The organism is Pseudomonas khavaziana (assembly GCF_036704165.1).
Classification (GTDB): Bacteria; Pseudomonadota; Gammaproteobacteria; order Pseudomonadales; family Pseudomonadaceae; genus Aquipseudomonas; species Aquipseudomonas khavaziana.
This window is the reverse complement of sequence record NZ_CP129946.1, coordinates 113,769-229,111: the sequence shown is the minus strand read 5'-3', so window position 1 is coordinate 229,111 and position 115,343 is coordinate 113,769. Positions and strand designations below refer to the sequence as shown.

Here is a 115,343-nt window from a genome sequence, read left to right as displayed (position 1 = left end):
TTAGTTTTGCATCGACTTTAAGTCAGGTGTAATCAGTACCACCGCGCCTCACCCGGCGGGCGCTTCTTGAAGCGCTTCATGCTCCACATGTACTGGCTCGGGTAGGCGCCGACATAGCGCTCCACCACCTTGCTCATCGCCGCGCAGGAGGTGGCGGTGTCTGTGCTGTACATGTCTTCCGGCGCCGCTTCCAGGATCACCTTGTAGCCCGAGCCGTCCGGCAGGCGCAGGGCATGCAGGAATACGCCCACCGCCTTGTGGCCGGCGAGCATGTTCGGCACGAATTTGCTGGTGAGTGCCTGGGTGGCAAAGAACGGTACGAAGATGCCGGCCGACTCAGCCGGCTCCGGGTCGGCAGGAATGCCCACCTGGCCGCCTTTGCGCACTTCCTTTATCACGCTGAGAATACCTTCCTTGGTCGACGCCGCCACGCGGTTGCCCAGTTGCACACGCTGTTTGCGCAACAATTCGTCCACTGCCTTGAGCTTGGGCGGGCGATAGAAAATGATCGGCTTGCACTGGCTGCAATAGAAATGGTTCAACACTTCCCAGTTGCCCAGGTGGCTGGTGATCCCCACCACGCCTTTGCCGGAGGCCAAAGCTTCGTGCAGCACCTCAAGGCCCTCGACTTCACGGACCAGGTCGATGGAACGCTGCGCCGGCCAGATCCACGCACAGGCGCTTTCGGTCAGGGATTTGCCGATGTCCATCAGGCTACGGCCCACCAGGCGCTCGCGCTCGGCCGGGTCCATGTCCGGGAAGCATTTGGAGAGGTTGATCCGCACCGTGTCGCGGGAACGATTGGGGGTTTTCCACATGATCCAGCCGATGCCCGTGCCGACGGCCTGTACGGCGCGCCAGGGCAGCAGGGCAAACAACCGGAGAGCGCCTACCAGCAAGGCGCCTTTAAACTTTTCCACAGGTCACTCCTGATCGTGTGTGGTGCGCAAAGCCGGCATTCTAACCGGCGTTGGCCAAGTCCGCGTAGCGGTCGCAGTCCTGGGTATGGTCCATGACCATGCCCGATGCCTGCATGAAGGCATAGCAGATGGTCGGGCCGACGAAAGTGAAGCCGGCTTTTTTCAAGGCGCGGCTCATGGCTTCGGCCTCGGCGGTAATCGCCGGGACTTCGCTGCGATCCTTGAAGTGATTGACCTTGGGTTTACCGCCGACAAACGACCAGAGCAGACCCACCGGATCCTCCAACGCCAGCCAGGCGGCGGCATTGCGCCGAGTAGCGTTGAGCTTCAAACGATTGCGCACGATGCCTGGATCCTGCATCAACACCTCGATCTCGTCGTCGCTCAGTTGCGCCAGACGCTGCGCATCAAAGCCAAACAACACCTTTCGATAATGCTCGCGTTTGCGTAAAACGGTGATCCAGGACAGGCCTGCCTGGAACCCTTCGAGCAAAAGCAACTCGAACAAACCCTGCGCATCGCGCAGCGGCGTTCCCCACTCCTGATCGTGATAAGCCATGTACAGCGGATCTTCAGAACACCAAAAGCAGCGTGGCATAAGGCTCCAGGGAGTGGTGGCAGGGCCGAATCGGGTATACTCCCGCTCTTTAAATCGCAGCCCAAGTAACAGGTGAATTTCGTGAGCCAGCCTACGCCAGCCGTGCGTACCTTCCAAGACTTGATCCTCGCCCTCCAGCAATACTGGGCCGAGCAAGGTTGTGTGGTACTTCAGCCCTACGATATGGAAGTAGGCGCCGGCACTTTCCACACCGCTACATTCCTGCGGGCCATCGGCCCGGAAACCTGGAACGCCGCTTATGTGCAGCCCAGTCGTCGCCCGACTGACGGCCGCTACGGCGAAAACCCGAACCGTCTGCAGCACTACTACCAGTTCCAGGTGGTATTGAAGCCCAACCCGGATAATTTCCAGGAACTGTACCTGGGCTCGCTGAAACATGTCGGCCTGGACCCACTGGTGCACGACATCCGTTTTGTCGAAGACAACTGGGAATCGCCAACCCTGGGCGCCTGGGGCCTGGGCTGGGAAGTCTGGCTCAATGGCATGGAAGTGACGCAGTTCACCTACTTCCAGCAAGCCGGCGGCATCGAGTGCTACCCGGTTACCGGCGAAATCACCTACGGCCTGGAGCGCCTGGCCATGTACCTGCAAGGCGTGGATTCGGTCTACGACCTGGTGTGGGCTGACGGCCCGTTCGGCAAAGTCACCTACGGCGACGTGTTCCATCAGAACGAAGTGGAGCAGTCCACTTATAACTTCGAGCACGCCAACGTCGACAAGCTGTTCGAACTGTTCGACTTCTATGAAAGCGAAGCCAAGCGCCTGATCGAACTCGACCAGCCGCTGCCGTTGCCAAGCTATGAAATGGTGTTGAAGGCGTCCCATACCTTCAACCTGCTGGACGCTCGCCGTGCCATCTCGGTAACTGCGCGCCAGCAATACATCCTGCGTGTACGCACCCTGGCGCGTTCCGTCGCCCAAGCCTACCTGCTGGCTCGCGCCAAGCTGGGCTTCCCGATGGCAACCCCGGATTTGCGTGATGAAGTGTTGGCTAAGCTGGAGGCTGCACAATGAGTGCTCAAGATTTCCTGGTTGAACTGGGCACCGAAGAGCTGCCACCCAAGGCGCTCAATACCTTGGCCGATGCGTTCCTGGCCGGTATCGAAAAAGGCCTGCAGACCGCCGGCCTGAAGTTTGAAGCCAAGAAAGTCTACGCCGCGCCACGTCGCCTGGCAGTGCTGCTGACCGCGCTGGAAACCCAGCAGCCGGACCGCAGCATCAACCTCGACGGCCCGCCGCGCCAGGCGGCTTTCGATGCCGAAGGCAACCCGACCCAGGCCGCCCTTGGCTTTGCCAAGAAATGTGGCGTAGATCTGAGCGAGATCGACCAGAGCGGTCCGAAACTGCGTTTCAGCCAGGTCATCACCGGCAAGCCGACCGCCAGCCTGTTGCCGACCATCGTTGAAGACTCCCTGAACGACCTGCCCATCCCCAAGCGCATGCGCTGGGGTGCGCGCAAGGAAGAGTTCGTGCGTCCGACCCAATGGCTGGTGATGCTGCTCGGCGATCAGGTCATCGACTGCACCATCCTCGCCCAAAAGGCCGGTCGTGATTCCCGTGGGCACCGCTTCCACCATCCAGAAAGCGTGCGTATCACCTCACCGGCCAACTACCTCAACGACCTGCGCGCTGCTTATGTGCTGGCCGATGCCAATGAGCGTCGCGAGCTGATCAGCAAGCGCACCGAAGAGCTGGCGCGCCTGCAGGAAGGCACCGCCATCGTGCCGCCAAGCTTGCTGGACGAAGTGACCGCCCTGGTGGAATGGCCGGTGCCGCTGGTGTGCTCGTTCGAAGAGCGTTTCCTTGAGGTGCCGCAAGAAGCGTTGATCACCACCATGCAGGACAACCAGAAGTATTTCTGCCTGCTCGACGCGGACGGCAAGTTGCTGCCGCGTTTTATCACCGTGGCCAACATCGAAAGCAAGGACCCGCTGCAGATCATCGCCGGTAACGAAAAAGTCGTTCGCCCGCGCCTGACCGACGCCGAATTCTTCTTCAAGCAAGACAAGAAGCAGAAGCTCGAAGACTTCAACCTGCGCCTGCAGAACGTGGTGTTCCAGGAAAAACTCGGCAGTGTCTACGACAAGGCCGCACGGGTTTCCAAACTGGCGGCCTACATTGCCCCGCGCATTGGCGGCGACCCGGCCTGGGCCGCACGTGCCGGCTTGCTGTCCAAGTGCGACCTGGCTACCGAAATGGTCGGCGAGTTCCCCGAGATGCAAGGCGTTGCCGGTTACTACTACGCCCTCAACGACGGTGAGCCGCAAGAAGTCGCCCTGGCCCTGAACGAGCAGTACATGCCGCGCGGTGCCGGTGCAGAACTGCCGACCACCCTGACCGGTGCGGCAGTGGCGATTGCCGACAAGTTGGATACGTTGGTTGGCATCTTCGGCATCGGCATGCTGCCCACCGGTAGCAAAGACCCCTATGCCCTGCGTCGTGCGGCCTTGGGCGTGTTGCGCATCCTGATCGACAAGAAGCTGGACCTCGACCTGACCCAGGCCGTGGTGTTCGCCGTCGGCCAGTTCGGCGCCAAGGTCAAGCAAGCCGGCCTGGCCGAGCAAGTGCTGGAGTTCGTGTTCGACCGCCTGCGTGCGCGTTACGAAGACGAAGGCGTGGACGTTTCCGTCTACCTGTCGGTGCGTGCCTTGCAACCGGGTTCGGCCCTGGACTTCGACCAGCGTGTACAAGCCGTACAGGCATTCCGCAAGCTGCCGGAAGCTGATGCCCTGGCCGCCGTGAACAAGCGCGTGTCGAACCTGCTGAGCAAGGCCGACAACCTCGGCAATGCCGAAGTCGACCCTGGCCTGTTTGCCGATGCCAAGGAGTTCTCGCTGAACTCGGCCATTGCCAAGGCCGAAAACGCCGTGAAGCCGCTGATCGCCGAGCGTAACTACGCGCAAGCGTTGGCACGCCTGGCGTCGTTGCGTGAGCCGGTGGATGCGTTCTTCGAAGCAGTGATGATCAATGCCGACGATGCCGGCGTGCGGAAAAACCGCTACGCCATGCTCGCGCGCCTGCGTGGCCTGTTCATCAATATCGCTGACATTTCCGTACTGGGCTGATCATGTTGAAACTGCTGATTCTCGATCGGGACGGGGTGATCAACTACGACTCCGACGCTTACATCAAGTCGGTGGATGAGTGGATCCCACTGCCCGGCTCGATCGAGGCCATCGCGCAGTTGAGCAAAGCCGGCTGGACGGTGGCCATTGCCACCAACCAGTCCGGCATCGCCCGTGGTTACTACAACATTCCTACCCTGGAGGCCATGCATGCGCGTATGCGCAGGTTGGTGGCTGAGCAGGGGGGCGAGGTAGGGCTGGTGGTGTACTGCCCCCACGGGCCGGATGAGGGCTGCGATTGCCGCAAGCCCAAGCCTGGCATGTTGAAAATTATTGCAGAACATTACAAGGTGCCGTTAGCTGGGATATGGTTCGTCGGGGACAGCCTCGGTGACCTGGAGGCGGCCAAGGCCGTCGACTCTCAGCCAGTTTTGGTTAAGACCGGAAAGGGCGAGAAGACCCAGGTGAAAAACCTGCCGGTAGGCACCTTGATTTTTGACGATCTGGCGGCCGTTGCCGCAGAACTTATCAACAACTAGCCGCCCTCGACTTCCTGACCAAGGATTGTTCGGGAGTGCGCTTTTAACAGGCGGGCCGTGTCCCGCAACGGTAAATGCCGCCATGTCGATCTTGCAGGCCATCAGAACCTTTTTCTTTTACCTGCTGCTGGGCACCAGTTCGTTTCTCTGGTGCACCCTGAGCTTTTTTATCGCACCGTTCCTGCCTTTCAAGGCACGCTATCGTTTCATCAACGTTTATTGGTGCCGCTGCGCGTTGTGGCTGAGTAAGGTATTCCTCAATATCCGTTTCGAGATCAAGGGCGCTGAAAACGTCCCGGAGCAGCCCTGTGTGATTCTGTCGAACCACCAGAGCACCTGGGAGACGTTCTTCCTCTCGGCCTATTTCTCGCCACTGAGCCAGGTGCTCAAGCGCGAGCTGCTGTATGTACCGTTCTTCGGCTGGGCCATGGCTATGCTCCGGCCGATCGCCATCGACCGCGACAACCCCAAGGCAGCGCTCAAGCATGTCGCCAAGAAAGGTGATGAACTGCTCAAGGATGGCGTGTGGGTACTGATTTTCCCGGAAGGCACACGGGTGCCCTACGGTACTGTGGGCAAGTTCTCACGTGGCGGTACCGCACTGGCGGTCAATGCCAACTTGCCTGTGTTGCCGATTGCGCATAACGCCGGCAAGTTCTGGCCCAAGACCGGCTGGGCCAAACGCGCAGGAACCATCACCGTGGTAATCGGCGAACCGATGTACGCAGAAGGCGAAGGGCCACGCGCCATTGCCGCACTGAACGACCGCGCAGCGGCTTGGAATGAAGCGCAACAGAGGGCCATGGGCTCCTTGCCTCCTGAACCCATAGTGGTAGAGACACCAGTGGTTTGAGCATCTGTGGATAAGCTGTGTACGCTTTGTTGGCGAATTGACTGTTTTACTCGATAAGCAGCTGATTTGATTGCATATTTCTGGACCTCATAAAACCAGGAAAAACGTGCATAAGTTTTTTCTTCATAAAAAAATCGGTCCTTGTGACCGGTTTTTTATGCACAACAGAAAAGGGTGCTTTTCAGTCGTCCAATTGGGGCAGTTGCAATATGAATGTTGAGCCTTTGCCCAGCTCACTTTCACAAGTGATGCGCCCGCCGTGTCGTTCTATGACGGCTTTAACCATCGTCAGACCCAGTCCGAGACCGTCGCTGCCTTGGGCGGAATCGAAGCGCCGGTATTGACTGAACAGCTCCGGTAAATCCTTAGGAGCAATTCCTGGCCCCTGGTCGCTGATACGGCACTCCAACCAACCCTGCTCGCTGGCATGCTTGAGTCTCACGGTAGTACCAGATGGCGAATATTTGATCGCGTTCTCCAGAACATTGAACAACGCCCGGGTGAGCAGTGATTGGTCGGCGTAGACCATGGCCTCGTCGGCTTCATCCAAGTCGTGGACCAAATGGATGCCCTTGAGTTGTGCAATCACTGCCACTTGATCAAAGGCGTCCATCACCAGCATGGCGAACAAGGTCGGTTGGAACTGATAACCGTCAGCCTCAGCCTTGGCCAATTGCACAAAGGATTCGGTAAGGCTCAAGGCCCGGCGGACCTGCTGCTCTATCTGGGCAAAGACAGGAGATTCGCCGTTATGCACGTCCAGCAGGGCGAGGATTGCCGAATGTGGTGCACGCAGGTCATGGGAAAGGAAACGCAACATGGTCTCGCGATGCTGCTGGGCTTCGCGCTCTTTGCTTAGATCCGTCAGGCTCAGCAACCAGCCGAGGGCAAAATCACCTTCGGCGGGAAGCAAAGGTGCAAGCTCCATGCGCAGACTACGTTGGTGGATGTCGCGGAACTCCACCAGTTCCAACGCTGACAGGGCAGGGCGTACGCCGTTGTGCAGCGGGGGATACCCCAAATCGGCGAGTTGTTCGACGAGGTTTTCGCCGACCAGGTCATTGCCGAATACGTCACGGGCCACACGGTTGGCCAACAGAATATTGCCCTGGGGGTCGGTGATCAGCGTCGCGACCGGCAGGCATTCGAGTCCGTCGGCCATAAAGCGCCGTGTATCTCGCGTGCGGCTGACGGCTTGCTCAAGGGCAAAGATCCTTCCCTGCAGTACGTCGCCCTTACTGGCAGGCGCACGGCGACGTTCAGGAAGCACCTTCGGTTCGTTATCCAGGCGGGCCAATTCCCAGCCAAAGTAGGCGAGGATCACGCTCAAGCGTCGCCAGTTCCAGATCAGATAACTGAGCAACAAACCAATCAAGCAAGCCGCAGGGGACCACCAGTGTCCCAGGCGTAACAAGGCCCACGACCCCAGCAACGCGGCGGCCATGCCTGCCAACGTCATCCACAGGGCGTAACGTGGGCGATAAAGCAAAAGACCCAGCAGCAGCGTTACCAATGATGTTGCCAACAACGCTGCCAGCCATCCGGGCAAGTCGACAATGCTGCGGCCCTGCAATAAGCCATTGAGCACGTCGGCTTGGATCTCCACACCTGCTGTAGTACCAACGGTGGAGGAGAGCGGTGTGACGAAACGATCAGCCATTCCGTAGGCTGTGGCACCTATCAGAATCAGCCGGCCACGCAGCGACTCTGGAGGTACTTCACCGCGTAACACGCTGACATAGGAGACGCTGGGAAAGTGCTCCGCCTCGGAGGTGAATGGAACACGAATCTCATGCTCCTGGTGCCATCGCACATTGCCGGGCGCTTGGGAAAATCCAGGCATGGTCGGGGCTTGCCCACTCAGCGTGAATGCCAGCCAGGCCAATTGTGGAAGCGTACTTCCGGGGGGGCCTTCGCGCAGATACACACTGCGCACCACACCGTCGTTATCCGCCTCGACGTTGATATGCCCGACACCCTTGGCGCATTTGAGCAATGGCGATAACGGCTCTTGCGACGGGCTCGGGCTCCCGCTGCTATCACCGATGGTAGGCAGCAATACATTCCCGGCTTCACACACGGCATCGGCCAATCGCTGGCCATCGGCGTCTTTGCCGGGCTCACTGAAAATGACATCAAACAGAATGGCCGCAGGCTGAGCGGCACTCAGGCGTCCGATCAGGTCGGCATGCACGCTACGCGGCCAAGGCCATGGGCCGAGTGCTTCAAGGCTGGGGGCGTCAATGGTCACCAGCAGGATCCGTGGATCTACCGGCAAAGGTGCCAGCCGACGCAAGCTATCGTAGAGGGGGTTATTGAGGGCCAAGCCTGGGCTCAGGGACAAGTATACGGTGAAGGGCAGCAGTACCAAGCCGATCAGCAGCCATTCCCGCACCAGCCCATGAAACAACAGCTGTGCTCGGGTAGGTTGGCGTTTTTCGGCTTTGCGCCATAGTTTCACAGGGCTACCGCCGCATTTAGACCAAAGCGAAGATGGTTTGCAGGTAAAGCTGCCATAGACCCAGGCTCCCTCTCAGGTGGTTACGATGAAGCACATACGATGCTCTGAAACCAGTGAAGCTTATTTCGGTCTCATCGAAGGGCTTTGTGTAGGCCTGCCAAACAGATGTACCAGGTAGGCTATCGGCACCGCGCCTTTTCCTTATACACGGGAGCCGGTATCTTTCCTTTGAGCACCGAGAGCGCGTCAAATTAACAGCCCTTTGATATCAGCGTATCGAGAGATTCTCGAGGCGTAGAATCCGTCCATAATTATTCAGATTCAGAGGCCGGCATTTGCGCAGCAGTGCCTCCCATTCAAGCTCTTGTATTTTTGTAGGAAGGACCCAAACATGCGTGTCGCAATACTGGATGACGAGCCCGCCGAATTGAGACGGGTGGAACAGACACTGCGACAGATTCCCAGCCAAGCGGAACAGCCTTGGTCCCTGCATTTCTTTGAGCGCGGTGAGGACCTGCTACGCCAACTGCGTCGGGAAACCTTCGACCTGCTGATACTTGATTGGCAACTGCCGGATATCTCGGGCATTGCATTGTTGCGCTGGACTCGCGAACACATGGAATCGCCCCCCGCCGTCATCATGCTCACCAGCCGTGATGCCGAGAGCGATATAGTCACAGCATTGAACAGCGGCGCGGACGATTACGTCAGCAAGCCCTTTCGGCCGAATGAACTCAAAGCCCGAGTCAGTGCTGTCTTGCGGCGCCATGGCCTGCAGAAGTCGGCTACTCAGGAAGTGCAGAGCTTCAACGATCTGACCTTCGACGATGCTGAATTGACCGTCACCCGCGCAGGCAAACCTATCAACCTGACCGAGCGAGAGTATCGCCTGGCCAGTTGCCTGTTCGCTAATTTGGCCCGACCGCTGTCTCGCGAATACCTTTATGAGCGATTCTGGAGCCATGAAGAGATGGTCTCGTCACGACCGCTGGATACGCATATCTACCGTCTGCGTAATAAGCTGGGACTGACGGCTGACCGCGGTTGGCAGCTGTTGACCATCTATGGGTACGGGTATCGGTTGGAAAGTGTGGCAACGACTGCCCAAAGTTGAACTAGTGATGTTCCACGTGGAGCATTTTAAAAATGCACCTAAAAAAAAGACCAACGCTTAGCGTTGGTCTTTTTTTTTCCGGGGTGTCTGTTCTAAATCCACTTTGCACAATCAGGAGGTCGGTCGGGTGATTTCTTTTTCCGACACAATGATTCTGTTGACCAATCCGTATTCCAATGCTTCCTCGGCATTGAGCCAGAAATCACGCTCGGTGTCAGCGCTAATTTTTTCTGTCGTTTGTCCGGTGGCTTGGGCGAAGATTTTGTCCAAGCGTTTTTTCATCCTGACAATTTCGTTCATATAAATCTCGACGTTACTCGCTGGCCCTTGGAAGCCGCCCGACGGTTGATGCAGCAGAAACCGTGTGTTCGGAAGCGAGTAGCGATTTTCTTTCTTGGCTGCGGCGTAAATCAGAGCACCCGCACTCGCGACGCTGCCGGAGCCAATCATGACCACCGGCGGGGCAATAAAACGAATGGCATCGAAGATCATGTCGCCCGACTCAACATGCCCGCCCGGCGAATTGATGAAGACGTAAATAGGATCATCGTTAATGGACGCAAGAATGTGCAGTTGTTGCACAACGTCCTTGGCCATCCGCTCATCCACCACTCCCGTGATGAATACCTTACGAGCCTTGATCGCATACTCCATCAATTTGGCACTGACAGCGCCCTGTTGTTCTTTGTTGTCCTGCTCTTGTTCATCGGTGTTCATAGCGTCTCCCAGACCTATTCAAAGTTCCATTTTAGGCAAGCCATATCCACGGGCGTGCCTTCTGGCCGAAGGAGCATAAGCAGCTCCCGAATCGTAAACCGTTGCGACTTTAGGCGTTCGGCCGGATGTAAGTCAAAGCCTTTGGCAGCACTGTGCTCAAAGCTTGGTGAGCCATCGACCCGACGAAATTCACGTTGAATCTTCTGGTTTGCAGCCAAAGTGCAACATAAAAATGCATCTCTCCGTCACGATGGGTAGTTTCAAAAAAAATATGCGAAGCAAGCTTGCAAAACAAAAAATGGCTTCTACGCTCGAAATGTTCTTACAAAAGACGTGGAAGTTTTCCTACTCTTCTGACCGGTAAAGTCGTACTCAGGATGAGGACGAGCCAAATGCCTGATTGGCATGTTGGCGCATTGCGTGCTTCCACGCCTTGGAGTTTCTTCAAGAGGATACAGGGATGATCCGTAAGCCGTTATCGCCTTATCAGCGCGACATTTGGGTTGCCGCTGCTCAGTTCCCCGAAAGCAATCAGTACACGCTCTTCTGCTACGACCGACTCGTTGGCGAAGTGGATGAACAGGCTTTGTGTCACGCAATGGCCTCTGTTGCCAGACGCACCGATGCCTTCGGCCTTCGCCTCGGGGAAGAAAACGGTGAACCTTTTCAATGGCTCGCCGCCGAGTTGGATGTCTCGATAACGACCCTTGACCTTACGCATGAATATGATCCAAACGCTGCTATCCAGACCTGGTTGCGCAATGCGTTTGACTTCAGTTACGCCCTGGACGGCGGCCAATTGGCTGACTTCTTCCTGCTTCGAGCAAGTGATTCAACGTATGTGTATGTACGGGCGCACCATATTGTCTGCGACGCATGGGGTTTGCAGTACTTCATGGGTCAGGTACGTGATGAATACCTGAGATTGACCGCCAATGCGGTGACTGAAACGCAAACCCAAGCGACATCCTTTTTGGCGCTCATTGAAGCCGACGACTACACGCAATCGGAACAATACAGGGAAGATCGTGCCTACTTTTCCCAAGTATTGAGCGGGGTCGAGCCTGCCCTGTTCAGCCGCAAGCTGACTGCTGGCGCGCGGAGTAACGCTCGTTTCGCGATCACCCTGGAGCGGTCGCTGCTGGCAGCCATCAGAGACCGTGGCGAGTCCCCGTTCCTGTTTCTCAGCGCCGCGATCGCGCTTTATCTGGCCCGTGTGCACCAGCGCAATGAGGTCGTGCTCGGGATTCCGGTACTGAACCGTACTGACCGCAGTGCCAAGGCGATGGTTGGGCATTTCGCCAATACTTTGCCGTTGCGCGTTGAGATTATTCCAGACCAGCATATCGAGGAGTTTGTTGCGCAATTGCGGCAGGGCATTCGTACGTTGCTGCGCCATCAGCGTGTACCGCTGGGGGACGTAGTCAAGGGCTCGGCGCCGTTGTTCGACACCACCATTTCCTATATGCGCTGGCCGAAGGCCGTCTCGATCCCTGGCGTAACCTGTGAAACCGTAGCGCAGACCCATGCTCATGATCAGGATGCACTGGCGATATGGGTGTCGGAGTTCGATGACTACAGCGATGTGCAGGTGGACTTCGAATACGCCTGTGATGTTTTTGATGAAGACTTCACGATGGAAGCGGCCGCGAAGCATATCGAGACGCTTCTGCGTGCGCTGGTGGCGGGGGGCGACCAGCGGGCGGAGGACCTTGAACTGCTATCGGCCCGCGAATACAACGACTTGGTTTATGCGCGCAACAACACCACCATTGCGTTTCCCAGCGACACCACATTACCCGAATTGTTTGCCGCACAGGTGGCACGAGCGCCGCAACAGACAGCCCTAATTCACTCGGATGGCAGTTGTGTAAGCAACGCCGAGTTGCATTGCCAAGCATCGGCTGTAGCCAACGCGCTTCGGGCCCATGGTGTAGGGCCCGATGACCGGGTCGCAGTAATGATTGAGCGTGGTCGCTACCTGTTGCCCGCTATCCTCGGCATCCAGCTGGCTGGGGCGGCCTACGTGCCCATCGACCCGAAGTACCCACTCGATCGAATAGAACTGATCCTGGAAGATTGCGGTGCCAAGGTCGCACTGGTAGTGGATCTTGCCCTTCCTACGACGCTCTGTACCGTCCTACAAATGGCAAAGATGCCACTCGCGTCAGACGAATCCATATTGTTGCCAGTGGCAACTCCCACAAATTTGGCCTACGTGATTTACACCTCCGGTTCCACCGGCACCCCAAAAGGGGTGATGGTAGAGCATCGCGCAGTCGTGAACCGTTTGTGCTGGATGCAACGCCAGTACCCGATCGGCGAACAGGACGTACTGCTGCAGAAGACGCCGACAGCCTTTGATGTATCCGTCTGGGAACTATTCTGGTGGAGTTTTTCCGGAGCGCGCTTATCTCTGCTGCCGCCAGGGGCGGAGAAGGATCCTCGTGAGGTTCTGCAAACAATACAACGCGACCGTGTCACCGTGATTCATTTCGTGCCGTCCATGTTGTCGGTACTGCTTGATCTGCTGGAAACCGATGTACTGGCTCGGGAGCAGGCACTCAGCTTGCGGCGGGTGTTTTGCAGCGGCGAGGCACTGGCGCCGGCCCAGGCAAACCGCTTCAAGCGGATATTTGGTGAGTCGGTCGCCCTGGTCAACCTCTATGGGCCTACCGAGGCGACCGTCGATGTCTCGGACTTCGTGTGCCCCATTGATCCCATGCCGCGGGTACCTATCGGGAAGCCCATCGATAACATTCAACTGTATGTCTTGGGCAAGGGCTACAAGCCGCAACCTATCGGTGCGACCGGTGAGCTCTACATCGGGGGTGTCGGCGTTGCGCGGGGGTATTTGAACCGGCCGCAACTGACGCAAGAACGCTTCGTTTGCGACCCGTTCAACCCGGGCGCCAGGCTGTATCGCACAGGTGACCTCGCGCGTTGGTTGGCTGACGGCAACCTGGAATATCTGGGCCGTAGTGATGATCAAGTCAAGATCCGTGGCAACCGGGTCGAGCCCAACGAAGTCCGTGACCATGTAGAGCGCTTGCCAGGTGTCAGGAGCGCTGCCGTAGTGGCCTGTTCTTCACAGGCTCGCGGAACATATCTGGTTGCCTACTACGTGGCAGATACGGAGCAGGACGCCGGGGTATTACGCGCCGGACTCGCGACGGTAATACCGGACTTTATGATCCCAGCGTTCTTCGTGTATCTCGATCAGATTCCCCAGACCAACAACGGCAAACTGGATCGTGACCGTTTGCCCTCGCCGCAACGCTTGCTGGTAAGCGTTGCGCCCCGGACGACGACCGAAACTTTATTGGCAACGGTCTGGGGCGAGGTCCTGGGAGTATCCGAGGTTGGTATCTATGACGACTTCTACAGCCTGGGCGGTGACTCGATCCTTATGCTGCGCATACGCGCCGAGTCGGAGCGTCAAGGTTTGAGTTTCCAGTTAGCCGACCTGCTGCGTAACCCCACGATCGCTGGCCTGGCGGAGCACGTGGTACGACCGGTCAAGTCCGAGGGCATTGAGCCTTTCGAGCTGGTCTGCGAAGTTGATCGTCCAAGGCTTGAAGGCCTGGAGGATGCCTTCCCGGTCAGCAGGCTGAGCCTGGGCTTGCTGTTTCATTCCAGCCAGCGGCCCGAATCGTCGATCTACCACGATGTCTTCCGCTACCGCTTTGAATTGGCGTGGGATGAGTCAGCCTTTCGACGTGCGGTTGACACCGTCGTGCAGCGTTTCCCCGCACTGCGTTCGTCGTTCGACCTGATCGGGTGCACCGAACCGATGCAGTGCATTCATGGGGAGGCCGCCAGCCAGCTGGAAATTATCGATTTAAGAGGACAGGACAGCGCTCAAGCGCAGATCGACCAGCATATTCATCAGCGCCGGTTTCACCGATACGTGGTTAACCAACCGACGTTGTACCTGTTCACGGGGTTCATCCGCGAGACAGGGCTGGAGTTGGTGTTCAGTTTTCATCACGCGATCCTGGATGGGTGGAGCGTGGCCACGATGATTGCCGCGTGGGTGGCCGCTTACCGTGGCCAGCCAATGACTGCCGATATCGCCCCCGCACTGGCCAGTTTTGTGCGCGAGGAACGGAACGCGCTGGCCACCAAGGACACTGCGGATTATTGGGCTCGTTTGCTTGATGGCAAGCCCATGACCCGACTCGATGGGTTTCGCGCCCACGAGCCAATCCGGGGTGAAGAGGAGGTAATGGGCCAATGGGTAGCCTTGCCGGATGAACTGCTGGCGCAGGTCAAAACTACGGCTGCACAACGTGCGGTGCCGCTGAAGGCACTGTTGTTGGCTGCCCACTGCTTGACGCTTCACATGCTCACGCGCTCGGACACGGTGGTTACTGGTGTGGTAACCCATGGCCGGCCGGACCTGGCTGGCACTGATCAGATGGTCGGTTTGTTTCTCAATACTTTGCCGGTCTGTTCACTGACGGCCGGGCGAACCTGGTTTGGGATTGTCGATGAGATTGTGCGTCAGGAGCGCGATGGCTATGCGCATCGCCGTTACCCCCTCAGTGCCATTCAGCAAGCGCAAAACGATGTGCTTCATACCGCCTTCAATTTCGTGAACCTGCATGTGCTCGAGTCGTTGCATGAGTTGCGCGACCTTCAGGTCTGGGAAGAGACAAATTTCTCGTTGTTCGTCAGTGCTATCGTCAACCCCGTGGGGGATGGTATGTACCTGCGGGTCGATACCGATGGACATGCTGTAACGCGTGCGCAGGCGGACCTGATAGGGGTGACATTTGTCGATGTGCTGCGCCGGATGGTTGATACCCCCGATGATGCCGTGGACTTCTCGTTCCTCGCTCCCCCACGTAGTGTCACTTCGCTGCCAGAACCTCTGGTGGATGTGGTCACGCAGTTCGAGCGCCAGGTCCGTGCAACCCCAGACAGCGGTGCGCTGGCATTCAACGATGAGCACTGGACATATCGCGAACTAGATCAGGTATCCCGTTACGTGGCCACTCGTTTGAGAGCCACAGGTGCAAATCCCGGTGCCGCCATTGGCGTAGCGATGAACCGGTCGCCGGAGATGATCGCGGTGATCTGGGGGATTCTGCGGGCCGGGTTGATCTGTGTACCGTTGGATGTGAGTTATCCCGCCCATCGCCTTGCGTTGATTCTTGAGACCGCACAGCCATTCAGAGTTGTTGCTCATCCGCAACATGCCGGCGTCGCAGCCAGCGACATTGTCCTGCAAGCCGAGGAGGTGGTAGCGCCTATTGTCACTCAAACCTACGCCGCCCCAGGCCTGGACGACCTGGCCATGCTGCTGTTTACCTCTGGTTCCACCGGTCGGCCAAAGGGCGTGGAACTGCCTCACAGGATGTGGGCCAACTACACGCAATGGCAGCTGCGAGTTCCCAGTGGCAGGCCGGGGCTGCGCACGTTGCAGTTCGCCCCCTTGAGTTTTGACATGTCTTTTCAGGAGATTTTCTCCACCTTGTGTGGCGGGGGGGAACTGCGTCTGGTCTCCAATGAAGAGCGGCTTGATCCTGGCGCGCTGTTGCGTTTGCTTGATCACCATCACGTCCAGCGAGCCTTGTTGCCCTACGTTGCGTTGCAACGGCTGGCCGAGGCATCCAATACCCTTGGCCTGCGGCCACGTGCCCTTCAGGTGGTGGTGTCGTCCGGCGAGCAGTTGCGTATCACCGAGGACATACGGGAATTCTGCAGGGCGATGCCGGATCTGTTGCTGGAGAACCAGTATGGACCGACTGAGACCCATCAGGTGACGTTCCATTCGTTGACCGGGGATCCGGCGACGTTTCCCGCCCTGCCGCCCATTGGCCAGCCGTTGGATGGCGTCGAGATCCAGCTCCTCGACGCTAGCATGCGGCCGGTACCCGTGGGTGTTACCGGTGAAATATACGTGGGCGGTGAGTGCCTGGCCCGTGGTTATCATCGCGCCCCTGAGCTCACCGATGAGCGTTTTATACCGCACCCCTGGCGTGCGGATGCCAAGCTTTACCGCACCGGTGACCTTGGCCGGGTCCTGAGTAACGGCGACGTGGTATGGCTCGGCCGGGCTGATACGCAGGTCAAAGTACGTGGCTTCCGTATCGAGCCGGTCGAGGTGGAACTCGCAATCATGCGACAGGCTGAACACCAGCCGGGCCTTAAGGGTGTTGCCGTGGTAGCCAGAGATCGGGATGGCACCGATGCATTCCTTGCTGCGTTCTTGAGTGGTGAGCAGAGCCAGGTCGACATGAGTGATTTGAAAAAGGCGCTGCGAGCGGAGCTGCCGGACTTTATGGTCCCCTCGTTTTTCGTCTGGGTGGATAGCTTCTCGCTGACGCCCAGCGGCAAACGCGACGACGCAGCACTGCGGGCTATACCACTGGCACAAGCCGCATTGGTGGAGTACGAAGCGCCTCGTGATGAATATGAACGCACGATAGCCGAGCTTTTGTCCGAGTTGCTGGATGTGCCGGAGATCGGCATTCGTGACGACTTCTTCGAACTGGGTGGCACTTCGTTGACCGCAATGCGGTTAGTGCTGACTCTAGAAAAACGATTCGGTATCGATGTCCCAATTGCTGCCCTGATCGAAGCACCTACCATTGCCGGCTTGGCCGAAAGGCTGCGGGGGCGCAACGCTGTGCTGGCGTTTGATCCTCTAGTGCCCATCAGGACCAGCGGCAGCCGTACACCTTTGTTCCTGGTTCATCCCCTGGGCGGGCATGTCTTGTGCTACTTGCCACTGGCCCGCGCTCTTCCAGCCGAGATGCCTGTGTATGCCTTGCAAGCGGCAGGCAGCGGCCAGGGCAGCACACCACTGCAGAGCATCGAGGAAATGGCGACGCAATATCTGGTCGCGGTCCGGCGCGTGCAACCGCAGGGCCCGTATGTGCTGGCGGGCTGGTCATTTGGCGGATTCGTCGTCTATGAGATGGCTCGCCAGCTGCGAGCGCTCGATCCTCATTCAGTTGAGCAAGTGATCGTACTGGACTCGATCACCATTGATCGCGATCGCTTCATGGGCGCAACCGATGATGCCTTGCTGCAGTTCTTCTATTGGGAGCTGGTCTGGTTTGAACGAAGCCACGAGAAAGTCGATCCGCTGCCGGCTGAACTGAGCCTGGACGAGAAGTTGGACCACATCGTCGAGGCAGCCATCAGTCACGGCGTGCTGCCTGAGGGTACGCCGCGGGCCACGGTACGGCGCTTGTACGACCTGTTTCGGGCGAACTGGCGTGCGCTGATGGAGTATCGCCCGCCAGTGACCGACTGCAACTTCGCGTTGCTGCGCGCTGACGGCCCCTTGCCGGCTTCCCTCAAGCCTATGCACGACGCGGCGGGTACGCACTACAACGAGCCGAGCAATGGATGGCGGCATTGGACCACCGGCAACCTCACGGTCATCGATGTACCGGGTGACCACCTGCTGCTCATGAAGGAGCCGTATGTGGCGTCTGTGGCTGCGGCGATCACCGGGTTGCTTCTCCCTTCCACGCACTCTGACGGTAATCAACCATGACCCGCCAACGTAAGAAAGTCGTGATCATAGGCGCCGGGATCGGCGGGCTGGCGGCGGCTGCCTGCCTGAGCAAGGCAAACTTTGATATTGAGCTATATGAGCGCGCCAAGGAATTACGCGCGGTGGGCTCCGCCTTGTCGCTAATGCCCAACGCGCTCACAGCGCTTGCCAGGCTTGGGGTGAAACCGGACTTCAAGGAGGCTCAGCCATTCGAGTCGTTGCGATTTCTCACACGACGCGGTCGACCGATCAGGTCGATTGATTTCGGCAGCATGTCGCGCCAGCTCGGCCAACCCAACCTGGCAATCCATCGGGCCAGCCTGCAACAGGCACTGCTTGAGCAAGTGTCAGACTGCAAGATCGAGTTGGGCGTGACTGCCACAGGCTATGTCGAAGAAGGAGACGGCGCTGTCGTGACCTTCAGCGATGGGCGAGAGGTATACGCCGATATCTTGATTGGCGCCGATGGTTTCAACTCGGCTATACGCGCCACACTTGCTGGTCCAGAGCGGCCAACCGACTGGCACTACATTATCTGGCGCGCCACGCTTGCATTCAGCCACCCCAAGGTTACCCAAGGGTATGTGGCGCACTATTGGGGGCGTGGGCAACGCTTTGGCCTGGCTGACATCGGCGGCGGCAATGTTTATTGGTGGGGGACCAAGAACATGCCTGCCGAGCAGGCTCAGAACTGGTGCCGTGGCAAAGCCGGAATCCAGCAGTTATACGCAGGTTGGGCCGACGAGGTGCAAGCCGTGATCAGCGCCACTGCAGATCACACGATCACCAGCCTGCCGGCTCAGGACCGTCCATTTCTCGAGCGATGGGGCGCCGGGCCCGTAACACTGCTAGGCGACGCCGCGCATCCGATGCTCACAAGCCTGGGTCAGGGTGCTGCAATTGCCATTGAGGACGGCGCGGTCCTTGCCCACTGCCTGAGCACTATCGACGATTCCCAGGTGGCCCTGCGCACCTATGAAGATCGTCGACGCGATCGTGCCCGAGCCATGGTCGAAAGCTCACGGGCGCTGAGTTGCGTGGAGCAACTGGAACATCCACTGCGCACCTTCGCTCGCGACGTCTACTTTCGATTTGCTCCAGAGAGCACCTTCACGCGTCAAAACGAGCTGGCGCTGACATTCCCGGGGGTCGAGTAATGACACAGGTTAATCGTCCGCTTTCTGCAGTGGAGCGTTGGTACTGGCTGTGTGATCAGTTCTCGGTGCTGAACGTGATATCCCGGGTACGTGTCCGTGGAGATGTAGAGCTTGACGATTTGCGCCGCGGCCTGGATGAGTTGCAAGCTCGCCATCCGCTGCTGCGTGTAAGGATCGAGCATGATAATGGCCTCAATCCTCGATGGTCGCCCTGTGAACAGCCCATCCCCTTGCGCACTGTGCGCGGTGAGCATGATGAGCAGTGGGTGGATGAAGTCAATGCTCGTGAACTGGTGGAGCGAGTCGACCCGAACAATGGGCCACTGATCCGCGCGGTGCTGGTCAGTGGTGCCAATAACGTGCATGACCTACTGGTGGTGGTGCCGCATATCATCGCCGATGGCACGACCGTGTTGTCGCTGTCCGAACAATGGCTGGTGCTGGCGGCCGATCCCCAAGCTCCGCGTTGGACGGCGCGGGTGTTGGCTCCGGCGGAAGACTTGCGGCCCGCACAGTATGCCGGCGAGCCAGCGGAGCAGAGCCTCGCTGTGCAGACCGCAAGCGACCAGGCATTGATGGCTCGGTGTCGACCTGGCCGTGTCGAACCCAGCTTTGCGGTTGCGCTCGACGCACGGCGCACTCGTTTATTGCATCGAGAACTGGATGAGCAGCAACTTGAGGCCCTCATGCGCGCCTCCCGGGTGCAAGACACCACGGTGCACGGTGCACTTACCGCCGCCTTGGTGTTGGCTGCCGCACGCGACGCAGATGCGCAGCCGGGCTTCTTTACGGTTGGCTCACCCATCGACTTCCGAAGTGAATTGCAACCTGCCGTACGTAACGATGAGGTAGGCACTTACGTCGCTACTGTTCCATCGGTGGTCGACGCCGCTTTGCCGTTTTGGGACTTGGCCCGTGCCCTTACCACCGACCTCAAACAACGCAAGCAGAAGGGCCATCACTTTAACCTGGTAACACTGGTAGTCGCTGCGGCACCGCTGTCAATGGAGCTCGCTCGTCCGTTCATGGCGTTCATGGAGGCTGAGGGGCCCATAAACCTGTGTTCATCGAACATAGGGCGCTATCCGTTTGTAGACCGCATAGGCAACTGGGAAGTATCCCAGGCGCAGTTCCTGACAGGTATCTCAGTTAACGGCTATTTCGTTGCCACGATCAACAGCAGCCACGGTCGGCTGTTCTGGAACTTTACCTACATCGACGAAGCCATCCCGGCCAATCGCGCACAGCGCCTGGCTGACGAGTGCGTGCGCGAACTGCTATGTGCCCTTGATCAGCCGCCCCGACCCGTTCCTGAGGAGCAATGACATGATGTTCAGCAGCAAGCCTATGCCGACCCAAGGCAAATTTGTATTGATTACCGGGGCCTCGTCAGGCCTCGGACGAGAAACCGCCCTGCACCTGTCTGAACAAGGTTTTGAAGTTGTTGCGGGAGTACGCCGGCCCGCCGATGGGCAGGAACTGGTCGCGCAGTGCACGTCGGGGCGAATGACCACGGTGATCATCGATGTGACCGATGAAGACACGATCAACGCTGCGGCAGCCAGTGTCTCCACGCTGGTCGGCCCGGCAGGTCTTTGGGGACTGATCAACAATGCCGGGATTTGCGTTTCTGCTCCACTGGAGTGCGTGTCGAGCGACCTGCTGCGCAAACAGTTAGAGGTCAATCTGATTGGTCAGCTTGCCGTTACACGAACGTTTCTGCCGTTGCTGCGTCGTTCAAACAGTGCACGGTTGGTCAATATAACGTCTGGGCTTGGCTCGGTCGCAATTCCTTATCTGGGAGCTTACTCCGCCGCGCAATTTGCCAAAGAAGGCCTCAGCGACGCGCTGCGCCGTGAGCTGGCGCCCATGGGAATTGCCGTCTCAGTGGTGAGCCCTGGCGCAATCTGGACACCGATCTGGGACAAGATCTCGGTCGAAGGCGAGCGTGCATTAGCATCCGTTCCAGAGGCTGTCGCCACACTTTATCGTGAGACGTATCTGCGCTTTCTGAAGGGTAACGAGGAGGGCGCACGCAACAGCCTGACCCGGCCGGCTGATGTCGCTGCCGCCGTATTTACGGCACTCACGGCGAACAAACCCAAGACCCGCTATCGAGTTGGCGCCGATGTGAGGCGCGGTACCCTGCTCGCGCGGCTGCTGCCCGACGCCATGATCGACAAGATGTTTCGGCCTATCGTTACTCCGGCATCGGCTGACAAGGAGGTGCAACGTGTCTGACCGTCAACTTCGGCTGGGAGAGGAATTGATCTCGCCTTTGCACTCACTGTATGACGGCCTGCAGGTTGATGGCGCATCACGGCCTGCACACCTGGCACCGAATCATCCGGTGTGGTTGGTGACACGCTACCAAGACGCCCGGACCGTGCTGGCCCATCCCGGCGTGCGGCGCGATGCGAAGCAGGCAGCCGAACTCTATACCCGGCGCACGGGGATCCGACGTGCGGAAATTGGCGAATCCCTCAGTCACCATATGCTCAACTGCGACCCGCCGGATCATGCACGTTTGCAGGCATTGGTGGGTAGAGCCTTTACCAGGCGCCACATTGAGCGCCTGCAACCGCATATAGAGCGAGTGACCGAAGAGTTGCTCGACGCCATTGCGTTGCGCGAGCAAGCCGACTTGATGGCTGATTTCGCCGTGCCATTGACCATCGCTGTGATCTTCGAGTTGCTGGGAATTCCTGAAGCCGAACGTGATCACGTGCGTGATTCCTGGGAGCGCCAGGCTCAATTGTTGCTACCCGAGGAAGCCAACGCACTAGCAGACCAACAAGCGATGTACCTCAAAAAACTGCTGCAAGCCAAGCGCGAGCAACCGGCTGATGACGTGTACAGCGGCCTGGTCCAGGCTGCCGATGAAACCGGGAAATTGACCGAACTCGAACTGGTAGGCATGGCACATTTGCTGTTGATGAGTGGGTTTGAGACCACCATGAACATGATTGGTAATGCCATGGTCACGCTGCTGACCCACCCTGAGCAATTGGCCCAGTTGCGGGCCCAGCCCGATTTGCTGCCCAACGCCCTGGAGGAGTTGGTGCGCCATGACAGCCCGGTGCGCGCATCCATGTTGCGCTTTACCGTCGAAGACGTGGTACTGGGTGACGTTACCATTCCCAAGGGCGAGTACATCCTGGTCTCCAACCTGACCGCCAATCATGACGCAGACCGATTTGAGAACCCCGATCATCTTGATCTGACACGCAATACCGATGGCCACCTTGGTTATGGCTTCGGTGTGCACTACTGCGTGGGTGCGGCGCTGGCGCGACTGGAAGGGCGCATCGCTATCGGTCGCTTGCTCAGCCGGTTTCCCAATCTTGCCCTGGCGGTACCTCACTCAGAACTGCAGTGGTTACCGATCACTTTCTTACGGGCCTTGATCAGCGTTCCGATCTTGCCCGGCCCAAGCATTACGTCTACCTCCCCCCTGAAAGGAATACACGATGAATGCCAGAGAGATTCTCACCTATAGTTTGCAGCTCTTGGAAAATGGTGACGCCAGGGCTTGGTGCGACCTGTTTCATGAAGACGGAGTGTTGGAGTTTCCATATGCTCCACCTGGCTGGAACACTCGCTTCGAGGGGCGCGAAGTGATCTGGACGCATATGCGTAAGTTTCCGGAACACTTACAAGTCAATTTCACTGAGGTGTCGTTCTACGACACCAACGACCCTGACCTGGCCATTGGAGAGTTCCATGGCGACGGCGTGGCCAAGGTGACAGGTGGCGCCCTCAAGCAGGATTACATCTCGGTGATCAAGTCGCGAGACGGAAAGATTGTGCTGTACCGCGACTTCTGGAACCCGCTGCGCCACCTAGAGGCACTGGGTGGCGTGGAAGCTGCCGCAAAGATCGTCCAGGGAGACTGACCATGGCACGTGCAGCCGTTATCTGTGGCCTGGGCAGCTATGTACCTGAGGCCATTGTCACCAACGACATGCTTGCCGAAGTGCTGGACACCTCGGATGAGTGGATCCGCACACGAACCGGTGTTAGTCAGCGTCATATTGCGGCGGCTCACCAAAATACCGGCGACCTAGCGATTGAAGCCGCAAAGTGCGCATTGTTGAGTGCCGGGCTCAAGCGTGTGCAAGCAGTCGTGCTGGCGACCGCTACCCCGGACTTTTCTTGCCCGGCCACTGCGCCCAGGGTCGCCGCCGCGCTGGGCATGACCGGGGTAATGGCATTCGATATTTCGGCGGTCTGTACCGGGTTTGTCTACGGCCTGGCCGTCGCCAGCGCACTGATCACGGGGGGCTTGGCGCAGAACGTATTGCTCATTGGTGCTGACACCTTCACGCGTACTCTAGACCCCAGCGACCGCTCCACCCGGGCGCTGTTCGGGGACGGCGCGGGCGCGGTGGTGCTGCGCGCTGGCGACAGTTGCGAAGCTGGTGCGTTGCTTGGCTTCGACCTGGGCAGCGATGGCACTCAGGCCGGGTTGCTCATGACACCAGTGATCACCCATGAGGAACGGAAAAGCCAGCAGGCAACGGGCTTTTTCAGCATGGACGGACGCGCTGTGTTCAACGAAGCGGTAACTCACATGACTGAGTCGGTGCAACAGCTACTCAAAACAGTGAACTGGGGTATTGGCGACGTCGATCACTTAGTGCCGCACCAGGCCAATACACGTATTTTGGCGGCGGTAGCAGATCAGCTGGACGTGCCGTTCGACCGCGTAGTGAGCAACCTGAGGGACGTCGGCAATACCGTGGCGGCATCCATCCCTCTGGCGCTGGCCCACGGGCATCGTGCAGGGATCTTGCAAGAAGGTGATCGGGTCGTGTTGACGGGATTCGGTGCCGGTCTCACTTGGGGGGCGGTGGCGCTACATTGGCCAATGATTGTCTAAATCACTTGTTTCAGGGAGAAAAAGTATGCCTTTAGCCATGGAAGAAAAGTTGTTCATGCTGCTTAGTGACTACGCCAAGGTGCCTAGAGAGAAAATCTCTGTGCATAGCCGGATGCAGGACTTTGCCGAGGACTCGCTGGCGATCACCGAGTTGTCATTCAAACTGCGTAAGGCATTCGAAGTGCCTATTGCCGATGAGGATCTTGATCCACTGGAGACGGTGGGTGAGCTGATCGAACTGGTAGATACGCGCCTAGCGTCCTGATCCTGACCACAACCAATTAACTGTCTTCACTCCGGACCCGCCGCTCGGCGCAACGGCAAGAGGGCAATTTGGATCAATCATCAAAGCCAGCAATGGCTGGGGGTAGATGTGAGTCAGGACCTTAGCTCAAACATCAGTTTGCATCGGGAGTCCGCTTTCTATGAGCAGGATTCCGGTGCGACAACAATTATGACCTTGGCCAACTTTCCGGATGACGTATTGCCGTTGTTGCAAATGGAAAGCCTGATGACGTTTGAAGCGATGGCGTACTTTCGCTGTGACGTGCTAGTGGAGCTGGGGTGCTACGACGGACGCGCGCTAGAGATTGCCCGGTTGCTCAATGCGCGGTACCTCGGTGTTGATCTCAACCAACGGGCGATTCAGCTCCTACAGGATCGTATTGAACGCGAGGGTATGGCAGATCGAGCCGGCACCCTTGTTGGCGATGTACTAAACCACATTGACTGTGGCCATGCACCGCTAGGAGCGAAGGAGCTGTACCTGTTGCCTTTCAATTTGCTGGGTAACTTTCGTGATCCAACCCGTCTATTGAAGTCTTTGGCGGCTCGCAACGTCGCCGCAGTGATTTGTGTGTTTGGAGACAGTATTGAAGCGAGCAGCGTCAGACAGCGTTATTACCTCAAGTGCGGGGTGGAGAGGCTAGAGCGCCATTCGCAGGCTGACGGCATGATTTTCACAGGTGTCGACGGTTTTTACTCACGGTCCTATTCAAAAGCAGCACTGCACTCGTTATTGACGGAATGTGGGCTGACGATTATTCGCACCAGCTCAAACTTGTTTGCCCACTGCGCCACGGTTTTACCCAAAGAAGCGGGTTGCAATCCGCATTAAAGGGCTTTGCAAATCGCACTGATTTGCTGCGAGACCGATGGCGTGAAATTACGGTTTGATGACCAAATTGTTCGAGGTTGAAATATTATGCCCCTGATAATCTATGTACTAGGCGCTGCAATCTTCGCCCTCACCACTAGCGAGTACATGGTCGCCGGTTTAATGCCCCAGTTATCGAGCGACTTCGGTGTTTCATACGCTGCCGTGGGGTATTTGGTGACAATCTATGCTGGCGCCATGGCCTTGGGGGGGCCGTTGCTGACCATCGTGCTGCTCGCTGTGCCTCGCAAAAAAGCCCTCCTGGGTCTGATTGGTCTATTTGTGGTTGGGCAGATTATTGGCGCGCTGGCGCCGGGCTACGAGATCATGGTGGTCGCAAGGCTCGTCACGGCAATTGCGGCTGCGGCATTTTTTGGTGTCGCCCTGACAGCGTGTTCGGAACTGGTGGAAAGCCATTTATTTGGGCGGGCCTCGTCAATGGTACTGGGTGGCCTGATGGTGGGGACCGTCCTCGGGTTACCGGCGGCAACGCTGGTTGGAGACTGGTTCGGTTGGCGTATCAGCTTCCTGGCGGTAGCTGTTGTAGCCATGCTAGTCGGGTTGCTGGTGATGAAACTCATGCCACCGCTTCCTGCGCCTCCTAGCGTTTCGTCATTACGTTCAGAGCTGGCTGTGTTCAGAAACGGCAAACTGTGGGAAGTCTATGCCACGAGCCTGTTGCTGATCGGTGCAACCTTTGCGGGCTTCACCTATTTCGTGCCAATCCTGACAGAAGTCAGCGGTTTTTCGGCGGCAACCGTTCCCGCACTACTGGTGGTCTACGGTCTTGCAACGCTGGTAGGCAATAATATCGTGGGCAGGTTGGCCGATCGTCATACCATCAGTGTCATCGCGTACGGATTGGTAGCAGCAATTGCCGCAATGGTGATCTTTGCTTTGTTCGGCCAAATCAAAGCCGTTGCTATCGTGGCACTGGTGGTAATCGGTCTGACCGGTGTTTCGATGAACCCAGCCCTGATTACCCGAGGGGCACGTGTTGGACATAACAACATGCTGGTCAACTCCGTACATACAGCATGCATCATGCTCGGCGTTATGGCGGGCTCGTGGATCGGCGGCTGGGGTATTGCAGCAGGCTTGGGACTACAGGGGGCGCTTTGGGTTGGCGCTGGCCTAGGTGTACTGGCGCTATTTTCGCTGCTACCGGAGCTAAGGACACGCTCCTCTCAATCAACGTTTGCACGATAGAGGCCAGCTGGGGCGATTCACTTGGCCAGTAATCAGGAGTGGCTATCTGGGTATGCTGAATTGCCACGGACTCTCTAGAAACCTTGCAAACTCCACCGGCTATACCGAACTAAGGGCCATAGACGCCGGTGTAGATATCCAAAGCTGAATAGATATGAACCGGGTATCACGCTCAAGAAGCTAGCTCTGAGATCGTGGGTGAAGGACCTCCTCCCGGAAATACCTGAAAGGAAAGCCCATCATCCGATGGGCTTTTTTATGCCGCTAAAAACGCATAAATATTAGCTTATCCCAAGCTATTTGCTGCCCGTTGTTGACGCCGACACCGAATTGCTCGACGTACTGGCGAAAAACTGGCCCCACCTCCAAATTTACACAAACTCAGCAAGGCAATAGTTCACGAGGAACAGACTGGGTCCGTGATATCTCGGCAGCTAGGCCAATTTTCCGTCGGCGCCAACACCTGATCAGAAGTCCAGGTTGGACACCGCCAACGCATTGCTCTCGATGAAGTCACGGCGAGGCTCGACCGCATCACCCATCAGGGTGTTGAAGATCTGGTCTGCGCCAATGGCGTCTTCGATGGTCACGCGCAGCATACGACGCTGGGCCGGGTCCATGGTGGTTTCCCACAGCTGATCCGGGTTCATCTCACCCAGACCTTTGTATCGCTGGATGGTATGGCGCTTGGTGCTTTCGGTCATCAACCAGTCCAATGCTTCCTTGAACTCCTTGACTGCCTTCTTACGTTCACCACGTTGGATATAAGCGCCGTCGTCCAGCAGAGTGCTCAATTGCGCGCCAAGGGTCACTACCGTCTTGTAATCGTTGCTGCCGAAGAAGTCGCGGTTGAAGGTGACGTAGTTCGACAAGCCGTGGGAGATCAGCTCGACCTCTGGCAGCCAGACGTTACGTTCACGGTCTTCGCGCAGACTGGCTTTGTACACCAGGCCGGATTTTTCGACAGTACGCAGGCGCACTTCGTACTGGGCCAGCCAATCTTGCATGTGCGCATGATCGCCCAACTGTTCCAGGCTCACGGAAGGCAGGTAGATGAAGTGCTCGGTCAGCTCCTGAGGGTACAGGCGCGACAAACGCTTGAGGGTCTTCATCACCATGCGGAAGTCATTGACCAGGCGTTCAAGCGCCTCACCGGAGATGCCCGGGGCTTCGTCGTTCAGGTGCAGGCTGGCGTCTTCCAGGGCCGACTGCGTCATGTACTCTTCCATGGCGTCGTCGTCTTTGATGTATTGCTCTTGCTTGCCTTTTTTCACTTTGTACAACGGCGGCTGCGCGATGTAGATATAGCCACGCTCGATCAGCTCAGGCAACTGACGGAAAAAGAATGTCAGCAGCAGGGTACGGATGTGCGAACCGTCGACGTCAGCATCGGTCATGATGATGATGTTGTGGTAGCGCAGCTTGTCGATGTTGTACTCGTCACGGCCAATACCGCAGCCCAGCGCTGTGATCAAGGTGCCGACTTCCTGGGAGGAAATCATCTTGTCAAAACGAGCCTTCTCGACGTTGAGGATCTTACCCTTCAACGGCAGGATAGCCTGGGTGCGACGGTTGCGACCCTGCTTGGCGGAACCGCCAGCAGAGTCACCTTCCACCAGGTACAGTTCGGAGAGGGCAGGGTCCTTCTCCTGGCAGTCAGCCAGCTTGCCCGGCAAGCCGGCGATATCCAACGCGCCTTTACGACGGGTCATCTCACGGGCCTTACGTGCGGCTTCACGGGCGCGGGCAGCATCGATCATCTTGCCAACGACCAGCTTGGCTTCGTTCGGGTTTTCCAACAGGAAGTCGGAGAAGTACTTGCCCATTTCCTGTTCAACAGCGGTCTTCACTTCGGAAGACACCAGCTTGTCTTTGGTCTGGGAGCTGAACTTCGGATCCGGCACCTTGACCGAGATGATCGCGGTCAAACCTTCACGGGCATCGTCACCGGTGGTGGCGACTTTATGCTTCTTCGCCAGGCCTTCCGCTTCGATGTAGGTGTTCAGGTTACGCGTCAGCGCAGAACGGAAACCCACCAAGTGAGTACCGCCATCGCGCTGCGGAATATTGTTGGTGAAGCACAACAGGTTCTCGTTGAAGCTGTCGTTCCACTGCAGGGCGATTTCCACGCCGATGCCGTCTTCACGCTGGATGTTGAAGTGGAACACCTGGTTGACTGCAGTCTTGTTGGTGTTCAGGTATTCAACGAATGCACGCAAGCCGCCTTCGTACTTGAACAGCTCTTCCTTGCCGCTGCGTTCATCCTTGAGGACGATACCAACACCGGAGTTGAGGAAGGACAGTTCACGAATCCGCTTGGCCAGGATGTCCCAGCTGAAGTGGATGTTCTTGAAGGTTTCAGCCGATGGCTTGAAGTGGATCTGGGTGCCCGTGGTTTCACTGTCGCCAACGATTTTCATCGGCTCCTGTGGCACACCGTGGACGTAGGTCTGTTCCCAGATCTTGCCGCTGCGGCGAACGGTGAGAATCAACTCTTCGGACAGCGCGTTCACTACCGACACACCCACACCGTGCAACCCACCGGATACTTTATAGGAGTTGTCGTCGAACTTACCGCCGGCGTGGAGCACGGTCATGATGACCTCTGCCGCCGAAACGCCTTCTTCCTTGTGCACATCTACCGGGATACCACGGCCGTTGTCGCGCACGGTAATGGACTCATCCGGGTGGATGATAATGCTGATGTCGTCGCAGTGACCGGCCAGAGCTTCGTCGATGGAGTTATCGACCACCTCGAACACCATGTGGTGCAGACCGCTACCATCATCGGTGTCGCCAATGTACATACCGGGACGTTTGCGTACGGCATCCAAACCTTTCAGCACTTTAATGCTGGTCGAGTCGTACGTGTTTTCTTCGCTCATGCCTTCACTCCCGATGGTCGTGGGTCTGGGTGATACGGCCTTGTTCCACGTGGAACAAAGCGACTGGCGTTTCCGTCTGCCAGCCTTCCCTCAATAATTCGTGGTCTACACAGGTAATAAACACCTGGCAGCGTAAGTCTTCCAACAAGCGGCATAGCGAGCGGCGGTGCTGCTCGTCGAGCTCCGACGGCAAGTCATCCACCAGATAAATACATTGACCGCGTCGGGCCTGGCTAACCAGATGCCCCTGTGCGATACGCAAGGCACAGACCACCAACTTCTGCTGGCCGCGGGACAAGATATCCGCAGCATTGTGTGCGCCTAATCTAAGGCGCAAGTCAGCGCGTTGGGGTCCGGCCTGGGTGTGGCCAATTTGCTGATCCCGCTGTAAAGACGTTGCGAGCACTGCACTCAGCTCGCGTTCTTTGTCCCAACCGCGGTAGTAACTCAGCGTCAGTCCCTCAAGATCCAACAATTCACTCAAGGTCTGCTCAAAGACTGGTTTCAAGGCTTTGATATAGGCACGGCGGTATTCATCTATTTCATCGCTGGCCAGGCACAGTTCCCGGTCCCAGGCTGCTTGCGAAGCGGCGTCAAGTGTACCATGCCGCAGCCATGAGTTCCGCTGCCGCAGGGCCTTCTGCAGGCGCTGCCAGGTGGCCATAAAGCGTGGTTCCACGTGGAACACGCCCCAATCGAGGAACTGGCGGCGGATTTTCGGCGCGCCTTCCAACAATCGAAAACTATCCGGGTTGATTAACTGCAAAGGCAGGATCTCTGCCAATTGCGCTGCACTACGTGCATTTTGCCCGTCAATTCGAATCTGAAATTCGCCGCCCCGATCACGGGATATGCCCAAGCTGCTATGACCTCCCTCCGCCAGTTCAACCTGACCAAATACAGTACACGCCAATTGTTCGTATTGAATTACGGGTAGCAGGCGGGCACTGCGGAACGAGCGAGCAAGACCCAACAAATGGATGGCTTCCAGCACGCTGGTTTTGCCACTGCCATTGGCGCCATGGAGGATATTGATGCGAGGGGAAGGGGAGAAGGTCACCGGGTGCAGATTGCGCACCGCGGTGACCGAGACGCGACTGAGGGACATCTAGCTTCTGCTGAGCATGATTACAGGCGCATCGGCATGACAACGTAAGCCGAGTCGTCGTTGTCGGATTCTTGCACCAGGGCGCTGCTGTTGGAGTCAGACAGAATCAGGCGAACCTGTTCAGTCGTCATCACCCCCAGCACGTCCAACAGGTAGCTCACGTTGAAGCCGATTTCCAGCGAACCACCGTTGTAGTCGACGCCGACTTCTTCTTCCGCTTCTTCCTGTTCCGGGTTGTTGGCCTGGATTTTCAATTGGCCGTTGGCCAGTTGCAGGCGAATACCGCGGTACTTTTCGTTCGACAGAATGGCAGTACGGCTGAACGCCTCACGCAGCGCCTGGCGATCACCGATTACCAGCTTGTCACCACCTTTAGGCAACACGCGTTCGTAATCCGGGAACTTGCCGTCAACCAGCTTGGAAGTGAAGGTGAACTCGCCAGTGGTTGCGCGGATGTGATGCTGCCCCAACACGATGCTGACGTTGCCGTCCGGCTCGGTGAGCAGGCGCGCCAATTCGAGGATACCTTTGCGCGGCACGATCACCTGGTGGCGATCCGGCTGGCCGATATCGGCGCGCATCGAGCACATCGCCAGGCGGTGGCCATCAGTGGCCACGGCACGGATGATGCCTTCCGATACTTCCAGCAGCATGCCGTTGAGGTAGTAACGCACGTCCTGCTGGGCCATGGCGAAGCTGGTGCGCTCGATCAAGCGACGCAGCTTGCTTTGCTCCAGGCTGCAGGTCAGCGAGCCCGGGCCTTCTTCCACGGTAGGGAAATCATTGGCCGGCAAGGTCGACAGGGTAAAACGGCTGCGACCAGCCTTGACCACCAGCTTTTGCTCATCGACCTTGATATCGATCAGCGCGTCGTTCGGCAGGCTTTTGCAGATATCCATCAGTTTGCGCGCCGGCACGGTGATCTCGCCGGGTTCGGCGGGCTCTTCGAGCTGTACGCGACCCACCAGCTCGACTTCCAGGTCGGTACCGGTCAAGGACAACTGCTGGCCTTCGACCACCAGTAATACGTTGGAAAGCACCGGCAAGGTCTGTCGGCGCTCGACGACGCCTGCGACCAGTTGCAGGGGTTTCAACAGGGCTTCGCGTTGAATGGTGAAATGCATGGTCTAGTCCCTTGCCTTAATAAGCTGCACTGGTGTCATCACGTAGTCAGTGTACGCAGCAGGTTCTTGTAGTCCTCGCGAATATCCGCGTCGGATTCCTTAAGTTCGTTGATCTTGCGGCATGCGTGCAGGACCGTGGTGTGGTCGCGTCCGCCAAATACATCACCGATTTCCGGCAGGCTGTGGTTGGTCAACTCCTTGGAGAGGGCCATGGCTACCTGACGGGGGCGCGCAACCGAACGCGACCGACGCTTGGACAGCAGGTCGGAAATCTTGATTTTGTAGTATTCGGCCACGGTGCGCTGGATGTTATCCACACTTACCAGTTTGTCCTGCAGGGCCAACAAGTCTTTCAGGGATTCGCGGATCAGCTCGATGGTGATATCGCGGCCCATGAAGTGTGAGTGAGCGATGACCCGCTTGAGCGCCCCCTCCAGCTCACGCACGTTGGAACGAATACGTTGGGCAATGAAGAACGCTGCGTCGTGGGGCAGGTCGACCTTGGCCTGGTCGGCCTTCTTCATCAGGATCGCGACGCGGGTTTCCAGCTCCGGCGGTTCCACCGCAACGGTCAGGCCCCAACCGAAGCGCGACTTCAAGCGTTCTTCAAGGCCCTCGATTTCCTTCGGGTAACGGTCACTGGTCAAGATGACCTGCTGGCCACCTTCGAGCAAGGCGTTGAAGGTGTGGAAAAACTCCTCCTGAGAACGTTCCTTGCGCGCGAAGAATTGAATGTCATCGATCAGCAGGGCGTCAACGGAACGGTAGAAGCGCTTGAATTCGTTGATTGCATTGAGCTGCAAGGCCTTGACCATGTCAGCCACGAAGCGCTCCGAGTGCAGGTACACAACCTTGGCATTCGGGTTCTTCTTTAATAGGTGGTTACCCACGGCGTGCATCAAGTGCGTCTTACCCAAGCCAACGCCCCCGTAAAGGAAGAGCGGGTTGTAACCGTGCTTGGGATTGTCAGCCACCTGCCAGGCGGCTGCCCGAGCCAGCTGGTTCGACTTACCTTCGACGAAGTTTTCAAACGTGAAGGTGCGGTTCAGGTAGCTGGTGTGCTTTAGCGCCCCCTCAACCTGAACAGTGCGCTGTTCGGCGCGGATCGGCGCCTGCTGGGAGCTGGCACCCGCCATCGGGTCGAAGCTGTCGCGGGATGGCTCTTCATTCACTGGCGCATTTTTTTGCGCTGGGGATTTGGAAGACACCGCAGGCGCGGGGGAAGCGGCAACCGGAGCCGCAGCAGCCTGAGCTTGCGACGCCGCGGCAGCCAAAGGCGCATTCGGCGCGGCCCGTGGTACCGAGCTACGTTTGCTGCCTATTAATAAGGAGAGCACGGGCGCGAGGCCATTGCCATGTTCATCGAGCAATTCGAGAACGCGGCTCAGGTACTTCTCGTTGACCCAGTCGAGAACAAAACGATTGGGCGCGTAGACACGCAACTCGTCGCCTTCGGCTTCGACCTGTAGCGGACGGATCCAGGTGTTGAATTGCTGGGCAGGCAGCTCATCGCGCAAAAGCTCCACGCACTGCTGCCAAAGTTCCACTGACACGGATATCCCCTAAGTTGAAAGCCGGTGAGGCAAAAACAGCCGCCATTGTAGCGGCCAGCCGCCCACTTATCCACATGTAGGTTGCTCACAGGTCAGCCAAAATCAATGTCTTAACTGCAAAAAAGGCGACCAATGGTCTGTGCATAAGCTCTGTGGATAAGCCACCCTGAGCTCGTTGTACAAGTGGGGTCGAAACTCTGTGGGTAACTGGCCTGTGGATAACAACCCATTCCACACACAGCTTATCCGACAGCGCAGCACAGGCAGAGCACCGCTTCTCCCCCGTGTTGTCATTCTCTGTACATCACGTGGAACAAGGGCTAAAGGTAGTTATCCACAGACGATCGCGCCCCTAGCTTTTATAAGCTTTACAGAAAAGCTTTAAATAACTTCCTTCTTTATTTTTATATCTATGCCAATGCTGATGGAAGCCGGACGACCCGAAACGCGTCGTGACGCCGTGAAGAACTAATTAAAGGAAAAGCTGGTTGGAAATTGACCTAGAGGCTTGCTTTCTCTAGAATCGCCGGTCTCTTAAAACGGGGGCCATTCCGGCCCGTTGTGGACGAACCAGGTAACAACGCCATGAAACGTACTTTCCAACCAAGCACCATCAAACGCGCCCGTACTCACGGCTTCCGTGCTCGCATGGCTACCAAGAACGGCCGTGCTGTCCTGTCGCGTCGCCGCGCCAAAGGTCGTGCGCGTCTGGCAGTTTGATAATCCGGTACTGGTGGTGAGTCAGGACTTCAGTCGGGAAAAGCGTCTGCTAACCCCCCGGCATTTCAAGGCAGTCTTTGACTCCCCCACCGGCAAGGTTCCGGGGAAAAATCTCCTGCTCCTTGCGCGTAACAACGATCTTGATCACCCTCGTCTCGGGTTGGTGATCGGCAAGAAGAGCGTAAAGCTCTCCGTTGAGCGCAATCGCCTCAAGCGTCTGATGCGCGAATCGTTTCGCCTCCACCAGGACACTCTGGTTGGTTGGGATATTGTTATCGTCGCGCGCAAAGGCTTGGGTGATGTAGAAAACCCCGAATTGATTCAGCATTTCGGCAAGCTCTGGAAACGTTTGGCGCGTACCCACAAGCCAGCACCAGCAGTCAGCACCGAAACTGTAGGGGTAGACAGTCTTGATGCGTAAACTGGCAATCGTTCCGATCCAGTTTTATCGCTATGCCATTAGTCCCCTGATGGCCAGCCACTGTCGTTTCTACCCCAGCTGTTCCTGCTACGCGTTAGAGGCCATAGAAAATCATGGTCTTCTGCGCGGTGGCTGGCTGACCTTTCGTCGTTTAGGTCGCTGTCATCCGTGGAATCCCGGTGGTTATGACCCGGTTCCACCTATCCCTACCTCCCGTTCTTCTTCGATGGCCGAGTAATCATGGATATTAAACGCACGATCCTGATCGTCGCCCTGGCAATCGTGTCCTACGTCATGGTTCTTAAGTGGAACCAGGACTACGGCCAGGCTGCCCTGCCGACTCAGAATGTTGCTACCAATCAGGCCGCGCCGGCTATTCCGGACGCCCCGCTGGGTAATAATAATGCGTCCGCGAGTGCCGATGTTCCCAGCGCGAATGGCGAGACCAGCGCACCTTTAGAAACGCCAGTGGTCACCAACAAAGACCTCATCCACGTGAAAACGGATGTGCTAGACCTGGCCATCGACCCGCAAGGTGGTGATATCGCGCAGTTGAAACTGCCGCTGTATCCACGTCGCCAGGACCATCCGGATGTTCCGTTCCAACTGTTTGATAACGGTGGCGAGCGTGTTTATCTGGCACAAAGTGGCCTGACCGGCACCAACGGTCCGGATGCACGTGCTACCGGTCGTCCGGTTTATTCGACCGAACAGAAGACTTATCAACTGGCTGACGGCCAGAACCAGTTGAACGTCGACCTGAAATTCAGCCTCGATGGCGTCAACTACATCAAGCGCTTCAGCTTCACCCGTGGTTTGTACGACTTGAAGGTCACTTACCTGATCGACAACGAAAGCGACAAACCCTGGAGCGGCAACCTGTTTGCCCAGCTCAAGCGTGATGGCAGCTCCGATCCTTCTTCCAGCACTGCCACCGGCACCGCGACTTACCTGGGCGCAGCCCTGTGGACAAGTGGCGAGCCGTACAAAAAAGTGTCGATGAAAGATATCGACAAGGGTTCGCTGAAAGAAACTGTACAAGGTGGCTGGGTTGCCTGGTTGCAACACTACTTCGTGACTGCCTGGATTCCGAACAAGGGTGAAGCCAACCTGGTTCAGACCCGTAAAGACAGCCAAGGCAACTACATCATTGGTTTTACCGGCCCGGCATTGAATGTCGCTCCAGGTGCCAAGGCTGAGACCAGCGCCACACTGTACGCCGGCCCGAAAAGCCAGGCCGTGCTGAAAGAGTTATCCCCAGGCCTGGAACTGACTGTTGATTACGGCATTCTGTGGTTCATTGCCCAGCCGATCTTCTGGTTGCTGCAACATATCCACAGCATCGTCGGTAACTGGGGCTGGTCGATCATCTTCCTGACCATGCTGATCAAGGGGATCTTCTTCCCACTGTCCGCAGCCAGCTACAAGTCGATGGCGCGTATGCGTGCCGTGGCCCCGAAACTGGCCGCATTGAAAGAACAACATGGTGACGACCGGCAGAAAATGTCGCAGGCCATGATGGAGCTGTACAAGAAAGAGAAGATCAACCCGCTGGGTGGATGCTTGCCTATTCTGGTGCAGATGCCGGTGTTCCTGTCGCTGTACTGGGTACTCCTGGAAAGCGTGGAAATGCGCCAGGCACCGTTCATGCTGTGGATAACTGACCTGTCGATCAAAGACCCGTTCTTTATCCTGCCGATCATCATGGGCGCGACCATGTTCATCCAGCAGCGCCTGAACCCAACCCCGCCGGATCCGATGCAGGCCAAGGTAATGAAAATGATGCCAATCATCTTCACCTTCTTCTTCCTGTGGTTCCCTGCCGGCTTGGTACTGTACTGGGTGGTCAACAACGTGTTGTCGATCTCTCAACAGTGGTACATCACACGTAAAATCGAAGCGGCTACCAAAAAAGCCGAGGCGTAATTTACTCTGTGGATAACCACTCAAGACGCCCCCTAGTGGGGCGTTTTGCTTTCCGTCACTTTTGTTCTGGAACCTGCTGATGAGTGCTCCCCGTGAAACCATCGCTGCTGTGGCCACCGCTCAAGGTCGAGGCGGTGTGGGTATCGTTCGAATTTCCGGGCCGCTTGCGGGTGTAGCAGCCAAGGCTATCAGTGGCCGAGAGCTGAAACCGCGCTATGCCCATTACGGCCCATTCCTGGATGCCGACCAAAGCGTATTGGATGAAGGGTTGGCTATCTACTTCCCTGGGCCCAACTCCTTCACTGGAGAAGACGTCCTGGAATTACAGGGCCATGGCGGCCCTGTCGTACTGGATATGCTCTTGCAGCGTTGCCTGCAACTGGGTTGCCGCCTGGCGCGACCTGGGGAGTTCAGCGAACGTGCTTTTCTGAACGATAAGCTCGACCTGGCCCAGGCCGAAGCCATCGCCGATTTGATCGAAGCCAGTTCTGCACAGGCTGCGCGCAACGCATTGCGTTCATTGCAGGGAGCTTTTTCCCTGCGTGTGCATAACCTGACCGAGCAGCTGATCAGTCTGCGTATCTACGTGGAAGCGGCGATTGATTTTCCGGAAGAAGAAATCGACTTCCTGGCCGATGGCCATGTGTTGGCCATGTTGGATAAGGTCCGCGAGGAATTATCCACAGTGCTGCGTGAGGCCGGGCAGGGCGCCCTGCTGCGAGATGGCATGACCGTTGTGATAGCCGGTCGGCCCAATGCCGGCAAATCCAGCCTGCTCAATGCCCTGGCAGGGCGCGAGGCGGCGATTGTCACCGAGATTGCCGGCACTACCCGGGATATCCTGCGCGAACATATCCACATCGACGGCATGCCGCTGCACGTGGTCGATACCGCCGGCTTGCGCGACACCGATGACCAGGTGGAAAAAATCGGCGTGGAGCGTGCGCTCAAGGCTATCAGCGAAGCCGATCGGGTGTTGCTGGTAGTTGATGCCACGGCACCGGAAGCTGTGGATCCTTTTGCACTGTGGCCTGAATTCCTCGAGCAACGCCCGGACCCGGCCAAAGTCACCCTGATTCGTAACAAGGCCGACCTGACAGGTGAAGCAATCGCCCTGGAAACCAGTGAGGACGGGCATGTCACGATCAGCCTGAGCGCCAAGTCGGCAGGTGAGGGCCTGGAATTGCTGCGTGAGCATCTCAAGGCCTGCATGGGCTACGAACAGACCTCGGAAAGCAGCTTCAGTGCACGTCGCAGGCACTTGGAGGCGTTGCGTCATGCGAGCGCGGCGTTGGAGCACGGTCGTGCGCAATTGACCTTGGCGGGGGCCGGGGAGCTGCTGGCAGAGGATCTGCGTCAAGCTCAGCAGCTCCTGGGGGAAATCACCGGGGCATTCAGCTCCGATGATTTGTTGGGGAGGATTTTTTCCAGCTTCTGCATCGGCAAATAGCCAGGTTATCCACAGGCCTTCACCAGTTATACGACACCGTACCGAGCAGGGTACGGCTGTCCCCCCAGTAGCAACGGCCGGCGTCGTTGCAGCCGGCTACATATTCCTTGTCGAACAGGTTCTTGGCGTTCAGGTCGACTGACCAGTGTTTATCGATCTGATAGCCAACCGCTGCGTCCACCAAGGTGACGCTACCTGCGTCCAACTTCCCGTACAGCGTAGGGGCGGTGTAAGAAAAGGCGCTGTCGAAATAACGCACGCCGCCGCCCAGGGATAAACCCTTAAGTTGGCCATCGAGGAAACGGTACTTGCCCCATATTGAGGCTTGATTGCGCGGCACTCCCGTCATCTGGTGCCCCTCGACCAGTGAGGTAGCAGAATCCTTGGTAATCCGAGCGTCCGTATAGGTGTAAGCCGCTGTCAAATTCAGATTGGGCGTGACATTGCTGTTCACCTCAACCTCTACACCCTTGGCCCGGCTCTCGCCCACCTGGCGGTAACTGTTGGTGGTGGCGTCCAGGTAGGTATCGTCTTGCTTGCGCAAGTCATACAGCGACAGGGTCATCGCGGTATCCCAGCCGATCGGCTCGTACTTCACCCCCACTTCGTACTGGCTGCTGGTGATCGGCTTCAAGGGTGAACCGGCATTGGAGATTTGCTGCACGGGAACGAAAGCAGTGGAATAGCTGACATACGGCGTCAGACCGTTGTCGAATTGGTACATCACCCCGCCCTGGTAAGTGAACTTGCTGTCTTCAGCATCGGTGTTGCTGGCCTTGTTGACCTTGTCGCGGAAATGACTATCCACCCAGTCCTGGCGGCCTCCGAGCAGAAACAGCCAATGGTCGTACTTGCTCTGGATTTGTGCATAGACCCCTTTCATCTGTTGTTCTAGCAAGGTGTTTTGCACGGCAATCGGGGTCAGTGGATCACGCAGGTAGACGGGGTTATACACATTGATGGTGCCGGCTGAGCCAGCGTCCCAATCCTGATTGAACGAGGTGCGGTCGTAACTGGCACCAAACAACACAGTATTGTCGAGACCACCGAGCTGGAATTTGCCTTCCAACTGGTTATCCAGGGAATAGACCATCGACTTGTTGTAGCGGTCATAGGCAGTCATGTTCAGCTGAGTACCGAAGCCACGGTTATTCAGCGCGCCAGGCCAGGTTTCATGGCGGTTGATGCGCGATTGCATATAGCGTGAGTTCTGGCGGAACTGCCAATCGTCGTTGAAACTATGGCTGAACTCGTAGCCAGTGCTCCAGGCTTCACGTTCGAACGTATTCCAGTCCGGGTTGCCGAGCATGGTGTGCTTGGACAGTTTGCCATTGGGGTTGGTAAGCAAGGTGCCAGCGGCGGGTAGGCCCAACTCGAGATTAGTGTGGTCTTTTTGGTAATTGGCCAACAGGGTCAGGCTGTTGTAATCGTCGAAATTCAGGGTCAGGGACGGCGCGATATACAGGCGATCATCTGGAACATGGTCAGTTTGCGTGTCGGATTTACGGCCCAGCATCACCACGCGTCCAAGGATGCTGTCGCTGTCGTTGAGCGGACCCGATATATCCACACCCAATTGGCGCCGATTATTCGAGCCATACCCCACTTGCACCTCACCTTGCGGAGTGGCGGTGGGGTGTTTGCTCACCAGATTCACCAAGCCGCCAGGCGCATTCTCACCATAGAGCAGGGACGAGGGGCCGCGAAAGATTTCGACGCGTTCCAAGCCATAAGGCTCACTGGTCGTATCGTAGCGATTGCCTTGTACCCGTAGCCCATCTCGCAGAAGGCCGTAGCCGTAATCCGTGGCATTGAAACCGCGAATAAAGAACAGGTCGCCTGCCAGGCTGTCACCGGCAGCAAAAGGGGGCGCGAAGATACCCGGCACATAACCCAACACTTCAGTCAGGGTTTGTGACTTCTGGTCCTTTATGCGCTGACCGGTGACCACCGATACCGAGCGTGGCGTTTCGGACAAAGGCGTGCTGGTCTTGGTACCGATGCGACTGTTTTGCACCTTGTAGCCCACATCCCCGGCGATGTCTTGGTTGAACCCTGCCTGTTGATAACCGCTGACCGTGGTAGGGGCGAGCACTAGTTGCCCTGCGGGAATGGCCTGCAGAACATAACTGCCGGGCGCCTGGGATAGCACTTGTAGACCCGAGTTCTGCAGCAACAGCGCAAATCCTTGTTCCACCGAATAATCGCCTTCCAGCCCTGCTGTAGTCAGTTGCGCGGTTTGCTGAGGCGAAAAGGACAAAATCACATTTGCCCTGGCGGCGAATTGGCTCAACGCATTGTCCAGCGGGCCGGCAGCGATGGCGTAGTGTTGTACCCCGTTGGCGGCCATGGCGGCGGGAGAAAGCAAGACACTGGGGACGGCTGCGGTGCCGAGCAGCAGGCCGTACATCATGCCGTGGCAGGAAAGTCGCAAGCGGAGCTTGGTGGGGAGGCGCATAAGTGGGTAAGCCCTGAAGGTGGTCGTGATTACCTGTAGGGCCGCATCAGGTGAAAAAAAGATAACCCCCGAGTGAGAGTTTTTCTCAACCGATTCGAGTCACCGAAACCCAATAGCGCGTGAAGTACTTCACCTGAATCGGCAGGGTCGCCTGCAGGTTGGCCAGTACTGCATCGGTTGAGTCCAGTCGGAAGGTCCCGGAGATACGCAAGCGCGCCGAAGCCGAATCGTATTTCAGGACACCTGGGCGATAGCGGGCGAGTTCGTCCATCACCTCTGCAAGGCGAGCATCCAATACGATTAACTGCCCATCGACCCAGGCAGCTTCGGAGCCGCGATAACTCGTGTTGGGACCTACGTTTTGGCGATCAAAGTCAGCGCTCTCACCGGCACCGAGCAGCCGCGCGTGGCTGGGCTGGTCACCTGGAGACACGCTCACCCGGTCTTCCAGGACGCCGACGCGCGTGGAGCCTGACAACTGGCGCACCGTAAACCGAGTGCCCAATGCCTGGACGCGACCTTGAAGGGTTTCGACATAAAACGGCGTTTGCCCACCGAGCTTGCCCGTGTGGATAAGTACTTCACCTTCGCGCAAATGGATCAGGCGCTGGCGCCCATCAAAAACCACGTCAATCGCGGTGCTGGTATTAAGATCAATCCGCGTACCGTCAGCCAGTTCGACACGCCGGCGCTCACCCACGGAAGTCCGGTAATCGGCCCATACATGGGCCAGGGGTGCGCGTTGCTGAACATTCCAGCCTAAATAGCCGGTACCGCCCAACACCAGCATCCACTTCAGTACTTGGCGGCGTTGCTGCGTGGTCGACAATGCGCGACGGGTGAAATCCTGAGGCAGCGCACCAAGACTACGCTGTAACTGTTCAATCTGGTCCCATGCAGCCTGGTGGGACGGATCGCCGCTCAGCCATTGTTGCCAGGCCAGGCGGTCAGCGGCCGTAGGTGTCTGGGACTGGAACTGTACATACCAACTGGCAGCGGCTTCGAAGGTCTTGCGATCGGGGACCGCCATTACAGGCTGGCCACGATCAGCGAACATTCAGTCAATGCACGGATCATGTGCTTCTTCACTGTGGTGAGTGATACCTGCAGCTGATCTGCGATCTGTTGATAAGTCAGCCCCTCGATCTGCGACAGCATAAAGATCCGCCGTGCTCGCTCGCCGAGCGTGGCCAAGGCTTTATCCACAGCCACCAGGGTTTCAATGATGATGGCCTTGTCTTCTTCGCTAATGATGTGGATCTCAGGACGTTCGGCCAAGGTTTGCTTGTAGGCCTGCTCAATGGCATGTCGACGGTAACGATCAATTACCAGGCCCCTGGCGATGGTCGCCAGATAGTCCCGCGGCTCAATGATCTGCGCCGCATGTCGCCCACCCAGAATACGCACGAACGTATCGTGCGCCACATCGGCCGCATCGCAGGCGTTATGCAACTTACCTTTGAGCCACCCATGCAGCCAGGAATGGTGTTGCTCATAGATGTTCTGGACCGCAGCCGTGTGTGAAGGAAGGGACATAGGGCATGACAAGGCAGGTTAATGATAATCGCTATTATTAACTGTCCTGCCGTTTTCTCACAATACATCTCTTTTTGAAGCGCTCACCACCGGGGTAGCGGATACGGCTGCCTTCGTCCAAGAGGAAATACCAGCGGATTTGCAGTTTTCTGTGGATTAAGCCCTGTGAATAACCGCCCTTGTGCCCAGTTGATAACAGGGCCTGAAACCTGAGCAAAAACCCATCTATGGATAACCACCTGTTTAATCCACAGGCTTAAAGCACTTATCCAAGGGCCTCATTGGCACATGACCACAGACTTTTGAACCTCTGTACACATTGCAAATAAAGGCCTGTAGAAATCTATCCACAGAAAAGTAGCTCAGTAGAAATAAAAATAAAAACAAAGATTTAATAAATTTCTCTCTTTTAATTTCTATTGTCTGTGATTCATCCACAGCTGGTTAAATTTTGTGCAAAGGGTTCTTTAGGAAGGGCGAAGTCCCTATACTTGCCGCCAAAGCTCTAAAACTCTTTCAACAAACAATTCCTGATTACCTACATAAGCAGGCACGAGGTGCGTGGTGGATTTCCCTTCCCGTTTTGAAGTGATCGTCATCGGCGGCGGTCATGCCGGTACCGAGGCAGCACTGGCGTCAGCACGCATGGGCGTAAAAACCCTGTTGCTCACGCACAACGTGGAAACCCTCGGTGCCATGAGTTGCAACCCCGCTATCGGCGGGATTGGCAAAAGCCACCTGGTCAAGGAAATCGACGCCCTTGGTGGTGTGATGGCCATGGCCACCGACAAAGGTGGTATTCAATTTCGCGTGCTCAACAGCCGCAAAGGCCCGGCGGTGCGTGCAACCCGGGCTCAAGCTGACCGCATCCTGTACAAGGCGGCCGTACGTGAAACCCTGGAAAACCAGCCGAACCTGTGGATATTTCAGCAAGCCGCCGATGATCTGATCGTCGAGCAGGACGTGGTTAAAGGCGTGGTCACCCAAATGGGCCTGCGTTTCTTTGCAGAATCCGTCGTGCTGACTACCGGTACCTTCCTGGGTGGACTTATCCACATCGGCATGCAGAACTATTCCGGTGGGCGCGCCGGTGATCCGCCGTCGATTGCCCTGGCAAAACGCCTGCGCGAATTGCCCTTACGTGTTGGTCGCCTGAAAACCGGGACCCCGCCACGTATTGACGGGCGTTCTGTGGATTTTTCGGTGATGACCGAGCAAGCCGGCGACACGCCAATTCCGGTTATGTCGTTCATGGGCTCCAAGGAGCAGCACCCGAAGCAGGTCAGTTGCTGGATTACCCACACTAACGCCCGAACCCACGAAATCATTGCCGCAAACCTCGACCGTTCGCCAATGTATTCCGGGGTGATCGAAGGCATTGGCCCGCGTTATTGCCCGTCGATCGAAGACAAGATCCACCGCTTTGCCGACAAGGAAAGCCACCAGGTCTTTATCGAACCCGAAGGCCTGACCACGCACGAGCTATACCCGAACGGGATTTCCACCTCCTTGCCGTTCGACGTGCAAATCCAGATCGTGCAGTCGATTCGCGGTATGGAAAATGCGCACATCGTGCGGCCGGGCTACGCCATTGAGTACGATTACTTCGACCCGCGTGACTTGAAATACAGTCTGGAAACCAAGGTAATTGGCGGCTTGTTCTTTGCCGGGCAAATCAATGGCACCACCGGTTACGAAGAAGCTGGCGCGCAAGGTTTGCTGGCCGGAACCAACGCTGCATTACGGGCACAAGGCAAAGACAGCTGGTGCCCGCGTCGGGATGAAGCGTACATCGGCGTTCTGGTCGACGACCTGATTACCCTGGGCACCCAGGAACCGTACCGGATGTTCACTTCCCGGGCCGAATACCGTCTGATCCTGCGCGAAGACAACGCCGACCTGCGCTTGACCGAAAAAGGTCGCGAATTGGGCCTGGTCGATGACGCGCGTTGGGCTGCGTTCTGCAAGAAACGCGAAAGCATCGCGCTTGAAGAGCAACGCCTGAAAAGTACCTGGGTTCGCCCAGGTACCGAACAGGGCGATGCAATTGCGGAAAAATTCGGCACGCCGCTGACCCATGAGTACAACCTGCTGAACCTGCTGTCCCGTCCAGAAATCGACTACGCTGGTCTGGTCGAAGTGACCGGCCAGGGTGCAGAAGACCCACAGGTCGCCGAACAGGTCGAGATCAAGACCAAGTACGCCGGTTACATTGATCGCCAGCAGGATGAAATCGCTCGCCTGCGTGCCAGTGAAGATACCAAGTTGCCTGTGGATATCGACTACACCGGGATTTCCGGGCTGTCGAAAGAAATTCAAAGCAAGCTGGGGATAACTCGGCCTGAAACACTCGGGCAGGCTTCACGCATCCCGGGCGTCACTCCTGCAGCCATTTCGCTGTTGATGATTCATTTGAAAAAACGCGGCGCGGGCCGTCAGTTGGAGCAAAGCGCTTGAGTTCGTTGGTCACCTCGCAACATGCCGAAGAGTTATCCACAGGGGCGCGCCAGCTGGGTGTTGCCCTGACAGAAACCCAGCATGAACGACTGCTGGGCTATCTGGCCCTGTTGATCAAATGGAACAAGGCGTACAACCTGACCGCCGTGCGTGATCCGGACGAGATGGTGTCGCGGCATTTGCTCGATAGCCTCAGCGTGATGCCGTTCATCGAAAACGGTCGTTGGCTCGACGTCGGCAGTGGCGGCGGCATGCCCGGGATTCCTTTGGCGATACTGTTTCCCGAGTCCCAGGTGACCTGCCTGGACAGCAACGGCAAGAAAACCCGCTTCCTGACCCAGGTCAAACTCGAACTCAAGCTGGATAACCTGCAAGTTATCCACAGTCGCGTCGAAGCCTTCACGCCTGAGCTGCCTTTCAACGGCATTGTGTCCCGGGCATTCAGCAGTATGGAGAACTTCAGCAACTGGACCCGCCACCTCGGCGACCGCGATACCCGTTGGCTGGCAATGAAGGGCGTCCATCCAAGCGACGAGCTGTTAGCATTGCCGGCGGACTTCCACCTCGATAGCGAACACGCCTTGGCCGTACCCGGTTGCCAAGGCCAACGCCATCTGCTGATACTGCGCCGCACGGCATGATTGGGAACACAAGCAAGAATGGCTAAGGTATTCGCGATTGCGAACCAGAAAGGTGGGGTGGGTAAGACCACCACCTGTATCAACCTCGCAGCATCCCTGGTCGCCACCAAGCGTCGGGTGCTGTTGATCGATCTTGATCCACAGGGCAACGCCACCATGGGTAGCGGTGTGGACAAACACGGCCTGGAAAACTCGGTCTACGATTTGCTGATTGGCGAATGCGACCTGGCCCAGGCCATGCACTATTCCGAGCATGGTGGTTACCAACTGCTGCCGGCCAACCGCGATTTGACCGCGGCAGAAGTGGTGCTGCTGGAAATGCAGATGAAAGAAAGCCGTCTGCGCAGCGCCCTGGCGCCGATTCGCGAGAATTACGACTACATTTTGATCGACTGCCCACCGTCGCTGTCGATGCTCACGCTCAACGCCCTGGTGGCCGCCGATGGGGTGATTATCCCCATGCAGTGCGAGTACTTCGCCCTTGAGGGATTGAGCGACCTTGTGGATAACATCAAGCGTATCGCCGAGTTGCTCAACCCGAACCTGAAAGTCGAAGGCCTGTTGCGGACCATGTACGATCCGCGTCTGAGCCTGATGAACGATGTGTCGGCGCAGCTCAAGGAACATTTTGGCGACCAGTTGTACGACACCGTGATTCCACGCAACATCCGCCTGGCTGAAGCGCCAAGCTATGGCATGCCCGCGCTGGCGTACGACAAGTCCTCGCGTGGTGCCATTGCCTACCTGGCGCTGGCCGGCGAGATGGTTCGCCGTCAACGCCGCAATTCACGCACCGCTGCCGCCCAGCCAACTTAAGGAATCCCCATGGCCGTCAAGAAACGAGGTCTCGGACGTGGTCTGGATGCACTCCTGAGTGGTCCGACCGTCACATCGCTTGAAGAGCAAGCGGTGCAGGCCGACGAGCGCGAGCTGCAGCACTTGCCCCTGGACCTGATCCAGCGCGGCAAATACCAGCCACGCCGGGACATGGATCCCCAGGCGCTGGAAGAACTGGCTAACTCGATCAAGGCCCAGGGCGTGATGCAACCGATTGTGGTGCGCCCGATTGGCGGTGGCCGCTTTGAGATCATCGCCGGTGAACGTCGCTGGCGCGCCAGCCAACAGGCCGGCAAGGAGACCATCCCGGCGATGGTGCGCGATGTGTCGGATGAAACCGCCATTGCCATGGCGTTGATCGAGAATATCCAGCGCGAAGACCTCAACCCGATCGAAGAAGCGATCGCGTTGCAGCGTTTGCAGCAGGAGTTCCAACTGACCCAGCAACAAGTGGCCGACGCAGTGGGAAAATCCCGCGTCACCGTGTCCAACTTGCTGCGCCTGATCGCACTGCCTGAAGTTATCAAGACCATGTTGTCCCACGGTGACCTGGAAATGGGTCACGCCCGTGCATTGCTCGGTTTGCCGGAAAATCAACAGGTTGAAGGGGCGCGACACGTTGTCGCACGGGGTCTCACCGTGCGTCAGACCGAGGCTCTGGTACGCCAATGGCTCAGCGGCAAACCTGCACCGGTCGAAGCGGCTAAACCTGATCCGGATATCGCACGGCTTGAGCAGCGCCTGGCCGAGCGGCTGGGCTCTGCGGTGCAAATTCGTCACGGCAAGAAGGGCAAAGGGCAATTGGTCATCGGATATAACTCTCTGGATGAGCTTCAGGGCGTCCTTGCCCACATCCGCTGAAACATTTGCTTATGTAGCGTGTGATCGGAAATCACTACCCGACAGTTGAATAGGGGCTGAACCGCCCCTATACTCTGCGCGCATTTTGTCGGCACAAATTATGCCAAGTTATTGATTTCCGGCAGCCGACCATTGAGGAGCAAAAGTGATGGAAACCCGCACGCCAAACACGTTGCCGTTCCATCGCTTGGCTGTTTTCCCGGTTTTATTGGCTCAACTTGTCATTCTGCTGATCGCCGCTTTGGCGCTTTGGTATTGGCATGGAGTCGTAGCCGGATATTCAGGACTCTGCGGAGGCCTGATAGCCTTGCTGCCCAATATGTATTTTGCTCATAGGGCCTTTCGGTTTTCCGGCGCCCGAGCAGCCCAGGCTATCGTCCGGTCTTTTTATGCCGGCGAGGCGGGGAAACTGATTTTGACGGCAGTGCTGTTTGCACTGACCTTTGCAGGTGTGAAGCCATTGGCGCCGCTGGCTGTATTCGGCGTCTTCGTGTTGACCCAACTGGTCAGCTGGTTCGCTCCCCTGCTAATGAAAACAAGACTTTCGAAACCTTAGGGCGTTTGAGGCAACCATGGCAGAAACAACCGCTTCGGGCTATATCCAGCACCACTTGCAGAACCTGACCTTCGGTCAGCTTCCTAATGGCGGCTGGGGCTTTGCCCACACCGCAGCAGAGGCCAAAGAAATGGGTTTCTGGGCTTTCCACCTGGATACTCTGGGCTGGTCGGTCGCATTGGGTCTGATCTTCGTCCTGATTTTCCGCATGGCGGCAAAGAAGGCGACTTCCGGTCAGCCAGGTGCTTTGCAGAACTTCGTTGAAGTATTGGTCGAATTCGTCGATGGAAGCGTGAAAGACAGCTTCCATGGCCGTAGCCCGGTGATTGCACCGCTGGCGCTGACCATCTTCGTCTGGGTGTTCCTGATGAATGCCATCGACCTGATCCCGGTGGACTGGATTCCTCAGTTGGCCATCCTGATCTCCGGCGACGCGCACATTCCATTCCGTGCCGTATCGACCACTGACCCGAACGCCACCCTGGGCATGGCCCTGTCGGTGTTCGCATTGATCATTTTCTACAGCATCAAGGTCAAGGGTATCGGCGGTTTCATCGGCGAACTGACCCTGCACCCGTTTGGCAGCAAGAACATCTTCGTTCAAGCCCTGCTGATCCCGGTGAACTTCCTGCTGGAATTCGTCACCCTGATCGCCAAGCCGATTTCCCTGGCTTTGCGACTGTTCGGCAACATGTATGCCGGCGAGCTGGTGTTCATTCTGATCGCTGTGATGTTCGGCAGCGGCCTGCTCTGGCTTAGCGGCCTGGGCGTAGTACTGCAGTGGGCGTGGGCTGTGTTCCACATCCTGATCATTACCCTGCAGGCCTTCATCTTCATGATGCTGACCATCGTCTACCTGTCGATGGCGCACGAAGAGAACCATTAAGACCAGTCTCGACTAGTCTGATGTCCTTCCCGGTCAAACGGGAAGGTGGCCCACCAGGGCTATGAAACGATTTGTTTTACCGCTTTAAAATCTAAAAAACCTAAACCATACGACGTAAAAGTCGGGAGGAAAGATGGAAACTGTAGTTGGTCTAACCGCTATCGCTGTTGCACTGTTGATCGGCCTGGGCGCCCTGGGTACTGCCATTGGTTTCGGCCTGCTGGGCGGCAAATTCCTGGAAGGCGCAGCGCGTCAGCCAGAAATGGTCCCAATGCTGCAAGTTAAAATGTTCATCGTCGCCGGCCTGCTCGACGCCGTGACCATGATCGGCGTTGGTATCGCACTGTTCTTCACCTTCGCGAACCCCTTCGTTGGTCAACTCGCTGGCTAATCACTCGACTTTTCGAGTGATTGGGGTGATGGACAACGAATGAGCGAGGTGTTGGCGTGAACATTAATGCAACCCTGATTGGCCAATCCGTTGCGTTCTTCATTTTTGTAGTGTTTTGCATGAAGTTCGTGTGGCCTCCGGTCATCGCGGCTTTGCACGAACGTCAGAAGAAGATCGCGGATGGTTTGGACGCTGCCAGCCGTGCAGCTCGCGACCTGGAGTTGGCCCACGAGAAAGTGGGTCAGCAACTGCGCGAAGCTAAAGCACAGGCAGCCGAGATCATTGAGCAAGCCAAGAAACGCGGTAACCAGATCGTCGAAGAGGCTGTTGAAAAAGCCCGCGTCGAAGCTGACCGTGTGAAGGCTTCGGCTCATGCCGAGATCGAACAGGAACTGAACGGTGTCAAAGACGCGCTGCGTGCCCAACTGGGTGCCCTGGCGGTCGGCGGTGCTGAGAAGATCCTCGGTGCCACAATCGATCAAAACGCGCACGCGGAGCTGGTTAACAAACTGGCTGCTGAAATTTAAGCGAGGGCGATCATGGCAGAACTGACCACGTTGGCCCGACCTTACGCTAAGGCAGCCTTCGAGCACGCCCAGGCCCACCAGCAGCTGGCCTCTTGGTCAGCCATGCTCGGCCTGGCTGCAGCAGTGTCGCAAGACGACACCATGCAGCGCGTGCTCAAGGCCCCGCGCCTGACGAGCGCAGACAAGGCCGCCACTTTTATTGAAGTGTGCGGCGACAAGTTTGATGTGAAGGTGCAGAACTTCATCCACGTCATTGCCGAAAACGACCGTCTCCCGCTATTGCCGGAGATCGCCGCTCTGTTCGACCTGTACAAGGCCGAAGCAGAGAAATCGGTAGACGTTGAAGTGACCAGTGCTTTCGCATTGAACCAAGAACAGCAAGACAAACTCGCCAAGGTTCTCAGTGCACGACTCAATCGGGAAGTGCGCCTGCAAGCTTCGGAGGACGCATCCCTGATTGGTGGTGTCGTTATCCGTGCCGGCGACCTGGTTATCGATGGCTCGATTCGCGGCAAAATCGCGAAACTTGCCGAAGCATTGAAATCTTGAGTTTGAAGGGGCAGCAGAGCAATGCAGCAACTCAATCCTTCCGAAATAAGTGAAATTATCAAGGGCCGCATCGACAAGCTCGATGTGACCTCCCAAGCCCGTAACGAAGGCACTGTCGTCAGCGTATCTGACGGCATCGTGCGGATTCACGGTCTGGCCGACGTAATGTACGGCGAGATGATCGAGTTTCCGGGCGGCGTCTACGGTATGGCCCTCAACCTGGAGCAAGACTCCGTAGGTGCCGTTGTATTGGGCGCTTACACCAGTCTGGCTGAAGGCATGAGCGCCAAGTGCACAGGCCGCATCCTGGAAGTTCCGGTTGGTAAGGAACTGCTGGGTCGCGTAGTCGATGCATTGGGTAACCCTGTTGACGGTAAAGGTCCACTGGGCAACACCGAGACCGACGCGGTCGAGAAAGTTGCTCCAGGCGTGATCTGGCGTAAGTCGGTAGACCAGCCTGTACAGACTGGCTACAAGGCTGTCGATGCCATGATCCCAGTCGGCCGTGGCCAGCGTGAGCTGATCATCGGTGACCGTCAGATCGGTAAAACCGCTCTGGCGATCGACGCGATCATCAACCAGAAAGACAGCGGCATTTTCTGCGTCTACGTAGCCATCGGTCAGAAGCAATCGACCATCGCCAACGTAGTTCGCAAGCTGGAAGAAAACGGCGCCCTGGCCAACACGATCATCGTGGCTGCCAGTGCTTCGGAATCTCCTGCGCTGCAATTCCTGGCACCGTACTCCGGCTGCACCATGGGTGAATTCTTCCGCGACCGCGGTGAAGACGCGCTGATCGTTTATGACGATCTGTCCAAGCAAGCAGTGGCTTATCGCCAGATTTCCCTGCTGCTGCGCCGTCCACCAGGCCGTGAAGCTTACCCAGGCGACGTGTTCTATCTCCACTCCCGTCTGCTGGAGCGCGCATCCCGCGTTTCGGAAGAATACGTAGAGAAGTTCACCAACGGCGCAGTGACCGGCAAAACCGGTTCCCTGACCGCACTGCCGATCATCGAAACCCAGGCTGGCGACGTTTCCGCGTTCGTTCCGACCAACGTGATTTCCATCACCGACGGTCAGATCTTCCTGGAATCGGCCATGTTCAACTCCGGGATCCGTCCTGCTGTGAACGCCGGTGTTTCGGTATCCCGTGTGGGTGGTGCCGCTCAGACCAAGATCATCAAGAAGCTCTCCGGTGGTATCCGTACCGCTCTGGCTCAGTACCGTGAATTGGCGGCATTCGCCCAGTTCGCTTCTGACCTGGACGAAGCGACCCGTAAGCAACTTGAGCATGGTCAGCGCGTTACCGAGCTGATGAAGCAGAAGCAATACGCCCCAATGTCGATCGCTGACATGGCGTTGTCGCTGTATGCCGCTGAGCGTGGGTTCCTGACCGACGTTGAAATCGCCAAGGTCGGCAGCTTTGAACAAGCGCTGATTGCTTACTTCAACCGCGATCACGCCGAATTGATGGCGAAGATCAACGTGAAGGGTGACTTCAATGACGATATCGACGCTGGCATGAAAGCCGGCATCGAGAAGTTCAAGGCCACCCAAACCTGGTAAGCCGCAGCGGGAGCCGCAAGGCTCCCGCTTGCTAACCTGATAGGTGTTACATGGCAGGCGCAAAAGAGATTCGCAGTAAGATTGCGAGCATCAAAAGCACGCAAAAAATTACCAGCGCCATGGAAAAAGTGGCGGTCAGCAAAATGCGCAAGGCACAAATGCGCATGGCTGCTAGCCGTCCTTATGCGGAGCGTATCCGCCAGGTAATTGGGCATCTGGCCAACGCCAACCCGGAATACCGCCACCCGTTCATGATCGAGCGCGCCGTCAAGCGTGCAGGTTATGTGGTAGTGAGCAGTGACCGTGGTTTGTGCGGTGGTTTGAATACCAACCTGTTCAAGGCCCTGGTCAAGGACATGGCGGTAAACCGCGAAAACGGCGTCGAGATCGATCTGTGTGTTGTTGGTAGCAAGGGTGCGGCCTTTTTCCGCAACTTCGGCGGTAACGTCGTTGCAGCTATCAGCCATCTGGGTGAAGAGCCGTCGATCAATGATTTGATCGGCAGTGTGAAGGTGATGCTGGATGCGTACCTGGAAGGCCGGATTGACCGCCTGTCCGTGGTATCCAACAAGTTCATCAACACCATGACCCAGCAGCCAACCGTGGAGCAATTGATTCCACTGGTGGCGACCCCGGATCAGGAACTCAAGCACCACTGGGACTACCTCTACGAACCAGACGCCAAAGAGCTGCTTGACGGCTTGATGGTGCGCTACGTGGAGTCGCAGGTGTACCAGGCGGTGGTCGAGAACAACGCAGCTGAACAAGCGGCGCGGATGATCGCGATGAAAAACGCTACCGATAACGCCGGTGATCTGATCAGCGATTTGCAGCTGATCTACAACAAGGCGCGTCAGGCTGCGATCACCCAAGAGATCTCGGAAATCGTCGGCGGCGCTGCCGCGGTTTAACGGTTCAAATATTCAGAGGATCCAGCTATGAGTAGCGGACGTATCGTTCAAATCATCGGCGCCGTTATCGACGTGGAATTTCCACGCGACAGCGTACCGAGCATCTACAACGCGCTGAAAGTACAAGGCGCGGAAACTACCCTGGAAGTTCAGCAGCAGCTGGGCGACGGCGTAGTTCGTACCATTGCGATGGGTTCTACCGAAGGCTTGAAGCGCGGTCTGGACGTTGTCGACACTGGCGCTGCCATCTCCGTACCGGTCGGTAAAGCGACTCTGGGCCGGATCATGGACGTACTGGGCAACCCGATCGACGAAGCTGGCCCGATTGCCACCGAAGAGCGCTGGGGCATTCACCGCGCCGCGCCTTCGTTCGCCGAGCAAGCAGGCGGCAACGACCTGCTGGAAACCGGCATCAAGGTTATCGACCTGGTTTGCCCGTTTGCCAAGGGCGGTAAAGTCGGTCTGTTCGGTGGTGCCGGTGTAGGCAAGACCGTAAACATGATGGAACTGATCCGTAACATCGCCATCGAGCACAGCGGTTATTCCGTGTTCGCAGGTGTGGGTGAGCGTACTCGTGAGGGTAACGACTTCTACCACGAGATGAAGGACTCCAACGTTCTGGACAAAGTGGCACTGGTTTACGGTCAGATGAACGAGCCGCCGGGAAACCGTCTGCGCGTAGCCCTGACTGGCCTGACCATGGCCGAGAAGTTCCGTGACGAAGGTAACGACGTTCTGCTGTTCGTCGACAACATCTACCGTTACACCCTGGCCGGTACTGAAGTATCCGCACTGCTGGGCCGTATGCCTTCGGCAGTAGGTTACCAGCCGACCCTGGCTGAAGAGATGGGCGTTCTGCAAGAACGTATCACTTCGACCAAGGAAGGTTCGATCACCTCGATCCAAGCGGTATACGTACCTGCGGATGACTTGACCGACCCGTCGCCAGCCACCACCTTCGCCCACTTGGACGCCACCGTCGTTCTGTCCCGTGACATCGCTTCCCTGGGTATCTACCCGGCGGTCGATCCACTCGACTCGACTTCGCGCCAGCTGGACCCGAACGTGATCGGCCAGGAGCACTACGACACCGCTCGCGGCGTTCAGTACGTGCTGCAGCGCTACAAAGAACTGAAGGACATCATTGCGATCCTGGGTATGGACGAGCTGTCGGAAGCCGACAAGCAGTTGGTAAACCGTGCTCGTAAGATCCAGCGTTTCTTGTCGCAGCCGTTCTTCGTGGCTGAAGTCTTCACCGGTGCGTCGGGTAAATACGTTTCCCTGAAAGACACCATTGCTGGCTTCAAAGGCATCCTCAACGGTGACTACGACCACCTGCCAGAACAAGCGTTCTACATGGTCGGCGGCATCGAAGAAGCGATCGAGAAAGCCAAGAAACTGTAATCCCGGCGCCCGGAAACGGGCGCTCATCAGGTTGAGGCAATCAGATGGCTATGACAGTCCATTGCGATATCGTCAGCGCGGAAGGGGAAATCTTCTCCGGTCTGGTAGAAATGGTGATTGCACACGGCGAACTCGGTGACCTGGGTATTGCCATGGGCCACGCGCCATTGATCACCAGCTTGAAGCCAGGTCCGATCACTCTGACCAAGCAAGGCGGGGAAAAGGAGGTGTTCTACATCTCTGGTGGTTTCCTCGAGGTTCAGCCGAACATGGTCAAGGTACTTGCCGACACCGTGCAACGTGCTGGCGACCTGGATGAAGCCTCCGCTCAGGAAGCCGTCAAGGCTGCCGAGAAGGCGCTGAACGAAAAAGGCGCAGACTTCGACTACAGCGCTGCTGCAGTTCGTCTGGCCGAGGCTGCAGCCCAGCTGCGCACGCTCCAGCAGATCCGCAAGAAGTAAGCGGCCATGCCGTTACGCTTCATGCGTGATTGATTAAAAAGGGTAGCCTCGGCTACCCTTTTTCTTTTTTTGCAAAACACTTCTTTGGTCTGAACCCGGACCGCCCAGGATTGGTAGCCATTCATGTCTCTTGAAATCGTCATTCTCGCCGCAGGCCAGGGCACTCGTATGCGTTCGGCCCTGCCCAAGGTGCTGCACCCGGTTGCCGGCAACTCCATGCTGGGCCATGTTATCCACAGCGCCCGCCAACTGGACCCGCAGCGCATTCATGTGGTGATCGGCCACGGTGCCGATGTAGTACGGGAACGTTTGGCTGCGGACGACTTGAATTTCGTATTGCAAGACAAACAACTGGGCACCGGCCACGCCACTGCGCAAGCCGTGCCCTTCATCACTGCCGACACGGTGCTGATCCTCTACGGCGATGTACCGCTGATTGAAGTGGAAACCCTGCAACGTCTGCTCAAACATGTCGTGCCTGGCCAGATGGGCCTGCTCACCGTTGAGCTGGACGACCCTACCGGCTACGGCCGCATTGTGCGCAATGCCGACGGCAAGGTTGCCGCCATCGTCGAGCATAAGGATGCCAGCGAAGCCCAGCGCGCCATTACTGAAGGCAACACCGGCATTCTTGCCGTGCCCGCCGATAAGCTGGGCGACTGGATGAGCCGTCTGTCCAACAACAATGCCCAGGGCGAGTACTACCTCACTGATGTGATCGAAATGGCTGTGAGTGACGGCCTGCTGGTCGCCACCGAACAGCCTCACGACCCGATGGAAGTGCAGGGCGCCAACGACCGCAAGCAGCTCGCAGAGCTGGAGCGTCACTACCAACTGCGCGAGGGCCGCCGCCTGATGGCCCAGGGCGTGACCCTGCGTGACCCGGCGCGTTTCGATGTGCGTGGCGAAGTGACGGTGGGCCGCGACGTGCTGATCGATATCAACGTGATCCTCGAAGGCCGTGTGATCATCGAAGACGATGTGGTCATCGGCCCGAACTGCGTGATCAAGGACAGCACCTTGCGCAAAGGCGTGGTGGTCAAGGCTAACAGCCATATCGACGGTGCCGTGATGGGCGAGGGTAGTGATGCCGGGCCGTTTGCACGGTTGCGTCCGGGTACTGTGATGGGCGTGAGAGCGCACGTTGGCAATTTCGTCGAGCTGAAAAACGCGAAAATGGGTGACGAAGCGAAGGCCGGCCACTTGGCTTACCTCGGTGATGCAGTGATCGGTGCTCGCAGCAACATTGGCGCCGGTGCGATCACCTGTAACTACGACGGCGCCAACAAATACCAAACGACTATTGGTGAAGATGTATTTATCGGCTCCAACAACTCGTTGATTGCGCCGGTCACCATTGGTGATGGTTCAAACACTGCGGCAGGTTCCACCATCAACCAGGATGTGGAGAAATCTCAGTTGGCCGTCGCCCGTGCCCGTCAGCGCAACATCGATGGATGGAAGCGCCCGGTAAAAATCAAGAAAACCTGAGTTATCCAAAATTCCGCCAGCAACAAAATTCCAATGTGGGAGGGGGCTTGCCCCCGATAGCGGTGGTTCAGTCACATATACATTGGCTGACACACCGCCATCGGGGGCAAGCCCCCTCCTACATTTTGGCTGCATTATTTTAGAGATCTCACTTGACGATCTTTCGCCAATAGGTTTTGATTGCCTTCGTTATCTTTCGAAACGAAACTTATCATCACCATGTCGAAACGAAATACACCCCAACGACGCCACAATATCCTCACTTTGCTCAATGAACAGGGCGAAGTCAGTGTGGACGAATTGGCCAAGCGTTTCGAAACTTCGGAAGTAACCATCCGCAAGGATCTTGCCGCCCTCGAAAGCAATGGCCTGCTCCTGCGTCGCTACGGTGGCGCAATCACCATGCCCCAGGAGCTGGTAGGTGACGCCGCACAACCCATCTCGGCTTACAAGCGCGCCATCGCGCGTGCGGCAGTGGTGCGTTTGCGCGAACACGCACGCATCATCATCGACAGCGGCAGCACCACCGCCGCCATGATCCCCGAACTGGGCCATCAGCCCGGCCTGGTGGTGATGACCAACTCCCTGAACGTGGCCCGCGCCTTGAGCGAACTGGAACATGAACCTGTGCTGTTGATGACTGGCGGAACCTGGGACCCGCATTCGGACTCGTTCCAGGGCCAGGTCGCCGAGCAGGTGCTGCGTTCCTACGACTTCGACCAACTATTCATCGGTGCCGATGGCATCGATCTGCAGCGTGGCACCACCACCTTCAACGAATTGCTGGGCTTGAGCCGCGTCATGGCCGAGGTCGCCCGTGAAGTGGTGGTGATGGTCGAGTCCGACAAGATCGGCCGCAAGATTCCCAACCTGGAACTGCCCTGGAGCAGCGTCCATACCCTGATTACCGATGATCGCCTGCCGCTTGAGGCCCGCGACCAGATCCAAGCCCGCGGCATTACGCTGATATGCGCGGCCATCATCTAGGAGAAATACCATGTGTGGAATTGTTGGCGCAGTCGCCGAACGTAACGTTACTGCCATCCTGATCGAAGGCCTCAAGCGTCTGGAGTACCGCGGCTATGACAGCGCCGGTGTGGCCGTCTTCACCAACGCCGGCAAGCTGGAGCGCATGCGCCGCCCGGGCAAGGTCAGCGAGCTGGACCAAGCCCTGGCTGGCGAGCCGCTGGTAGGTCGCCTGGGGATTGCCCACACGCGTTGGGCCACCCACGGTGCGCCGTGCGAGCGTAACGCTCACCCGCACTTCTCCGGTGACCTGGCGGTGGTACACAACGGCATCATCGAAAACCATGAAGTGCTGCGCGAACAGCTCAAGGGGCTGGGCTACGTATTTACTTCGGATACCGACACCGAAGTGATCGCCCACCTGCTCAACCACAAACTCAAGGACCACAGTGACCTGACCACCGCCCTCAAGGCCACCGTCAAGGAGTTGCATGGCGCCTACGGCCTGGCCGTGATCAGCGCCAGCCAGCCTGATCGCCTGGTTGCTGCACGCAGTGGCAGCCCACTTGTGATCGGCCTGGGCCTGGGTGAGAACTTCCTCGCCTCCGACCAACTGGCCCTGCGCCAGGTGACCGACCGCTTCATGTACCTGGAAGAAGGCGACATTGCCGACATCCGCCGTGAAAGCGTGCAGATCTGGGACGTTAACGGCCAGTCCGTCGAGCGCGAAGCCGTGCAATACCGCGACGGTGCCGAAGCTGCTGACAAGGGCGAGTTCCGCCACTTCATGCTCAAGGAAATCCACGAGCAGCCGTCTGTGGTGCAACGCACCCTGGAAGGTCGCCTGAGCCAGAACCAGGTACTGGTCAACGCCTTCGGCCCGCAAGCCGCCGAACTGTTCGCCAAAGTGCGCAATGTGCAGATCGTGGCCTGCGGCACCAGCTACCATGCTGGCATGGTCGCCCGTTACTGGCTGGAAGAACTGGCCGGCATTCCCTGCCAAGTCGAAGTTGCCAGCGAGTTCCGCTATCGCAAAGTAGTGGTGCAGCCCGATACCCTGTTCGTGACCATCTCCCAGTCCGGCGAAACCGCCGACACCCTGGCCGCCCTGCGCAACGCCAAGGAACTTGGCTTCCTCGGCAGCCTGGCCATCTGCAACGTCAGCATCAGCTCCCTGGTGCGTGAATCCGACCTGACCCTGCTGACCCAGGCCGGTCGCGAAATCGGCGTGGCGTCCACCAAAGCCTTCACCACCCAGCTGGTGGGCCTGTTGCTGCTGACCCTGTCCCTGGGTCAAGTACGCGGCACCCTCGCCGAAGGTGTCGAAGCCACCCTGGTAGAAGAACTGCGCCGCCTGCCAACCCGCCTTAGCGAAGCCCTGGCCATGGACAGCACCGTGGAAAAAGTCGCCGAGCTGTTCGCCGACAAGAACCACACCCTGTTCCTCGGCCGTGGCGCGCAATACCCGGTGGCGATGGAAGGCTCGCTGAAACTCAAGGAAATCTCGTACATCCACGCCGAAGCCTACCCGGCCGGCGAGCTCAAGCACGGCCCATTGGCCCTGGTGGATGATGACATGCCGGTGGTCACCGTCGCGCCGAACAACGAACTGCTGGAGAAGCTCAAGTCCAACCTGCAGGAAGTCCGCGCCCGTGGCGGCCAGCTGATCGTCTTCGCGGACGAGAAGGCGGGCATGACCAATGGTGAGGGCACCCACGTGATCAACATGCCACACATCCACGACACCCTGTCGCCGATCCTCTACACCATCCCGCTGCAGTTGCTGTCGTACTACGTTGCCGTGCTCAAAGGCACTGACGTTGACCAGCCGCGTAACCTGGCCAAATCGGTGACGGTGGAGTAAGCATTACTGACGTACCCAAAAGGGGCTGTTTTCAACAGCCCCTTTTTTACGTTTTGGATTCGCTCAATTCAAGGATGCGTATTGATGCAAAACCCTCCTGCTACTGTCCACGCACGTTTGCACAATCGTCGGTTCGTGGTCGCGAATAACGCCCAAGGGTTGTCCGGTACCGGCACCGTGTTTCATTACCACGTCGAAGACAGCGTGATTTCCAGCACTTACCAGGGTGGCCGGATTCGTCTGGGTACGCAGATCGGAAGGGTGACCGGTCCAGATACCATCGAGCTGCTCTATCACTGCCTGACCTTGGAAGGGGAACTGCTCGCGGGGTGGTCACGTGGCACGGTCGGTGTGGATCACACAGGGCGCACCACGCTGAGTTTCGTTTGGGGGTGGCTGTCGGGTGCGACAGGCGGCGGCGAGTCCAGCTATGTCGAGATCACTGCTTAAAGAGCCCGCAGCCGCATTTACTGTAGGAGCGAGCTTGCTCGCGAAAAACGTCAACAATAACGCGTGCTTTCTGAATAAACGCGGCGCCTGTGAGTTTTTCGCGAGCAAGCTCGCTCCTACATGGGGCATTGGGTTTGTGAAAGGGGTGGGTCAAGTCCACCAGTAACGCACGAGGTGAAAGAAGATCGGCGCCGCAAAGCACACCGAATCCAGGCGATCCAACATCCCGCCGTGTCCTTCGATCATGTGCCCCCAGTCTTTTACGCCGCGGTCACGCTTGATCGCCGACATCACAATCCCGCCGGCAAAGCCCAGCAAGTTGATCAGCAGCGCGATCAGGAACGACTGCCAAGGGTTGAACGGCGTGGTCCACCACAGCGCTGCACCGATCAGTGACGACAACAGTATCCCGCCGACAAAACCTTCCACGGTTTTCGACGGTGACAGGTTGGGCGCGATCTTGTGTTTGCCGAACAGCTTGCCGCATACGTACTGCAATACGTCTGACAGCTGCACCACGATCACCAGGTAGGCGATCAGCAGCAGGTTGCGGCCTTCGTAGCCCGGAATGTCCAACGTCAGCAGGGCGGGCACGAAGGACACGCAAAACACCGCGATCATCAGCCCCCATTGCACCTTCGAGGCGCGTTCCAGGAAGTGTGTGCTGTCGCCGCCCAGGGAGGCGAGGATCGGCAGCAGCAGGAACACGTACACCGGAATGAGGATCGAGAACAGCCCATACCAGTCGGCGTAGATCAGCGCATATTGCAGCGGCAGGGCGAGGTAGAACGCGGCCACCAGGGCCGGGTAGTCGCTGCGGCGGGTTGGGGTGAGGGTGAGGAATTCTCGCAGGGCGTAGAACGACACCGCGTAGAACAACAGGATCACCGCGCCGGTGCCGAGCCAGAAGGCGATGCCGATCACCACCACCATCACCCACCAGGCGTTGATGCGGGCGTTGAGGTTGTCGATGACTGCGTTTGGGCTGCCACGGGTGCGCAGTTTGAGGATCAGGCCAATCAACGAGGCGATGACCAGGATCGCGCCGATGCCGCCGAATAACATCAGGGTTTGGCTATCCATTTCAGGAATGCTCCGGGGCAAGGGCGAGCAGGGCTTCGCGGCTGCGGGCAAGAAAGGCGGCTTTGTCTTCACCTTCTTCCAGTTGCAGGGGGGCACCGAAGCTGGTGGTGCATAACAACGGCAATGGCAATACGCGACCCTTGGGCATGACCCGGTTCAAGTTGGCTATCCACACAGGGACCAATTCGGCCTGTGGGTAACTCTTTGCCAAGTGGTACAAGCCGCTTTTGAACGGCAGCAAGCCATCCTCCAGATTGCGCGTGCCTTCGGGAAAGATGATCAACGAATCGCCGCCTTCCAGGGCCGCGAGCATGGGCATCAGTGGGTTATCCACAGGCTCTTTGCGCTCGCGGTCGATCAGCACACCGTTGAACACCCGGTTGATGATGTAGCGGCGCAAGGCGCTCTTGTTCCAGTAGTCACTGCCGGCCACCGGGCGCGTGAACTTGCGCAGGTTCTGCGGCAGCGACGCCCATACCAGCACGAAGTCGCCGTGGCTGCTGTGGTTGGCGAAATAGATGCGCTGCACCGGCACTGGCGCGCACCCCAGCCACAGGCTGCGAGCGCCGGTGACGGTGCGGGCCATGGAGGTAATCAGCGTGGCGACCACGGGTTCGAACATGGGGATTCCTTATCCGGCGAAAGGCAGCCAAGGGCTGGCGAGGATGACGCCCAGGGTCAGCAGCGCTTGTGCGCCCAGCAACCAGGCTTGTTTGCGCAACAGTTTGAGCGCGCCACGACGGCGTTCGGTCCAGGGCCGGTCGGCGCGTTTGGGCGATTGCAGGCCAAGGGTTTGCAGGGCCTGGTCGAGATCCGGTGTGCGTGTGGTGTCGCGGGCCAGCAGGGCGAACAGGTCGGCGTCGAAGGCCACGCGCAATGCCCAGTATTTTTGCAGCAGGCCCAGTACGATCATCCACAGGGCGAGCAGCAGGCAGATCGTCGAGATACTGGCCAACAATAGCTGGGCAAGGCCGAACAGTACGCCGAGCAGCGTCAGGCCTGTGGATAACTGATCCAGCGAACGGCCACGGCGCAATAAGCTGGCGACCACTTGGAGTTCCATATCAACCGGCATGGGGCAAACCCTCCAAAGCTTCACGGTGTGCGGGGTGTAGGACCACATTGGCCCGTGCTGTACGAATGATAGTCAGTGCTTGATCAACCGTGGCGGCGCGCCGCGTGTTCAACAGCCAGGCGGCGGCGGCGGTGGCGCTGCGAGAATAACCAAGGGCGCAGCACACCAGCAAAGGGCCTTGCTGGCGTAGTTGCTCGATAGCGTGCGCAGCTTTCAGGCACTCCTCGGGGGTCGGTGCGATCAGGTCAAGCACGGGCACGCAGGCATTAAGCACGGCCCTGTGGATTAATCGGCAGTTCGGCGCACAGATCGACAATGGCCTTGAATGAACTCTGGTGGCGCGATGTGGGGATACGTCCTAGCCAGACGTTATCCACAATCAGATCGGGCTGTGGATGTTTGCGTGTCCACAAGCGTGAATTGATCCACGCGCCAGCTAGATAGGGTGCATATAGCCAGCGCGCTGCGGGAGTAAGACGGCCATCTTCGCGTTTTTGAAAGCCTGACGCGCCTAGCACGAAGTAGTTGGCCTTGATCAATGCCAGGGAAACCGCCGGCCACAGCAGCCACAGCCAGCCGCCGCCGAGCACGAAGGCAAGCACCGCCAGTATCAATGCGCCCAGCCCATAGCGCACTCCCAGTCGCCAGCGTTGGGGATTGCGCGTCAGTCGCGCATTCAACAAGGGGCTTGGGTGTTCTACTGGCCATAGCCATACGCACAACCATCCTGCGAGGGCGCCTGTGGGTAAGTCGATAAAGTGATGTTGATAAGTGGTCAGCACCGAAATGCCGATCAACGCGAACCAGCCATGTACCAGCCAGCGCCATACCCGCTGGGTGTGCCGCTGATACATGACCCACAGGATCACCAGCAGCGCGATATGCAGGGACGGCGCCTGGTTGAAGGGCTTGTCAAAACCTGCCAGCACCGCGAACAGCCAGCCGAACACGCCGTCCAGTTCCGGCCGTTCGAACGTGAAGCGCAGCGGCCAGATCAGGAAGCAACCGACGGCTATGACCTGCGCGCTCAGCAGGCGCAGCGCATGTTGTTTCAGCTCATGACGGGTATTGGGCAACAGCAGCGAGAAGCCGTAGAGCAGGTCGATGGACCAATAGGGCACGATAGTCCAGGCCCAGAACGGCATATGGGTTTCCCAGCCAAACACCAGCGTGCCGACGTCGCTGCGCTGGCTGGTGACCCAGGTGGCAAAGCCATAGGTGCTGAAAAACAGTGGCGTCAACAGCAGCAGCCAGAGGACCGCTGGTTTCAATAAACCGGGTTCACGCATGTTCAGATCTTCTGTGCCAGGGACACCGTAAAGATGCCCCAGTCATCCACGCGCTGGGTGATCTTGCGAAAGCCCGCGGCCTCGACCAGCTGGTCCATTTCCGCCTGGCTGCGCCGACGCATCACCCAGGCCTGGCCCTGGCGGTGGCTGGTAAGTGCACGGGCAATCAGCTCAAGTTGCGGGTGCCATGGCTGGCCGGTGTACACCAGATAACCGCCCGGTTCCACGGCTTCGGCCAAACCTGCCAATGAACCGCCGACCATGGCGTTATCGGCGAACAACTCATACAGGCCCGACACCACGGCCAAGGTCGGCTTGGGTTCCAGGGCGGCCAGGTCGGCGCGGTCGAACGCATCGGCTTTGACGAACTGGGCGATGTCTCCCAGGCCCTTTTCGCGAATCAACGCGCCACCGTCGCGCACGTTGATGTCGCTGTAGTCGCGCAGCAGGATCGATTCCGGCAACGGCGACACGCCCTGCAAAGCCTCCAGAATGTAACGGCCGTGGCCGGCGGCAATATCGACAATACGTACTTGGCGATCATCCTCACGCAGCTTGGCCATCGCCAGGCGCAGCAGCTCTTCGACGTTCAGTTTGCGCTGACGAATACCACGCCAGCCGATGGAATTGAGGTAGTTGGTGTCGATCATCCGTCCCAACGCGCCCTTGCCGGTGGGTTTGTTGCGGTACACGTAGTCAAGGGTGCTGCCGGAGTCGAAACCGGTGTCGAAGCCCAGCTTTACTCCGTCCGACAGATTCTTGCCCAGGCCCATGCTGGCGCGGGTCATGCGCCAGTACAGGTCGCGCAGGGAATTGCGTGGCAACGGTGCGGCAAGGGATTCGGATTCGGCGCAGGTGGCGCCAAGTTTGTCGGCGTCCAGCAGACAGGCGCGATCCAGCGGGTGAGCGAAGTTCTGCAGGATAAAGCGTTTGGCGCTGTTCACGGCCACGGCACGGTCACGTTCGCCAAGGGTGTCGTGGAAGAAACCGGGGAGGATATGCAGCTCTTTTTTCAGGCTGCCGAGGCGCTCGAAAAACTGCTGCTGGGGTTTACGGTGCACCACAAAATCGGAGCCGGAGATCAGCAGTTGGGTCGGCACCTGGATCGCCTGGGCATCGGCTACAACCCTATCCGCTGCTTCGTAGAGGCCCAATAGCACATTCACCGAAATGGCCTTGGTGATCAACGGATCGCTGTCGTAGGACGCTACGCGCTCCGGGTCATGGCTGAGGAACTTGGCCTTGACGTAGCTGTTGACGAAAAAGTTGCCCCGGAACCTGCGCATCAAGGCCAGGCCCGGGCGGGCGAAGGGTACGTACAGCTTGACCTTGAAGGCCGGCGAGGCGAGCACCAGGGCGCGGATCTTCGGCGCGTAGTCGTGGACCCAGGTGGCCGCGATCACCGCGCCGACGCTTTGGGCGATCACGGCGAGGTTTTGCTCTTCGATGCCATGGGTGGCGCCGATGTGGTCACAGAAGGTCTGCGCATCACGGGCACTGGTGGCAAAGCTGGGGCTGTCACCGCGCTCGCCGGGCGACTGGCCGTGGCCGCGGGCGTCCCAGGCGAAAAAATCAAACTCCGGCAAGCCCAATTCATCTACCAGGTGGGCAATACGCCCGGAGTGCTCATGGCCGCGATGGAACAACAGGATTGCCTTGCGCGGCCCCGCGGTGGCGGTAGCCGGCCAGTGCCGGTAGAAAAGCTCGACGCCATCATGGGTACTGCAGGTGTGCTGTTGCTGTTCGCGCATCGCAAAATCCTTATGCAGAAGGGGGAGTGTGTTGTTGTTCTTTGAGGCCCTGACGCACCCGGTTGACCAAGGTGTAGGCGAGCAGGGCAGCCACCAGCCACATCACCGCCTCGACCCAGCCCGCGCCGAGCCAGCCCAACGCCACACCGGTGGCCAGCACACCGAGTACGAAGGCCCGATCACTCTTGCCCATCGGCCCGTCATAGCGGCGGGATGCACCCACCATCGGCCCCAGCACTCCGGCGTACTCGCTGAATACCGCCAGCAGCGTCACCAGCAGTACCGGCGCCAGGCTCACGCCGGGGATCAAGGCAAAGGGCAGGATCAACGCGCTGTCGGCAATCACATCGCACAGTTCATTGAGGTAGGCGCCTAGGCGTGACTGCTGGCCGAATTCCCGGGCGAGCATGCCGTCGATGGCGTTGAGCGCCATGCGCACAATCATCCACAGCGGGATCAGCGCAAACAGCCAGAGGTGCTGGGCAAAGCCGGCAATCAAGGCGCCGACCAGCAGAGAAATCACCCCGGCCAGAACGGTGATCTGATTGGCGGTGGTGCCGTTGTCGTAGAGACGCTGCACGAGGGGGCGCAGCAGGTTCTGGAACCGCGGTTTGAGTTGGTAGATGGAAATCATGGGGGTGGCGCTTCCTTGTCCGTGGGCCCGCGAAAAACTGTTCAGGAGTGTGCCGACTTATTGCCGCCGACACTAGTGATAGCTCGTGTTTATAGGGGGTTAGTCACAATCCAGAGAACACCGTGAGGCAAATGTGGGAGGGGGCTTGCTCCCGATAGCGGTGCATCAGCCAACCCATCTACTTACTGACCCAATGCCATCGGGAGCAAGCCCCCTCCCACAGGGGATCCAGGCTGGGTTCAAAAGCGAACAAAAATTTCACGCTTCGTGTTATATCGTAACGAATTATGTACACGCGGGCGTTGAGTGGATGCAAGTGGATCTAGAAGCTGACGGCGCCTCGGTTGAGGGCCTTGCACGTTTTCAGCAGGGGTTGTTCCATGCCCGTCAACTGCGCCAGGCCGGCATCAGCCTGACGGCCCTGGCTATCAGTGCTTGGGTACTGGCGTTGTTCGTGGCGTTGTTTGCGCCGCTGTCGATCTGGCCGGTGGTGTTGATCAACTGCGCTTCGGCCCTGTTGGTGCTGGTAGCCGGGTTACAGTCGGCCTGGTGGGTGGCCGATTGGCGCGCCCAGGCGCTGGAGGCGCCAAGCACCGAACTGAACGAAAAACCCAGCGAGCCCACCACTTGGCACAAGGGCCTGATCAACCGTTTCGGCAATGGTCTGCTGGCCCAGGTCGGCGCGCCGGTATTGTGGTTGGGTGGCTGGGCCCTGCTGGCGTTGGTCAGTGTTACCCAGTTCTGGAACCTGGCCTTGCCCGCGGCGGCCGTCGGTCAATCGGCAAGCATCGGCGCGGCGCTGGCGTTGGCGCTGGCGTTCGGTCTGCTGGTGTTTGAACGTCGCCTCGCCCAGGAAACCGCCGCCCAATGGCCGGAAGCTTCACAGCTGGCGCAGTTGAGCCGGGTGGCGATTATCTGCCTGCTGGTCAGTGCAATCTGCCTGCTGTTTGCCAATGCCGAGTCGGTTTGGCCGCTGCGTCTGGCGACACTTGTCGGCCTGTTGCCGGCGCTGGTGGCGTTGGAGTTCCTGCTCAGAGGCGTACTGTCGCTGTTCAGCCCACGCCAGCCGCGTCTCGAACCGCGCTTGATGGCGCAGAGTTTTATCGCCGGCCTGCTGCGTTGGCCGCCACAACCCTTGCTGGCGTTGCAACATGAGCTGCACAACCGTTTCGGTATCGACCTGCGCCAGATCTGGGCCTTTACCTATATGCGCCGGGCGTTTTTGCCGGTGCTGCTGGTGGTGATGGCGGTCGGTTGGGCGCTGACCGGCGTGCATGAGGTGCCCCTGCAAGGGCGTGGGATTTATGAGCGCTTTGGCAAACCGGTCGAGGTGTTCGGCCCTGGCCTGCATGCGGGTTTACCGTGGCCGTTGGGCCGTGTGCTGAACGTCGAAAACGGCGTGGTGCATGAGCTGGCGACCAGCGTCAGCGAAGCCGCCACGGCGCCGTTGGCCGCTGCCGAAGGCCCGGCGCCGTTGATCGCCAACCGCTTGTGGGACGCCAGCCATGTAAATGACAAGTCCCAGGTCATTGCCAGCAGCAGCGGCGATAAGCAGGGCTTCCAGATCGTCAATATGGACGTGCGTTTTGTCTACCGTATCGGCCTTACCGACCAGGCCGCGCTCGCCGCCACCTATAACAGCGCTGATATCCCGACCCTGATCCGCAGCACCGCCAGCCGCATCCTGGTGCATGACTTCGCCTCGCGCACCCTTGACGAATTGCTCGGTGAACAACGCACCAGCCTCGCCGACGAGATTGGCCGCAGCGTGCAAGCCGACCTGCAAACACTCGACAGCGGTGTGGAAATCCTCGCTACGGTGGTCGAGGCGATCCACCCGCCGGCCGGTGCCGCCAACGCTTACCATGGTGTGCAAGCCGCGCAGATCGGCGCCCAGGCCCTGATCGCCCGGGAACGCGGTGCAGCCAGCGAGCAAACCAACCAAGCGCTGTTGCAAGCCAGCACTGCCCGGGATCAAGCCCAGGCCAACGCCCGCGAGGTGAATGCCGGCGCGCAAGCGGCGAACCTGCGCTTTACCGCCGAACAAAAAGCCTACGCCGCCGCCGGCCAGGCCTTCGTGCTGGAACAATACCTGGGCCAACTGAGCCAGGGCCTGGCCCACGCCAAGCTGCTTATTCTGGACCATCGTTTGGGCGCCGGCAGTGCGCCGACGATCGATCTGCGTTCTTTCACTTTGCCCGCCGATCCTTCGGTGCCGCGCAAAGCCGTTCAATAAGGAGTCTGTCTGTTGAGCGCTCATTCTCACGATCACGGTCATCACCATCATCACGGCCACCACCATCATCATCACGGCGATGAGCAGGCGAGCGGGCCTTTTCCTTGGCGCCGCATGGCCTGGGCGGTGTTGCTGGTACTGTTTGCCGCGGCAGCGGCGAGCCTGGTGCAGGTGCGCTCCGGCGAGGCCACGGTGATTACCCGCTTCGGCAACCCCGCACGGGTGCTGTTGGAACCGGGCCTGGGCTGGCGCTGGCCGGCACCGTTCGAAGCGGCGATCCCGGTGGACCTGCGCCTGCGCACCACGTCCAGCGGCTTGCAGGATGTGGGCACCCGCGATGGTCTGCGGATTATCGTGCAGGCCTATGTGGCGTGGCAGGTACAGGGCGATGCCGACAATGTGCAGCGCTTTATGCGCGCGGTGCAGAACCAGCCGGATGAAGCGGCACGGCAGATCCGCACCTTCGTCGGTTCGGCGCTGGAGACCACCGCGGCCAGCTTTGACTTGTCCAGCCTGATCAATACCGATGCCAGCCAAGTGCGCATTGCTGATTTCGAAGCGCAGTTGCGCCAGCAGATTGATCAACAATTGCTCACCACTTATGGCGTGCGTGTGGCCCAAGTCGGCATCGAGCGCCTGACGTTGCCATCGGTGACCCTCACCGCCACGGTCGACCGCATGCGCGCTGAGCGGGAAACCATCGCCACTGAACGCACTGCCGTGGGCAAGCGCGAGGCGGCGCAGATCCGCTCCGCCGCCGAGCGTGATGCGCGCATCGTGCAGGCCGATGCCACGGTGAAAGCCGCCGATATCGAAGCGCAATCGCGAGTCGAAGCCGCGCAGATTTATGGCCGCGCCTACGCCGGTAATCCACAGCTGTACAACCTGCTGCGCTCGCTGGACACCTTGGGGACGGTAGTTACCCCAGGCACCAGGATTATCCTGCGCACCGACGCTGCGCCGTTTCGCGCACTGGTGGATGGGCCGAAGGACATCCAGCCATGAGCGAGCGTGACAGCCCGGACAGCCCATGGATCCAGGCCGGGCGCCTGACTTTCCTGGCGCTGTACGCGGTCACCGTGTTGGCGGCGTTGGCGTGGGCCTTTTCCAATGTGCGTCAGATCGACCCGCAGAATCGCGCCGTGGTCCTGCACTTCGGCGCCCTTGATCGCATTCAGAACGCCGGGCTGTTGCTGGCCTGGCCGCAGCCCTTCGAGCAGGTGGTGTTGCTGCCGGCGGCGGACCGGGTGATCGAGCGCCGGGTAGAAAACCTGCTACGTTCCGACGCGGCGCTGCAGGCTGATCGCGTGGCCAGTTTCGCTACGCCGTTGAGCGATGCCTTGGCTGGTTCCGGTTATCTGCTGACTGGCGATGCCGGGGTAGTGCAGTTGGACGTGCGGGTTTTCTATAAGGTGACCGAGCCCTACGCTTTCGTATTGCAAGGCGAGCACGTGTTGCCTGCCCTGGATCGGCTGGTGACCCGCAGCGCTGTGGCCCTCACCGCGGCGCGGGATCTGGACACCATCCTGGTAGCCCGCCCGGAACTGATCGGCAGCGACAATGGCGCCGCCGAACGCCGCGAGCGACTGCGCGGCGATCTGGTTCAAGGCATCAATAAACGCCTGGCCGAATTGACCGCCAACGGTTTGGGCCTGGGCGTCGAAGTCACCCGCGTCGATGTGCAATCGAGCCTGCCGGGCCCGGCGGTGAATGCTTTCAATGCGGTACTGACCGCCAGCCAGCAAGCCGATAAAGCCGTGGCCAATGCGCGCACCGAAGCGGAAAAACTTACCCAGAGCGCTAATCAGGAAGCTGACCGCCAGGTGCAAGTCGCCCACGCCCAGGCCAGCGAACGCTTGGCCAATGCCCAGGCGCAAACGGCTACTGTCGCCAGCCTGGCTCAGGTAAAAGACCCAGGCCTGCTGTTGCGCCTTTACCGCGAGCGCATGCCGAAGATTCTCGGTCAGGCCGGCTCCGTCACCACCGTCGATCCCAAGGACGACTCCCGCTTGATCATCCAGGGAGCCGAACAATGAGCGCACCCATGCTGACTTCCGCCGAGCAGCGTAGCGCTGCCCGGCAATTGACCCTGGCCATGCTCGCCTTGGGGCTGCTGGTACTGGGCCTGGTATGGCGCTGGCTGGCGCCGGACCAGAGCGGCGTGAGCCAGTTGCTGCTGGGCGTGGCTTCGCTGTTGGTGGCGGTGCCGGTGATGCGTTCGGCCTGGTACAGCCTGCGCTTTCCGAGCCTGCACGGCATTACCGACCAATTGATTGCCCTGGCCATGCTCGGCGCCTGGGCTACCGGCGATCTGCTCACCGCAGCGCTGTTGCCGATCATCATGATCTTCGGGCATGTGCTGGAAGAGCGCAGTGTGATCGGCTCCCAGGAAGCGATCCATGCGCTGGGCAAACTCACCCGCAGCCACGCCCGCCTGGTGCAGACGGACGGCACCATTACCGAAGTGGATAACGGCACCCTGAACACCGGCGATATCGTCGAAGTGCGCGCCGGTGACCGCGTGCCGGCCGATGGTGTAGTGCTGTCCGGCCAGGCGAGCCTGGATACGGCGCCGATTACCGGCGAGTCGGTGCCATTGGAAGCCAGCGTCGGGGTGCAGGTGTTTGGAGGTGCGATCAACCTCGATGGTTTGTTACGCCTTGAAGTGACGCGCACCGGCAATGAGTCGACCCTGGGCAAAGTCATCGCACTGATGCAGAACGCCGAGCGTTCCAAGCCGCCGATCACCCGGCTGCTGGAGCGCTATGCCGGCAGCTATATGGTGCTGGTGCTATTGCTGGCGGCGGTGACCTGGTTTGTCACCAATGACGCCCAGGCCATGCTCGCCGTGCTGGTGGCGGCATGCCCGTGCGCCCTGGTGTTGTCGGCGCCGGCCACGGCGATTGCCGGGATCGCCGTGGCGGCGCGCCACGGGATTCTGATTCGCAGCTCGGCGTTCCTTGAAGAGCTGGCCGACCTGACGTCGCTGGTGGTCGACAAGACCGGCACCCTGACCTTCGGCACTTTGCGCCTGCAGTCTATCGACACCACCGCGCCGGATCGCCAGGCGTTGCTGAACCTGGCGGCCAGCCTCGGTTCTGCGAGCAGTCACCCGGTCAGCCGAGCGTTAGCGGGGTTGGCGACCCAGGAACAAATGCTGGCACTCACCGACATTCGCGAGCGCCAAGGCTTGGGCGTAGTGGCACAGACCGAGCAGGGCGAAGCGGCGCTCGGGCGCCCGGAATTGTTCGAACAGTTGGGCATCGTCACTACCGGCGTTCCCACCCATGACGGCCCGATCGCCGGGCTGGCGTTGAACGGCGAGTTCCTGGCCTGGTTGCTGCTGGCCGACAGCGTCAAGCCGGAAGCACGCCAGGCCCTGCAAGAACTGCGCGACTTGGGTCTGGGCCGCCAACTGCTGCTGACCGGTGACCGCCAAAGCGTGGCCGATAGCCTGGCGCTGGATGTGGGCATCAGTGATGTCGAAGCCCAGGCCCTGCCGGAAGACAAGCTCAACCGCGTGCTGGGGGAAATCAGCAGCGGCTTCCGGCCGATGGTGGTGGGTGATGGCATCAACGACTCCCTGGCGCTCAAGGCCGGTGTGGTCGGCGTGGCGATGGGCGCGGGCGGTGCGGACATCGCCCTGGCGTCGGCGGACGTGGTGTTGATCGGCAGCGACTTGCGCCGCCTGGGCACCTGTGTGCGCTTGAGTCGCCAGTGCCGGCAGACGTTGCAGGTGAACGTGATCATCGGCTTGGGCTGGACCCTGGCCATTGTGGTGTTCGCAGCGTTTGGCTGGCTGGGTGCGGCGGGCGCCATGATCGCGGCGGTGTTGCATAACCTCAGCACCTTGCTGGTGCTGGGTAACGCCGGGCGTTTATTGCGCTTCCAGGAGCCGCTGTTGAAGCTCGATGAGTAATTTCAGAAATATTTGCATACGGCTGTAACGTCGTTGGGGGGCCTCACTCTAGTGGTGTGTCGAGACTGAGCAATCCGTTCAGACCGACTCCACTACCGATTTATGAGGACTACACAATGAACATCAAACAAGCCGTTTCCGGTGCAGCCCTGGCAATCGCTGCCGCTTCCATGTTTGCCGGTGTCGCCACCCAGGTACAGGCTGCCGAGGCTTCGGTTCATTGCTACGGCGTCACCTCCTGCAAAGGCATGAACGATTGCAAGACCGCCGAAAACGCTTGCAAAGGCCAGGCTGTCTGCAAAGGCCACGGCTTCAAGGCTATGACCAAGGCTGCTTGCGACGAGGCTGGCGGCAAAGTCGGCGAGTAAGCGACAACCGAGTGCAACCGTAGCGGTCCCGCTCCACCGCTGCGGACACTTTTGCGGGAGTTCATGATGAGCAGTTCCTTCCCCTCCCTGGGTTACGGCCTGGGTTTACGCAACGAATACTATGAGCAGATCCTGGCGCAATCTCCTGCGGTGGATTGGTTCGAAGTGATCTCCGAGAATTATCTGGTGCCGGGCGGCAAAGCCTTGTACTACCTGGATGCCATAGCCGAGCGTTATCCCCTGGTGATGCATGGCGTGTCCTTGTCCATCGGCGGGCCCCATGCCCTCGATACCGAATACCTGGAGCAAATCAAACAGCTCGCCGAGCGCATCCAGCCGGCGTGGATTTCCGATCACCTGTGCTGGAGCCGCGGCAACGCGCACCAGTTGCATGACCTGCTGCCTCTGCCCTACACCGAAGAAAGCCTCTACCACGTGGCCGGCCGTGTGCGTCAGGTGCAGGATGTGTTGCAGCGCCCGCTGGTACTGGAAAACGTTTCCAGCTACGTGCGCTCCAAGACCGATGACTTTACCGAGTGGGAATTCCTCAACGCCCTGGCCCACCTGAGCGGATGCCAGTTGTTGTTGGACGTCAATAACGTCTACGTCAGCTCGCGTAACCATGGGTTCGATGCCTGGACGTTTATTCGCAACCTGCCGCCCGAGAGCATCCGCCAACTGCACCTGGCGGGGCATATGGACTACGGCCACTACGTGGTCGACACCCATGACCATCCGGTGTGCGACCCGGTATGGGCGCTGTATCAGCAGACCCTGGAGCATTTTGGCCCGGTGTCGACACTCTTGGAGCGCGATGACCATTTCCCGCCGTTCGAAGAGTTACTCACCGAATTGAGCAAGGCCCGTGAACTGGGTGCCAGCGCCTTGGCCCGGAGATCGCTATGCGCCTGATCGACTGGCAATTGGCTTTTGAGCAGCATCTGTTATCCGAAACGTCCGTCGCCAATAGTAGCTTTGCCGCCACCTTGCTGGGTGGGCCGACGCTGGACGTAGACACGGGGCTGGCCATTTATCACAACGCCTACCTGTCGCGATTGCAGGAAGTGCTGCGCCATGACTTCGGCGCCATCTGGTATTGGCTGGGAGATGATGAGTTTGCCTTGCTGACCCAAGCCTATATCCGTCGATATCCCTCGGCCCACTACAGCCTGCGCTGGCTGGGTGGGCGCTTCGCAGTGTTTATCCTTGAGCACCTGGTCGCAGAACAAAGTGCGCCGCTGGCTGAAATGGCGCGCTTGGAGTGGGCGTTCACCCTCGCGTTTGATGCGCCTCAGGGGGCGCCGCTGACCTTGAATGACATGGCGCAACTGGCGTCTGAAGACTGGCCGACGTTGCAGGTCATCCTCGCGCCTTCAGTGCAGCAGTTGCTATGCCGTTTCAATACGGTGGCGATCTGGCGGGCCAGCAAGGATGAATCGGATTTCCCCGGCAGCCAAGCTCTGAATCTGGCGCAACTCTGCCTGGTGTGGCGCCATGAGAATGTGTGCCACTACCGCAGCCTGGAGCCCGGAGAAGCCTTTGCTCTGGCGGGGATGGTGACCACCGGTTGGAGTTTTTCAGAACTGTGTGCGCAGTTGGTAGTCACTTATGAAGAGGGCGCACCACTGCAAGCGGTCACATGGCTGAAACAGTGGATCCAGGACGGTTTGCTCGAGCGACGAGTGCCATAGAAAGGTGCTATCGATCGATAGCTTCCTACTTTGTTTGGGATGGTCTACCCTCACTGCAGACGTCTGAAACAAGGGGGGACTACTCATGCTCGCGCAACTTCCACCGGCCTTACAGAATCTTCAGCTACCGCTGCGTCTTCGACTCTGGGACGGCCATGAATTCAACTTGGGCCCCGAGCCCAGTGTGACCATCGTGGTCAAGGATCCCACGGTCGTGTCCAAGCTGAGCTATCCAACGCTCGACGCTCTGGGCGAAGCTTTCGTCGAAGGCAAACTGGAGCTGGAAGGCTCCATCTCCGAAGTAATCCGGGTCTGTGATGAATTGAGTCACGCCTTGGTCGATGACGACGAGGGCAGCCGTCCGGTACGCTCGATCCATGACAAGGCCACCGACGCGGCAGCCATTTCCTATCACTACGACTTGTCCAACGAGTTCTACCAGCTCTGGCTGGATCAGGACATGGCGTATTCCTGCGGTTATTTCGAAACCGGCAGCGAATCAATCGACCAGGCCCAGCAAGACAAATTCCGCCATCTGTGCCGCAAGTTGCGGCTGCAACCGGGTGAGTATCTGCTCGATGTGGGTTGTGGTTGGGGCGGACTTGCGCGGTTTGCGGCGCGGGAATTCGGGGTCAAGGTGTTTGGCATCACCCTGAGCAAGGAGCAACTGGCGCTGGCCAAGGAGCGCGTGAAAGCCGAAGGCCTGGAAGATCAGGTCGACCTGCAACTCCTTGATTACCGCGACCTGCCCCAGGACGGTCGTTTCGACAAAGTGGTGAGCGTGGGCATGTTCGAACACGTCGGCCACGCCAACCTGGCGCAGTATTGCCAAACCCTGTTTGGCGCCGTACGCGAAGGTGGCCTGGTGATGAACCATGGCATTACCGCCAAGCACACTGACGGCCGCCCAGTAGGCCGTGGTGCCGGGGACTTTATCGAACGCTACGTGTTCCCCAATGGGGAGCTGCCGCACCTGGCGATGATGACCGCTGAGATCAGTGAAGTCGGGCTGGAAGTGGTCGATGTCGAAAGTTTGCGTTTGCACTATGCACGCACTTTGGACCATTGGAGCGAGCGCCTGGAAGACAACCTGGAAGCGGCGGCGAAGATGGTACCGGAGCAGGCGTTGCGTATCTGGCGCCTGTACCTGGCCGGTTGCGCTTATGCGTTTGCCCGGGGCTGGATAAATCTGCATCAAATTCTTGCAATCAAGCCCCATGCAGATGGCAGCCATGAACTGCCGTGGACGCGTAGCGATATCTACTTCGGTTGAGGGATGTTTTCCCAGTTCAACGTGGTCGGATCGGCCACGTTATTGGGGAAACGCTCGAACGTACCATGTTGTTTAGCAGCGTTCTGATCGTCTTGTATGTACAGCTGTTGGGTAAATACGTTGCTGATTCGATTGAACGTTAGATCATGTCGAGCCAGGTTTTCACCCCAGTCATCGGAAGGTAATGAAATGAAGCTCATCGCCCAGGTCGGATTGTCCGAGTCGCCAATGGTGACGTACACGCCCCAATGATGTTCACCGGGTGAGAGGATCAGATAAATGCCATTGCTATAGAGATAAACGGCCGCCGTTTCGAACGGTTTGCCGGGATAGAGCACTTGGTAGCGCAGGTGGAGGATATGGGTGGGGTCGCCAATTTCTATCTTTAGCGTGGGTGCTTTCTTCATGATTAGGCCTCTTGAATTGAATAAGAAGCTAGAAATATTAGTCCAATTACCCCGATGTGAATGCGCCAGCCCTTGGCTGATGCGTTTGTTACAAAATCGGTGAAATAAGACGTGCCACCCGCATACCCAATTGTTGCAGGCGTCGTGTCTCGCGGCTTTCCTCATGGCTAACTTCATGGGCCAAGGCAAAATCGTCCAACAGCATCTTTTCCACCTCGCTGGCGAAAGCTTCATCCACCGTGAGCAACATCACTTCGAAATTCAGCCGGAATGAACGGTTGTCCATATTTGCGCTGCCAATAGCGCTGATTTCCCTGTCCACCAACACCACCTTCTGATGCAGAAACCCTGGCGTGTAGCGGAAGACCCGCACGCCTGCGCGCACCGCTTCGATGGCGTAAAGGCTCGAGGCGGCATATACGATGCGGTGGTCGGGCCGCGATGGCAGCAGCAGGCGCACGTCCACCCCACGCAGCACTGCCAGGCGCAGGGCGGCAAACACGGCTTCGTCGGGAACGAAGTATGGGCTGGTGATCCAGACCCGTTCGGTCGCCGCGTGGATGGCCTCGACGAAAAACAGCGAGCAGGTTTCATAGGGATCGGCCGGGCCACTGGCGAGCAGTTGGCAAAGCACGCCGTCTTCAGGATAAGCGTCCGGCAGTATCAGTGGCGGCAGTTCCCGTGCAGCCCAGAACCAGTCCTCGGCAAACGATTCCTGCAGGCACGCCACCACCGGGCCGGTGACTTGCACATGGGTGTCGCGCCATGGCGCCAACGGTGGTTTTTTGCCCAGGTATTCATCGCCGACGTTATGCCCGCCGACAAACCCCGTAAGACCGTCCACCACCACGATCTTACGGTGGTTACGGAAGTTGACCTGGAAACGATTGAGCCAGCCGCTGCGGGTGGCGAACGCCTTGACCTGCACCCCGGCGTCGCGCAGAGACTGCACGTAGCGATGAGGCAGTGCATGGCTGCCGATGCGGTCGTACAGCACGTAGATCGACACGCCTTGGGCGGCTTTTTTCTTCAGCAGGGCCTGTAACTGGCGGCCCAGTTCATCATCATGAATGATGAAGAATTGGAACAGCACGGCGGTCTTGGCGTTGCCAATGGCCTCGAAGATCGCGCCGAACGTGGCATCACCATTGATCAGCAAGCGCACTTCGTTATTGGCCAGGCACGGCATGCGCCCCAGCTTGGGCATGGCGCGCAGGGAGGCATAGGCGCTGGAGTTGCGTGCCGCGAGGGCTTCCTCTACCCATGGGCGCCAGTTCAGTTCGGTGATTGCCGTGTGCAATTCCTGGTTGGCCTGGCGACGGGCCTGGATGTACGCGTCGAAGGTGCTGCGGCCGAAAATCAGGTAGGGAATCAGCGTCAGGTAAGGCATGAACATCAGCGACAAGGCCCAGGCGATCGAGCCTTGGGCGGTGCGGACAGTCAGTACCGCGTGAATTGCGGCGAGGCTCCCGAGAACGTGCAGCGTGGCAATGAAGTAGGCGAGCAGGTGCGGGCCAAAGAAATCCATGAACGACGTAACTCCAGGCAGTCCAGTGCGTAACAGACCATGAACGACGGCGAATGTCGCTATTTTATTTGCCGTGCAACACTGGCCGCTTTGCGGCGTCTAACGCCGACAATTACCCAGGAGTTACCCGATGAATGCTCGTCTGCTAGGTTTGGCCATGGTTGTTGGGTTGTCGCTGCCGGTGGCGGCGCAGGCGCAGATGTTGGCGCCGGGCTTGTGGGAATTGACCACCAGCAATATGAAGGTCGATAACCAGGACCTGCCGGACCTGTCGCTGATCCTCGGTCAGCTCAAGCAACAGATGACCCCTGAACAGCGCGCCATGCTCGAAAAGCAAGGCATCAACATGGCCGGTAAGGGCGTGCAGGTGTGCCTGACCCCAGCCCAGGTTGCCTCCGATTCCATCCCGCTGACCGACCCTCAATCGGGCTGCAAACAGGAAGTGACCGACAAGAGCGGCAACCAGTGGAAATTCCGTTTCAGCTGCCCGAAAGCCCAAGGCACAGGCGTAGCGACATTCCAGAGCCAGAAAGAATTCACCACCACCGTCAACGGTACGTTCAATGCCACCGGCATCCAGCAGAAGGGCAGCCTGGACAGCCACGCCCAATGGCTGGGCAATGATTGCGGAACAGTCAAGCCACGCGCTTAACGCAGAACATGTAGGGACGGCCCTGGCCGTTGTGACAGGCCAGGTGCCCGGAAACCAGCGTCGTGCTGGCTCATGACTCAAAACTCGTTTTGCAAGGCTTTGTAGCCGCGCACGAGGTCGACGTTGGTGCGCGCCACGTCTTCGGAAAACTCCGAGGCACTGACACTCACCGGCGGGAATTGCGACAAGTCGGTGCTGGGCCCGATGCGGGTGGTGGAGGGCACGTAGAAGGCCGCGGGCAGGTCGCGACCGTCGACCACTGAGTTGTGGCGCACCACGCAACCATCGCCCACGGCGCAGTTGAACAGCACGCTGTTGAAACCGATAAACACGCGATCTCCGACTGTACAGGGGCCATGGACGATGGAGCGGTGGGCGATGGAGGTGAACTCGCCGATGGTCACCGCCGCGCCAGACTTGGAATGGATGACCACGCCGTCCTGGATGTTGGAGTTGGCGCCGATGATAATCGGGTCCATGGCGCCGCTGGCGTCGACTTCGTCTGCGCGGATCACGGCATAGGGGCCGACGAACACGTTCTCGCCGATGATGACTTTGCCGCAGATGATCGCGGTTTTGTCGACGTAGGCCGATTCAGCAATCACCGGCAGGTCGCCGGAAGGGTTCTTGCGGATCATGGCTTGCTCAAGGCTGCGCAGAGGGTATTGAGGTTGTATTCGAACAGCCCGGTAAAGGTGCTGGCCGGGCCTTCTGAGGCAAGGGCGTCGGAGTACAGCGTGCCGCCGATCTGTGCGCCGCTTTCATCAGCGATCTGCTTGAGCAGGCGCGCATCCTTGATGTTTTCCATGAACACGGCTTTGACTTTGTCCTTGCGGATTTGGGTGATCAGCGCTGCGACTTCGGCGGCCGAGGGGTCACGCTCGGTGGATAAGCCTTGGGGCGCGAGGAACTCAATACCATAGGCCTGCCCCAGGTAACCGAAAGCGTCATGGGAGGTGACGATGCGACGGTTGCCCGGCGGCAGCGCGCCGAACTTGGCCTTGGCGTCGGCCAGCAGACTATGGATCTTTTTCAGGTAGGCCTGGCTATTACGCAGGTAGGCATTGGCGTTGTCCGGGTCGGCGGCTGCCAGCGCCTTGGTGATGTTGCTCACATAGATTTCGGCGTTGGCCAGGTTGTGCCAGGCGTGCGGGTCGGGAATGGTTTCGCCATCTTCGTCCATGGTGTGGGAAATCACGCCTTTGCTGGCCGTGACCACCGTGGCTTTGGTTTCGGTACTGGTGACCAGGCGATCCAGCCACGGCTCGAAACCAAGACCGTTCTTGATGATGACCTTGGCCTTGAGCAGTGCCTTGGCATCATCCGGGGTGGGTTCATAGGTATGGGCGTCAGCGTCCGGGCCGACCATGTTGCTGATCTGGATATGATCGCCTCCGATCTGGTGGGTGATGTCATCGAGAATACTGAAGCTGGTGACCACCTGGAGTTTGTCCGCAGCGTGGGCCATCGAAAGCGGCAGTAGCAGACTGAACAGCACGAGTATGGCGCGCATCGTGAAACACCTCATTGGGATGAAAGCAAAGGCGGGCGGCGCAACAAGCCGTGCACCGGACCGAACACTACGGACAGCAGATACCCGGCGCCCGCCACCAGCACAATGGCCGGGCCGCTGGGCAGTGAGTAGTAGAACGACAGCAACAACCCCAGCCATACCGACAGGCATCCCAGCACTGCCGATACCGCAATCAATACCGGCAGGCGTCGGCTCCAGAAGCGTGAAGCGATGGCGGGCAGCATCATCAAGCCCACCACCATCAAGGCGCCAATGGCCTGGAAACCGATCACCAGATTCAGCACCACCAGGGTCAGGAACACGCCATGGGCAAGCGGGCCGAGGCGGCTGACAGTCTGCAGGAACAGCGGATCAAGGGTGTCGAGCAGCAGTGGCTTGTAGATCAACGCCATGGCGATCAGGCTGAAACCTGAGACCCAGAGCATGCCGGTGAGGGTGGTTTGATCCACCGCCAGGGCTGAACCGAACAGCAGGTGCAGCAGGTCCAGGCGTTTGCCGGCAAGGCCCAGGATCAGTACGCCGGCAGCGAGGGAAATGGGATAGATGGCGGCGAGGCTGGCGTCTTCGCGCAGGCCGGTGCGACGGGTGATCCACGCGGCCAGGCCGGCCATGCTCAGGCCGGCGCCGAGGCCGCCAATGGTCAGCGCGGGCAGGCTCAGGCCTGCGAACCAGAAGCCCAGGGCGGCGCCGGGCAAGATGCCGTGGGCCACCGCGTCACCGATCAGGCTCATGCGCCGCAGGATCAGAAACACCCCCAGCGGCGCGGTGCTGCAGGCGAGCACCAACCCGCCGATAAGTGCACGGCGCATAAACACGAAGTCATGGAACGGCATCCACAGGTGGGCGCTAAGGTGCATCAGGCCACCTGCATCTGTGGTTGCGGGCGGATCAGCGCTTTGCTGGGGCCGAAGACGCAGCCGGTGTTCTTGATCTGCACCACCTGCTGGGTGTGATAGCGCACAGATGCCAGATCATGACAGACAACGACCAGCGTGCGGCCTTCACCATGCCAGGCGTGGATATGTTGCCAGCACAGGGCCTGGCCGTCCTCGTCGAGGGCGGCGTGGGGTTCGTCAAGCAACAGGATCGGCGCATCGGCCAGGCTCATGCGGGCGAGCAGGGCACGTTGCAGTTCACCTCCGGACAGCGCCATCAACGGCCGATGTTCCAGGCCACTGAGGCACCAGTCGTCCAGTACCGCTTGCAGGCGTTGGCTGCGTTCCTCGCTGGTGTGGCGGGTGCCCCAGAAACCGGCGGCGACCAATTCTTGCAGGCTGATGGGGAACTGGCGATCCAAATGTTGTTGCTGGGGCAGGAATGACAGGCCACCACGGCGTGGGACATCCACGCTGACCTTCCCCGACAGTGGCTTTTGCAGGCCAGCAATGACTTTGAGCAGGCTGCTCTTGCCCGTGCCGTTGGCGCCGATGATGCCGGTGAGGCTGCCTTTTTCCAGCGTCAAATCCAGTGCCGGCGTCAGTGGTTGGCCGGGAGCGCCCCAGCGCAGAGCGTTACAAGTGATCATGCCAGGTCTCTCGTCCAGCGGCTTTCAGCCACGGCATCATGCGCGTGCAGGCTTTCGGCGTGGATCACTTTGAGGTGGAAGGCTTTGACCGCATCCGAGCGTTTCAAGGCGAGGTTCAGGCGGCGAGCGGCATCTTCGCAAAACATCAGGTTCTGCCCGTTAGCCAGGGCGAAGGCTTGTTCGTCCGCACGTTTCACTGCGGTTTGCACAGCGGTGCCGAGGGCGGTTTCGGCAATGTTGATCAAGTCGACTATCGCCAGCTCATTACCTTGTAGGTGAACGTGTAACTGCGCACTGCTGCGCTGGCTATGAGGCGTGGCGACAATCCCATTGGCGCTGCCGAGCCAGGCAAACACGTCTTCGTGCTGCAACGGTGAATTGGCGAAATCCTCCAGAAATTGCTGCTGAATCAACTGCCTGGCGAGGGCGGCAGAACATGGGCAGGTTGAGGAATAAGTAACGTCAATTTTTAGTTCCACGTGGAACATCTGGTTTTCCAAGCGTGCTTCGATGCTCACCGGGTAACTTTTCCAGCCCGCTAGGGGGCTGACCAGCGCCGGGCGCTTAAGCAGCAGATCGGTGTGGATACGCAGGTAAGCGTTATTAGATAAACCTTCATGACTGGCGAGAAATCGAAGCAGTACATTACGCAGAAGTGCAAATGTGAGCGGCTGCTGATCGAGCATTTCCAGAGCCAGGTAAAGGCGTGACATATGAATGCCACGGGCCGTGCCGTCGTCCAGGCTGACGCCGGCATCGGCAGTGGCGGTCAGGCGCTGACCGTCAATCAAAATAGGCAGGGCGATGCCGCACATGCCCACCCAGTCGAGTGGCAGGGCTTGGCGTGAAGCCTGCGCGGCGATATCCGGCAGAGTCAGCGCATTCATAAGCAGGTCCATCGTTGGAAATAATTCGTCATGTTATAGTATAACAATAGCCGCTACGATGAAATTTCTACTCCAGCCTTTGTTCAGTCATGTCGAGCAGGGACGCTCCTTTATCTGCGGTATATGTCATGCACAGACGTCAGCTACTCAACCTGCTGCTGGTCAGCCCCTTGTTCACCTTGCCTTTGGCGGCCTACGCCACGCAGATTCGCAACGCACGCCTGTGGCGCTCGGACGACAAGCTGCGCCTGGTGTTCGACCTTAGCGGCCCGGTGCAATACAAGACCTTTTCCCTGACGGCTCCAGACCGCTTGATCATCGACTTAAGCGGTGCGGGCCTGAGCGGTGACTTCTCCCAACTGGTGTTGAAGAACAGTGGGATCACGTCGATCCGCTCCGGGCATTTTGGTAAGAGCGACACGCGCATCGTGTTGGACCTGGCCGCGCCGATGCAGCTCAACAGTTTCTTGCTGCCGCCCCAGGATGGCCAAGGCCATCGCCTGGTGCTGGACCTGACCAACGCCACTCGCGCCCCCCGTCAAATCGCTGCTGAACCGCCGCCAATAGTGACGCCGGTGGGCAAGGGGCATCCCAAACGCGACATCATCGTGGTGGTCGACCCTGGGCATGGCGGTAAAGACCCGGGTGCTGTCGGTTCCAAGGGCCAGCGCGAAAAGGATGTGGTGCTGTCGATCGCCCAATTGCTGGCTAAACGTTTGAAGCGTGAAAAGGGCTTTGCCGTCAAGCTGGTACGCAACGACGACTTCTTTGTGCCGCTGCGCAAACGCGTGAACATCGCCCGCCAGCACAAGGCCGATATGTTTATCTCGGTGCATGCCGACGCTGCCCCACGGCTTAGCGCATCGGGCGCTTCGGTGTATGCATTGTCTGAGGGCGGTGCCACTTCTGCCACGGCGCGTTTCATGGCCCAGCGCGAAAACGGCGCAGACCTGCTGGGCGCCACCACCTTGCTCAATCTGAAGGACAAGGACCCAATGCTGGCCGGGGTGATCCTGGACATGTCGATGAACGCTACCATCGCCTCCAGCCTGCAATTGGGCAGCTCGGTATTGGGCAGCCTGCAAAGCATCACCAGCCTGCATCAGAAGCGTGTGGAGCAAGCAGGGTTTGCGGTACTCAAGTCACCGGACGTGCCTTCGATCCTGGTGGAAACCGGGTTTATCTCCAATGTTCGCGATGCCCAGCGACTGGTCACCGCACGCCACCAACAGGCGGTGGCGGATGGGCTTTTCGAAGGTTTGAAAAGTTACTTCCAGAAGAACCCACCCATGAACAGCTACATGGCCTGGGTGCAGGAGCAGAACAAGGCCCAAGCCTAACAGCCGGTCATTCGGCTGCAAGTGAACTTGGCACTGGCACCACCTGAGCTGGAAAAGCGGTTGAGGGTGGTCCAGCCCACCCGCCGTGTGTAACCGACCCACGCCTCGCCATCGGATGCCAACCCGGTAAAGAACGTCAGCTGCCCGTAGCGGCTGTTGGTCTGCGCCCAGTAGCGTTTGCCGACCACCTCAAAGCCGCGCAAATAGGTGGTGCTGCCCACGGTCGCCACGCTATAGGCATTGCCCAACGGGTCTACGCACGCCAGCAGGTTGGCGCTGCGCGTGCAGTTGGCCAACGGGCTGGGCGCTTGGGCGAAGGCAGGCCCTGCGGCTGCCATGAGCAGGGCGCACATCAGGTATCTCATCGTATTTCTCGGGCTAAGAAGATGATCAAGCATTGCGCCCTTCGTCGCGTCGAACAAGGGGATTGGCTTATTTGCATTGTTATACTATAACATAAAAACACAGCCTGACCCGTGAACCGCTTCCCATGACCGAACAAGACCTTCTGGCCCAACCGCCTGCCGACTACATGAACGACGCCCAACAACGCTTTTTCCGCGAGCTGCTGCTGGCTCAGCGCAATGAGCTGCAAGCGCGTATTGACGCTGAGTTCCAGGCGCTGCGCGAGCAGGAAACCAATAGCGACCTGGCGGATATCGGCAGTGCCGAAGAACAACGCCAATGGCAACTGCGCTTGCTCGAGCGGGAAAAAAAGCTGTTGGACAAGATCGACGACGCCCTGGAGTTGCTGGCCCGCGGTGAATACGGCTGGTGCCGTGAAACCGGCGAGCCCATTGGCCTGCAACGCCTGCTGCTGCGCCCCACCGCAACCCTGTGCATTGAAGCCAAAGAACGTGAAGAGCTGCGCGAACGCCATAAACGGGCAGTTTGACCGGCCAACCTTGATGAGGAATACCTGATGCCCAATCGTCTCCCCGTGACCGTGTTATCCGGCTTTCTCGGCGCCGGTAAAAGCACGCTGCTCAACTACGTCTTGCGTAACCGCGACAACCTGCGGGTAGCGGTGATCGTCAATGACATGAGCGAAATCAATATCGACGGCAGCGAGGTACAGCGCGACGTCACGCTCAATCGTTCGGAAGAAAAACTGGTGGAGATGAGCAACGGCTGCATCTGCTGCACCTTGCGTGAAGACTTGCTCGAAGAAGTCGGAAAACTCGCCAAGGAAGGTCGGTTTGATTACCTGCTGATCGAATCCACCGGTATTTCCGAGCCTCTGCCCGTGGCCGAAACTTTCACCTTTCGCGATGAAAACGAGCAAAGCCTGGCCGACATTGCGCGGCTGGACACCATGGTCACCGTGGTCGACGGCATGAACTTCCTGCTCGACTACCAGGCCGCCGAAAGCCTGGCTTCACGGGGCGAAACCCTCGGAGAAGAGGATGAGCGTTCCATCACCGACCTGTTGATCGAGCAGATCGAGTTCGCCGACGTCATCCTGATCAGCAAGATCGACCTGATCAGCAGCCGCGAGCGCGAAGAGCTGATGGCCATCCTTGAGCGCCTTAATGCCCAGGCGGAAATCATCCCGATGGTCATGGGCGAAGTGCCGCTGCACAAGATCCTCAACACCGGCCGTTTCGACTTCGAGCGCGCCGCCCAGGCCCCGGGCTGGTTACAGGAATTGCGCGGTGAACATGTGCCGGAAACCGAAGAGTATGGGATCGCCTCCACCGCTTACCGTGCGCGCCGGCCTTTCCACCCACAGCGTTTTTTCGACTTTATCGACCGCCCGTGGGTGAACGGCAAGCTGCTGCGTTCCAAGGGCTTTTTCTGGTTGGCCAGCAAACATCAGGATGCCGGCAGTTGGTCCCAGGCCGGCGGGTTGATGCGTCATGGGTTTGCCGGGCGTTGGTGGCGCTTTGTGCCAAAAAGCCAATGGCCCCAGGACGAAGAAAGCGTCGCGGCGATCATGGGTAACTGGCAATTGAGCACCGGTGACTGCCGGCAGGAACTGGTGTTTATCGGGCAAAACATCGACTTCAACCAGATGCGTGCCGAGCTGGATGCCTGCTTGCTCAATGATGAAGAAATGGCCCTGGACGTCGAAAGCTGGCGCCTGCTGCCTGATCCTTTTGGCCCTTGGTATGAGCAGGTAGCCTGATGCTGGCCCCGGTTATTCCCCTGCGCCCCGTGATCCGCCAGACCCGTGGGGAAACCCCGCTGGCGCTGTCAGATATTCTCGAAGATGGCGTCAACCTGGCGTTGTGGCAGCGCCAACTGCCCCTGCATATCGCCGAATTCGGTGCCTTACTGGTGGCGCTCAATGAGCCGTTGGCCGAGTCCTTGGTGATTGAGCTCGACAACGAAGATGCGGTACCTAACCTGCAGGGTTTGGCGTCCAGTTGTCGTGATCTTGAAGGTTATGACGGTTTTATCGCCGATGTATCGTGGCTGGTCAGCGCATTCGCCTGCCTGCTAGGCGCCAGGCGTATCGGTGTGCGCCTGCGGCTGTTGGACAAGGGCATGTGCCCGCGCTTTCACGTCGACCATGTGCCGGTCCGGCTGATCACCACCTATGCCGGCATCGGCAGCCAATGGTTGCGCGAAGGTGTCATGGACCGGCGCCAATTGAGCCAGGCAGACGCTGAGCCCACCGAGCGCATCGAGCAGCTTCACTGCGGCGAAGTGGCGTTGCTCAAGGGGACGAAATGGCATGGTAACGAAAGGCATGGCCTGATCCACCGTTCACCAGCGCTCCAGGCCGATGAGCGACGGTTGATCCTGACGCTGGATTGGCTGGCATAACCGGGTAGGATCAAGCTCTCCACACGGTCTGAATGATGCTTCCCATGCTGCAGAATATTCCCACCCACGTGATTGCCGGCCCGTTGGGCGCCGGCAAGACCAGCCTGATCCAGCACCTGCTCGCCCAGCGCCCGGCCAACGAGCGCTGGGCAGTGCTGATCAATGAGTTCGGCCAGATCGGCCTGGACGCGGCCTTGCTCACCCAAGACGATGATGGCATCGCCCTCGGTGAAGTGGCCGGGGGCTGCGTGTGCTGTGTGAATGGTGCACCGTTCCAGGTCGGGCTGGGCCGCTTGCTCCGTAAGGCCAAGCCGGATCGGTTGTTTATCGAACCTTCGGGTCTGGGCCATCCGATGCAGTTGCTCAAACAGCTGCGAGAGGCGCCGTGGCAAGGCGTGCTGGCGGTGCAGCCCAGTGTACTAGTGCTGGATGCCCAGGCTTTGGCGACGGGCAAGCCTTTGCCACAGGCACAGCAAGAGGCATTGGCCAGCGCCGGCCTGTTGGTGCTCAACAAGGACGAGGCGCTGGATGCTGCACAACGTCAGGCGATTGAAGCGCAATTACCCAAATGCACGCTCTATTGGACACGCCAGGCGCAATTGTCACTTGAGCGTTTGCCAGGCTTGGATGCGCAAGCCCAAGGCACTGTGGATAACTTCTATGCCCCTGAGGGCCTGGCGCAAATGCCGGCCATGTGGAGTGATCCTGCGTTGCCGATCTGTCTGAGCCAGGGCCAGGAGGGCGGCTGGAGTATCGGTTGGCGTTGGCACCCGAGCCAGCAATTCGAGATCAGCCGCCTGCATCACTGGCTATCAGGCCTCGAATGGCGGCGCGCCAAACTGGTTATCCACAGTGTCGACGGCTGGGTCTCGGCCAACGCTTTGGATAACAGCCCTCTAGCCTGGCGACCCAGCGAATGGCGGCGGGATTCGCGGCTTGAATTGATCTTCAGCGAGCCACAGGACGTAGCGGTATTACAGGCCGCGTTGGCAGCCTGTCGTTACTGACGATTCTTGGTGGCGTGGTCCTGGCGCCATTGGCTCAATTCGATCACCTCGGCGCTGGGCAACGGCTCCTTGGCCTCGAACGGGTAGGGCGCCAGTTCAATCTGCGCACTGTGGGCGCCGAACTGGGTGATGACCCCGGCATGCCGGGTTTCCCCGGTCACGGTGAATTCGAAGGTGTAGACACGTGCCAGGCGCCGCCGGCCATTGGCATCCTTGACGAACCCGATGCGTTTGAGTGCCACCGCACCATCGAGCAGTTCGATATCAAGCTTGGCGCAATGCTGTTTGACCCGCTCCAGCGCGCGCTCACGCAGGCCGTGGTTGTGCCAGACCCAGGCGGCGCCGGTCGCCAGCAGCATCAACACGAAGATGTTTCCCAGGGTCAGCATTCCATGAACTCCAACAAAGTGAGAGCAGCTTAACTGTGTCGCCGGTCTGTCGTACAGGCTGCGTTTAGTCGCATACTGCGCGGCCAGAATTTCAATGGCTTGACGGAAATCTCCCGCATGAAACGCACACCTCATCTGCTTGCGATCCAGTCTCATGTGGTCTTTGGCCACGCCGGAAACAGCGCCGCCGTATTCCCCATGCAGCGGGTCGGGGTGAACGTCTGGCCGCTCAACACGGTGCAATTCTCCAACCACACACAGTATGGACAGTGGGCGGGAGAAGTGTTGGCGCCGCAGCAAATTCCGGCGCTGGTGGAAGGCATTGCCGCGATTGGTGAGTTGGGCAACTGCGATGCGGTGCTGTCAGGCTACCTCGGCAGTGCAGCCCAAGGCCGCGCGATCCTTAGCGGTGTAGCCCGTATCAAGGCGATCAACCCCAAGGCGCTGTACCTGTGTGACCCGGTGATGGGACACCCGGAAAAGGGCTGCATCGTGCCACAGGAGGTCAGCGATTTCCTGCTGGACGAGGCTGCGGCCATGGCGGATTTGCTCTGCCCCAATCAGCTGGAGCTGGACAGTTTTGCCGGGCGCAAGCCGCAGTCGCTGTTCGATTGCCTCGCAATGGCCAAGGCGTTGCTGGCGCGCGGGCCCAAGGCGGTGCTGGTCAAGCACCTGGATTACCCGGGCAAACTCCCTGACGGCTTCGAAATGCTGTTGGTGACCGAAGACGGCAGCTGGCACTTGCGTCGGCCGCTGCTGGCGTTCCCGCGTCAGCCGGTGGGCGTGGGCGACTTGACGTCGGGCCTGTTCCTGGCGCGGGTGCTGCTGGGCGACAGCCTGGTCGCGGCCTTTGAGTTCACCGCCGCGGCAGTGCATGAAGTGCTGCTGGAAACCCAGGCCTGCGCCAGTTATGAACTGGAACTGGTGCGCGCCCAGGATCGCATTGCTCATCCTCGTGTGCGGTTCGAAGCCACACCCATTAGCCTCTAAGTACACAAAAACCAGTGTGGGAGGGTTTACAGGTTTTGAATCAAGGCGCTTCGTCTTTGATTTCCTGGTAACGCTTTTCCAGTTCCTGGCGAATCTGCCGGCGCTGCTGGGCCTGCACAAAGCGGCGCTTGTCCTCGCTGTTCTGCGGCTGCAGGGGCGGTACGGCGGCGGGTTTGCGCTGGTCGTCCACGGCCACCATGGTGAAGAAGCAGCTGTTGGTATGGCGTACCGAGCGCTCGCGGATGTTTTCGGTTACTACCTTGATGCCCACTTCCATCGACGTATTGCCGGTGTAGTTGACCGACGCCAGGAAAGTCACCAACTCACCGACATGGATCGGCTCGCGAAAAATCACCTGGTCCACCGACAGCGTCACCACGTAACGGCCGGCATAACGGCTGGCGCAGGCGTAGGCCACTTCGTCGAGATACTTGAGCAGGGTGCCGCCGTGGACATTGCCTGAGAAGTTGGCCATGTCAGGGGTCATCAATACCGTCATCGACAGCTGGGCGTTTCCGGGTTCCATAGCACACTCACGGGTTGTAGGCATTGGTTGGGGGGCGGGCACCTCTGCGGGTGCTGGAGTCTTTGCTGCGCCATCCCTAACGGGACGCCAGTGGGCGGCTTGCCGTCACGCGCGCGGCGATCTGTTTCCATATATTGCACCGGCTTTTCAGCAGAAGTCGCGGTGTTAACCTTCAAAAGCCCATCTCAGGGCTTTTCTTACGTTCAAGGCAGACTTTTCCTTCCGCTCTTTGCGACCCTACAAAGGCGCGGCCGGAAGTGGGAAAAGCGCCAGTACCCTCAAGGAGCCCCTCGCCATGCACGCCATCAGCTTTATCCAGGACCTGGCCGTGATCATGCTGGTAGCAGGGGTCGTCACCATCCTGTTTCATCGCCTCAAACAGCCGGTGGTGCTGGGCTACATCGTCGCCGGCTTCATTATCGGCCCCCATACCCCGCCGTTTGGCCTGATCCACGACGAAGACACCATCAAGACCCTGGCCGAGCTGGGGGTGATCTTCCTGATGTTCTGCCTGGGCCTGGAGTTCAGCCTGCGCAAGCTGTTCAAGGTGGGGGCTACGGCGTTTATCGCGGCGTTCCTTGAGATCGTCCTGATGATCTGGATCGGCTACGAGATCGGCCGCTGGTTCGATTGGAGCACCATGGACTCGCTGTTTCTCGGCGCGATCCTGGCGATCTCCTCGACCACCATCATCGTCAAGGCCCTCAATGACCTTAAGATGAAAGACCAGCGTTTCGCCCAGCTGATTTTTGGCGTGCTGATCGTCGAGGACATCCTGGGTATCGGCATCATTGCCTTGCTGTCGAGCATCGCCGTCAGTGGCACGGTCAGCTCCGGCGAGGTGTTCTCCACGGTCGGCAAGCTGTCCTTGTTCATGATCGTTGCGCTGGTGATCGGCATTTTGCTGGTGCCGCGCCTGCTGGCTTATGTGGCCAAGTTTGAAAGCAACGAGATGCTGCTGATCACCGTGCTGGGCCTGTGCTTCGGTTTCTGCCTGTTGGTGGTGAAGCTGGAATACAGCATGGTGCTCGGGGCCTTTCTGATTGGCGCGATCATGGCTGAATCCCGTCAATTGATTAAGATCGAGCGCCTGATCGAACCGGTTCGCGACATGTTCAGTGCAATCTTCTTTGTCGCCATTGGCTTGATGATCGACCCGCACATCCTGCTGCAATATGCCTGGCCGATTGCGGTGATCACCGTGGCGGTGGTGCTGGGCAAGATGCTGTCTTGCGGCCTGGGAGCCTTTATCGCCGGCAATGATGGCCGTACTTCGCTGCGGGTCGGCATGGGGCTGTCACAGATTGGCGAGTTTTCTTTCATCATTGCAGCATTGGGGATGACCCTGCAGGTCACCAGCGACTTCCTGTATCCGGTGGCGGTGGCTGTTTCGGCGATTACCACGCTGCTGACCCCCTACCTGATTCGCGGTGCCGACCCGCTGTCATTGAAGATTGCAGCGGTGATGCCCAAGCGTATGAGCCGGGTCTTCGGCATGTATGGGGAGTGGCTGCGCAGCATTCAGCCTCAGGGCGAGGGCGCGATGCTGGCCTCGATGATTCGCAAGATCATCCTGCAAGTCGGGGTCAACCTGGCACTGGTGATCGCGATCTTCTTCGCCGGTAGTTATTTCGCCGCACGCATTGGCGGGTACCTGGAGGGATGGATCAGTGATCCGAGCTGGCAGAAGGCATTGATCTGGGGTGGGGCACTGCTGTTATCGCTGCCTTTCCTGATTGCGGCGTATCGCAAGCTCAAGGCGCTGTCGATGTTGTTGGCAGAGATGAGTGTGAAGCCGGAGATGGCCGGGCGGCATACCCAGCGCGTGCGGCGGGTGATTGCAGAGCTGATCCCCATCTTGTCGCTGCTGGTGATCTTCCTGCTATTGGCAGCCTTGTCGGCCAGCATTCTGCCGACCAACAAGTTGCTGGTGTTGATCGCCGTGGTCACGGCGGCGGTGGCGGCGGTGCTCTGGCGCTGGTTTATCCGTGTGCATACGCGGATGCAGGTGGCTTTGTTGGAAACGTTGGATAACCACAAGGATACGCATTAGGACCGAGCTTGCTCGCGAAGATCGTTAACGATAATGCGGGAAACCTGACACCCATAGGCGCCCTCAGGTTTCTCGCGAGCAAGTTCGACTCCTGCAAAGACCTCAGCTTTCGAGCCAGACGTCCCGCGCCCAGTGCCACACCGATTCCCAGGTTTCTTCGGTAACGAGTTCTTCTTCGCCGGACCACAGCACCACGGTGCCGTCTTCTTCGACGAGATAGTAGTCATCGCCGTCCTGGCAGATCGGGATCATGCTGCGGTCGACGCCGGCATCCCAGGCGTTGGCGGCAACCTCCGGCAGGTAGGTATGGGATTGTGGGTCGGTGACAGTCACCGGCTCCAGGCTGCCGTACACCACATCACTGACGGTCAGCAGGAATTCGCGAAAGACAAACGGGATGTCGATGAACAGTTGTTCTTCGATCTCAACCAGTTGGTCTTCGTCAGGCAGCTCCAAGGGAACCGGGACCGGTTCGTTGGCTTCACGCAATTGTTCGATGATTTCTTCCACGGCCGGGATCCTCTTGCTAGATGGCGCGGTTTATAGGGGCGTTTTATACAGTAGCTCGCTATAAGTGCAACCGTGAAATAGAAAACCCCGGACATGTCCGGGGTTTTTATTACCGCTTGCTCAAACGAGCGGGTTTCAGCCGTTCTGGCGGATACCTGCCACCAGCCATGGCTGGTCCTCGCCCTGGGCACGTTCCATGTTCCAGCTTTCGCTGAACACTTCGCCCTGGTCGAAGCGCGAGGTCTTCGACACGCCGCTGAAGGTCAGGGTGGCGATGGTCTTGTCGGCGCGATCATCCACACCGTCCAGTTGTACGCGCAGGTCGTCGATGTAGGTCGACTGGAACGCGTCACCGATCTCGGCACGTTCGCGCTTGAGGAACTCCAGCAATTGCGGGGTCACGAACTCGGAGATCTTGTCCATTTCGTTAGCGTCCCAGTGTTGTTGCAGGGACTGGAAGTGGCTGCGGGCCGCTTCGACGAAACGCTCTTCGTTGAACCAGGCCGGTGCGTTGATCACCGGACGGGCGGCAGCGGCAGGTGCTGCCGAACCACCGAAGATCGAACCCATGGCAGGCTTCTGCTCGAATACTTCACGCTGCATGGGCGCGCCGGCTGGAGCCAGGTGCTCCTGCTGCTTGCGACGACGGGCGGCGATAAAGCGGAAGATCACGAAGGCAATGACGGCCAGGATCAGGATGTCAAAGATCTGCATGCCCTCGAAGCCGCCGCCCATGAACATGGAGGCGAGCAGGCCACCGGCAGCGATACCGGCCAGGGGGCCCAGCCAGCGCGAAGCACCGCCGGCCTTGGCTGCAGCGCCAGCGGCACCGGCTGCGCCCGCAGTGGCGGCTGCACCGCCGGCACCGGCGGTTGGAGCCATCTGGCTGGTTTGGTGAGTCGGCGCCGCGCCTGAGCTTTTGCCGCCACCGAAGCGTTTGGCGTTGGCGTCGAGACTCATCGTCAAGCCGATGCACAACGCCATGGCGATGCTAAGAAAACGTTTCATAAAGGGAATTCCCATTTGTGGATTGCACGCGCGCCATGTTGCACAGGTGTCGTGACAGTGGCTAGCGGCATAATGTTTCGGGCTTTTGCGTAAGACCGAATCCGAATGGTCTGTAGGACGTATTACAGATATTGGCCCGCGCTTGTTAAAAACAAGAGCGGGCCCGTAACCTGCATGTTGAGCCGCTCTCAGTAGGAGCGAGCTTGCTCGCGAAAACCGTCAACGATAACGCGGGCATTCTGGATGAACGCGTTGTCTGGACGTTCTTCGCGAGCAAGCTCGCTCCTACAGGGGAGGGTGTCAGACCGCTTCGAGCTTTGCATAGCCCATCATCAGCCACTTGCTGCCTTCGGCGAAGTTCACCTGCACCCGCGCCTGGGCACCGGCGCCTTCGAAGTTGAGGATCACGCCCTCGCCGAAGATCGCATGCCTGACCTGCTGGCCCAGGCTGAACGGGGTTTCCGGAATTTCGGAACCGGCGAACATGGTGCTGGAATTTTGCTGCTGTCCACCGCCGAACGGGCGGCTGACGCTGTTGGAAAGGCGCACTTCCTGGATCAGCCCTTTCGGCACTTCACGTACAAAGCGCGACACCTTGTTGTAGGTTTCGCTGCCGTACAGGCGTCGGGTCTCGGCATAGGTCATCACCAGGTTCTGCATCGCCCGGGTAATGCCTACATAAGCCAGGCGGCGTTCTTCCTCGAGGCGGCCGGGTTCTTCCAGGCTCATCTTGTGGGGGAACAGGCCTTCTTCCATGCCCACCAGGAATACGTAGGGGAATTCCAGGCCCTTGGCGCTGTGCAAGGTCATCAGCTGGATGCTGTCTTCGTGCTCATCGGCCTGAGTATCGCCAGCTTCCAGCGACGCGTGGCCCAGGAAGGCGGCGAGCGGCGTCAGCTCTTCGTCGTCCTCGGTGTTTTCGAAGGCGCGGGCGGCACTGACCAGTTCCTCAAGGTTTTCTACCCGGGCCTGGCCTTTCTCGCCTTTTTCCGCTTCGTGATAGGCGATCAGCCCGGACTGCTCGATCACGGTCTGGGTCATCAGGTGCAGGGGCATTTCTGCGCACTTGGCGGCCAGGTTCTCGATCAGCTCGACAAACACACCCAGCGCCCCGGCGGCGCGGCCGGTCAGGCCTTTGTTGGCGATCAGCAAACGCATGGCCTCCCACATCGACACATCGGCATGGCGTGCATGGTCGCGGATCGCTTCGACGGTTTTCTCGCCGATGCCACGGGCCGGGATATTGATCACGCGCTCCAGGGCTGCATCGTTGCCACGGCCTTCCAGCAAGCGCAGGTAGGCCATGGCGTTCTTGATTTCCGCCCGTTCAAAGAAGCGCTGGCCGCCATAGATACGGTAGGGGATGCGTTCGCGCAACAAGGCTTCTTCCAGCACCCGCGATTGGGCGTTGGAGCGGTACAGAATCGCGATATCGCTGCGCGCCAGGCCGGTTTTCAGCGCGCTTTCGATGGTTTCCACCACGTAGCGCGCTTCATCGTGCTCGTTGAACGCCGCGTACAGGTTGATCGCCTCGCCTTCGCCGCCGTCGGTCCACAGCTCTTTGCCCAGGCGCCCGGTGTTGTTGGCGATCAAGGCATTGGCGGCCTTGAGAATCCCGGCGGTGGAGCGGTAGTTCTGCTCCAGGCGAATGGTCACCGCGTCCGGGAAATCTTCGGAGTACTGGTAGATGTTCTCGATTTTCGCGCCGCGCCAGCCGTAGATCGACTGGTCGTCATCGCCCACCACCATCAGGCTGTCGCCGCCCTTGGCCAGCAGGCGCAACCAGGCGTATTGCACGGCGTTGGTGTCTTGGAACTCATCCACCAGGATGTGGCGGAAGCGCTTCTGGTAATGGGCCAGCAAACCGGGGTTGTCGCGCCACAGGTCGAGGGCGCGCAGTAACAGCTCGGAGAAGTCGATCACGCCGGCGCGCAAGCAAGCCGCCTCGTAGGCTTCATAAATGCTGCGCATGGTAGCCAGGAACAAATCGCCGCTGGCCTGGATATGTTGCGGACGCAGGCCCTCGTCCTTCTGGCCATTGATAAACCACTGGGCCTGGCGCGCCGGCCAACGTTGTTCGTCGAGGCCCAGTTCGCGGATCACGCGCTTGACCAGGCGTTGCTGGTCATCGCTGTCGAGAATCTGGAAGGTCTGGCTCAGCCCCGCTTCCTGCCAATGCGCCCGCAACAGGCGGTGTGCCAGGCCGTGGAAGGTGCCCACCCACATGCCGGCCGGGCTGATGCCCATCAACTGCTCGATGCGATGGCGCATCTCGGCAGCGGCCTTGTTGGTGAAGGTCACCGACAGGATGGAGTGCGGGGACGCGTTTTCGACCTGGATCAACCAGGCGATACGGTGCACCAGCACTCGGGTTTTACCGGAGCCAGCACCGGCCAGGACCAACTGACGGCCAACGGGGGCCGCTACGGCCTGGCGTTGGGCATCGTTGAGGGAGTTCAGCAAAAGAGAGAGATCATCGCGCATCGACGCATTCTATGGGCCTAAGGGTGCTCGGGCAAATCCCAATGCCAGATGGTCGACGCAAAACATCCCGCACACTACCGCGCGGGCAAACATTGCGCCGTGAGGGATGACCGGTTGGTCACCGGCCGCAGCCCGCGCCGCGTCTCGCTCAAGCTGTCTGGGCCAAAGGTTTGCGGCCGATCCTGGCGGGGTTTTTATGACCTGGAGCAGTTTGGTGCAGGCGCTTGCTTGTGTATGCTCCGTCGACGTTTCGGGCTCACCATTATAAGAACACCGCCTATGACCCTTAGCACCGACCTGTTCGGCCCCTTGGCGGCGCCAGCGCAGGTCATCCGTAAACACTATGCAACCCAAATGGCGGTCGAGCGTACACGCCTGCTATATCAGGGGTCGCTGCTGCCGACCTTGCTGATGTTGGTCAACGGCCTGGTCTGTGCCTGGTTGCTGTGGAACCCCGAGCAATACCTGCTCGACAGCATTTGGCTGCTTTGGCTACTGGCCCTGGTGGCGATGCGTGTGATTCAGGTGGCAGCCTTTGATTCGGCGATGCCTAGCCGTCAGGCCCAGCCGGTGTGGCGGCGTATGTTCATGCTCGGTTCGGCGGTCAGTGGCTTGACCCTGTCCGTCGCGGCCATCGCCCTGGTACCTGCCGACAGCTTCATGCATCAGGCCTGGGTGTTTGGCCTGATCGGCGCCGCTTCATTGTCGGCCAGCGTGGCCTATGCCGTGAGCCTGTGGGCCTTCCTGTCGTTTGTCTTGCCGTGCCTGGTGCCGGCCATCGTCTATCTGTTCTGGAATGGCACGGCCCAGCAGCAGGGCTGGGGTGTGCTCGGCCTGATCCTGCTGGCGTCCCTGAGCCTGGTGGCCTGGCAGGTCAACCGGCTGATCCAGCGCGGGCTGTTGCGACGATTCCAGAACCAGGCCCTGATCGAGCATTTGCAACAGTCTCAGCAGCGCAGCGAGCAGTTGAACCTGGAGCTGGTGCGCGAAGTCGAGCAGCGCCGCCAGGTTGAACAGGACTTGCGCGAGGCCCAGGTCGGCCTGCAAGACCGCGTGGCGCGACGCAGCCAGGAGCTGGATGCCGCCAGCCTTGCCCTGAATAAAAGCGAAGCGCGCCTGGCCATGGCCCTGCAAGCCAGCGAACTGGGCCTGTGGGATTGGAACCTGCAAACCGACGAAGTCCACCACACCCAACTCAAGGAGCTGTTCGGCCTGGAGCCCGAGTACGTCACGGCGATGCTCAGCCATCTCAAGCCGCGCCTGCACCCCGACGACCTGCCGCTGCTCAAGCGTGCGCTGGTGGAGCATCTCAAAGGCCGTAGCGAGGACTATCAGGTGGAGTACCGGGTGCGCCATGGTGACGGGCATTGGGTGTGGATCCAGGACCGTGGCCGTGCGGTGGAGCGTGCGCCCAACGGCCGCGTGACCCGCATGCTCGGCACGCGCCGCGACATCAGCGCCAGTAAGGCGCTGGAAGAACAGCAACGGCTCGCCTCGACGGTGTTCGAGGCGGCCAGCGAAGGCATCGTGATCCTCGATCCCGAGTACGTGCTGATCGCGGTGAACCAGGCATTCAGCCGTGTCACCGGTTTTGACATCGACGACATGCTTGGCCGCAATGTAGTGGAACTGCCCAGCAGTCGCGATGCGCGCCGCCACTTCCCGGTGATTCGCCAGGCGCTGCTCAGCCACGGTACCTGGCAGGGCGAGTTGGTGGAAACGCGCAAGAACGGTGAGCTCTACCCGCAGTGGCTGCAACTGAACGTAGTGCGCGATGTTCGGGGAAACGTCAGTCATATCGTGGGTTTTTTCGCCGATCTGTCGGCGCGGCGCGAATCCGAGGAGCGTATGCGCTACCTCACTCACTACGATGAACTGACCGGCCTGGCCAACCGCTCGCTGTTTCGCGAACGCCTGCGCGAGGCCCACCAGCGGGTGCGTCAGGGCGGGCGCAGCCTGGCGCTGCTGCATATCAACCTGGACCGCTTCAAGTTGCTCAATGACAGCTTGGGCCATGAAGTGGCCGACCAGTTATTGCAGAAAATGGCCCGGCGTCTGATCAACGCGTTGCCTGAAGCCGACACCATTGCGCGCCTGTCCGGTGACGAGTTTGCCGTGCTCTTCGACGCCTACGGCAACCTGTCGAGCCTGGCACGGGTGGCGACGCGGCTGCTGGCAAAACTGCGTGTACCGGTGACAGTGGAAGGGCATGAGCTGGTGGTCAGCGCCTCAATGGGGGTAAGTCTGCTGCCGGATAATGCGCGGGAAATTTCTGCGCTGGTCAGCCAATCGAATATGGCCATGCAGCACGCCAAGCACTTGGGCGGGAATAATTTCCAGTTTTACACCGACAGTCTGCAAGCCAGCACCCTGGAGCGTTTGCAGCTGGAAAACCACCTGCGTAAAGCCATCGAGGAGCGTCATCTGAGTGTGTTCTACCAGCCTAAACTGTGCCTGGCCACCGGCAAGCTGAATGCCGCCGAGGCGCTGATCCGCTGGGAGCATCCGCAATGGGGCATGGTGCCGCCCGGGGACTTTATCGGCCTGGCCGAAGAAACCGGCTTGATCGTGCCGTTGGGCGAATTCGTGCTGCGCCAGGCGTGTTGGCAGGCTTGCGAGTGGCAGCGCCAGGGGCTCGCGCCGATTCGGGTATCAGTCAACTTGTCGGTGCATCAGTTGCGCCAGGGCAAGCTGGTCAGCCTGGTGCGCCAGGTCCTGGAAGAAACCGGCCTGGACCCGCAATACCTGGAGCTGGAATTGACTGAAAGCCAGTTGCTCGACAGCGTTGAACACATCATCGCCACCTTCCAGCAGTTGCGCGACCTGGGGGTGAAACTGGCCATCGACGACTTTGGCACAGGTTATTCCTCCCTGAGCTACCTCAAGCGCATTCCGGTGGACTACGTGAAGATCGACCAGACCTTTATCCGTGGCCTTGGCCAGGGACGTGAGGATGCGGCGATCACCCGTGCAATCATCGCCATGGCCCATGGGTTGGCGCTCAAGGTCGTGGCCGAAGGCGTGGAAGATCAGCAGCAGCTGGAATTTCTGCGCGGTGAGCAGTGCGACGAAGTGCAAGGTTATTTGATCAGCCAGCCGATGCCGGCTGAAGGGTTGGCGGATTTGTTACGCAAAAATGCAGATTTTTCTTAACGCAGCGTAGGCCGAATATATGGCTACATAGCGCCTGCCCGCTGAAACCAGAGGGGGAGCAGGGCGATTTAGTGATGCATCGAACGGGCAAAACGAGAATTCTTGTAGTATAACTACAAGCTTGCTACATCCCTGGCGCCTGCCAATAACAAGAGTCCTGCCCTTTGAACCTGTTGCAACATATCGCCCAGTCGCGCCACCTGTTACGCAAATCGGAACTCAAGGTTGCCGATCATGTGCTGCTTGATCCTGCGGCCGTGATGCACAGTTCCATGGCCGACCTGGCCCACAGCGTGGGCATCAGTGAGCCGACCATCGTGCGCTTCTGTCGCGCCATTGGCTGCTCCGGGTTCCAGGATTTGAAACTCAAGCTGGCACAGAGCCTGGCGGCTGGTGCGAGCTTTGGTCAGTTTGCGATCCACGAAGACGACTCCGTCGCCGACTACAGCCTGAAAATCTTCGACACCACCTTGCATACCCTGATGGAAGTGCGTGAGAAGCTCGACCCGGTGGAGCTGCAAAAGGCTGTGACCGCCATGTCCCAGGCCCAGCGTGTCGAATTCTATGGCTTTGGTGCCTCGGGCGCGGTGGCGGCCGATGCCCAGCACAAGTTCTTTCGCCTGCTGCTGACGGCTGCCGCCTACAGCGACCCGCACATGCAGGCAATGTCGGCAGTGACCTTGAAGCCCACTGACGTGGCGATCTGTATATCCCAGTCCGGTCGTTCCAAAGATTTGCTGATCACCGCCAACCTGGTGCGTGAGAGCGGCGCTTCGCTGATTACCCTGTGCCCGAGCCAGACGCCATTGGCGGAACTGTCCACGGTGAACCTGGCGATCGATGTGCATGAAGACACCGAAATCTATACGCCGCTGACCTCGCGTATCGCTCATCTGGTGGTGATCGATGTGCTGGCGATGGGTGTGGCCATGGCCCGTGGTCCTAGCCTGGTCAACCACCTCAAGAGCGTGAAGCGCAGCTTGCGCAGCCTGCGGCTGTCGCCCAAATCCGTCAAAGCCCTCGACGACTAAAAAATTGTACACAGTAAAAAATGTGGGAGGGGGCTTGCTCCCGATAGCGGAGTGTCAGTCCTCCATTCATTGACTGACCCACTGCTATCGGGAGCAAGCCCCCTCCCACATTGGAATCTATTGTGTGTCCAGAATCTTCATCAGGCTGTCATCGCCCCGTCATCCCCCGCGTCCACCCTGTACTCCCCCGTACTCGCATTGGGAGACTCCAAATGACCCGGCACTACGAAGACAGCAACAGCACCGTCAAGACCCGTCGTCAGCAGGAAGACCAGCGCCGCATGGCGTTCCGTCGCGCCATCGAAGACCGTTGCGAAGAGCGTCAGTTGCTCCAGAGCATCACGGACTACCCGGAACTTCATTGGCAGGCACCCGTGGCCGCCCAGCGAAACGCTCAGCCAACGCGCTGATCTGCACCCTTTCGCTGCGGATAAAGCCCAGGAACGCATGGGCCACCGGTGACAGGCGTTTAGCCTTGGCCTGCACCAGGCACCAACTGCGGTACAGCGGCAGTTCTTCCACCGGCAGCTCCTTGAGCCCGCCGGTGGCCAGCTCCATGTTGACCGCGTGACGCGTCAGCAGGGCCACGCCCAACCCTGCGCTCACGCATTCGCGCTGTGCCTCGGCCGAGGCCACTTCCACCGTCTGGGTGAAATGCACGCGTTTTTCCTTGAAGTATTCTTCGCAGGCCAGACGCGTACCGGAGCCCGGTTCGCGCAGCAGCAATGTGTAAGGCTCCAGGTCTTGCAGGCGCAACGGCCCTTGCAGGCTCAGGGGGTGGTCGAGGGGCGCCACGGCGACAATCGGGTTGTTGAGAAACGGCAGGAATTCCAGGCCCATGTCCTGGGGCACCATGGACATGATCACCAGATCGTCGCGGTTATCCGAAAGCCGGCGAATGACCTGGGCGCGGTTGACCACAGTCAGGTGCAATTGCACCTCTGGATGTTGGCGCTTGAAGGCGGCAAACAGGTGCGGCACGAAATACTTGGCGCTGGATTCCACCGCCAGTTTCAGCTGGCCCTGCAGCGAGCCCTGCATGTCCGATAGTTGCATGTCGAGGTTTTCCAGGCGCCCGAAGATATCTCGGCTGGCGCGCTGCAAGGCTTCGGCCGCCTCGGTCATGTAAAGTTTTTTGCCAACATAATCGAACAGCGGTTGGCCGATCAGCTCTTCCAATTGACGAATTTGCAGGCTGACCGCGGGTTGCGTCAGGGACATTTCCTCGGCCGCGCGGCTGTAGGAGCGCAGATCGCAGACCTCATGAAAGATCTGCAATTGACGTAATGTCAGTCTCATCAGTGACTTACGCATTATTTACATCCCCTCACTCCTGGCTATCCGGCCAACTATAAGTCTTTGCTTATGCTTGACCCAATAATTATTGATTTTTGTTAATCCCTTGGCAGGCTTAGTGTGTGTCTCGCGACTGTCATGAAACATTTGGTCACGCGCCGACCCAGCTCCATCGGGTCGCAGACGCAGCAATCGGCTCAAGGGAATTTCCAAGTGATAAAAAAGATCCTGATCGCCAACCGTGGTGAAATTGCCGTACGAATCGTACGTGCCTGCGCCGAGATGGGCATTCGCTCGGTCGCGGTCTACTCGGACGCCGACCGCCACGCGTTGCACGTCAAACGTGCCGACGAAGCCCACAGCATTGGCGCCGAGCCCCTGGCCGGCTACCTGAACCCGCGCAAGCTGGTGAACCTGGCGGTGGAAACCGGTTGCGACGCCCTGCACCCCGGCTACGGCTTCCTGTCAGAAAATGCTGAACTGGCGGACATCTGCGCCGAACGCGGGATTAAGTTCATCGGTCCATCGGCCGAAGTCATCCGCCGCATGGGCGACAAGACAGAAGCGCGCCGCAGCATGATCAAGGCCGGTGTGCCGGTCACTCCCGGTACTGAAGGCAACGTTGCGGATATCCACGAAGCGCTTACCGAGGGCGATCGCATTGGTTACCCGGTGATGCTCAAGGCCACCTCCGGTGGTGGCGGGCGCGGTATTCGTCGTTGCAACAGTCGCGAAGAACTTGAACAAGCCTTCCCCCGCGTTATTTCCGAAGCCACCAAGGCGTTCGGTTCGGCGGAAGTGTTTTTGGAAAAATGCATCGTCAATCCCAAGCACATCGAGGCGCAGATCCTCGGTGACAGCTTTGGCAACGTGGTGCATTTGTTCGAGCGTGATTGCTCGATCCAGCGTCGCAACCAGAAACTCATCGAAATTGCTCCAAGCCCCCAGCTGACCCCCGAACAGCGCGCCTATATCGGCGACCTGTCGGTGCGTGCCGCCAAGGCCGTTGGCTACGAGAACGCCGGCACCGTGGAGTTCCTGCTCGCCGAGGGCGAGGTGTACTTCATGGAGATGAACACCCGGGTGCAGGTGGAACACACCATCACCGAAGAAATCACCGGGATCGACATCGTGCGTGAGCAGATCCGCATAGCCTCGGGCCTGCCGCTGTCGGTGAAACAGGAAGATATCCAGCACCGTGGTTTCGCGTTGCAGTTCCGTATCAACGCCGAAGACCCGAAGAACAACTTCCTGCCCAGCTTCGGCAAGATCACCCGTTACTACGCACCCGGCGGCCCCGGCGTACGCACCGACACGGCGATCTACACCGGCTACACCATCCCGCCGTTCTACGACTCCATGTGCCTGAAACTGGTGGTGTGGGCGTTGACCTGGGAAGAAGCCATGGACCGCGGCCTGCGAGCCCTGGATGACATGCGCCTGCAAGGCGTGAAGACCACCGCCGCCTACTACCAGGAAATCCTGCGCAACCCGGAATTCCGCAGCGGCCAGTTCAATACCAGTTTCGTGGAAAGCCACCCTGAGCTGACCAACTACTCGATCAAGCGCAAACCCGAAGAGCTGGCCCTGGCCATCGCCGCCGCCATCGCCGCCCACGCAGGCCTGTGAGGAATATAACAATGAGCAAGAAGATTTTCGTAACCGACACTATCCTGCGCGACGCCCATCAATCGTTGCTCGCAACCCGCATGCGCACTGACGACATGCTGCCGATCTGCGACAAGCTCGACAAAGTCGGCTACTGGTCCCTGGAAGTCTGGGGCGGCGCAACCTTCGACGCCTGCGTGCGCTTCCTTAAGGAAGACCCGTGGGAGCGCCTGCGCAAACTGCGCGCCGCATTGCCCAACACGCGCCTGCAAATGCTGCTGCGCGGCCAGAACCTGCTGGGCTATCGCCACTACAGCGATGACGTGGTAAGGGCTTTCGTGGCCAAGGCGGCGGTTAACGGTATCGACGTGTTCCGTATCTTCGACGCCATGAACGACGTACGTAACCTGCGCGTGGCTATCGAAGCCGTCAAGGCCGCTGGTAAACATGCCCAGGGCACCATCGCCTACACCACCAGCCCGGTGCACACCGTCGAGGCCTTCGTGGCCCAGGCCAAGCAGTTGGAATCCATGGGTTGCGACTCGATCGCGATCAAGGACATGGCCGGGCTGCTGACCCCGTACGCCACCGGCGAGCTGGTCAAGGCGCTGAAAGCCGAACAGAGCCTGCCGATTTTTATCCATTCCCACGACACCGCCGGTTTGGCCGCGATGTGCCAGCTCAAGGCCATCGAAAACGGTGCCGATCATATCGACACCGCCATCTCCAGCTTCGCCTGGGGCACCAGCCACCCGGGTACCGAGTCGATGGTCGCCGCGCTTAAAGGCAGCGAATTCGACACCGGCCTGAATCTGGAGCTGCTGCAGGAGATCGGCCTGTATTTCTACGCCGTGCGCAAGAAATACCATCAGTTCGAAAGCGAATTCACCGCGGTCGACACTCGCGTGCAAGTCAACCAGGTGCCGGGCGGGATGATTTCCAACCTGGCCAATCAGTTGAAAGAGCAGGGCGCCCTCAATCGCATGAGTGAAGTGCTGGCCGAAATCCCCCGTGTGCGTGAAGACCTGGGCTTCCCCCCACTGGTCACCCCGACCTCGCAGATCGTCGGCACCCAAGCGTTCTTCAACGTGCTGGCCGGCGAGCGCTACAAGACCATCACCAACGAAGTGAAGCTCTATTTGCAAGGCGGCTATGGCAAGGCGCCTGGCACCGTGAACGAGAAACTGCGTCGCCAGGCCATCGGCAGCGAAGAAGTGATCGACGTGCGTCCGGCCGATTTGCTCAAGCCGGAAATGACCAAACTGCGCGGCGAAATCGGCGTGTTGGCCAAGTCCGAAGAAGACGTGCTGACCTATGCCATGTTCCCGGACATTGGGCGTAAATTCCTTGAAGAGCGCGACGCGGGCACCCTGGCACCGGAAGTGCTGCTGCCGATTCCGGAAGCCGGCGGTGTGGCCCGTGCCGGTGGCGAAGGTGTGCCGACCGAATTCGTCATCGACGTGCATGGCGAAAGCTACCGCGTCGACATCACCGGCGTGGGGGTGAAGGCCGAAGGCAAGCGCCACTTCTACCTGTCCATCGACGGCATGCCGGAAGAAGTGGTGTTCGAACCGCTCAACGAGTTTGTCAGCAGCGGCGGCAGCAAACGTAAGCACGCCACCGAACCGGGGCATGTGAGCACGGCGATGCCGGGCAATATCGTCGACGTGCTGGTCAAGCAAGGCGATGTGGTCAAGGCCGGCCAGGCCGTGCTGATTACCGAAGCCATGAAGATGGAAACCGAAGTGCAGGCAGCGATTGCCGGCAAGGTGACCGCCGTTCATGTGGCCAAGGGCGACCGGGTCAACCCTGGCGAAATCCTGATCGAGATCGAAGGCTGAGTACAGCCTTCGAGACTAACGTTTAATCCTCGGGGGGGCAGGTGCTCCCCTTTTTTTTGCCCGCTATTGAGCGTTCGGCAGCGCTAGAAGCTCATCTTCCACTGACCCATCAGACCCTGGTCGCGACCGTGGTTGCCGCTTTGGCTGGTATAGGTCAGGCCGATACTGTGTTGGGTCGAGAAGGCCAGGTCCAGACCCGCTTGCAGGTCCAGACTGTCGCGGTCCAAGGCGGTGCCCGTGATGGTGAATGCATCGATCATGGTTGGCGCATGGCGCGAGGATTGGCGGACCTGGCTGTCGACGTCGCCATAGAGATGTTTCCAGCTGGTGCTCAGGTGGGGCGTGAGGCTCATCTTGTTGTCGAACCGATACACCGTCGCCACGCGCAGGCCGAGGGTGCTGTTCAGGTTTCGCTGGGTCTGTGGGCCGACATTCAACGCGGTCAGGCCGCCGCTTTCTTTGAAGCGTTCGCGCTGGTAACGCTGGTAACCGAGGCCAACGAAAGGTTCGACACTGGAGTCGTCATTGCCCAGTTGATAGCCTAATTCAGAGAACAGCGTTTGACTGCTGGCGTTGTAGCTGCCTTTGAGCGACTCCGTGGCATTCAAAAGGCTGACGCTGCGTTTGTTCTGCCCGGCATGGTTGCTGTAGATCGCGCCAAGGCGCAGGGCCAATGGGCCATCCTGGCGCACGGCATAGCCGCCCAGGTGCCAGCTGTCCAAATCGGCGGCAAAACGCTTGGCATCGAAGCGACTGGAGGTCTTAGCGCCCATGACACCCACCCGCCAGGCAGGGTCGATTGCCCAGTCGGCGCCCAGCAACAGGCCTTGGGTATCGTGTTTCAAGCCAGCACTGCCGTGTTGTGAATCAAGGCTGCCGCCATTACCCAGGCCCTGTACCCAGAAGTGGCCTGCGTCGTCAGTAGGCAGTGTGCGCAAGGTGGAGAGCAATTGGCTGCTCAGGTGTTGTGTGCTGCGCTGGGTCGCGGCGGCCAGGTTGGCGTTTTGGCTACCGGCCAATTGTTCAAGAGCCGCGCCGATGCCTCCGGGCTGCTTGCTCAGTTGGTCGAGTTTTTGCTGCATGTCCTTGAGCTCTTCGGCGCTCATTTGGCCGGATTCAACCAGACCAATCAAGGCCGGTTCCAGCACCTTGGCGACCTGTAGACCGTTGTGCGAGGTGGCCTGCTGCGTAAGGAAACCGTCGAAAGGCGGAGGAATGGGCGGGGCCCCGAACCCGGACATGAACTCCCACTGAGCGGGAGCGGCGTCGTAGGGCGACCGGTATTCGATATCGCCGCGCGCGTGCACCGGTTGAAAACTGGCGGCTGCCGCAAGGCTGATGACTATCGCGATTCTTTGGAGTGTAAAGGGCATGAATTCCCAACCTCTGATGAATGAGGCCGGGAATTTAGCGGGGGCGCGGGACGATAAATGTCAGGCCAGTGACCGCTGGCTTGCGGGAGTTGTCTTGGGTGAGATGCGATTAAAAACTCATGGGTTTGAGAGCATTATCAGGCCATGAAATCACTGAGCATGGCCAGGCACGGCGCCACAGGTTCTGAGCTTCAACCGCGGCGCACATAACCCTTGCCGAAATGCCGCTCCATGCGCGCCTGGATCAGCTCCAGGGCCAGTGACATTACCCAGTAAATGATCGCCGCCGTGGTGAGCATCTCGATATAGCGGTAGCTGGAGCGACCATAAGACTGCGCCAGGAACATCACCTCCCATACCCCCATCACCGAAATCAACGACGAATCCTTGAGCATCGAGATGAACTGGTTGGTGGCTGGCGGGATGATGGTACGCATCGCCTGGGGCAAGGTGACGTGCCAGAAGATCGCCCTGTCGCGCATGCCCAAGGCCAGCGCGGCTTCGCGTTGACCGTGGGGAACGCCGAGGATGCCGGCGCGGAAAATTTCACTCAGGTAGGCGCCATAGTTCAGCGACAACGCGATGATTCCGGCGGCGATGGCGCCTGGCACCAGGCCCAGCTGCGGCAGGCCCAGGTAAATCAGCAGGATCTGGATCAGCAGCGGCGTACCACGAAAGAACGAGGCGTAAAAACTGGCAATGCCAAACGCCACTGCGCTTTTCGACAGACGCCCCAGCGCCGTAATAAAGCCCAGCACCGATGACGCAACTATGGCACACAGGCACAGGAACAGTGTCAGCGCCGCACCTTGCAGAAAGCCGTTGGGCGCCAGGTGCAGGCCGACCAGGTTGGGCAGCTTGTCGAGGATGATCGAGAACTTCAGGTCAAAGCTCAGGAAGAAACTGGCAAACAGTGCAAACAGTACCGCCCAGGTCAGGTAAAGCCGTATACGAAAGCTCATTGGCTGATATCGGCGCCGATCCATTTTTGCGACAACTTGCTCAAGGTGCCGTCCTGTTTAAGCTCGGCGAAGACCTCACGCACTTTGCTGTCCCATTGCGCGTCGCCTTTCTCGATGGCTACCGAGTTGGGCTCCGAATACAATGGCGTGCCGGCGAGCTTGAAGCGTTTATCTTGCGTCAGGCGCGGCTGCGCGGTCACCAGGTTGGTAAGGATCGCATCCAGGCGTACGCCCGCACCCAAGCCGAGGTCCTGGAACGCCACGTTGTCGGTGTCGTACGGGGCGATCTGCACATCCTCGAATGGGTAATGCATCTGGGTATCTTCGGCGCCCTCGATCACCAGGTTCTTGTTCAAATAACTTTCGTAGCTGGAGGCACTGGTGAGGCCGACTTTCTTGCCACTCAGGTCTTTGGCTTCGTGGATGCGATCATCCTTGGCGTTGACCACGATCACGGCGGGCGAGGCATAGTATTGCACCGGGAAGTCGAACACCTCGGCACGCGCCTTGCTCGGGGTCATGGAGCAGATACAAATGTCATAGCGCCCGCTCCAGCGGCCGGCGGCGATCACGTCCCACGACGGCGTTTCCAGGCGCAGCTTCACCCCCAGTTTTTGCGCGACGGCCTTGGCCACGTCCACGTCGAAACCGTCGAGCTGATTCTGCTCATTGAGAAATGAAAACGGCGGGTAACTCTCCATCAGCACGCCGACCAACTCTTTTTTCTGCTCGATACGGTCCAGGGTGACGCCGCCAAAGGCTTGGGTGGAAGCGGCCAACATCGTCAGGCCCAGGGCCTGCAGCAGTTTGAATTTCAAAATCGCGCACCTGAATAAAAAAGTGGTTGTTATTAACCGAATGGTACGCATTAAATAGTTATAAGAACGGCTCTCATAGTGAGTTATTTTCATAAGCATATGAGTAAAAAGCATATGGGCGCAGCTAACACAGTAATTCTCGATGGCGGCATGGGCCGTGAACTGCAACGTCGTGGCGCGCCGTTCCGCCAGCCGGAATGGTCGGCCCTGGCCTTGAGCGAAGCGCCGCAAGCGGTGGAGGCCGTGCATGCGGCCTATATCGACAGCGGCGCCAACGTGATTACCAGCAATAGCTATGCGGTGGTGCCGTTTCATATCGGCCAAGAGCGGTTCGCCCAAGAAGGCCAGGCGCTGGCCGCACTGGCCGGTGAGTTGGCACGACGGGCGGTGCAGGCATCCGGCAAAGCGGTACAGGTCGCCGGTTCATTGCCACCGCTGTTTGGCTCTTATCGCCCCGACTTGTTCCAGGCCGAACGGGTCAGTGAGTTGTTGACACCACTGGTGCAAGGCCTGGCGCCTCACGTCGACCTGTGGCTGGCGGAAACCCAGAGCTCAATCGTTGAGGCACGCGCGATTCATGCCGGCTTGCCGCAGGATGGCAAGCCGTTCTGGCTGTCGTTTACCTTGAAAGACGAAGACACCGACGACGTACCACGCCTGCGCTCCGGCGAGCCAGTGACCGAGGCGGCCGAGGCCGCCGCGCAGTTGGGCGTGCAGGTGTTGCTGTTCAATTGCAGTCAGCCGGAAGTGATCGGCGCAGCGATCGATGCGGCGCGTGAAACCTTCGAGCGATTGGGTGCAGCGATTCAGATCGGCGCCTACGCCAACGCCTTCCCGCCGCAACCCAAGGAAGCCACGGCCAACGATGGCCTGGACCCATTGCGCGATGACCTCGACCCGCCAGGTTACCTGCACTGGGCGGCTGACTGGAAGGCGCGTGGCGCTAGCCATTTGGGCGGTTGCTGCGGCATCGGGCCGGAGCATATTGCGGTGCTGGCGCAGCGCCTGATCAACTGATTTACCCATTTCAAAGTGTGGGAGGGGGCAAGCCCCTTCTCACATTAGGTTTTGTATTGGTTGTGAGGCCTAGGTCCGGCATTCGGCCAGGGTTTTCAGCTGGCCCGAGCCGCTCTGGTTCGCCTCCGACAGCCATGCCTCAAACCCTGCGCCTATCTTCGGCCATTCCGAATCGATGATCGAATACCACGCGGTATCCCGGTTCCTGCCCTTGACCACCGTGTGCTGGCGGAACACGCCTTCAAAGCTGAAGCCCAAGCGCTCGGCCGCATACTTGGAGCGGGCGTTGGCGTTGTTGCACTTCCATTCCAGGCGGCGATTGCCCTGCTTGAAGGCGTACTTGGCCAACAGGTACACCGCCTCGGTGCTTTTGGGCGAGCGTTGCATCGGAGCACCGAAGGTGACATGGCCGATCTCGATGCGGCCCTGCTCGGGCACGATCGACATCAGGCTGAGGATGCCTTGGACCTGGCCAGTCGCACGGTCAATCACGCTGAAAAAATACGGGTCGCTATGGGCCGCGTGATTATTCAGCCAGGCATCGAACGCGTTGCGCTCAGGGAAGGGGCCGTAGGGCAAATAGTCCCATAGCTTGGGGTCGGCGCCGGGTCCTTGCAGGGCATTGAACAGGTCATCGCCGTGGCGCGCCGGGTCGAGTTTTTCCAGGCGGATAAAGCGCCCTTCGAGCAGTTCAACCGCGGGGGCCGGGACGCCTTTCCAGTCAGCGAGGGAAGTGGACATGCTGTGCTCCTTAAAGACCTTGGCGAAATTGAATGAAACCTGGGCGTTCGGCGATGCGTTCGTAGAGTTGGATCGCGGTGCTGTTGGTCTCGTGGGTCAGCCAATGCACCTTGCAGCAACCATCGGCCTTGGCGGTGGCATAGACGAATTCGATCAGCTTGCGGCCCACGCCGCTGCCGCGTTGTGACGGAACTACCAGCAAATCCTGCAGGTAACAGGAGTTCTCGATGCTCCAGTTGGAGCGATGGTAGATGAAGTTGACCATGCCTACGGCCTTGCTGTCTTGCCGGGCCAGGGCCGAGTGGGTCGGCTCGCTGGCGTCGATCAAGCGCTGCCAGGTGCTGAGGCTGACGACCTCCGGCAGTTCAGTGTTGTAGAACTGCAAATACGCTTGCCACAGCGCCAGCCAGGCGGACTGATCAGTGGCGGTGACCGGGCGGATGTCGATCGGGCTCATTTTGAAACTCCTTGGGGCATAAAGCGGGCGAGGGTCTGGTCGCGCACGTCGAGGCTGGTGGCCAAGCCCTCGCGAATGCCGTTGATGTCAGCCTGGCTGCGGTTCTGGCCGAGTTTGCGCTTGCCTACCAAACGTTCGATCGGCAGGGCAAAGCCAACAATGGCCTTGAGCATGGTGTCGATGTAGTTGACAGGGGCGTCGCTGACTTTCCACGGCTGCGCACGCTTGCCTTCATGGCGATCAGTCAGCGCAGTCACCACGGCCAACAAGCGCTCGGCGTCGGTAAACGCTTCGGGTTTGCCGTAGGCATGCACGGCGATGTAATTCCAGGTTGGCACCACCTTGCCGTGCTCGGCCTTGGCCGGATAGAACGATGGGCTGATGTAGGCGTCGGCGCCGGCAAAGATCACCAACGCTTCGCTGCCGTCTTGCAGGTCTTTGCACTGGGGATTGGCCTTGGCCAAGTGCCCGTAGAGGGTGCCATGGGGGCCTTCATCGGGGTTGAGCAGCAGGGGCAGGTGGCTGGCTTGCAGGCCTTGCTCACCAAAGGTCACCAATTGCGCCAGGCGGGTGTGCTGGATCAATTGGTGGATTTCAGGCAAATCGTCGAGGGCAAAGGCGCGAGGTGTGTACATGGAAATTTTCCTTGGCGAATGCCTGCATCCTAGGCAGGCTAATGGTTCGTTGTAAGAGCCATCTAGCACCCATTTCATAGGTCCAATATGTCGCTCACCACACCGCCACTGTCATTCAACCCCGCCGGCATTGAGCTGGATCGCCGCCTGGGCCTGACACGCCAACTCTATGAAGCCTTGCGCCAGCGGGTGCTGGATGAGCGACTGGTAAGCGGCACACGATTACCCGCCACCCGCGACTTGGCCGCGGCGTTGTCGATTTCGCGCAACAGCGTAATACGTGCCTATGACCAGCTGTATGCCGAGGGCTTTATCGAAAGTCGAGTCGGAGATGGTACTTACGTCGCTCAGCTACCTATGTCCAAAAAACTATCCACAAAAGTATCCACAGGGTTACCAACAGGCTTATCCCCAACCTTATCCACAAAATGGACGAATTTGCCCGGGCATTTGGACGATGAAGTTATCCACAGCGCAGGTTTGGACCGGGTAAAAAATCACCACCTGCCCCAGCCGCCCTCAGGCCCACCCCGGGCATTTCGTGTGGGAGTGCCGGCCTTCGATCTGTTTCCGTTCGAGGTGTGGGCCAAGCTGAACGCGGGGTTCTGGCGCAAACCAGACCTGCAACTACTGTGCTACGGCGACCCGGCCGGTGATGGTCGTCTGCGCGGGTTGATCGCCGCGTACTTGCGCAGCTCGCGGGGTTTGCAATGCAGCGCTGAACAAATAGTGATCACCAGTGGCGCTCAGCAGGCGATCAGCCTTTGTGCACAGCTGCTGGTGGAGCCGGGGGACAGCGTTGCTGTGGAAAACCCGGGCTATCGCGCGGCGGGCCACGCGTTCGCCTTGGCCGGTGGGCGTCTGCACGGCGTGGCAGTGGACGGCGAGGGCATCGACTGCCAGGCGCTCAATGCCTTGGGCGATTGCCGGGTGGTGTATGTCACGCCTTCCCACCAGTACCCGCTGGGTGTGGTGATGAGCCTGGCGCGTCGCCTGGAACTGCTGGCCTGGGCGCAGCGCACGGGTGGTTGGGTGGTTGAGGATGATTACGACGGTGAGTACCGCTACAGCGGTGCGCCGCTGTCGCCACTGGCAGCCCTGGATCGTAGCGGGCGCGTGCTGTACGTCGGCACCTTCGGCAAGGTGGCTTTCCCGGCCCTGCGCCTGGGTTACCTGGTATTGCCTGCGGCGTTGGTGGACGCCTTCGCCCAACGTCGCGCCGTGGACATGCGTCATTCGGAGGTCAGCACCCAGGCGGTGATGGCCGAGTTCATGGCCGCCGGGCATTTCCAACGGCATATCCGACGCATGCGCCGGGCGGCCCTGAGCCGCCGCAACACCTTGCTCGCCGGCTGGCCGGGCGATCTGCCTGGCCTAGGCCCGCTGCCCAACGTGGCGGCAGGGTTGCACCTCACCGTGAGGCTGGACAGCGTGGCCCGTGAGCAGCAATTGCTGGCCCAGGCGTTGGCCGCTGGGGTCGAGGTCAATGGCCTGAGCAACTATTGGCTGGCAGATTCGATCACCCCCCTCGACCAGCGCGCCGGGTTGGTACTGGGATTCGCCGCTGTGCCGGAGGCGGCGATCACACAAGCGCTGGCGCGATTGCGAGTGGCATGGCAGGGCTGAGATCAATGTTCAAAAAACAGTGACTGGGCCAGTTGCGGACTGATTTCACTGCGGTAAATCTCGATCTGGTCCTTGTCGCTGCTGCCTGTGCGCTGCAATCTGCCGCCGAGCCTGCGCTGGTCGCTGGTCTTGAGGTGCCCGGCGGTAAAATGTTCGACCTCGGCCTGGGGCGATGCGTAGTGAAAATGTGCATACCACAGGGCGGCATTGCTTTGGCTATCGCGGATTTCGTATTCATCCAGGTAGTTCTTGCCTGGGCCCTTCAACGGACGGCGATTGGTCGTCTTGAGGATCTTTACCAGCCCTTGATCATGCAACCACTTTACACGGGCTGCCGTGGGAGGTTGTTGCTTGGTCAGAGTGACTCGCGTCTGGGTACCCAGTTCATAGAGATGTTTGGCGCGGTCATTGAGCTGGCGGTTGAGGGTGGCCGCCGAAGGCCGGTCGCTTTCGGTGAGGTTGAGCCGAGTCAGAGCGGACTCCACTGTCAGCACGGCACGCTCCAGCTGGGCCGCTTGCTGGTGGAACATCTCTTCGATCTCCACCGGGATACGCCCAGGTTTACGCGAGTGAGCCAACAGGCGGCGGGTGGTGGCCGGTTCATCATCCAGCAATTGCTGCCCGGCGTTGAGGCTTATCCCCAGGTCGGCCGGCCGTGGCTCTGACGGGGTAGAGGGAATCTGTTTGTGCTCGACCCAGACCCCTGGGGTTTTTTCGTGGAAGGTGGCAATCACCTTGCCAGTCAGCGTTGCCTTCACATCCACCAGCGTGGCTTCGCTCTCCCTTGGCTCGCCTACCACGATGCCCTTGAAGCGAGTCTTGATAATTTTGCGTCGAGGCGGCTCGGGCGGTTTCGACGGCCCCGGCTTTGGCTCAAGGGCTTTACGCTGACGCAACAGCTGCGCCAGTTCGTGCAAGGCGCGCTGATGAAATTCTTCGATGCGCTGGCGCAGCACTTCCACGGGGTCGCGTTGCAGTTGCTCTGGATAATCGGCGTGCAGGTCCAGCAGGCGATGGTCAACGATGTCGAATTGCTCGGCCAAGCTGTAGAGCGTTTCGATGCGTTCATTCAGGCTGCTGCCTTCGAGCTCGCCGAGGATGTCAATTACGCTCTGCACGTGCAGGTCGGCGGCGTCGATGATATCGCTCAGCTGTGCGCGGACACGGGTCAACACCGCGCTGTTACCGGCTTTGACACACAGATAGCGCATCAGGGTGATGTGCAGCGCCTTCAGGTCGGGGAGCGTGATATTGGGTAAGGCGCGCATTGTCGATTGGATGGCTTCTGCACCATCGAGACCTAGGTTTTCCAGTTCCTTGAAGCGGCCGGCCACGTATTCCAGGCGCATGATCATTTCCAGCGTCTGGGTCGCAATAGTCTCGGCGGTTCGCCTCTCCAGCGAGGCGGGTAATTCGAGCGCATCTAGGGAGCCCAACAAGGCATCGCGGTAAGCGGGCAATTGTTCATTAATGGCGGCTCGCGTCAGCGCCAACTGGTTTTTCAGGAAGCCAATCATCATGCTCTGGTATTCAGGCACATCGTCGATATGGCCCAGGGACCTGAGTTGGCGAATGGGCTCGTCGTACTCCAGCAGGCGTTGATTCACATCTCTGATGAAATTTTCACGGCGTAAGTCAGTGGAGGGTCCAGGCTGTGTGCCGATGGCAGCGAGGGTATCGGACATCTGCTGTTGTCGATCCCGGTCGGTGATTTGGAAACGGTCAATACTTCTGCGCAGTTCTTCAATGCGCGGCGGTTTCTGCTGCCTGGCCGTGCGCAGGCGGTTGCGAAACCCGCCGCCACGCAGGCGCAGGCGGGGATCGACGAACCACTGCCCAGCCCTGTTACTGATCAGCAATGGGCCGGTACGGTTTGGGATGACCGGGTCGATGACAACCACGTTGTCGTTGGCGTCTACCTTGACTTCGAACCAGCGCTCGCCAACTGGCACGAACCATTTGTCGGCGGCGGGATACAGATGGTGGTGGGTACCGGCTTGCTTGTTCTGCTCGCCCAATTCGGCGGGCCGCTCGACATTGAAACTCTCCAGCCACGTGCGCAGGCTCGTGGGGGTGCGGCTGAGTGCGCCGCTGACGTGCAGGGAGCCCTGGTGCGAGGCGAACAGTTCAGTGCTGGGCAAGTCCGGCAGCTGCACCGCGGTGATAGAGGGCGCAGGCCGCGCCGGTGGCTCTATGTTGGTGTTCGACAGCGGCTCCTCGGGCACCTTGGGCTTGAGCGTTTCGTCTGTCGCCGGGGCGGACGGATGACGCAGGGCCACATGCAGCGCCAGGGCCATTCCCAGGTTGAGCCACAGGTCCACCAGTGCGGTCCAGGGCGTGGCTTTGTCTGCGGCATTGACTGCCTGCTCGACCTCTTCCAGGTCATCCATGATCTGCCACATCCATGCCGCGATTCCCACCGTAGGGCCAAGGAACGGCAAGGTCGCATTGAAGATCTGCCAGCCGGCACTGCGAAAGGTCGCCCAGCGTTTCTGTACGTTGGACACCGATTGACGAGTCGCCAGTTCCACCATGGCATTGGCGTTGGCCTTGAAGAGCGAGCCCATTACGTCATTGCCCAGCACTTCGTCGCTCAGGGTAATGGAGCCGCTCATGTAGACCACGGTGGCGGGCTCGACCAGCACGCGGGCAAGTGTCCAGGGCGACGGTACGGCACCGGGAAACACGTACTGTGCGTAGTTGAAACGCGATGCTTCGGGCAACCAGGCCAGCACCGATTCGCGCAGATGCCGATCATGTTTGATCGCATACAGCAGGTTTTGCCGCGAGGGGAATTGGCGCAACATCGGCTCAAGCAGCGGGCGGTACAGTACACACGGGCCCTTGTCGGCGGACCGGGGCTCGATCACGAACATGTTGGTCACCCTGTCCTGCTCGTGCCCGGGGCGCAAGGTGGGAATAAAGGCCAACTGACGGATGACGATTTCCTGCCCGTCGAACTGGCGGTCATGGGCGTCAGGTTGCATTACGGCGGCAACGTAGCGGTAACCAAGCTCATCCAGGCCATAGCGCCCCTGGATTTTCCATTGCAGGGCCAGCATCGGCAACTGCACACGCAGGTGGCTGGCGTAGAGCTGTTGCCGTGCCTGGGATTGCTCCGGGTCTTCGAGCAGCGTGCGCTTGATCAGCGCCGGATAGTGCTCGCCGATATCCAGTTGGGTAATCATGTCCTTGAGGTAGCTGTACGTCAGCCATTCAGGTGCAGGACCGCCGTTATACGCCACGCTGGTCTCGCCGGTGGGCAGCCCGGTGAGATTTTCCAGGGCCAGGTCGATCAGGTTGCGGCGGGTGATGTCGATCTGTCCAGGCACGGCAAAGGTGCCCCAGATGACCGGGCTCTGGATGATGACTTCGACCTTGTCCGGGTTCGGCCTGGTGCTCTGTTTGTCGGCATTGAACCGGCTTTGCAATTGCGCGCGGGCATAGTCGCGTATCGGCGCAATACCGTCTTGGAACAAGCGACCGTGATTGGAGGTATGCACCTGGGCCAAGTCAATGAGGTAACGGCCGTAGGCGGCTGCATCAGCATCACTGGCATCGGCCAGCCAGTCGGGCATTTGCTGGTGGATTTGGTGAACCCGTGACAAGGACTGTCCGCTCAGGTCTTCGAGGGCGGGCAGGGCACGGGTTATGGTCGAAGGTACGCCGGGTTGGCCGAAGGCGGCCCGGCCCTGGGGGTCATCGAGCATGCCGATGGCCTCGATTTGCATGGAGATCAAGGCGCAGGCCAGGCTGTCGAAAAAGTTGTCGGCCGGCTCAATCAGGCGCCATTGCAATATCGTGTCGTGGGGCACCTGGCTCAATTTGGACGGAAGGCTTGCGCCGAACTGCTCCAGTGAGGCGAATTTCTCGTAGCCGTCGACCAGGGAGTAGGCGAGGATCTTGGTTTTTTTCTCGTGCTCGCCGATCAATAGCGTCTTGTCCAACACACCGATATGACGAACCTGACCATCGTGCAGCAAGTCTATATCGATCAGGCAAGCACGGCTCTTGTACGGGTCCTTGGCACTGCGGGTTTCTTTCTGCGCAAAGTGGTACAGCGTTCTGGCCATGGCGCAGTCGTCTGCGTCCCAGCCTTCTACAGTATCCACATCCACGTTCCACACTTTGCGCAGCGAGTTGGCGAGCACTTGCCACCGCGGGCCGTTACTGTTGCTGGACTGGTTCCAGTAGTCGAGCTGTTGTTCCTGAAAGGCGGTAAACAGCAAAGGCGCCAGCTCGTTGATCAAGCGGCCGACCGCATGGATCTTCACCGGCAGGTGCACGGCCTCCCAGGCATCGGGTTGCAGCGAGAGGTAATGCTCGCCGTCGATATAGACCACCGGCCTGGGCGATATAGCCTGATGTGCCAAGACGGAGGTCAGGGACTCGGCTGTACCTCTGGACGAGACGATCAGATCGTCGATGACTCGCCAACGCGGATGGCAGACCATGGCCAGGTCCGGGTCGATATCCAGCTTCGGATACTGCTCGCGCAGGGCGGTGCGCAAGGTGCTGGCCGCGACTTCTCGACTGGTGGGGCCGGTGGTCAGCTGGATGAGCAATTCATCGACTGTGGGCGGTCGGTTGGTTTGCGAAGCGTCCGTGGCGAGGGTGTTGTCGGGCATCTGCAGCTCCTTGGCAAGCGTTGGCCCGAGCGGGCTGCAACGGACCTTGGAAGGCGCAAGGTAATCATTTAGGGCGCGACGAGAACGGTAGATAAGTAAAGGGGGCGAGCACGCTCGCCCCACAGGCGGTCAGGTACCGGACTTGATCTTGGTCCAGGCCCGCGTCCGGGCGCGCTCGGCCTCCCGGCCCAGGGGCTTGAGGGTGTAGAGCGTGGCCATGGCTGCTTCGGTAGGGTACAGATTGGGATTGTTACGGATTGCCGGGGCGACCTGTTCGGTGGCGTCCTTATTGGGGTTGGGGTAGCCGACAAAATCACTGATCGGCGCAATGACGTTCGGCTGCAGCAGGTAGTTGATGAAGGTGTAGGCGTCCTCGGGGTTCTGGGCGCCCTTGGGAACGGCAAGCATGTCGAACCAGATCGGTGCGCCTTCCTTGGGCAGGCGCATGTCCACGGTCACTCCGTTTTTAGCTTCTTTGGCGCGGTTGGCGGCCTGGGAAAAACTGCCGGAATAACCGACGGCCACACAGATGTCGCCGTTGGCGATATCGGCCATGTATTTGGATGAGTGGAAGTAAGTGATGAAGGGGCGGATCTTCATCATCAGCGCTTCGGCCTTGGCGTAGTCCTTGGGATTGTTGCTGTTGGGGTCCAGGCCCAGGTGTTGCAGCGCCAGGGGCAGGATCTCCGAGGGCGAGTCCAGCAAGGCCACGCCGCACTGCTTGAGCTGGCTGAGGTTGGCTTCGTTGAAGATCAGGTCCCAACTGTCCACTGGCGCGCTGTCACCCAATGCTGCCTTGACCTTGGCCGGGTTGAAGCCGATAAGGATGGTGCCGTACATGTAGGGCACGGCAAACTTGTTTCCAGGGTCGTTGGCCTCGATCAGCTTCATCAGCTTGGGGTCCAAATGCTTCCAGTTGGGCAGTTGGTTACGGTCCAGGGGCTGGAACACGCCGGCTTCAATCTGCTTGGCCAAAAACACATTGGACGGCACTACCACGTCATATCCGGAGTTGCCGG

At 59.1% G+C, this 115,343-nt stretch carries 98 protein-coding genes and 1 pseudogene (1 of these 99 only partly in view); 60 read left to right on the top strand and 39 right to left on the bottom strand.

All coding sequences use genetic code 11. The features are described from left to right. Positions 1 to 32: 32 nt before the first annotated feature. Complete coding sequence (locus QYQ93_RS00995; protein WP_014716285.1) at positions 33 to 920, bottom strand: lysophospholipid acyltransferase; 888 nt, start codon at positions 918 to 920, stop codon at positions 33 to 35. A gap of 40 nt (positions 921 to 960) precedes the next feature. Beyond that, a complete protein-coding gene (locus QYQ93_RS00990; RefSeq protein WP_043048256.1) occupies positions 961 to 1,518 on the bottom strand; it encodes a DNA-3-methyladenine glycosylase I in 558 nt (185 codons plus the stop codon). A gap of 81 nt (positions 1,519 to 1,599) precedes the next feature. On the opposite strand from QYQ93_RS00990, the gene glyQ reads away from it, so the two are divergent. The 4 genes from glyQ to QYQ93_RS00970 all read left to right on the top strand — a co-directional run bounded on the left by glyQ (position 1,600) and on the right by QYQ93_RS00970 (position 5,996). Continuing rightward, the gene (gene glyQ, locus QYQ93_RS00985; protein ID WP_003187265.1) at positions 1,600 to 2,553 is read left to right on the top strand and encodes a glycine--tRNA ligase subunit alpha; all 954 of its coding nucleotides are present in this window, start codon (positions 1,600 to 1,602) and stop codon (positions 2,551 to 2,553) included. Continuing rightward, on the top strand, positions 2,550 to 4,604 hold the full coding sequence (gene glyS, locus QYQ93_RS00980; protein ID WP_338476091.1) for a glycine--tRNA ligase subunit beta: 2,055 nt from the start codon (positions 2,550 to 2,552) through the stop codon (positions 4,602 to 4,604). Before glyQ ends, glyS begins: the two co-directional genes overlap by 4 nt. Beyond that, a complete protein-coding gene (gene gmhB / locus QYQ93_RS00975; RefSeq protein ID WP_200893568.1) occupies positions 4,604 to 5,143 on the top strand; it encodes a D-glycero-beta-D-manno-heptose 1,7-bisphosphate 7-phosphatase in 540 nt (179 codons plus the stop codon). The genes glyS and gmhB overlap by 1 nt, the downstream gene beginning before the upstream one ends. Positions 5,144 to 5,225: 82 nt before the next feature. Then, positions 5,226 to 5,996, top strand: a complete 771-nt coding sequence (locus tag QYQ93_RS00970) for a lysophospholipid acyltransferase family protein (RefSeq protein ID WP_043048252.1) — start codon at positions 5,226 to 5,228, stop codon at positions 5,994 to 5,996. A gap of 181 nt (positions 5,997 to 6,177) precedes the next feature. Here QYQ93_RS00970 and QYQ93_RS00965 read toward each other — a convergent pair whose 3' ends face one another. Continuing rightward, a complete protein-coding gene (locus QYQ93_RS00965) occupies positions 6,178 to 8,457 on the bottom strand; it encodes a CHASE2 domain-containing protein (RefSeq protein ID WP_338476088.1) in 2,280 nt (759 codons plus the stop codon). A gap of 391 nt (positions 8,458 to 8,848) precedes the next feature. Between QYQ93_RS00965 and QYQ93_RS00960 the strand changes: the two genes are divergently transcribed. After that, positions 8,849 to 9,571 (top strand): response regulator transcription factor, encoded by a 723-nt coding sequence (locus QYQ93_RS00960; protein ID WP_043048249.1) that lies wholly within the window; start codon positions 8,849 to 8,851, stop codon positions 9,569 to 9,571. Between the two features lie 111 nt (positions 9,572 to 9,682). On the opposite strand, the gene QYQ93_RS00955 is transcribed toward QYQ93_RS00960, so the two are convergent. Beyond that, the gene (locus tag QYQ93_RS00955) at positions 9,683 to 10,288 is read right to left on the bottom strand and encodes an ATP-dependent Clp protease proteolytic subunit (RefSeq protein WP_043048248.1); all 606 of its coding nucleotides are present in this window, start codon (positions 10,286 to 10,288) and stop codon (positions 9,683 to 9,685) included. Positions 10,289 to 10,748: 460 nt separating this feature from the next. Here QYQ93_RS00955 and QYQ93_RS00950 point away from each other — a divergent pair, with 460 nt between their 5' ends. From QYQ93_RS00950 to QYQ93_RS00905, 10 genes are all read left to right on the top strand, one after another. Further along, positions 10,749 to 17,804, top strand: coding sequence for an amino acid adenylation domain-containing protein (locus tag QYQ93_RS00950; protein ID WP_338476087.1), 7,056 nt, complete (start codon positions 10,749 to 10,751; stop codon positions 17,802 to 17,804). Continuing rightward, positions 17,801 to 18,961 carry an FAD-dependent oxidoreductase gene (locus QYQ93_RS00945; protein WP_043048245.1) on the top strand — a complete coding sequence of 387 codons (1,161 nt, stop codon included), beginning with the start codon at positions 17,801 to 17,803 and terminating at the stop codon, positions 18,959 to 18,961. The genes QYQ93_RS00950 and QYQ93_RS00945 overlap by 4 nt, the downstream gene beginning before the upstream one ends. Further along, positions 18,961 to 20,286, top strand: a complete 1,326-nt coding sequence (locus tag QYQ93_RS00940; protein WP_043048244.1) for a condensation domain-containing protein — start codon at positions 18,961 to 18,963, stop codon at positions 20,284 to 20,286. The genes QYQ93_RS00945 and QYQ93_RS00940 overlap by 1 nt, the downstream gene beginning before the upstream one ends. A 1-nt stretch (position 20,287) precedes the next feature. After that, positions 20,288 to 21,202: an SDR family NAD(P)-dependent oxidoreductase gene (locus QYQ93_RS00935; protein ID WP_338476085.1), complete on the top strand. Its 915-nt coding sequence runs from the start codon at positions 20,288 to 20,290 to the stop codon at positions 21,200 to 21,202. Then, on the top strand, positions 21,195 to 22,460 hold the full coding sequence (locus QYQ93_RS00930) for a cytochrome P450 family protein (RefSeq protein ID WP_043048241.1): 1,266 nt from the start codon (positions 21,195 to 21,197) through the stop codon (positions 22,458 to 22,460). Before QYQ93_RS00935 ends, QYQ93_RS00930 begins: the two co-directional genes overlap by 8 nt. Next, positions 22,432 to 22,857: a nuclear transport factor 2 family protein gene (locus QYQ93_RS00925; RefSeq protein WP_043048239.1), complete on the top strand. Its 426-nt coding sequence runs from the start codon at positions 22,432 to 22,434 to the stop codon at positions 22,855 to 22,857. Before QYQ93_RS00930 ends, QYQ93_RS00925 begins: the two co-directional genes overlap by 29 nt. Positions 22,858 to 22,859: 2 nt before the next feature. Continuing rightward, on the top strand, positions 22,860 to 23,843 hold the full coding sequence (locus tag QYQ93_RS00920; protein WP_043048238.1) for a beta-ketoacyl-ACP synthase III: 984 nt from the start codon (positions 22,860 to 22,862) through the stop codon (positions 23,841 to 23,843). Positions 23,844 to 23,898: 55 nt separating this feature from the next. Further along, complete coding sequence (locus tag QYQ93_RS00915) at positions 23,899 to 24,108, top strand: acyl carrier protein (RefSeq protein WP_338476084.1); 210 nt, start codon at positions 23,899 to 23,901, stop codon at positions 24,106 to 24,108. A 189-nt stretch (positions 24,109 to 24,297) separates the two neighbouring features. Continuing rightward, a complete protein-coding gene (locus QYQ93_RS00910; protein WP_124380050.1) occupies positions 24,298 to 24,960 on the top strand; it encodes a class I SAM-dependent methyltransferase in 663 nt (220 codons plus the stop codon). Between the two features lie 87 nt (positions 24,961 to 25,047). After that, the gene (locus QYQ93_RS00905) at positions 25,048 to 26,208 is read left to right on the top strand and encodes an MFS transporter (protein WP_043048234.1); all 1,161 of its coding nucleotides are present in this window, start codon (positions 25,048 to 25,050) and stop codon (positions 26,206 to 26,208) included. A 467-nt stretch (positions 26,209 to 26,675) separates the two neighbouring features. Here QYQ93_RS00905 and gyrB read toward each other — a convergent pair whose 3' ends face one another. Genes gyrB through dnaA form a run of 4 tightly spaced genes read right to left on the bottom strand, consistent with a single transcriptional unit; the run spans position 26,676 to position 32,878 of the window. Then, a complete protein-coding gene (gene gyrB, locus QYQ93_RS00900; RefSeq protein WP_043048232.1) occupies positions 26,676 to 29,093 on the bottom strand; it encodes a DNA topoisomerase (ATP-hydrolyzing) subunit B in 2,418 nt (805 codons plus the stop codon). Between the two features lie 4 nt (positions 29,094 to 29,097). After that, positions 29,098 to 30,201, bottom strand: a complete 1,104-nt coding sequence (gene recF / locus QYQ93_RS00895; protein ID WP_003187251.1) for a DNA replication/repair protein RecF — start codon at positions 30,199 to 30,201, stop codon at positions 29,098 to 29,100. A 20-nt stretch (positions 30,202 to 30,221) separates the two neighbouring features. Then, positions 30,222 to 31,325: a DNA polymerase III subunit beta gene (dnaN, locus tag QYQ93_RS00890; protein ID WP_005783345.1), complete on the bottom strand. Its 1,104-nt coding sequence runs from the start codon at positions 31,323 to 31,325 to the stop codon at positions 30,222 to 30,224. Positions 31,326 to 31,363: 38 nt separating this feature from the next. Next, positions 31,364 to 32,878: a chromosomal replication initiator protein DnaA gene (dnaA, locus tag QYQ93_RS00885; RefSeq protein ID WP_043048231.1), complete on the bottom strand. Its 1,515-nt coding sequence runs from the start codon at positions 32,876 to 32,878 to the stop codon at positions 31,364 to 31,366. A 585-nt stretch (positions 32,879 to 33,463) separates the two neighbouring features. Here dnaA and rpmH point away from each other — a divergent pair. From rpmH to mnmE, 5 genes are all read left to right on the top strand, one after another. Beyond that, positions 33,464 to 33,598 carry a 50S ribosomal protein L34 gene (gene rpmH, locus QYQ93_RS00880; protein WP_003213577.1) on the top strand — a complete coding sequence of 45 codons (135 nt, stop codon included), beginning with the start codon at positions 33,464 to 33,466 and terminating at the stop codon, positions 33,596 to 33,598. A gap of 13 nt (positions 33,599 to 33,611) precedes the next feature. Next, a complete protein-coding gene (rnpA, locus tag QYQ93_RS00875; protein ID WP_020302575.1) occupies positions 33,612 to 34,019 on the top strand; it encodes a ribonuclease P protein component in 408 nt (135 codons plus the stop codon). Continuing rightward, the gene (gene yidD, locus QYQ93_RS00870) at positions 34,012 to 34,257 is read left to right on the top strand and encodes a membrane protein insertion efficiency factor YidD (protein ID WP_019816912.1); all 246 of its coding nucleotides are present in this window, start codon (positions 34,012 to 34,014) and stop codon (positions 34,255 to 34,257) included. The genes rnpA and yidD overlap by 8 nt, the downstream gene beginning before the upstream one ends. 2 nt (positions 34,258 to 34,259) lie before the next feature. Then, complete coding sequence (gene yidC / locus QYQ93_RS00865; RefSeq protein WP_043048230.1) at positions 34,260 to 35,945, top strand: membrane protein insertase YidC; 1,686 nt, start codon at positions 34,260 to 34,262, stop codon at positions 35,943 to 35,945. 79 nt (positions 35,946 to 36,024) lie between these two features. Continuing rightward, positions 36,025 to 37,395 (top strand): tRNA uridine-5-carboxymethylaminomethyl(34) synthesis GTPase MnmE, encoded by a 1,371-nt coding sequence (mnmE, locus tag QYQ93_RS00860; RefSeq protein ID WP_338476083.1) that lies wholly within the window; start codon positions 36,025 to 36,027, stop codon positions 37,393 to 37,395. A 19-nt stretch (positions 37,396 to 37,414) separates the two neighbouring features. Here the strand turns inward: mnmE and QYQ93_RS00855 are convergent, their stop codons facing one another. The 3 genes from QYQ93_RS00855 to QYQ93_RS00845 form a co-directional block, all read right to left on the bottom strand. After that, positions 37,415 to 39,853 (bottom strand): TonB-dependent siderophore receptor, encoded by a 2,439-nt coding sequence (locus QYQ93_RS00855; protein ID WP_338476082.1) that lies wholly within the window; start codon positions 39,851 to 39,853, stop codon positions 37,415 to 37,417. A gap of 85 nt (positions 39,854 to 39,938) precedes the next feature. Beyond that, the gene (locus tag QYQ93_RS00850; protein ID WP_338476081.1) at positions 39,939 to 40,883 is read right to left on the bottom strand and encodes a FecR domain-containing protein; all 945 of its coding nucleotides are present in this window, start codon (positions 40,881 to 40,883) and stop codon (positions 39,939 to 39,941) included. Next, positions 40,883 to 41,389 carry a sigma-70 family RNA polymerase sigma factor gene (locus tag QYQ93_RS00845; protein WP_043048225.1) on the bottom strand — a complete coding sequence of 169 codons (507 nt, stop codon included), beginning with the start codon at positions 41,387 to 41,389 and terminating at the stop codon, positions 40,883 to 40,885. Before QYQ93_RS00845 ends, QYQ93_RS00850 begins: the two co-directional genes overlap by 1 nt. 564 nt (positions 41,390 to 41,953) lie before the next feature. Here QYQ93_RS00845 and mnmG point away from each other — a divergent pair. The 17 genes from mnmG (at position 41,954) to QYQ93_RS00760 (ending at position 58,207) form a co-directional block, all read left to right on the top strand. Next, positions 41,954 to 43,846: a tRNA uridine-5-carboxymethylaminomethyl(34) synthesis enzyme MnmG gene (gene mnmG, locus QYQ93_RS00840; protein WP_043048378.1), complete on the top strand. Its 1,893-nt coding sequence runs from the start codon at positions 41,954 to 41,956 to the stop codon at positions 43,844 to 43,846. Further along, positions 43,843 to 44,487, top strand: a complete 645-nt coding sequence (gene rsmG, locus QYQ93_RS00835) for a 16S rRNA (guanine(527)-N(7))-methyltransferase RsmG (protein ID WP_043048224.1) — start codon at positions 43,843 to 43,845, stop codon at positions 44,485 to 44,487. Before mnmG ends, rsmG begins: the two co-directional genes overlap by 4 nt. 18 nt (positions 44,488 to 44,505) lie before the next feature. Then, positions 44,506 to 45,303, top strand: coding sequence for a ParA family protein (locus QYQ93_RS00830; RefSeq protein WP_005792605.1), 798 nt, complete (start codon positions 44,506 to 44,508; stop codon positions 45,301 to 45,303). A gap of 9 nt (positions 45,304 to 45,312) precedes the next feature. Continuing rightward, positions 45,313 to 46,185 carry a ParB/RepB/Spo0J family partition protein gene (locus tag QYQ93_RS00825; RefSeq protein ID WP_043048222.1) on the top strand — a complete coding sequence of 291 codons (873 nt, stop codon included), beginning with the start codon at positions 45,313 to 45,315 and terminating at the stop codon, positions 46,183 to 46,185. A 148-nt stretch (positions 46,186 to 46,333) separates the two neighbouring features. Continuing rightward, positions 46,334 to 46,741 (top strand): F0F1 ATP synthase subunit I, encoded by a 408-nt coding sequence (locus QYQ93_RS00820; protein WP_043048220.1) that lies wholly within the window; start codon positions 46,334 to 46,336, stop codon positions 46,739 to 46,741. Positions 46,742 to 46,757: 16 nt separating this feature from the next. Further along, entirely contained in the window at positions 46,758 to 47,627 is an 870-nt protein-coding gene (gene atpB, locus QYQ93_RS00815) for a F0F1 ATP synthase subunit A (protein WP_043048219.1), read from the top strand. Positions 47,628 to 47,760: 133 nt separating this feature from the next. Further along, a complete protein-coding gene (gene atpE / locus QYQ93_RS00810) occupies positions 47,761 to 48,018 on the top strand; it encodes a F0F1 ATP synthase subunit C (RefSeq protein ID WP_002555987.1) in 258 nt (85 codons plus the stop codon). A gap of 56 nt (positions 48,019 to 48,074) precedes the next feature. Next, positions 48,075 to 48,545, top strand: coding sequence for a F0F1 ATP synthase subunit B (locus tag QYQ93_RS00805; RefSeq protein WP_003195835.1), 471 nt, complete (start codon positions 48,075 to 48,077; stop codon positions 48,543 to 48,545). Between the two features lie 12 nt (positions 48,546 to 48,557). Next, the gene (locus QYQ93_RS00800; RefSeq protein ID WP_003195833.1) at positions 48,558 to 49,094 is read left to right on the top strand and encodes a F0F1 ATP synthase subunit delta; all 537 of its coding nucleotides are present in this window, start codon (positions 48,558 to 48,560) and stop codon (positions 49,092 to 49,094) included. 21 nt (positions 49,095 to 49,115) lie between these two features. Then, positions 49,116 to 50,660 (top strand): F0F1 ATP synthase subunit alpha, encoded by a 1,545-nt coding sequence (gene atpA, locus QYQ93_RS00795; protein ID WP_003195831.1) that lies wholly within the window; start codon positions 49,116 to 49,118, stop codon positions 50,658 to 50,660. 50 nt (positions 50,661 to 50,710) lie between these two features. After that, positions 50,711 to 51,571: a F0F1 ATP synthase subunit gamma gene (gene atpG, locus QYQ93_RS00790; protein ID WP_005792602.1), complete on the top strand. Its 861-nt coding sequence runs from the start codon at positions 50,711 to 50,713 to the stop codon at positions 51,569 to 51,571. 27 nt (positions 51,572 to 51,598) lie between these two features. Continuing rightward, positions 51,599 to 52,975 carry a F0F1 ATP synthase subunit beta gene (atpD, locus tag QYQ93_RS00785; protein WP_003195827.1) on the top strand — a complete coding sequence of 459 codons (1,377 nt, stop codon included), beginning with the start codon at positions 51,599 to 51,601 and terminating at the stop codon, positions 52,973 to 52,975. A gap of 44 nt (positions 52,976 to 53,019) precedes the next feature. Further along, positions 53,020 to 53,436, top strand: a complete 417-nt coding sequence (locus QYQ93_RS00780; RefSeq protein WP_003177061.1) for a F0F1 ATP synthase subunit epsilon — start codon at positions 53,020 to 53,022, stop codon at positions 53,434 to 53,436. A 123-nt stretch (positions 53,437 to 53,559) separates the two neighbouring features. Next, positions 53,560 to 54,927, top strand: a complete 1,368-nt coding sequence (gene glmU / locus QYQ93_RS00775) for a bifunctional UDP-N-acetylglucosamine diphosphorylase/glucosamine-1-phosphate N-acetyltransferase GlmU (RefSeq protein WP_338476077.1) — start codon at positions 53,560 to 53,562, stop codon at positions 54,925 to 54,927. Between the two features lie 219 nt (positions 54,928 to 55,146). Next, positions 55,147 to 55,914, top strand: a complete 768-nt coding sequence (locus QYQ93_RS00770) for a DeoR/GlpR family DNA-binding transcription regulator (RefSeq protein WP_043048216.1) — start codon at positions 55,147 to 55,149, stop codon at positions 55,912 to 55,914. 10 nt (positions 55,915 to 55,924) lie between these two features. Beyond that, positions 55,925 to 57,757 carry a glutamine--fructose-6-phosphate transaminase (isomerizing) gene (gene glmS, locus QYQ93_RS00765; RefSeq protein WP_338476075.1) on the top strand — a complete coding sequence of 611 codons (1,833 nt, stop codon included), beginning with the start codon at positions 55,925 to 55,927 and terminating at the stop codon, positions 57,755 to 57,757. Between the two features lie 84 nt (positions 57,758 to 57,841). Further along, positions 57,842 to 58,207, top strand: coding sequence for a hypothetical protein (locus QYQ93_RS00760; RefSeq protein WP_338476074.1), 366 nt, complete (start codon positions 57,842 to 57,844; stop codon positions 58,205 to 58,207). 150 nt (positions 58,208 to 58,357) lie between these two features. On the opposite strand, the gene QYQ93_RS00755 is transcribed toward QYQ93_RS00760, so the two are convergent. From QYQ93_RS00755 to QYQ93_RS00730, 6 genes and pseudogenes are all read right to left on the bottom strand, one after another. Next, positions 58,358 to 59,290: a phosphatidate cytidylyltransferase gene (locus tag QYQ93_RS00755; protein ID WP_338476073.1), complete on the bottom strand. Its 933-nt coding sequence runs from the start codon at positions 59,288 to 59,290 to the stop codon at positions 58,358 to 58,360. A 1-nt stretch (position 59,291) separates the two neighbouring features. Then, complete coding sequence (locus QYQ93_RS00750; protein WP_043048212.1) at positions 59,292 to 59,912, bottom strand: lysophospholipid acyltransferase family protein; 621 nt, start codon at positions 59,910 to 59,912, stop codon at positions 59,292 to 59,294. Between the two features lie 9 nt (positions 59,913 to 59,921). After that, positions 59,922 to 60,365, bottom strand: a complete 444-nt coding sequence (locus QYQ93_RS00745) for a hypothetical protein (RefSeq protein ID WP_043048211.1) — start codon at positions 60,363 to 60,365, stop codon at positions 59,922 to 59,924. Further along, positions 60,355 to 61,654, bottom strand: a pseudogene (locus QYQ93_RS00740) (phosphatase PAP2/dual specificity phosphatase family protein). The gene QYQ93_RS00745 and the pseudogene QYQ93_RS00740 overlap by 11 nt, the downstream one beginning before the upstream one ends. 2 nt (positions 61,655 to 61,656) lie before the next feature. Then, a complete protein-coding gene (locus tag QYQ93_RS00735; protein WP_338476071.1) occupies positions 61,657 to 63,405 on the bottom strand; it encodes a bifunctional alpha/beta hydrolase/class I SAM-dependent methyltransferase in 1,749 nt (582 codons plus the stop codon). Positions 63,406 to 63,415: 10 nt separating this feature from the next. Continuing rightward, complete coding sequence (locus tag QYQ93_RS00730) at positions 63,416 to 64,039, bottom strand: CDP-alcohol phosphatidyltransferase family protein (RefSeq protein ID WP_124413343.1); 624 nt, start codon at positions 64,037 to 64,039, stop codon at positions 63,416 to 63,418. 310 nt (positions 64,040 to 64,349) lie between these two features. On the opposite strand from QYQ93_RS00730, the gene QYQ93_RS00725 reads away from it, so the two are divergent. The 8 genes from QYQ93_RS00725 (at position 64,350) to cfaB (ending at position 73,526) form a co-directional block, all read left to right on the top strand. Then, entirely contained in the window at positions 64,350 to 66,275 is a 1,926-nt protein-coding gene (locus QYQ93_RS00725) for a protease modulator HflK (protein WP_338476069.1), read from the top strand. 9 nt (positions 66,276 to 66,284) lie between these two features. After that, positions 66,285 to 67,280 (top strand): protease modulator HflC, encoded by a 996-nt coding sequence (locus QYQ93_RS00720; RefSeq protein ID WP_338477301.1) that lies wholly within the window; start codon positions 66,285 to 66,287, stop codon positions 67,278 to 67,280. Beyond that, positions 67,277 to 68,311 carry a protease modulator HflK gene (locus tag QYQ93_RS00715; protein ID WP_338476067.1) on the top strand — a complete coding sequence of 345 codons (1,035 nt, stop codon included), beginning with the start codon at positions 67,277 to 67,279 and terminating at the stop codon, positions 68,309 to 68,311. The genes QYQ93_RS00720 and QYQ93_RS00715 overlap by 4 nt, the downstream gene beginning before the upstream one ends. Continuing rightward, the gene (locus QYQ93_RS00710; protein ID WP_338476065.1) at positions 68,308 to 70,194 is read left to right on the top strand and encodes a cation-translocating P-type ATPase; all 1,887 of its coding nucleotides are present in this window, start codon (positions 68,308 to 68,310) and stop codon (positions 70,192 to 70,194) included. The genes QYQ93_RS00715 and QYQ93_RS00710 overlap by 4 nt, the downstream gene beginning before the upstream one ends. Before the next feature lie 116 nt (positions 70,195 to 70,310). Further along, entirely contained in the window at positions 70,311 to 70,562 is a 252-nt protein-coding gene (locus QYQ93_RS00705; RefSeq protein WP_043048199.1) for a membrane protein, read from the top strand. Between the two features lie 66 nt (positions 70,563 to 70,628). Then, the gene (locus QYQ93_RS00700) at positions 70,629 to 71,474 is read left to right on the top strand and encodes a DUF692 domain-containing protein (protein WP_338476062.1); all 846 of its coding nucleotides are present in this window, start codon (positions 70,629 to 70,631) and stop codon (positions 71,472 to 71,474) included. Then, positions 71,465 to 72,253, top strand: coding sequence for a DNA-binding domain-containing protein (locus tag QYQ93_RS00695; RefSeq protein WP_043048197.1), 789 nt, complete (start codon positions 71,465 to 71,467; stop codon positions 72,251 to 72,253). The genes QYQ93_RS00700 and QYQ93_RS00695 overlap by 10 nt, the downstream gene beginning before the upstream one ends. A gap of 85 nt (positions 72,254 to 72,338) precedes the next feature. Next, positions 72,339 to 73,526, top strand: a complete 1,188-nt coding sequence (cfaB, locus tag QYQ93_RS00690; protein WP_043048195.1) for a C17 cyclopropane fatty acid synthase CfaB — start codon at positions 72,339 to 72,341, stop codon at positions 73,524 to 73,526. On the opposite strand, the gene QYQ93_RS00685 is transcribed toward cfaB, so the two are convergent. Together QYQ93_RS00685 and cls are read right to left on the bottom strand one after the other, a co-directional pair. After that, on the bottom strand, positions 73,514 to 73,933 hold the full coding sequence (locus tag QYQ93_RS00685; RefSeq protein ID WP_043048194.1) for a hypothetical protein: 420 nt from the start codon (positions 73,931 to 73,933) through the stop codon (positions 73,514 to 73,516). The genes cfaB and QYQ93_RS00685 overlap by 13 nt on opposite strands. An 88-nt stretch (positions 73,934 to 74,021) precedes the next feature. Continuing rightward, a complete protein-coding gene (gene cls / locus QYQ93_RS00680; protein ID WP_338476059.1) occupies positions 74,022 to 75,461 on the bottom strand; it encodes a cardiolipin synthase in 1,440 nt (479 codons plus the stop codon). A gap of 130 nt (positions 75,462 to 75,591) precedes the next feature. On the opposite strand from cls, the gene QYQ93_RS00675 reads away from it, so the two are divergent. Further along, the gene (locus QYQ93_RS00675) at positions 75,592 to 76,113 is read left to right on the top strand and encodes a DUF3617 domain-containing protein (protein ID WP_034116524.1); all 522 of its coding nucleotides are present in this window, start codon (positions 75,592 to 75,594) and stop codon (positions 76,111 to 76,113) included. A gap of 77 nt (positions 76,114 to 76,190) precedes the next feature. Here the strand turns inward: QYQ93_RS00675 and QYQ93_RS00670 are convergent, their stop codons facing one another. The 5 genes from QYQ93_RS00670 to folE2 are packed head-to-tail and all read right to left on the bottom strand — an operon-like array spanning position 76,191 to position 80,059. Next, complete coding sequence (locus QYQ93_RS00670) at positions 76,191 to 76,751, bottom strand: DapH/DapD/GlmU-related protein (RefSeq protein ID WP_043048191.1); 561 nt, start codon at positions 76,749 to 76,751, stop codon at positions 76,191 to 76,193. Beyond that, on the bottom strand, positions 76,748 to 77,626 hold the full coding sequence (locus tag QYQ93_RS00665) for a metal ABC transporter substrate-binding protein (protein ID WP_338476055.1): 879 nt from the start codon (positions 77,624 to 77,626) through the stop codon (positions 76,748 to 76,750). Before QYQ93_RS00665 ends, QYQ93_RS00670 begins: the two co-directional genes overlap by 4 nt. Before the next feature lie 11 nt (positions 77,627 to 77,637). Then, complete coding sequence (locus tag QYQ93_RS00660) at positions 77,638 to 78,504, bottom strand: metal ABC transporter permease (protein WP_057011526.1); 867 nt, start codon at positions 78,502 to 78,504, stop codon at positions 77,638 to 77,640. Then, on the bottom strand, positions 78,504 to 79,172 hold the full coding sequence (locus QYQ93_RS00655; RefSeq protein ID WP_043048187.1) for a metal ABC transporter ATP-binding protein: 669 nt from the start codon (positions 79,170 to 79,172) through the stop codon (positions 78,504 to 78,506). The genes QYQ93_RS00660 and QYQ93_RS00655 overlap by 1 nt, the downstream gene beginning before the upstream one ends. Then, entirely contained in the window at positions 79,169 to 80,059 is an 891-nt protein-coding gene (gene folE2, locus QYQ93_RS00650; RefSeq protein ID WP_338476051.1) for a GTP cyclohydrolase FolE2, read from the bottom strand. Before folE2 ends, QYQ93_RS00655 begins: the two co-directional genes overlap by 4 nt. Before the next feature lie 128 nt (positions 80,060 to 80,187). Here folE2 and QYQ93_RS00645 point away from each other — a divergent pair, with 128 nt between their 5' ends. Then, entirely contained in the window at positions 80,188 to 81,399 is a 1,212-nt protein-coding gene (locus QYQ93_RS00645) for an N-acetylmuramoyl-L-alanine amidase (RefSeq protein ID WP_338476049.1), read from the top strand. Here the strand turns inward: QYQ93_RS00645 and QYQ93_RS00640 are convergent. Then, positions 81,396 to 81,764 carry a hypothetical protein gene (locus QYQ93_RS00640; protein ID WP_043048184.1) on the bottom strand — a complete coding sequence of 123 codons (369 nt, stop codon included), beginning with the start codon at positions 81,762 to 81,764 and terminating at the stop codon, positions 81,396 to 81,398. The genes QYQ93_RS00645 and QYQ93_RS00640 overlap by 4 nt on opposite strands. 125 nt (positions 81,765 to 81,889) lie before the next feature. On the opposite strand from QYQ93_RS00640, the gene dksA reads away from it, so the two are divergent. Genes dksA through QYQ93_RS00620 form a run of 4 tightly spaced genes read left to right on the top strand, consistent with a single transcriptional unit; the run spans position 81,890 to position 85,178 of the window. After that, positions 81,890 to 82,294, top strand: coding sequence for an RNA polymerase-binding protein DksA (gene dksA, locus QYQ93_RS00635; protein ID WP_043048182.1), 405 nt, complete (start codon positions 81,890 to 81,892; stop codon positions 82,292 to 82,294). A 27-nt stretch (positions 82,295 to 82,321) separates the two neighbouring features. Further along, positions 82,322 to 83,527 (top strand): zinc metallochaperone GTPase ZigA, encoded by a 1,206-nt coding sequence (zigA, locus tag QYQ93_RS00630; RefSeq protein WP_043048180.1) that lies wholly within the window; start codon positions 82,322 to 82,324, stop codon positions 83,525 to 83,527. Beyond that, complete coding sequence (locus QYQ93_RS00625) at positions 83,527 to 84,171, top strand: DUF1826 domain-containing protein (RefSeq protein ID WP_338476046.1); 645 nt, start codon at positions 83,527 to 83,529, stop codon at positions 84,169 to 84,171. Before zigA ends, QYQ93_RS00625 begins: the two co-directional genes overlap by 1 nt. Before the next feature lie 44 nt (positions 84,172 to 84,215). After that, positions 84,216 to 85,178 (top strand): CobW family GTP-binding protein, encoded by a 963-nt coding sequence (locus QYQ93_RS00620; RefSeq protein WP_043048176.1) that lies wholly within the window; start codon positions 84,216 to 84,218, stop codon positions 85,176 to 85,178. On the opposite strand, the gene QYQ93_RS00615 is transcribed toward QYQ93_RS00620, so the two are convergent. Next, positions 85,172 to 85,567: a DUF3301 domain-containing protein gene (locus QYQ93_RS00615; protein WP_043048175.1), complete on the bottom strand. Its 396-nt coding sequence runs from the start codon at positions 85,565 to 85,567 to the stop codon at positions 85,172 to 85,174. The two genes, QYQ93_RS00620 and QYQ93_RS00615, sit on opposite strands and share 7 nt — an antisense overlap. A gap of 117 nt (positions 85,568 to 85,684) precedes the next feature. Here QYQ93_RS00615 and pdxY point away from each other — a divergent pair, with 117 nt between their 5' ends. After that, positions 85,685 to 86,557: a pyridoxal kinase PdxY gene (gene pdxY, locus QYQ93_RS00610; RefSeq protein WP_043048174.1), complete on the top strand. Its 873-nt coding sequence runs from the start codon at positions 85,685 to 85,687 to the stop codon at positions 86,555 to 86,557. A gap of 40 nt (positions 86,558 to 86,597) precedes the next feature. On the opposite strand, the gene QYQ93_RS00605 is transcribed toward pdxY, so the two are convergent. After that, positions 86,598 to 87,083: an acyl-CoA thioesterase gene (locus tag QYQ93_RS00605; RefSeq protein WP_043048172.1), complete on the bottom strand. Its 486-nt coding sequence runs from the start codon at positions 87,081 to 87,083 to the stop codon at positions 86,598 to 86,600. 295 nt (positions 87,084 to 87,378) lie between these two features. Between QYQ93_RS00605 and QYQ93_RS00600 the strand changes: the two genes are divergently transcribed. Further along, positions 87,379 to 89,136 (top strand): cation:proton antiporter, encoded by a 1,758-nt coding sequence (locus tag QYQ93_RS00600; RefSeq protein WP_043048171.1) that lies wholly within the window; start codon positions 87,379 to 87,381, stop codon positions 89,134 to 89,136. Positions 89,137 to 89,238: 102 nt separating this feature from the next. On the opposite strand, the gene QYQ93_RS00595 is transcribed toward QYQ93_RS00600, so the two are convergent. The 3 genes from QYQ93_RS00595 to uvrD all read right to left on the bottom strand — a co-directional run bounded on the left by QYQ93_RS00595 (position 89,239) and on the right by uvrD (position 93,138). Further along, on the bottom strand, positions 89,239 to 89,646 hold the full coding sequence (locus QYQ93_RS00595; protein WP_043048170.1) for an SMI1/KNR4 family protein: 408 nt from the start codon (positions 89,644 to 89,646) through the stop codon (positions 89,239 to 89,241). A gap of 135 nt (positions 89,647 to 89,781) precedes the next feature. After that, entirely contained in the window at positions 89,782 to 90,654 is an 873-nt protein-coding gene (locus QYQ93_RS00590) for a Tim44 domain-containing protein (RefSeq protein ID WP_043048169.1), read from the bottom strand. Positions 90,655 to 90,954: 300 nt separating this feature from the next. Further along, on the bottom strand, positions 90,955 to 93,138 hold the full coding sequence (gene uvrD, locus QYQ93_RS00585) for a DNA helicase II (protein ID WP_124380010.1): 2,184 nt from the start codon (positions 93,136 to 93,138) through the stop codon (positions 90,955 to 90,957). A gap of 279 nt (positions 93,139 to 93,417) precedes the next feature. Here uvrD and QYQ93_RS00580 point away from each other — a divergent pair, with 279 nt between their 5' ends. The 3 genes from QYQ93_RS00580 (at position 93,418) to QYQ93_RS00570 (ending at position 97,732) form a co-directional block, all read left to right on the top strand. Then, the gene (locus tag QYQ93_RS00580; RefSeq protein ID WP_338476042.1) at positions 93,418 to 96,291 is read left to right on the top strand and encodes an EAL domain-containing protein; all 2,874 of its coding nucleotides are present in this window, start codon (positions 93,418 to 93,420) and stop codon (positions 96,289 to 96,291) included. Between the two features lie 164 nt (positions 96,292 to 96,455). Further along, positions 96,456 to 97,322: a transcriptional regulator HexR gene (gene hexR, locus QYQ93_RS00575; RefSeq protein WP_003177007.1), complete on the top strand. Its 867-nt coding sequence runs from the start codon at positions 96,456 to 96,458 to the stop codon at positions 97,320 to 97,322. 212 nt (positions 97,323 to 97,534) lie between these two features. Then, complete coding sequence (locus QYQ93_RS00570; protein WP_080889045.1) at positions 97,535 to 97,732, top strand: PA3496 family putative envelope integrity protein; 198 nt, start codon at positions 97,535 to 97,537, stop codon at positions 97,730 to 97,732. On the opposite strand, the gene QYQ93_RS00565 is transcribed toward QYQ93_RS00570, so the two are convergent. Further along, the gene (locus QYQ93_RS00565; protein WP_043048165.1) at positions 97,662 to 98,636 is read right to left on the bottom strand and encodes a LysR family transcriptional regulator; all 975 of its coding nucleotides are present in this window, start codon (positions 98,634 to 98,636) and stop codon (positions 97,662 to 97,664) included. The two genes, QYQ93_RS00570 and QYQ93_RS00565, sit on opposite strands and share 71 nt — an antisense overlap. A gap of 195 nt (positions 98,637 to 98,831) precedes the next feature. Between QYQ93_RS00565 and QYQ93_RS00560 the strand changes: the two genes are divergently transcribed. Beyond that, entirely contained in the window at positions 98,832 to 100,247 is a 1,416-nt protein-coding gene (locus tag QYQ93_RS00560; protein ID WP_003195732.1) for an acetyl-CoA carboxylase biotin carboxylase subunit, read from the top strand. A gap of 11 nt (positions 100,248 to 100,258) precedes the next feature. Next, a complete protein-coding gene (gene oadA, locus QYQ93_RS00555; RefSeq protein ID WP_338476039.1) occupies positions 100,259 to 102,067 on the top strand; it encodes a sodium-extruding oxaloacetate decarboxylase subunit alpha in 1,809 nt (602 codons plus the stop codon). An 83-nt stretch (positions 102,068 to 102,150) separates the two neighbouring features. Here oadA and QYQ93_RS00550 read toward each other — a convergent pair whose 3' ends face one another. The 3 genes from QYQ93_RS00550 to QYQ93_RS00540 form a co-directional block, all read right to left on the bottom strand. Beyond that, positions 102,151 to 103,440 (bottom strand): autotransporter outer membrane beta-barrel domain-containing protein, encoded by a 1,290-nt coding sequence (locus QYQ93_RS00550; RefSeq protein WP_338476037.1) that lies wholly within the window; start codon positions 103,438 to 103,440, stop codon positions 102,151 to 102,153. A 191-nt stretch (positions 103,441 to 103,631) separates the two neighbouring features. Then, a complete protein-coding gene (locus QYQ93_RS00545; protein ID WP_043048161.1) occupies positions 103,632 to 104,402 on the bottom strand; it encodes an amino acid ABC transporter permease in 771 nt (256 codons plus the stop codon). Continuing rightward, the gene (locus QYQ93_RS00540) at positions 104,399 to 105,220 is read right to left on the bottom strand and encodes an ABC transporter substrate-binding protein (protein WP_338476034.1); all 822 of its coding nucleotides are present in this window, start codon (positions 105,218 to 105,220) and stop codon (positions 104,399 to 104,401) included. Before QYQ93_RS00540 ends, QYQ93_RS00545 begins: the two co-directional genes overlap by 4 nt. Before the next feature lie 114 nt (positions 105,221 to 105,334). On the opposite strand from QYQ93_RS00540, the gene QYQ93_RS00535 reads away from it, so the two are divergent. Further along, complete coding sequence (locus QYQ93_RS00535; RefSeq protein WP_338476032.1) at positions 105,335 to 106,237, top strand: homocysteine S-methyltransferase family protein; 903 nt, start codon at positions 105,335 to 105,337, stop codon at positions 106,235 to 106,237. Positions 106,238 to 106,306: 69 nt separating this feature from the next. Here the strand turns inward: QYQ93_RS00535 and QYQ93_RS00530 are convergent, their stop codons facing one another. The 3 genes from QYQ93_RS00530 to QYQ93_RS00520 are packed head-to-tail and all read right to left on the bottom strand — an operon-like array spanning position 106,307 to position 108,070. Then, the gene (locus QYQ93_RS00530) at positions 106,307 to 106,978 is read right to left on the bottom strand and encodes a GNAT family protein (RefSeq protein ID WP_338476030.1); all 672 of its coding nucleotides are present in this window, start codon (positions 106,976 to 106,978) and stop codon (positions 106,307 to 106,309) included. Between the two features lie 10 nt (positions 106,979 to 106,988). Then, positions 106,989 to 107,435 carry a GNAT family N-acetyltransferase gene (locus QYQ93_RS00525; protein WP_338476028.1) on the bottom strand — a complete coding sequence of 149 codons (447 nt, stop codon included), beginning with the start codon at positions 107,433 to 107,435 and terminating at the stop codon, positions 106,989 to 106,991. Then, entirely contained in the window at positions 107,432 to 108,070 is a 639-nt protein-coding gene (locus tag QYQ93_RS00520; RefSeq protein WP_043048156.1) for an FMN-binding negative transcriptional regulator, read from the bottom strand. The genes QYQ93_RS00525 and QYQ93_RS00520 overlap by 4 nt, the downstream gene beginning before the upstream one ends. Positions 108,071 to 108,157: 87 nt before the next feature. Here QYQ93_RS00520 and QYQ93_RS00515 point away from each other — a divergent pair, with 87 nt between their 5' ends. Then, complete coding sequence (locus tag QYQ93_RS00515; RefSeq protein WP_338476026.1) at positions 108,158 to 109,696, top strand: PLP-dependent aminotransferase family protein; 1,539 nt, start codon at positions 108,158 to 108,160, stop codon at positions 109,694 to 109,696. A 2-nt stretch (positions 109,697 to 109,698) separates the two neighbouring features. On the opposite strand, the gene QYQ93_RS00510 is transcribed toward QYQ93_RS00515, so the two are convergent. Together QYQ93_RS00510 and QYQ93_RS00505 are read right to left on the bottom strand one after the other, a co-directional pair. Continuing rightward, positions 109,699 to 114,324 (bottom strand): dermonecrotic toxin domain-containing protein, encoded by a 4,626-nt coding sequence (locus tag QYQ93_RS00510; RefSeq protein WP_338476024.1) that lies wholly within the window; start codon positions 114,322 to 114,324, stop codon positions 109,699 to 109,701. 129 nt (positions 114,325 to 114,453) lie between these two features. Then, on the bottom strand, positions 114,454 to 115,343 hold the 3' portion of the coding sequence (locus tag QYQ93_RS00505; RefSeq protein WP_043048152.1) for a polyamine ABC transporter substrate-binding protein. The gene runs 202 nt beyond the window's last position; only the last 890 of its 1,092 coding nucleotides appear in the window; its start codon lies off the right edge, out of view — the gene reads right to left on this strand; the stop codon is at positions 114,454 to 114,456.

Bases quoted from the DNA above. Each gene is read 5' to 3' on its own strand.
- QYQ93_RS00990 (WP_043048256.1), bottom strand. From the start codon at position 1,518: ATGCCACGCTGCTTTTGGTGTTCTGAAGATCCGCTGTACATGGCTTAT.
- glyS (WP_338476091.1), top strand. From the start codon at position 2,550: ATGAGTGCTCAAGATTTCCTGGTTGAACTGGGCACCGAAGAGCTGCCA.
- QYQ93_RS00970 (WP_043048252.1), top strand. From the start codon at position 5,226: ATGTCGATCTTGCAGGCCATCAGAACCTTTTTCTTTTACCTGCTGCTG.
- QYQ93_RS00960 (WP_043048249.1), top strand. From the start codon at position 8,849: ATGCGTGTCGCAATACTGGATGACGAGCCCGCCGAATTGAGACGGGTG.
- QYQ93_RS00955 (WP_043048248.1), bottom strand. From the start codon at position 10,288: ATGAACACCGATGAACAAGAGCAGGACAACAAAGAACAACAGGGCGCT.
- QYQ93_RS00950 (WP_338476087.1), top strand. From the start codon at position 10,749: ATGATCCGTAAGCCGTTATCGCCTTATCAGCGCGACATTTGGGTTGCC.
- QYQ93_RS00945 (WP_043048245.1), top strand. From the start codon at position 17,801: ATGACCCGCCAACGTAAGAAAGTCGTGATCATAGGCGCCGGGATCGGC.
- QYQ93_RS00940 (WP_043048244.1), top strand. From the start codon at position 18,961: ATGACACAGGTTAATCGTCCGCTTTCTGCAGTGGAGCGTTGGTACTGG.
- QYQ93_RS00935 (WP_338476085.1), top strand. From the start codon at position 20,288: ATGATGTTCAGCAGCAAGCCTATGCCGACCCAAGGCAAATTTGTATTG.
- QYQ93_RS00925 (WP_043048239.1), top strand. From the start codon at position 22,432: ATGAATGCCAGAGAGATTCTCACCTATAGTTTGCAGCTCTTGGAAAAT.
- QYQ93_RS00920 (WP_043048238.1), top strand. From the start codon at position 22,860: ATGGCACGTGCAGCCGTTATCTGTGGCCTGGGCAGCTATGTACCTGAG.
- QYQ93_RS00915 (WP_338476084.1), top strand. From the start codon at position 23,899: ATGCTGCTTAGTGACTACGCCAAGGTGCCTAGAGAGAAAATCTCTGTG.
- QYQ93_RS00910 (WP_124380050.1), top strand. From the start codon at position 24,298: ATGACCTTGGCCAACTTTCCGGATGACGTATTGCCGTTGTTGCAAATG.
- QYQ93_RS00905 (WP_043048234.1), top strand. From the start codon at position 25,048: ATGCCCCTGATAATCTATGTACTAGGCGCTGCAATCTTCGCCCTCACC.
- gyrB (WP_043048232.1), bottom strand. From the start codon at position 29,093: ATGAGCGAAGAAAACACGTACGACTCGACCAGCATTAAAGTGCTGAAA.
- recF (WP_003187251.1), bottom strand. From the start codon at position 30,201: ATGTCCCTCAGTCGCGTCTCGGTCACCGCGGTGCGCAATCTGCACCCG.
- dnaN (WP_005783345.1), bottom strand. From the start codon at position 31,325: ATGCATTTCACCATTCAACGCGAAGCCCTGTTGAAACCCCTGCAACTG.
- rpmH (WP_003213577.1), top strand. From the start codon at position 33,464: ATGAAACGTACTTTCCAACCAAGCACCATCAAACGCGCCCGTACTCAC.
- yidD (WP_019816912.1), top strand. From the start codon at position 34,012: ATGCGTAAACTGGCAATCGTTCCGATCCAGTTTTATCGCTATGCCATT.
- yidC (WP_043048230.1), top strand. From the start codon at position 34,260: ATGGATATTAAACGCACGATCCTGATCGTCGCCCTGGCAATCGTGTCC.
- mnmE (WP_338476083.1), top strand. From the start codon at position 36,025: ATGAGTGCTCCCCGTGAAACCATCGCTGCTGTGGCCACCGCTCAAGGT.
- QYQ93_RS00855 (WP_338476082.1), bottom strand. From the start codon at position 39,853: ATGCGCCTCCCCACCAAGCTCCGCTTGCGACTTTCCTGCCACGGCATG.
- QYQ93_RS00850 (WP_338476081.1), bottom strand. From the start codon at position 40,883: ATGGCGGTCCCCGATCGCAAGACCTTCGAAGCCGCTGCCAGTTGGTAT.
- QYQ93_RS00845 (WP_043048225.1), bottom strand. From the start codon at position 41,389: ATGTCCCTTCCTTCACACACGGCTGCGGTCCAGAACATCTATGAGCAA.
- QYQ93_RS00830 (WP_005792605.1), top strand. From the start codon at position 44,506: ATGGCTAAGGTATTCGCGATTGCGAACCAGAAAGGTGGGGTGGGTAAG.
- QYQ93_RS00825 (WP_043048222.1), top strand. From the start codon at position 45,313: ATGGCCGTCAAGAAACGAGGTCTCGGACGTGGTCTGGATGCACTCCTG.
- QYQ93_RS00820 (WP_043048220.1), top strand. From the start codon at position 46,334: ATGGAAACCCGCACGCCAAACACGTTGCCGTTCCATCGCTTGGCTGTT.
- atpB (WP_043048219.1), top strand. From the start codon at position 46,758: ATGGCAGAAACAACCGCTTCGGGCTATATCCAGCACCACTTGCAGAAC.
- atpE (WP_002555987.1), top strand. From the start codon at position 47,761: ATGGAAACTGTAGTTGGTCTAACCGCTATCGCTGTTGCACTGTTGATC.
- QYQ93_RS00800 (WP_003195833.1), top strand. From the start codon at position 48,558: ATGGCAGAACTGACCACGTTGGCCCGACCTTACGCTAAGGCAGCCTTC.
- atpA (WP_003195831.1), top strand. From the start codon at position 49,116: ATGCAGCAACTCAATCCTTCCGAAATAAGTGAAATTATCAAGGGCCGC.
- atpG (WP_005792602.1), top strand. From the start codon at position 50,711: ATGGCAGGCGCAAAAGAGATTCGCAGTAAGATTGCGAGCATCAAAAGC.
- atpD (WP_003195827.1), top strand. From the start codon at position 51,599: ATGAGTAGCGGACGTATCGTTCAAATCATCGGCGCCGTTATCGACGTG.
- QYQ93_RS00780 (WP_003177061.1), top strand. From the start codon at position 53,020: ATGGCTATGACAGTCCATTGCGATATCGTCAGCGCGGAAGGGGAAATC.
- glmU (WP_338476077.1), top strand. From the start codon at position 53,560: ATGTCTCTTGAAATCGTCATTCTCGCCGCAGGCCAGGGCACTCGTATG.
- QYQ93_RS00770 (WP_043048216.1), top strand. From the start codon at position 55,147: ATGTCGAAACGAAATACACCCCAACGACGCCACAATATCCTCACTTTG.
- glmS (WP_338476075.1), top strand. From the start codon at position 55,925: ATGTGTGGAATTGTTGGCGCAGTCGCCGAACGTAACGTTACTGCCATC.
- QYQ93_RS00760 (WP_338476074.1), top strand. From the start codon at position 57,842: ATGCAAAACCCTCCTGCTACTGTCCACGCACGTTTGCACAATCGTCGG.
- QYQ93_RS00755 (WP_338476073.1), bottom strand. From the start codon at position 59,290: ATGGATAGCCAAACCCTGATGTTATTCGGCGGCATCGGCGCGATCCTG.
- QYQ93_RS00750 (WP_043048212.1), bottom strand. From the start codon at position 59,912: ATGTTCGAACCCGTGGTCGCCACGCTGATTACCTCCATGGCCCGCACC.
- QYQ93_RS00745 (WP_043048211.1), bottom strand. From the start codon at position 60,365: ATGCCGGTTGATATGGAACTCCAAGTGGTCGCCAGCTTATTGCGCCGT.
- QYQ93_RS00735 (WP_338476071.1), bottom strand. From the start codon at position 63,405: ATGCGCGAACAGCAACAGCACACCTGCAGTACCCATGATGGCGTCGAG.
- QYQ93_RS00730 (WP_124413343.1), bottom strand. From the start codon at position 64,039: ATGATTTCCATCTACCAACTCAAACCGCGGTTCCAGAACCTGCTGCGC.
- QYQ93_RS00725 (WP_338476069.1), top strand. From the start codon at position 64,350: ATGCAAGTGGATCTAGAAGCTGACGGCGCCTCGGTTGAGGGCCTTGCA.
- QYQ93_RS00715 (WP_338476067.1), top strand. From the start codon at position 67,277: ATGAGCGAGCGTGACAGCCCGGACAGCCCATGGATCCAGGCCGGGCGC.
- QYQ93_RS00710 (WP_338476065.1), top strand. From the start codon at position 68,308: ATGAGCGCACCCATGCTGACTTCCGCCGAGCAGCGTAGCGCTGCCCGG.
- QYQ93_RS00705 (WP_043048199.1), top strand. From the start codon at position 70,311: ATGAACATCAAACAAGCCGTTTCCGGTGCAGCCCTGGCAATCGCTGCC.
- QYQ93_RS00700 (WP_338476062.1), top strand. From the start codon at position 70,629: ATGAGCAGTTCCTTCCCCTCCCTGGGTTACGGCCTGGGTTTACGCAAC.
- QYQ93_RS00695 (WP_043048197.1), top strand. From the start codon at position 71,465: ATGCGCCTGATCGACTGGCAATTGGCTTTTGAGCAGCATCTGTTATCC.
- cfaB (WP_043048195.1), top strand. From the start codon at position 72,339: ATGCTCGCGCAACTTCCACCGGCCTTACAGAATCTTCAGCTACCGCTG.
- QYQ93_RS00685 (WP_043048194.1), bottom strand. From the start codon at position 73,933: ATGAAGAAAGCACCCACGCTAAAGATAGAAATTGGCGACCCCACCCAT.
- cls (WP_338476059.1), bottom strand. From the start codon at position 75,461: ATGGATTTCTTTGGCCCGCACCTGCTCGCCTACTTCATTGCCACGCTG.
- QYQ93_RS00675 (WP_034116524.1), top strand. From the start codon at position 75,592: ATGAATGCTCGTCTGCTAGGTTTGGCCATGGTTGTTGGGTTGTCGCTG.
- QYQ93_RS00670 (WP_043048191.1), bottom strand. From the start codon at position 76,751: ATGATCCGCAAGAACCCTTCCGGCGACCTGCCGGTGATTGCTGAATCG.
- QYQ93_RS00665 (WP_338476055.1), bottom strand. From the start codon at position 77,626: ATGCGCGCCATACTCGTGCTGTTCAGTCTGCTACTGCCGCTTTCGATG.
- QYQ93_RS00660 (WP_057011526.1), bottom strand. From the start codon at position 78,504: ATGCACCTTAGCGCCCACCTGTGGATGCCGTTCCATGACTTCGTGTTT.
- QYQ93_RS00655 (WP_043048187.1), bottom strand. From the start codon at position 79,172: ATGATCACTTGTAACGCTCTGCGCTGGGGCGCTCCCGGCCAACCACTG.
- folE2 (WP_338476051.1), bottom strand. From the start codon at position 80,059: ATGAATGCGCTGACTCTGCCGGATATCGCCGCGCAGGCTTCACGCCAA.
- QYQ93_RS00645 (WP_338476049.1), top strand. From the start codon at position 80,188: ATGCACAGACGTCAGCTACTCAACCTGCTGCTGGTCAGCCCCTTGTTC.
- QYQ93_RS00640 (WP_043048184.1), bottom strand. From the start codon at position 81,764: ATGAGATACCTGATGTGCGCCCTGCTCATGGCAGCCGCAGGGCCTGCC.
- dksA (WP_043048182.1), top strand. From the start codon at position 81,890: ATGACCGAACAAGACCTTCTGGCCCAACCGCCTGCCGACTACATGAAC.
- zigA (WP_043048180.1), top strand. From the start codon at position 82,322: ATGCCCAATCGTCTCCCCGTGACCGTGTTATCCGGCTTTCTCGGCGCC.
- QYQ93_RS00625 (WP_338476046.1), top strand. From the start codon at position 83,527: ATGCTGGCCCCGGTTATTCCCCTGCGCCCCGTGATCCGCCAGACCCGT.
- QYQ93_RS00620 (WP_043048176.1), top strand. From the start codon at position 84,216: ATGCTGCAGAATATTCCCACCCACGTGATTGCCGGCCCGTTGGGCGCC.
- QYQ93_RS00615 (WP_043048175.1), bottom strand. From the start codon at position 85,567: ATGCTGACCCTGGGAAACATCTTCGTGTTGATGCTGCTGGCGACCGGC.
- pdxY (WP_043048174.1), top strand. From the start codon at position 85,685: ATGAAACGCACACCTCATCTGCTTGCGATCCAGTCTCATGTGGTCTTT.
- QYQ93_RS00605 (WP_043048172.1), bottom strand. From the start codon at position 87,083: ATGGAACCCGGAAACGCCCAGCTGTCGATGACGGTATTGATGACCCCT.
- QYQ93_RS00600 (WP_043048171.1), top strand. From the start codon at position 87,379: ATGCACGCCATCAGCTTTATCCAGGACCTGGCCGTGATCATGCTGGTA.
- QYQ93_RS00590 (WP_043048169.1), bottom strand. From the start codon at position 90,654: ATGAAACGTTTTCTTAGCATCGCCATGGCGTTGTGCATCGGCTTGACG.
- uvrD (WP_124380010.1), bottom strand. From the start codon at position 93,138: ATGCGCGATGATCTCTCTCTTTTGCTGAACTCCCTCAACGATGCCCAA.
- QYQ93_RS00580 (WP_338476042.1), top strand. From the start codon at position 93,418: ATGACCCTTAGCACCGACCTGTTCGGCCCCTTGGCGGCGCCAGCGCAG.
- QYQ93_RS00570 (WP_080889045.1), top strand. From the start codon at position 97,535: ATGACCCGGCACTACGAAGACAGCAACAGCACCGTCAAGACCCGTCGT.
- QYQ93_RS00565 (WP_043048165.1), bottom strand. From the start codon at position 98,636: ATGCGTAAGTCACTGATGAGACTGACATTACGTCAATTGCAGATCTTT.
- oadA (WP_338476039.1), top strand. From the start codon at position 100,259: ATGAGCAAGAAGATTTTCGTAACCGACACTATCCTGCGCGACGCCCAT.
- QYQ93_RS00550 (WP_338476037.1), bottom strand. From the start codon at position 103,440: ATGCCCTTTACACTCCAAAGAATCGCGATAGTCATCAGCCTTGCGGCA.
- QYQ93_RS00545 (WP_043048161.1), bottom strand. From the start codon at position 104,402: ATGAGCTTTCGTATACGGCTTTACCTGACCTGGGCGGTACTGTTTGCA.
- QYQ93_RS00535 (WP_338476032.1), top strand. From the start codon at position 105,335: ATGGGCGCAGCTAACACAGTAATTCTCGATGGCGGCATGGGCCGTGAA.
- QYQ93_RS00530 (WP_338476030.1), bottom strand. From the start codon at position 106,978: ATGTCCACTTCCCTCGCTGACTGGAAAGGCGTCCCGGCCCCCGCGGTT.
- QYQ93_RS00525 (WP_338476028.1), bottom strand. From the start codon at position 107,435: ATGAGCCCGATCGACATCCGCCCGGTCACCGCCACTGATCAGTCCGCC.
- QYQ93_RS00520 (WP_043048156.1), bottom strand. From the start codon at position 108,070: ATGTACACACCTCGCGCCTTTGCCCTCGACGATTTGCCTGAAATCCAC.
- QYQ93_RS00515 (WP_338476026.1), top strand. From the start codon at position 108,158: ATGTCGCTCACCACACCGCCACTGTCATTCAACCCCGCCGGCATTGAG.
- QYQ93_RS00510 (WP_338476024.1), bottom strand. From the start codon at position 114,324: ATGCCCGACAACACCCTCGCCACGGACGCTTCGCAAACCAACCGACCG.